The 111213-nt window shown below is 69.3% G+C and carries 108 protein-coding genes and 1 tRNA gene (1 of these 109 running past the window's edge); 48 read left to right on the forward strand and 61 right to left on the reverse strand.

From position 1 onward, the window contains the following. The first annotated feature begins 28 nt into the window (after window positions 1–28). A complete protein-coding gene (locus O4N75_RS01420; protein ID WP_269627624.1) occupies window positions 29–949 on the forward strand; it encodes a helix-turn-helix domain-containing GNAT family N-acetyltransferase in 921 nt (306 codons plus the stop codon). 102 nt (window positions 950–1051) lie between these two features. Further along, on the forward strand, window positions 1052–2320 hold the full coding sequence (locus tag O4N75_RS01425; protein ID WP_269627625.1) for a sulfatase: 1269 nt from the start codon (window positions 1052–1054) through the stop codon (window positions 2318–2320). Window positions 2321–2329: 9 nt separating this feature from the next. Here O4N75_RS01425 and O4N75_RS01430 read toward each other — a convergent pair whose 3' ends face one another. Continuing rightward, on the reverse strand, window positions 2330–2659 hold the full coding sequence (locus O4N75_RS01430; protein ID WP_183772370.1) for a DUF6481 family protein: 330 nt from the start codon (window positions 2657–2659) through the stop codon (window positions 2330–2332). A 137-nt stretch (window positions 2660–2796) separates the two neighbouring features. On the opposite strand from O4N75_RS01430, the gene O4N75_RS01435 reads away from it, so the two are divergent. Beyond that, window positions 2797–3432, forward strand: coding sequence for a DUF6134 family protein (locus O4N75_RS01435; RefSeq protein WP_269627626.1), 636 nt, complete (start codon window positions 2797–2799; stop codon window positions 3430–3432). On the opposite strand, the gene leuB is transcribed toward O4N75_RS01435, so the two are convergent. From leuB to leuC, 7 genes are read right to left on the reverse strand one after another with little or no spacing between them, the layout of a single operon-like run. Then, window positions 3429–4481, reverse strand: coding sequence for a 3-isopropylmalate dehydrogenase (leuB, locus tag O4N75_RS01440; RefSeq protein WP_269627627.1), 1053 nt, complete (start codon window positions 4479–4481; stop codon window positions 3429–3431). The genes O4N75_RS01435 and leuB overlap by 4 nt on opposite strands. A gap of 27 nt (window positions 4482–4508) precedes the next feature. Next, a complete protein-coding gene (locus tag O4N75_RS01445) occupies window positions 4509–4811 on the reverse strand; it encodes a putative quinol monooxygenase (protein ID WP_269627628.1) in 303 nt (100 codons plus the stop codon). Next, a complete protein-coding gene (gene leuD, locus O4N75_RS01450) occupies window positions 4808–5419 on the reverse strand; it encodes a 3-isopropylmalate dehydratase small subunit (RefSeq protein WP_269627629.1) in 612 nt (203 codons plus the stop codon). The genes O4N75_RS01445 and leuD overlap by 4 nt, the downstream gene beginning before the upstream one ends. Continuing rightward, on the reverse strand, window positions 5419–6342 hold the full coding sequence (locus O4N75_RS01455) for a hypothetical protein (protein ID WP_269627630.1): 924 nt from the start codon (window positions 6340–6342) through the stop codon (window positions 5419–5421). Before O4N75_RS01455 ends, leuD begins: the two co-directional genes overlap by 1 nt. Then, window positions 6339–7190 carry a VOC family protein gene (locus O4N75_RS01460; protein WP_269627631.1) on the reverse strand — a complete coding sequence of 284 codons (852 nt, stop codon included), beginning with the start codon at window positions 7188–7190 and terminating at the stop codon, window positions 6339–6341. The genes O4N75_RS01455 and O4N75_RS01460 overlap by 4 nt, the downstream gene beginning before the upstream one ends. Then, window positions 7187–7906 carry a hypothetical protein gene (locus tag O4N75_RS01465; RefSeq protein WP_269627632.1) on the reverse strand — a complete coding sequence of 240 codons (720 nt, stop codon included), beginning with the start codon at window positions 7904–7906 and terminating at the stop codon, window positions 7187–7189. Before O4N75_RS01465 ends, O4N75_RS01460 begins: the two co-directional genes overlap by 4 nt. Then, the gene (gene leuC, locus O4N75_RS01470) at window positions 7906–9330 is read right to left on the reverse strand and encodes a 3-isopropylmalate dehydratase large subunit (protein WP_269627633.1); all 1425 of its coding nucleotides are present in this window, start codon (window positions 9328–9330) and stop codon (window positions 7906–7908) included. Before leuC ends, O4N75_RS01465 begins: the two co-directional genes overlap by 1 nt. 192 nt (window positions 9331–9522) lie before the next feature. On the opposite strand from leuC, the gene O4N75_RS01475 reads away from it, so the two are divergent. Both O4N75_RS01475 and O4N75_RS01480 read left to right on the forward strand, forming a co-directional pair. Further along, complete coding sequence (locus tag O4N75_RS01475; protein WP_269627634.1) at window positions 9523–10425, forward strand: LysR family transcriptional regulator; 903 nt, start codon at window positions 9523–9525, stop codon at window positions 10423–10425. A 7-nt stretch (window positions 10426–10432) separates the two neighbouring features. Next, the gene (locus tag O4N75_RS01480; protein WP_269627635.1) at window positions 10433–10972 is read left to right on the forward strand and encodes a hypothetical protein; all 540 of its coding nucleotides are present in this window, start codon (window positions 10433–10435) and stop codon (window positions 10970–10972) included. Window positions 10973–11120: 148 nt separating this feature from the next. Here O4N75_RS01480 and O4N75_RS01485 read toward each other — a convergent pair whose 3' ends face one another. Next, window positions 11121–11771, reverse strand: coding sequence for an HAD-IA family hydrolase (locus O4N75_RS01485; RefSeq protein ID WP_269627636.1), 651 nt, complete (start codon window positions 11769–11771; stop codon window positions 11121–11123). A 10-nt stretch (window positions 11772–11781) separates the two neighbouring features. Then, window positions 11782–14646 (reverse strand): DNA polymerase I, encoded by a 2865-nt coding sequence (polA, locus tag O4N75_RS01490; protein WP_269627638.1) that lies wholly within the window; start codon window positions 14644–14646, stop codon window positions 11782–11784. Window positions 14647–14862: 216 nt separating this feature from the next. Here polA and O4N75_RS01495 point away from each other — a divergent pair, with 216 nt between their 5' ends. Next, on the forward strand, window positions 14863–16881 hold the full coding sequence (locus tag O4N75_RS01495) for an MHYT domain-containing protein (protein WP_269627639.1): 2019 nt from the start codon (window positions 14863–14865) through the stop codon (window positions 16879–16881). Here the strand turns inward: O4N75_RS01495 and O4N75_RS01500 are convergent. Then, complete coding sequence (locus tag O4N75_RS01500; protein ID WP_269627640.1) at window positions 16878–17675, reverse strand: isocitrate lyase/phosphoenolpyruvate mutase family protein; 798 nt, start codon at window positions 17673–17675, stop codon at window positions 16878–16880. The two genes, O4N75_RS01495 and O4N75_RS01500, sit on opposite strands and share 4 nt — an antisense overlap. 102 nt (window positions 17676–17777) lie before the next feature. Continuing rightward, on the reverse strand, window positions 17778–18026 hold the full coding sequence (locus tag O4N75_RS01505) for a zinc-finger domain-containing protein (protein WP_269629419.1): 249 nt from the start codon (window positions 18024–18026) through the stop codon (window positions 17778–17780). Between the two features lie 158 nt (window positions 18027–18184). Here O4N75_RS01505 and O4N75_RS01510 point away from each other — a divergent pair, with 158 nt between their 5' ends. The 3 genes from O4N75_RS01510 to O4N75_RS01520 all read left to right on the forward strand — a co-directional run bounded on the left by O4N75_RS01510 (window position 18185) and on the right by O4N75_RS01520 (window position 20486). After that, window positions 18185–19123: an ABC transporter ATP-binding protein gene (locus O4N75_RS01510; RefSeq protein ID WP_267234160.1), complete on the forward strand. Its 939-nt coding sequence runs from the start codon at window positions 18185–18187 to the stop codon at window positions 19121–19123. A 50-nt stretch (window positions 19124–19173) separates the two neighbouring features. Further along, window positions 19174–19250 (forward strand) — tRNA-Arg (locus tag O4N75_RS01515). Window positions 19251–19577: 327 nt separating this feature from the next. Further along, on the forward strand, window positions 19578–20486 hold the full coding sequence (locus O4N75_RS01520; protein ID WP_269627641.1) for a hypothetical protein: 909 nt from the start codon (window positions 19578–19580) through the stop codon (window positions 20484–20486). Between the two features lie 35 nt (window positions 20487–20521). Here the strand turns inward: O4N75_RS01520 and O4N75_RS01525 are convergent, their stop codons facing one another. Further along, window positions 20522–21775, reverse strand: coding sequence for a GAF domain-containing protein (locus O4N75_RS01525; RefSeq protein ID WP_269627642.1), 1254 nt, complete (start codon window positions 21773–21775; stop codon window positions 20522–20524). Window positions 21776–21837: 62 nt separating this feature from the next. Beyond that, a complete protein-coding gene (locus O4N75_RS01530) occupies window positions 21838–22290 on the reverse strand; it encodes a hypothetical protein (protein ID WP_269627643.1) in 453 nt (150 codons plus the stop codon). Between the two features lie 354 nt (window positions 22291–22644). On the opposite strand from O4N75_RS01530, the gene O4N75_RS01535 reads away from it, so the two are divergent. From O4N75_RS01535 to O4N75_RS01550, 4 genes are read left to right on the forward strand one after another with little or no spacing between them, the layout of a single operon-like run. Continuing rightward, window positions 22645–23082, forward strand: coding sequence for a DUF3617 family protein (locus O4N75_RS01535; protein WP_269627644.1), 438 nt, complete (start codon window positions 22645–22647; stop codon window positions 23080–23082). Between the two features lie 20 nt (window positions 23083–23102). Then, window positions 23103–23531: a hypothetical protein gene (locus O4N75_RS01540; protein WP_269627645.1), complete on the forward strand. Its 429-nt coding sequence runs from the start codon at window positions 23103–23105 to the stop codon at window positions 23529–23531. Then, window positions 23528–26461, forward strand: a complete 2934-nt coding sequence (locus O4N75_RS01545) for a hypothetical protein (RefSeq protein WP_269627646.1) — start codon at window positions 23528–23530, stop codon at window positions 26459–26461. The genes O4N75_RS01540 and O4N75_RS01545 overlap by 4 nt, the downstream gene beginning before the upstream one ends. A gap of 32 nt (window positions 26462–26493) precedes the next feature. Next, window positions 26494–26931, forward strand: a complete 438-nt coding sequence (locus O4N75_RS01550; protein WP_269627647.1) for a DUF805 domain-containing protein — start codon at window positions 26494–26496, stop codon at window positions 26929–26931. Window positions 26932–26957: 26 nt separating this feature from the next. On the opposite strand, the gene O4N75_RS01555 is transcribed toward O4N75_RS01550, so the two are convergent. Next, window positions 26958–28031 carry a 2OG-Fe(II) oxygenase gene (locus tag O4N75_RS01555; protein WP_269627648.1) on the reverse strand — a complete coding sequence of 358 codons (1074 nt, stop codon included), beginning with the start codon at window positions 28029–28031 and terminating at the stop codon, window positions 26958–26960. A 220-nt stretch (window positions 28032–28251) separates the two neighbouring features. Here O4N75_RS01555 and O4N75_RS01560 point away from each other — a divergent pair, with 220 nt between their 5' ends. Both O4N75_RS01560 and O4N75_RS01565 read left to right on the forward strand, forming a co-directional pair. Beyond that, window positions 28252–29727 (forward strand): ATP-binding protein, encoded by a 1476-nt coding sequence (locus O4N75_RS01560; protein ID WP_269627649.1) that lies wholly within the window; start codon window positions 28252–28254, stop codon window positions 29725–29727. Further along, entirely contained in the window at window positions 29724–30419 is a 696-nt protein-coding gene (locus O4N75_RS01565) for a response regulator transcription factor (protein WP_267234132.1), read from the forward strand. Before O4N75_RS01560 ends, O4N75_RS01565 begins: the two co-directional genes overlap by 4 nt. 10 nt (window positions 30420–30429) lie before the next feature. Here O4N75_RS01565 and O4N75_RS01570 read toward each other — a convergent pair whose 3' ends face one another. Next, window positions 30430–31263, reverse strand: a complete 834-nt coding sequence (locus tag O4N75_RS01570; protein ID WP_269627650.1) for a heme-dependent oxidative N-demethylase subunit alpha family protein — start codon at window positions 31261–31263, stop codon at window positions 30430–30432. Further along, on the reverse strand, window positions 31260–31631 hold the full coding sequence (locus tag O4N75_RS01575) for a VanZ family protein (RefSeq protein ID WP_269627651.1): 372 nt from the start codon (window positions 31629–31631) through the stop codon (window positions 31260–31262). The genes O4N75_RS01570 and O4N75_RS01575 overlap by 4 nt, the downstream gene beginning before the upstream one ends. A 91-nt stretch (window positions 31632–31722) precedes the next feature. Here O4N75_RS01575 and O4N75_RS01580 point away from each other — a divergent pair, with 91 nt between their 5' ends. The 3 genes from O4N75_RS01580 to O4N75_RS01590 are packed head-to-tail and all read left to right on the forward strand — an operon-like array spanning window position 31723 to window position 33482. Further along, window positions 31723–32382, forward strand: a complete 660-nt coding sequence (locus O4N75_RS01580) for an HAD-IA family hydrolase (protein WP_269627652.1) — start codon at window positions 31723–31725, stop codon at window positions 32380–32382. Next, window positions 32379–32687: a 4a-hydroxytetrahydrobiopterin dehydratase gene (locus tag O4N75_RS01585; RefSeq protein ID WP_267231906.1), complete on the forward strand. Its 309-nt coding sequence runs from the start codon at window positions 32379–32381 to the stop codon at window positions 32685–32687. The genes O4N75_RS01580 and O4N75_RS01585 overlap by 4 nt, the downstream gene beginning before the upstream one ends. 18 nt (window positions 32688–32705) lie before the next feature. Next, window positions 32706–33482, forward strand: a complete 777-nt coding sequence (locus O4N75_RS01590) for an SDR family oxidoreductase (RefSeq protein WP_269627653.1) — start codon at window positions 32706–32708, stop codon at window positions 33480–33482. A gap of 11 nt (window positions 33483–33493) precedes the next feature. Here the strand turns inward: O4N75_RS01590 and O4N75_RS01595 are convergent, their stop codons facing one another. After that, the gene (locus tag O4N75_RS01595; RefSeq protein WP_269627654.1) at window positions 33494–34261 is read right to left on the reverse strand and encodes a LytTR family DNA-binding domain-containing protein; all 768 of its coding nucleotides are present in this window, start codon (window positions 34259–34261) and stop codon (window positions 33494–33496) included. A 323-nt stretch (window positions 34262–34584) separates the two neighbouring features. Between O4N75_RS01595 and O4N75_RS01600 the strand changes: the two genes are divergently transcribed. The 3 genes from O4N75_RS01600 (at window position 34585) to O4N75_RS01610 (ending at window position 38100) form a co-directional block, all read left to right on the forward strand. Continuing rightward, window positions 34585–35217, forward strand: a complete 633-nt coding sequence (locus tag O4N75_RS01600; RefSeq protein WP_269627655.1) for a helix-turn-helix transcriptional regulator — start codon at window positions 34585–34587, stop codon at window positions 35215–35217. A 118-nt stretch (window positions 35218–35335) separates the two neighbouring features. Then, window positions 35336–35806, forward strand: coding sequence for a (2Fe-2S)-binding protein (locus tag O4N75_RS01605; protein ID WP_269627656.1), 471 nt, complete (start codon window positions 35336–35338; stop codon window positions 35804–35806). Further along, entirely contained in the window at window positions 35803–38100 is a 2298-nt protein-coding gene (locus O4N75_RS01610; protein WP_269627657.1) for a molybdopterin cofactor-binding domain-containing protein, read from the forward strand. The genes O4N75_RS01605 and O4N75_RS01610 overlap by 4 nt, the downstream gene beginning before the upstream one ends. On the opposite strand, the gene O4N75_RS01615 is transcribed toward O4N75_RS01610, so the two are convergent. After that, window positions 38093–38521, reverse strand: coding sequence for a hypothetical protein (locus O4N75_RS01615; RefSeq protein ID WP_269627658.1), 429 nt, complete (start codon window positions 38519–38521; stop codon window positions 38093–38095). The genes O4N75_RS01610 and O4N75_RS01615 overlap by 8 nt on opposite strands. Before the next feature lie 74 nt (window positions 38522–38595). Here O4N75_RS01615 and pseB point away from each other — a divergent pair, with 74 nt between their 5' ends. The 3 genes from pseB to rarD all read left to right on the forward strand — a co-directional run bounded on the left by pseB (window position 38596) and on the right by rarD (window position 41837). Further along, window positions 38596–39654 carry a UDP-N-acetylglucosamine 4,6-dehydratase (inverting) gene (gene pseB / locus O4N75_RS01620; protein ID WP_269627659.1) on the forward strand — a complete coding sequence of 353 codons (1059 nt, stop codon included), beginning with the start codon at window positions 38596–38598 and terminating at the stop codon, window positions 39652–39654. Window positions 39655–39659: 5 nt separating this feature from the next. Further along, window positions 39660–40811, forward strand: coding sequence for a UDP-4-amino-4,6-dideoxy-N-acetyl-beta-L-altrosamine transaminase (gene pseC, locus O4N75_RS01625; protein WP_269629420.1), 1152 nt, complete (start codon window positions 39660–39662; stop codon window positions 40809–40811). Between the two features lie 120 nt (window positions 40812–40931). Beyond that, window positions 40932–41837, forward strand: coding sequence for an EamA family transporter RarD (rarD, locus tag O4N75_RS01630; RefSeq protein WP_269627660.1), 906 nt, complete (start codon window positions 40932–40934; stop codon window positions 41835–41837). Window positions 41838–41889: 52 nt separating this feature from the next. On the opposite strand, the gene O4N75_RS01635 is transcribed toward rarD, so the two are convergent. The 7 genes from O4N75_RS01635 to trmD form a co-directional block, all read right to left on the reverse strand. Beyond that, entirely contained in the window at window positions 41890–43017 is a 1128-nt protein-coding gene (locus O4N75_RS01635) for a serine hydrolase domain-containing protein (protein ID WP_269627661.1), read from the reverse strand. Then, complete coding sequence (locus tag O4N75_RS01640) at window positions 43014–43871, reverse strand: bifunctional hydroxymethylpyrimidine kinase/phosphomethylpyrimidine kinase (protein WP_269627662.1); 858 nt, start codon at window positions 43869–43871, stop codon at window positions 43014–43016. Before O4N75_RS01640 ends, O4N75_RS01635 begins: the two co-directional genes overlap by 4 nt. Window positions 43872–43917: 46 nt before the next feature. After that, window positions 43918–44616 carry an SDR family NAD(P)-dependent oxidoreductase gene (locus O4N75_RS01645; RefSeq protein ID WP_269627663.1) on the reverse strand — a complete coding sequence of 233 codons (699 nt, stop codon included), beginning with the start codon at window positions 44614–44616 and terminating at the stop codon, window positions 43918–43920. 29 nt (window positions 44617–44645) lie between these two features. After that, window positions 44646–45227 (reverse strand): 2-hydroxychromene-2-carboxylate isomerase, encoded by a 582-nt coding sequence (locus O4N75_RS01650; protein WP_269627664.1) that lies wholly within the window; start codon window positions 45225–45227, stop codon window positions 44646–44648. Continuing rightward, window positions 45224–45712 carry a helix-turn-helix domain-containing protein gene (locus tag O4N75_RS01655; RefSeq protein WP_269627665.1) on the reverse strand — a complete coding sequence of 163 codons (489 nt, stop codon included), beginning with the start codon at window positions 45710–45712 and terminating at the stop codon, window positions 45224–45226. The genes O4N75_RS01650 and O4N75_RS01655 overlap by 4 nt, the downstream gene beginning before the upstream one ends. Before the next feature lie 199 nt (window positions 45713–45911). After that, window positions 45912–46298 (reverse strand): 50S ribosomal protein L19, encoded by a 387-nt coding sequence (gene rplS / locus O4N75_RS01660; protein WP_267231919.1) that lies wholly within the window; start codon window positions 46296–46298, stop codon window positions 45912–45914. Window positions 46299–46324: 26 nt separating this feature from the next. Continuing rightward, complete coding sequence (gene trmD, locus O4N75_RS01665; RefSeq protein WP_269627666.1) at window positions 46325–47035, reverse strand: tRNA (guanosine(37)-N1)-methyltransferase TrmD; 711 nt, start codon at window positions 47033–47035, stop codon at window positions 46325–46327. A gap of 191 nt (window positions 47036–47226) precedes the next feature. Between trmD and O4N75_RS01670 the strand changes: the two genes are divergently transcribed. Together O4N75_RS01670 and O4N75_RS01675 are read left to right on the forward strand one after the other, a co-directional pair. Continuing rightward, window positions 47227–48087, forward strand: a complete 861-nt coding sequence (locus O4N75_RS01670) for an acyl-CoA thioesterase II (protein WP_269627667.1) — start codon at window positions 47227–47229, stop codon at window positions 48085–48087. Window positions 48088–48168: 81 nt separating this feature from the next. Further along, entirely contained in the window at window positions 48169–50334 is a 2166-nt protein-coding gene (locus O4N75_RS01675; protein WP_269627668.1) for a tetratricopeptide repeat protein, read from the forward strand. 10 nt (window positions 50335–50344) lie between these two features. Here O4N75_RS01675 and O4N75_RS01680 read toward each other — a convergent pair whose 3' ends face one another. From O4N75_RS01680 to O4N75_RS01700, 5 genes are all read right to left on the reverse strand, one after another. Beyond that, complete coding sequence (locus O4N75_RS01680; protein ID WP_269627669.1) at window positions 50345–50722, reverse strand: limonene-1,2-epoxide hydrolase family protein; 378 nt, start codon at window positions 50720–50722, stop codon at window positions 50345–50347. Window positions 50723–50785: 63 nt separating this feature from the next. Further along, window positions 50786–51328 (reverse strand): ribosome maturation factor RimM, encoded by a 543-nt coding sequence (rimM, locus tag O4N75_RS01685; protein WP_269627670.1) that lies wholly within the window; start codon window positions 51326–51328, stop codon window positions 50786–50788. 12 nt (window positions 51329–51340) lie between these two features. Continuing rightward, window positions 51341–51805, reverse strand: a complete 465-nt coding sequence (rpsP, locus tag O4N75_RS01690; RefSeq protein WP_269627671.1) for a 30S ribosomal protein S16 — start codon at window positions 51803–51805, stop codon at window positions 51341–51343. Window positions 51806–51825: 20 nt separating this feature from the next. Then, window positions 51826–53355, reverse strand: a complete 1530-nt coding sequence (gene ffh, locus O4N75_RS01695; protein WP_269627672.1) for a signal recognition particle protein — start codon at window positions 53353–53355, stop codon at window positions 51826–51828. A 221-nt stretch (window positions 53356–53576) separates the two neighbouring features. Next, complete coding sequence (locus O4N75_RS01700; protein ID WP_269627673.1) at window positions 53577–54395, reverse strand: SH3 domain-containing protein; 819 nt, start codon at window positions 54393–54395, stop codon at window positions 53577–53579. A 219-nt stretch (window positions 54396–54614) separates the two neighbouring features. Between O4N75_RS01700 and O4N75_RS01705 the strand changes: the two genes are divergently transcribed. Both O4N75_RS01705 and recQ read left to right on the forward strand, forming a co-directional pair. After that, on the forward strand, window positions 54615–56354 hold the full coding sequence (locus tag O4N75_RS01705) for an amidohydrolase family protein (RefSeq protein ID WP_269627674.1): 1740 nt from the start codon (window positions 54615–54617) through the stop codon (window positions 56352–56354). Window positions 56355–56417: 63 nt separating this feature from the next. After that, entirely contained in the window at window positions 56418–58262 is a 1845-nt protein-coding gene (gene recQ, locus O4N75_RS01710) for a DNA helicase RecQ (protein ID WP_269629421.1), read from the forward strand. On the opposite strand, the gene O4N75_RS01715 is transcribed toward recQ, so the two are convergent. Then, window positions 58259–59128 carry a class I SAM-dependent methyltransferase gene (locus O4N75_RS01715; protein WP_269627675.1) on the reverse strand — a complete coding sequence of 290 codons (870 nt, stop codon included), beginning with the start codon at window positions 59126–59128 and terminating at the stop codon, window positions 58259–58261. The genes recQ and O4N75_RS01715 overlap by 4 nt on opposite strands. Window positions 59129–59263: 135 nt before the next feature. Here O4N75_RS01715 and O4N75_RS01720 point away from each other — a divergent pair, with 135 nt between their 5' ends. Continuing rightward, a complete protein-coding gene (locus O4N75_RS01720) occupies window positions 59264–59959 on the forward strand; it encodes a glycosyltransferase family protein (protein ID WP_269627676.1) in 696 nt (231 codons plus the stop codon). A gap of 10 nt (window positions 59960–59969) precedes the next feature. Continuing rightward, window positions 59970–60602, forward strand: a complete 633-nt coding sequence (locus O4N75_RS01725; protein WP_267231934.1) for a pseudaminic acid biosynthesis-associated methylase — start codon at window positions 59970–59972, stop codon at window positions 60600–60602. 38 nt (window positions 60603–60640) lie between these two features. On the opposite strand, the gene pseI is transcribed toward O4N75_RS01725, so the two are convergent. The 7 genes from pseI to O4N75_RS01760 all read right to left on the reverse strand — a co-directional run bounded on the left by pseI (window position 60641) and on the right by O4N75_RS01760 (window position 69317). Beyond that, window positions 60641–61693: a pseudaminic acid synthase gene (pseI, locus tag O4N75_RS01730; protein WP_269627677.1), complete on the reverse strand. Its 1053-nt coding sequence runs from the start codon at window positions 61691–61693 to the stop codon at window positions 60641–60643. Continuing rightward, window positions 61690–62376, reverse strand: a complete 687-nt coding sequence (locus O4N75_RS01735) for an HAD family hydrolase (RefSeq protein WP_269627678.1) — start codon at window positions 62374–62376, stop codon at window positions 61690–61692. Before O4N75_RS01735 ends, pseI begins: the two co-directional genes overlap by 4 nt. Before the next feature lie 10 nt (window positions 62377–62386). Continuing rightward, window positions 62387–63334 carry an ATP-grasp domain-containing protein gene (locus O4N75_RS01740; RefSeq protein WP_269627679.1) on the reverse strand — a complete coding sequence of 316 codons (948 nt, stop codon included), beginning with the start codon at window positions 63332–63334 and terminating at the stop codon, window positions 62387–62389. 21 nt (window positions 63335–63355) lie between these two features. Continuing rightward, window positions 63356–64228 (reverse strand): class I SAM-dependent methyltransferase, encoded by an 873-nt coding sequence (locus O4N75_RS01745; protein WP_269627680.1) that lies wholly within the window; start codon window positions 64226–64228, stop codon window positions 63356–63358. A gap of 99 nt (window positions 64229–64327) precedes the next feature. Further along, complete coding sequence (locus tag O4N75_RS01750; RefSeq protein ID WP_269627681.1) at window positions 64328–66559, reverse strand: TonB-dependent receptor; 2232 nt, start codon at window positions 66557–66559, stop codon at window positions 64328–64330. Window positions 66560–66810: 251 nt separating this feature from the next. Next, entirely contained in the window at window positions 66811–67308 is a 498-nt protein-coding gene (locus O4N75_RS01755) for a DUF2267 domain-containing protein (RefSeq protein WP_269627682.1), read from the reverse strand. Window positions 67309–67493: 185 nt separating this feature from the next. Then, entirely contained in the window at window positions 67494–69317 is a 1824-nt protein-coding gene (locus O4N75_RS01760; protein ID WP_269627683.1) for an NAD(P)/FAD-dependent oxidoreductase, read from the reverse strand. A gap of 159 nt (window positions 69318–69476) precedes the next feature. On the opposite strand from O4N75_RS01760, the gene O4N75_RS01765 reads away from it, so the two are divergent. The 5 genes from O4N75_RS01765 to O4N75_RS01785 all read left to right on the forward strand — a co-directional run bounded on the left by O4N75_RS01765 (window position 69477) and on the right by O4N75_RS01785 (window position 75608). Further along, window positions 69477–70472: an AraC family transcriptional regulator gene (locus tag O4N75_RS01765; RefSeq protein WP_269627684.1), complete on the forward strand. Its 996-nt coding sequence runs from the start codon at window positions 69477–69479 to the stop codon at window positions 70470–70472. Between the two features lie 93 nt (window positions 70473–70565). Then, window positions 70566–71003, forward strand: a complete 438-nt coding sequence (locus O4N75_RS01770; protein WP_269627685.1) for a hypothetical protein — start codon at window positions 70566–70568, stop codon at window positions 71001–71003. Between the two features lie 109 nt (window positions 71004–71112). After that, window positions 71113–73266, forward strand: a complete 2154-nt coding sequence (locus O4N75_RS01775) for a TonB-dependent receptor (protein ID WP_269627686.1) — start codon at window positions 71113–71115, stop codon at window positions 73264–73266. Next, a complete protein-coding gene (locus O4N75_RS01780) occupies window positions 73266–74360 on the forward strand; it encodes a PepSY-associated TM helix domain-containing protein (RefSeq protein ID WP_269627687.1) in 1095 nt (364 codons plus the stop codon). The genes O4N75_RS01775 and O4N75_RS01780 overlap by 1 nt, the downstream gene beginning before the upstream one ends. 78 nt (window positions 74361–74438) lie before the next feature. Beyond that, a complete protein-coding gene (locus tag O4N75_RS01785) occupies window positions 74439–75608 on the forward strand; it encodes an MFS transporter (RefSeq protein ID WP_269627688.1) in 1170 nt (389 codons plus the stop codon). Between the two features lie 61 nt (window positions 75609–75669). On the opposite strand, the gene O4N75_RS01790 is transcribed toward O4N75_RS01785, so the two are convergent. From O4N75_RS01790 to recF, 4 genes are all read right to left on the reverse strand, one after another. After that, window positions 75670–76368, reverse strand: coding sequence for a hypothetical protein (locus O4N75_RS01790; protein ID WP_269627689.1), 699 nt, complete (start codon window positions 76366–76368; stop codon window positions 75670–75672). 93 nt (window positions 76369–76461) lie between these two features. Beyond that, window positions 76462–76959 (reverse strand): hypothetical protein, encoded by a 498-nt coding sequence (locus O4N75_RS01795; RefSeq protein WP_269627690.1) that lies wholly within the window; start codon window positions 76957–76959, stop codon window positions 76462–76464. 275 nt (window positions 76960–77234) lie between these two features. Beyond that, the gene (gene gyrB, locus O4N75_RS01800; protein ID WP_269627691.1) at window positions 77235–79661 is read right to left on the reverse strand and encodes a DNA topoisomerase (ATP-hydrolyzing) subunit B; all 2427 of its coding nucleotides are present in this window, start codon (window positions 79659–79661) and stop codon (window positions 77235–77237) included. Beyond that, window positions 79658–80800: a DNA replication/repair protein RecF gene (gene recF, locus O4N75_RS01805; RefSeq protein ID WP_269627692.1), complete on the reverse strand. Its 1143-nt coding sequence runs from the start codon at window positions 80798–80800 to the stop codon at window positions 79658–79660. The genes gyrB and recF overlap by 4 nt, the downstream gene beginning before the upstream one ends. Before the next feature lie 83 nt (window positions 80801–80883). Between recF and O4N75_RS01810 the strand changes: the two genes are divergently transcribed. Continuing rightward, window positions 80884–82473, forward strand: coding sequence for a TonB family protein (locus tag O4N75_RS01810; protein WP_269627693.1), 1590 nt, complete (start codon window positions 80884–80886; stop codon window positions 82471–82473). Window positions 82474–82484: 11 nt separating this feature from the next. On the opposite strand, the gene dnaN is transcribed toward O4N75_RS01810, so the two are convergent. The 4 genes from dnaN to O4N75_RS01830 all read right to left on the reverse strand — a co-directional run bounded on the left by dnaN (window position 82485) and on the right by O4N75_RS01830 (window position 88283). Beyond that, the gene (gene dnaN, locus O4N75_RS01815) at window positions 82485–83603 is read right to left on the reverse strand and encodes a DNA polymerase III subunit beta (RefSeq protein WP_269627694.1); all 1119 of its coding nucleotides are present in this window, start codon (window positions 83601–83603) and stop codon (window positions 82485–82487) included. 130 nt (window positions 83604–83733) lie between these two features. After that, window positions 83734–84681, reverse strand: a complete 948-nt coding sequence (locus tag O4N75_RS01820) for a retroviral-like aspartic protease family protein (protein WP_269627695.1) — start codon at window positions 84679–84681, stop codon at window positions 83734–83736. 243 nt (window positions 84682–84924) lie between these two features. Beyond that, window positions 84925–86052, reverse strand: coding sequence for a serine hydrolase domain-containing protein (locus O4N75_RS01825; protein WP_269627696.1), 1128 nt, complete (start codon window positions 86050–86052; stop codon window positions 84925–84927). Next, window positions 86049–88283, reverse strand: coding sequence for a TonB-dependent receptor (locus O4N75_RS01830; protein ID WP_269627697.1), 2235 nt, complete (start codon window positions 88281–88283; stop codon window positions 86049–86051). Before O4N75_RS01830 ends, O4N75_RS01825 begins: the two co-directional genes overlap by 4 nt. Window positions 88284–88449: 166 nt before the next feature. On the opposite strand from O4N75_RS01830, the gene O4N75_RS01835 reads away from it, so the two are divergent. After that, window positions 88450–89709, forward strand: coding sequence for a TetR family transcriptional regulator (locus tag O4N75_RS01835; protein ID WP_269627698.1), 1260 nt, complete (start codon window positions 88450–88452; stop codon window positions 89707–89709). Window positions 89710–89757: 48 nt separating this feature from the next. Here O4N75_RS01835 and O4N75_RS01840 read toward each other — a convergent pair whose 3' ends face one another. Then, window positions 89758–90156 (reverse strand): hypothetical protein, encoded by a 399-nt coding sequence (locus tag O4N75_RS01840; protein ID WP_269627699.1) that lies wholly within the window; start codon window positions 90154–90156, stop codon window positions 89758–89760. Window positions 90157–90285: 129 nt separating this feature from the next. After that, window positions 90286–90942 carry a hypothetical protein gene (locus O4N75_RS01845; RefSeq protein ID WP_269627700.1) on the reverse strand — a complete coding sequence of 219 codons (657 nt, stop codon included), beginning with the start codon at window positions 90940–90942 and terminating at the stop codon, window positions 90286–90288. Between the two features lie 208 nt (window positions 90943–91150). Between O4N75_RS01845 and O4N75_RS01850 the strand changes: the two genes are divergently transcribed. Further along, window positions 91151–92224 (forward strand): PEPxxWA-CTERM sorting domain-containing protein, encoded by a 1074-nt coding sequence (locus tag O4N75_RS01850; RefSeq protein ID WP_269627701.1) that lies wholly within the window; start codon window positions 91151–91153, stop codon window positions 92222–92224. A gap of 119 nt (window positions 92225–92343) precedes the next feature. On the opposite strand, the gene O4N75_RS01855 is transcribed toward O4N75_RS01850, so the two are convergent. The 4 genes from O4N75_RS01855 to hrcA form a co-directional block, all read right to left on the reverse strand. Beyond that, complete coding sequence (locus O4N75_RS01855; RefSeq protein WP_269627702.1) at window positions 92344–93843, reverse strand: arylsulfatase; 1500 nt, start codon at window positions 93841–93843, stop codon at window positions 92344–92346. A gap of 116 nt (window positions 93844–93959) precedes the next feature. Continuing rightward, on the reverse strand, window positions 93960–94556 hold the full coding sequence (locus O4N75_RS01860; RefSeq protein WP_269627703.1) for a DUF1275 family protein: 597 nt from the start codon (window positions 94554–94556) through the stop codon (window positions 93960–93962). Between the two features lie 74 nt (window positions 94557–94630). Next, the gene (gene grpE / locus O4N75_RS01865) at window positions 94631–95242 is read right to left on the reverse strand and encodes a nucleotide exchange factor GrpE (RefSeq protein WP_269627704.1); all 612 of its coding nucleotides are present in this window, start codon (window positions 95240–95242) and stop codon (window positions 94631–94633) included. An 11-nt stretch (window positions 95243–95253) separates the two neighbouring features. Continuing rightward, a complete protein-coding gene (hrcA, locus tag O4N75_RS01870) occupies window positions 95254–96324 on the reverse strand; it encodes a heat-inducible transcriptional repressor HrcA (RefSeq protein ID WP_269627705.1) in 1071 nt (356 codons plus the stop codon). Window positions 96325–96434: 110 nt separating this feature from the next. Here hrcA and rph point away from each other — a divergent pair, with 110 nt between their 5' ends. Then, window positions 96435–97151, forward strand: coding sequence for a ribonuclease PH (gene rph / locus O4N75_RS01875; RefSeq protein WP_269627706.1), 717 nt, complete (start codon window positions 96435–96437; stop codon window positions 97149–97151). Between the two features lie 708 nt (window positions 97152–97859). Here rph and O4N75_RS01880 read toward each other — a convergent pair. Beyond that, window positions 97860–98333, reverse strand: a complete 474-nt coding sequence (locus O4N75_RS01880) for a GFA family protein (RefSeq protein ID WP_269627707.1) — start codon at window positions 98331–98333, stop codon at window positions 97860–97862. Between the two features lie 153 nt (window positions 98334–98486). Here O4N75_RS01880 and O4N75_RS01885 point away from each other — a divergent pair, with 153 nt between their 5' ends. After that, window positions 98487–98762: a hypothetical protein gene (locus O4N75_RS01885; RefSeq protein ID WP_267231965.1), complete on the forward strand. Its 276-nt coding sequence runs from the start codon at window positions 98487–98489 to the stop codon at window positions 98760–98762. 119 nt (window positions 98763–98881) lie between these two features. Here O4N75_RS01885 and O4N75_RS01890 read toward each other — a convergent pair whose 3' ends face one another. From O4N75_RS01890 to O4N75_RS01900, 3 genes are read right to left on the reverse strand one after another with little or no spacing between them, the layout of a single operon-like run. Beyond that, a complete protein-coding gene (locus O4N75_RS01890) occupies window positions 98882–99361 on the reverse strand; it encodes a GFA family protein (RefSeq protein WP_269627708.1) in 480 nt (159 codons plus the stop codon). A 57-nt stretch (window positions 99362–99418) separates the two neighbouring features. Further along, on the reverse strand, window positions 99419–100225 hold the full coding sequence (locus O4N75_RS01895) for a hypothetical protein (RefSeq protein WP_269627709.1): 807 nt from the start codon (window positions 100223–100225) through the stop codon (window positions 99419–99421). Between the two features lie 4 nt (window positions 100226–100229). Continuing rightward, window positions 100230–101027, reverse strand: coding sequence for a hypothetical protein (locus O4N75_RS01900; RefSeq protein WP_269627710.1), 798 nt, complete (start codon window positions 101025–101027; stop codon window positions 100230–100232). Window positions 101028–101213: 186 nt separating this feature from the next. Here O4N75_RS01900 and hisC point away from each other — a divergent pair, with 186 nt between their 5' ends. Then, complete coding sequence (gene hisC, locus O4N75_RS01905; RefSeq protein WP_269627711.1) at window positions 101214–102272, forward strand: histidinol-phosphate transaminase; 1059 nt, start codon at window positions 101214–101216, stop codon at window positions 102270–102272. A gap of 33 nt (window positions 102273–102305) precedes the next feature. After that, window positions 102306–102575 (forward strand): hypothetical protein, encoded by a 270-nt coding sequence (locus O4N75_RS01910; RefSeq protein ID WP_269627712.1) that lies wholly within the window; start codon window positions 102306–102308, stop codon window positions 102573–102575. Here O4N75_RS01910 and O4N75_RS01915 read toward each other — a convergent pair. Next, window positions 102572–103087, reverse strand: a complete 516-nt coding sequence (locus O4N75_RS01915; protein ID WP_269627713.1) for an HAD family hydrolase — start codon at window positions 103085–103087, stop codon at window positions 102572–102574. The genes O4N75_RS01910 and O4N75_RS01915 overlap by 4 nt on opposite strands. Window positions 103088–103317: 230 nt before the next feature. Between O4N75_RS01915 and O4N75_RS01920 the strand changes: the two genes are divergently transcribed. The 3 genes from O4N75_RS01920 (at window position 103318) to O4N75_RS01930 (ending at window position 106825) form a co-directional block, all read left to right on the forward strand. Beyond that, window positions 103318–105117 carry a dipeptide ABC transporter ATP-binding protein gene (locus O4N75_RS01920; protein WP_269627714.1) on the forward strand — a complete coding sequence of 600 codons (1800 nt, stop codon included), beginning with the start codon at window positions 103318–103320 and terminating at the stop codon, window positions 105115–105117. A gap of 103 nt (window positions 105118–105220) precedes the next feature. After that, entirely contained in the window at window positions 105221–106285 is a 1065-nt protein-coding gene (locus O4N75_RS01925) for a sugar phosphate nucleotidyltransferase (protein ID WP_269627715.1), read from the forward strand. A 15-nt stretch (window positions 106286–106300) separates the two neighbouring features. Beyond that, window positions 106301–106825 (forward strand): hypothetical protein, encoded by a 525-nt coding sequence (locus O4N75_RS01930; protein ID WP_269627716.1) that lies wholly within the window; start codon window positions 106301–106303, stop codon window positions 106823–106825. On the opposite strand, the gene O4N75_RS01935 is transcribed toward O4N75_RS01930, so the two are convergent. Then, entirely contained in the window at window positions 106800–107513 is a 714-nt protein-coding gene (locus tag O4N75_RS01935) for a hypothetical protein (RefSeq protein ID WP_269627717.1), read from the reverse strand. The two genes, O4N75_RS01930 and O4N75_RS01935, sit on opposite strands and share 26 nt — an antisense overlap. An 84-nt stretch (window positions 107514–107597) precedes the next feature. Between O4N75_RS01935 and O4N75_RS01940 the strand changes: the two genes are divergently transcribed. Genes O4N75_RS01940 through O4N75_RS01950 form a run of 3 tightly spaced genes read left to right on the forward strand, consistent with a single transcriptional unit; the run spans window position 107598 to window position 109581 of the window. Further along, window positions 107598–108800, forward strand: a complete 1203-nt coding sequence (locus O4N75_RS01940) for a threonine ammonia-lyase (RefSeq protein ID WP_269627718.1) — start codon at window positions 107598–107600, stop codon at window positions 108798–108800. 11 nt (window positions 108801–108811) lie between these two features. Then, on the forward strand, window positions 108812–109315 hold the full coding sequence (locus O4N75_RS01945) for an FKBP-type peptidyl-prolyl cis-trans isomerase (RefSeq protein WP_269627719.1): 504 nt from the start codon (window positions 108812–108814) through the stop codon (window positions 109313–109315). Window positions 109316–109335: 20 nt separating this feature from the next. Beyond that, a complete protein-coding gene (locus O4N75_RS01950) occupies window positions 109336–109581 on the forward strand; it encodes a hypothetical protein (protein ID WP_269627720.1) in 246 nt (81 codons plus the stop codon). 702 nt (window positions 109582–110283) lie between these two features. Here the strand turns inward: O4N75_RS01950 and O4N75_RS01955 are convergent. Continuing rightward, window positions 110284–110808 (reverse strand): DUF1993 domain-containing protein, encoded by a 525-nt coding sequence (locus O4N75_RS01955; RefSeq protein WP_269627721.1) that lies wholly within the window; start codon window positions 110806–110808, stop codon window positions 110284–110286. 74 nt (window positions 110809–110882) lie between these two features. Beyond that, on the reverse strand, window positions 110883–111213 hold the 3' portion of the coding sequence (locus O4N75_RS01960; protein WP_269627722.1) for an SRPBCC family protein. 149 nt of this gene lie beyond the right edge of the window; 331 of the gene's 480 nt are visible here — the last part of the coding sequence; the start codon falls outside the window, past its right edge — the gene reads right to left on this strand; it ends in the stop codon at window positions 110883–110885.

Raw genomic sequence — 111213 nt, forward strand, 5'->3', positions numbered from 1 at the left:
GTATTCCCTTGTCCCGGGAGGAGTTTCCATGCTGCCCAGGGACCCCGTCGCCGCCGTCCGGCGCTTCAACCGCTTCTACACCCGGCGCATCGGCGCGCTGGACGAGGCGCACCTCGGGTCGCCCTACACCCTGGCTGAGATGCGGGTGCTGTACGAGGTCGCCCAGGCGCCCGACGGGATCACGCCCAAGCTGCTGGCGACGCGGACAGGCATGGACAACGGCTATCTCAGCCGCGTGCTCAAGCGCTTCGAAACCGAGGCCCTGCTGACCCGCCAGACCTCGGCGAGCGACCGGCGCAGCGTCTCGGTATGGCTGACCTCGGACGGCATTCACGCCTACAATCGCTGGCTCGGCTTGGCCCAGGGCGCGGTGGAGGGGATGCTGGGCCCGCTGAGCAGCGTCCAGAAGACCAAGCTCACCCGGGCCATGGCCGAGATCGAGCACCTGCTCGAGGGGGCGGCCGCGGGAAAGATCGTGCTGCGTGGCCATCGCCCCGGCGACATGGGCTGGATCGTCCACCGCCATGGGGCGCTCTATGCGCGCGAGTACGGCTGGGATGAGCGGTTCGAGGCTCTGGTGGCGCGCATCGCCGCCGATTTCATCGACGCGTTCGATCCGAAGCGCGAACGCTGCTGGATCGCCGAGCGCGACGGCGAGCCGCTTGGCTGCATCGCGCTGGTGAAGGGCGAGGCCGAAGGGCAGGCCAAGCTGCGCCTGCTGCTGATCGAGCCGTCGGCGCGGGGTCTGGGGCTCGGCAAGCGGCTGGTCGCCGAGTGCGTCGCCTTCGCCCGCAAGACCGGTTACCGCGAGATCACCCTGTGGACCCAGAGCATCCTGACTGCGGCGCGCGCGGTCTATGCCGGCGCCGGATTTCAGCTGGTGGAGAGCCATCCCGACGACCTGATCGCCAAGGGCCTGATCAGCGAGACCTGGGTCCTGAAGCTCTAGACTCTTGAGCTCGGAGCATTTTGTTCGCGGAGGCGTCTATCCGCTTCGGCCAACAAGATGCTCTGGGGTGACAACGCTCCCGGCGAGCCTAGAGTGCGCGCCATGCGTAAACCCAACTTCATTGTCATTCTCGCCGACGATCTCGGCTATGGCGACCTCGGCTGCGACGGCGGCAAGGTGATCCGCACACCGCACCTGGACCGCATGGCGGCCGAAGGGGTCCGACTGACCGACTTCTACGCCTCGGCCAATGTCTGCACGCCCTCGCGGGCCGGCCTGCTGACCGGTCAGTACGCGATCCGCAACGGCCTGGCGCACGAGGTCATCCAGCCGGCTGACACCACCGGCCTGCCCCCGGACGCCCTGACCATCCCCAAGGCGTTGGGCGAGGACTACGCCAGCGCCCTGATCGGCAAGTGGCACCTGGGCCATGTGGCGCCGCACTGGCCGCCGATGGTCTATGGGTTCGACCGCTTTTACGGCCTGCCCTACAGCCACGACATGAAGCCGCTGGCGCTTTACGACAGCGCCACCTCGCCGATGACCGAGAGCAAGGCGGACTTCGCCAAGCTGACGGAATGGTTCTTCGCGCAGACCATCGCCTTCGCCGAGCAGAACCAGGACAAGCCGTTCTTCGTGCTGCTGGCGCTGACCGCGCCGCACATCCCGCTGAAGCCGAACCCCGACGACCTGACCGGCTCGCCCGGCGGCGCCTATGGCGAGGTGGTCGAGGAGATCGACCTCAATGTCGGGCGGCTGCTGGACAGGCTGAAGGCGCTGGGCCTCGACGAGGACACCATGGTGGTCTTCACCTCGGACAACGGGCCGTGGTTCGAGGGCTCGTCCGGCCCGTTCCGCGATCGCAAGGGCGGCTCGGCCTGGGACGGCGGCTTCCGGGTGCCGTTCATCGCCCGCCAGCCGGGGACGCTGCCGGCCGGCGCGGTCAGCGACGCGCTGGCCAGCAATCTCGACCTGCTGCCGACGCTCTGCGCCATGGCTGGCCGGCCGGCGGTCGCCGACCGCGAACTCGACGGCGCTGACCTGTCGGGCGTGCTGAAGGATGGCGCGGCCTCGCCGCACGAAGAGATCGTGCTGTTCGACAACGCCAAGGTCGCGGCGGTGCGCACGCCCCGCTGGAAGTACGTGGCGCGGTCCTACTACCGGACCTACGACATCCCGCTGGACGGTTATCCGCTGCTGTTCGACATGGATATCGACCCGGGCGAGAACTACAGCGTAGCGCGCAACTTTCCGGACGCCGCGGCGGACATGCGCGCGCGGCTGGAGAGGGCCAGAGCCAAGTACGAACCGATGGCGGACGCGTTCCCGCCGCACGTGGCGCCGGCCTCGGCGGCCGACCACCCCGACTGACGGATCAGTCTATTTGCGGCGTTGCTTGCGCGCGGCGTAGCGGGCGTCGCGCGCGGCCTTCTGGGCGGCGCGCAGCTCCAGCTCGGCGGTCTCGGCGTTGAACGCCTCGATCTCGCGCTTGAGCGCGTCCTGCTCGGCCTGAACGCGTCGACGTTCGGCGCGCTCGATCTCGCGCTTGGCGCGGAGCTCGGCCAGTTCGTTGGCTTTGATGGTGGCGCGGTCTGTGCCCGGTTCGGCCGTGACGGTGGGTTTCACCTTCATCTTGGCCAGGAGGGCCTTCTTGGCTTCGAGGGACGCAGTCGCGCGGTCTTGGAAAGTGCTGTTCTTAAGATAACTCATGCGGGCGTCCCCATCTCCCAAATCGCGGGAAAATGCAATCGGGAGATGGTGCGTTTGTTCGCCGCGGCGCATCCGTGTGGCGCGGATGCACGTATCTGTCGGAGAGGCGCGCCAGCGCTGGTCCCGGGAGAGCCGCCATGGACTCGATTTCGCGCAGAACCGTTGTGGCGATGGGCGTTGCGTTGTTCGGCGCGCCGCGGGCCGTGGCGGCGGATAAGCTTGCCTTCGCGGCGTTCCGGAACGGGGTTCGGGTCGGCGAACATGAGATGAGCTTTTCCGGCGCCGCCGACGATGTCGCGGTCCGCACGGAGGTGTCGCTGGTGGTCAAGCTCGGGCCGGTTCCAGTCTATCGTTACACCCACCGGGCGCTGGAGCGCTGGCGCGGCGGCCGCTTTTCCAGTCTCGAGACGACCACCGACGGCAACGGCAAGCTGCAACGGGTGGAGGCGCGGCGCGGCGCTGACGCGGTGGTGATCGAAAGCGCGGGCGGGCTGGTCAAGGCCCCCGCGAACGCAGTGCCGCTGACCCACTGGAAAGCCGCTACGTTGGGCAGTCCGCTGTTCAACCCGCAGGAGGGCAAGCTCCTGCGGCTGACGGCCCGGCGGGCGGGCGTCGAGCAGGTCAGGCTGGCCAGTGGCGAGCTCATCTCCGCCACCCGCTGGAGCCTGCGCGGCGAGAGCCAGATCGACAACTGGTACGATCAGGGCGGCGCCTGGGCCGCCCTGCGTGGTCGTCTCACGGACGGCTCGATCATGGAGTACCGGCGGCTCTAGAGCGCCGCGAGCACCGCGTCGCCCATCTGCACGGTCGAGAGCGAACCGCCCAGGTCGCGGGTGCGGGCCCCGCCCTCCAGCGCCTTGACCACGGCGGCGTAGAGCTTGTCGGCCGCCTCGGCGCGGTCCAGCGACCAGCGCAGGGCCATCTCCAGCGACAGGATCGCGGCCAGCGGGTTGGCCAGGTTCTGGCCGGCGATGTCCGGGGCCGACCCGTGGATCGGCTCATAGAGGCCGGGCTTGCCGGGCGCGCCCAGGGCGGCCGAGGGCAGCATGCCGAGCGAGCCGGTCAACTGAGCCGCGGCGTCCGAGAGGATGTCGCCGAACAGGTTGTCGGTGACCATGACGTCGAACTGCTTGGGATTCTTGACGATCTGCATGGCCGCGTTGTCGGCCAGGATGTGCTCGAGCTCGACGTCGGCATACTCGCGCTTGTGCAGGTCGGAGACGACCTCGCGCCACAGCAGGCCGCTATCCATGACGTTGGACTTCTCGGCCGAGTGGACTTTGTTGCGGCGGCCGCGGGCCAGCTCGAAGGCGACGCGGGCCACGCGCTCGATCTCGGCGGTGGTGTAGACCTGGGTGTCGACGGCGCGCTTGCCGCCCTCCGGCAGCTCCTCGATGAAGCGCGGCGAGCCGAAATAGATGCCGCCGGTCAGCTCGCGGACGATCATGAAGTCGAGGCCTTCGACCAGCTCGCGCTTGAGGCTGGAGGCGTCGGCCAGGGCGTTGAAGCACAGGGCCGGGCGCAGGTTGGCGAACACTTCCATGCCGGCGCGCAGGTTCAGCAGGCCCGCCTCGGGGCGCTTGTCGCGCGGGGCGCCGACCCACTTGGGACCGCCGACCGCGCCCATCAGCACGGCCTTCGACGCCTTGGCGGCGGCCAGGGTCTCGTCGGTCAGCGGCAGGCCGTGGGCGTCGTAGCTGGCGCCGCCGAACAGCCGCTCCTCGATGGCGAGATCCGGGGTCAGGGCCTCGGCCACGCGGCGGACCTGCGCGGTCACTTCCGGGCCGATGCCGTCGCCGGGCAGGAGGAGCAGGTCGGTCATGTGGGAACCCCCGTAAAAGTCACGCGCCTAGAGCTGGCGTTCGGAGGCGATCTCGTAGGCGAAGAGCCGGCGATCGGAAACCCCGAAGGCGGGCCAATGGCTGCGCCAGGTCGCCATGTGCGGCGTTTTGAAGTGGGCGTCGAGCGCGGCCTGGTCGCGCCAGGCCTCGAACACCCGGATCAGGCCGGGATCGAGCACGTCCTCGGCGTAGGAATATTCGAGGCAGCCGTCCTCGGCGCGGCTGGCGTCCAGCATGGCGCGCATGTGCGGCCGGAAGTCGTTCAGAACCTCCGGCGGCACCCGCACCGTGCCGGCGATGATCAGGCTCACGCCCGCTCCAGCCAGGGCTGGCTGATGGCCCGCTTGCCTTCGAAGACGTCGATCGACGGCGCGGCCTGCAGAGTCTCGCCGATGGCGTCGAGGCCGTTGAGCATCTTTTCCTTGCGGGACGGGTCGATCTGGAAGCTGAAGGTCTTGCCCGACGGCGAGACCACGGTCTGGGCCGCAAGATCGACCGTGACCATGTGGTTGCCGCCCTTGGCCTCTTCCATAAGGTCCTGAACTTCCTCGGGTTTCAGGACCACCGGCAGCAGGCCGTTCTGGAAGCAGTTGTTATAGAAAATGTCCGCGAAGCTGGTCGAGATCACGCAGCTGATCCCGAAATCCATCAGCGCCCAGGGGGCGTGCTCGCGCGAGGAACCGCAGCCGAAATTGTCGCCGGCGACCAGCACGCCGGCGCCTTTGTACTCCGGGCGGTTCAGAACGAAGTCGTTCTTTTCCTTGCCGTTTTCGTCGAAGCGGAAGTCGTAGAACAGGCCGCGGCCCAGACCCTCGCGCTCCACAGTCTTGAGGAACTGCTTGGGAATGATCTGGTCGGTGTCGATGTTCGCCAGCGGCAGCGGGGCGATCTTGGCGTCGAGGCGGGTGAAAGCTTGCATCAGTTTATCTTAGCAGAGGGCTGCGGACGGGTCTGGGTGATCGTCCAGCGGTCGAGGTTTGTCGCGGTCTGGCCCTTGGCGCTGGTGGTCATGGCGCTGGTGCAGACGACCTTTAGGGCAAGGCCGGTGGGAATGTCGATCTCGTGGCGGCAAGCGTCTTCGCGATTGATCTGCATGCTTGCGAACGCCGCCTGAACTTCCTTGGCCTTGTCGGGCGCCAGACGGGCCATCATGGCGCTGAGCGCCTGGCCCACGCTTGCGCTCGCCGACTGGGGATCGAAAGCTTGCTTCCACTCGATCACCGCACGGCCGGCGGCGGCGTCATAGGCCTGTAGCTCGAAAGTCCCCACAGATTTGATGGGCGGGCCTCCGAGCGGGTTGGGGAGGGCGTCTTCGTAGTCCACTGGATGGCCGAGCTTCAGCGCCGTCCCCTGCGACAGCGTCGCTAGCGACCATTCGCGCGAAACGACCTGCGCGGCCTGCTCCGGCGACAGGTCGCTGAAGATCTTCTTGGCGGTCAAGGCCGCGGCCGGCTCGGCCACGGCCTTGTCTATGGTCTGCTCGAGCAGTGTCCGCACCTGCGGCCAATTGCGGACTTTCGTCGGCGCGAGCGACGGCTCCACCTCCAGCACCACAGGCTGGTCCAGCAGGGCGTTCGTATCGAAGGCGGCGGCGTTGGTTCCGTCGAGCTGCGCCGAGCGGACGCGCAGGGTGATCACGCCGCCGTCGCCGTCGGCCGTCCAGTCGACGTCGCTGGTGCTGACGCTGCGCGCGATCTGCGCCGCGGTGTTGGGGCGGTTGCGCTCGCTGGTGCGCTCGACCGTCATCGTCCATGTCGCTCGGTCGGGCAGGACGATCGGGAGGTCCTGCGCTGCTGCGGGGGCTGCGATGGCAGCCGCCAGCACGGCCGCGGCCGGCCTCACGGGCGGGCGCCCTGCGAGATGAGGAGGGTCGGGGCGGACGCAACTCCTGATCGTATCGTGCAGACGCGAGTGCCGGGCTTTCGGCCGGTTTTCACCTCGGAGACGTCGAAACCTGCCGAAGCGATGCGGGCCTGGGCGGCGTCGATGTCGACCACTTGCCAGGCAAGGCCTCCGAAGCTGTCGGGCGCGTCGGTTACCTGCCGATCGAGGCGCGTGGCGAACTCCACGACGCTATCGGCGCAGCGGAAGAATAGCTGCCGAACCTTCCAATCGGGGTTGGAGCGGTCGAGGCGCAGGTCGAGCCCGAGCTTGGCGCCGTAGACGCCCAGCGCCCGGTCCGGGTTGGGGGTGTAGATCACCACGTGGTCGAGTTGGGCGATCGGCGCCTCGCCGGTCGGCTCCGACAGCGGCCAGGCGACCCCGTCGCGCGGCGGGGCGGTGAGCAGGATGTTGATCCCGCCCACCGCGGCGGCGTCCAGGGTGCTGGTCGTCCAGTAGCGCTTGCGGCCGTCGTCGTGGGTCGAGCGCGTCGAACGCGGCGGCGAGCCGGCGATCCCGCGGCGGGCCAGCAGGGTCTGGGCCGCGTCGATGTCCGGGGTGGTGAAGGCGATCGCCCAGATCCCCTCGCCGTGGGCGTCGAGATGGGCGCGGATGGTGTCGCCGAACGCGCCCTCGCCGTGCGGGGCGATGACGTCGAGCGCCATGTTGGGCAGCTGGAACCAGGCGTGCCGAGCCCCGCCGTCGCCGCCGACCCAGTTGGGGGCGACGCCGAGCAGGCGGGTGTAACCGTCGATGGCGGCCGGCAGATCGCGGACCGCCAGGGCGATGTGGTCGAGTCCAGAGATCACGGCGTGGTCCAGTAGGTGGGAGCCTCGGGTTCCGGTTCGCCCGGGTCGAACAGCAGCCGCAACGAGGCGACCACGAAGGCTGCGCCATAGGCGAGCAGCAGCGCCAGGCCGGCCGCGCCGAAGCCGACGCGCCAGCGGCGCTGGACGGCGGGATCGACCAGCTGGCGGCCGTCGGCGCGCAGGCCGAGCACCTTGCCGTTCAGCACCTCGACCTCAAGATGTGCGCCCCGCTCGAGGCGGATCAGCGGGAACGGGCTGCCGCAGTTGCGGTCGATGCGGCAGGGCAGGATCAGCGGGCTGGCCGTGGTTCCGAGATTGATCCCGAAGCTGCGGCCGAAGGCCCCGACCTTGTCGATGTGTTCGAGCTGGCCGGCGACGGTGCGGGTGGGGCCGAGATCGGCGCGCAGGCCGGCGGCGATCAGCCAGATGCCAGCGGCCAGGATCGGCGCGCAGAGCGCGACCATCGCCACCTCGACCGGCTTGTCGAAGCGGTCGCGGTCCTCGAAGGCGGCGAGGTTCTGGCGCATGCGGAACACCACCGCCAGCAGTCCGACGACCAGGATGTAGCCGCCGACCAGCATCAGCGGTCCGATCTGGCCCGGGCCGCGGCCGAACATGCCGCCCTCGCCGAGGAAGGCGGCGGCCATGGCGCCGAGGCCGGCGCAAAGGATGGGAAGCCCCCACCAGACGAGAAAGCTGGTGCGGGCGCTCATCATCACATGAAATCCCTGACGTCGGCGATGTGGCCGGCGATGGCGGCGGCGGCGGCCATGGCCGGGCTCATCAAGTGGGTCCGCCCGCCGCGGCCTTGCCGGCCCTCGAAATTGCGGTTGGAGGTCGAGGCGCAACGCTGGCCGGGGGTGAGCCGGTCAGGGTTCATGCCCAGGCACATCGAACAGCCCGGCTCACGCCAGTCGAAGCCGGCGGCCTTGAAGATGGCGTCGAGCCCTTCTTCCTCGGCCTGGGCCTTCACCAGGCCGGAGCCCGGAACGACCATGGCCCGGACGTGGTCGGCGACGATCCGGCCGTGGACGAAGGCGTGCTGGACGACCTTGGCCGCCTCGCGCAGGTCCTCGATGCGGCTGTTGGTGCACGAGCCGATGAACACGACGTCGATCTTGGCGTCCTGAATCGGCTGGCCGGCGGCCAGGCCCATATATTCGAGGGCGCGGGCGGCCGAGGCGCGCTTGTCCGGGGTCGCGAAGCTGTCCGGATCCGGCGCGACGTCGGTGACGGCGATGACGTCCTCAGGCGACGTGCCCCAGGTGACGAGCGGGGCGATCTGGCCGCCGTCGATGACCACCTCGCGGTCGAACGTCGCGTCCGCGTCGGTGAACAGCGTCTTCCAGTAGCCCATGGCCATTTCCCAGGCCCCGCCCTTCGGCGCGGCCGGCCGGCCGGCCATGTAGTCGAAGGTCGTCTGGTCGGGCGCGACCAGGCCGGCGCGGGCGCCGCCCTCGATGGTCAGGTTGCACAGGGTCATGCGGCCTTCCATCGACAGGGCGCGGATCGCCTCGCCCGCATACTCGATGACGTAGCCGGTGCCGCCGGCGGTGCCGATCTCGCCGATGATGGCCAGCGCGATGTCCTTGGCCCCGACGCCGGGCGCCAGGGTCCCGTCGACGGTGACGCGCATGTTCTTCGCCTTCTTCTGGCGAAGCGTCTGGGTGGCCAGCACGTGCTCGACTTCCGAGGTGCCGATGCCGTGCGCCAGGGCGCCGAACGCGCCGTGGGTCGAGGTGTGGCTGTCGCCGCAGACGATGGTCATGCCCGGCTGCGTGCGGCCCTGCTCGGGGCCGACCACGTGGACGATGCCGTTGCGCACGTCGCCCATCGGGAAGAACTCGATGCCGTTGTCCTTGACGTTGCGCTCGAGCGTCTGCAGCTGCAGGCGCGCCTCGTCGTCGGCCACGGCGGCGACGCCCTTGGCCTGGCCCTCGGTCGGGATGTTGTGGTCGGCGACCGCGAGCGTGCGGTCCGGACGGCGCACCGGCCGATGATTGGCGCGAAGGCCGGCGAAGGCCTGCGGCGTGGTGACCTCGTGGATGAGGTGCAGGTCGATATAGAGGATCGTCTCGCCGTCTTGTTCCTCGACGACGTGAGCGTCCCAGATCTTATCGTAAAGCGTCTTTCCAACCATGGCCGGCATCTAGACCCTTTCCGGTTCAGGTGGGAACACCTGAACCGGATAAAAAAAGGACTTCTGCTTCCAAGTCGGAGCGCGACGGCCGCTTCAGCCGGCTTTGACTTGTCGCCATGCGCCTGCGTCTTGCCGAGGCGGACGCGCCCGCCTGCATTTGCCGAATTTTGCAGATCGGCTATTCATAAGCGCATGGCGAACGCCGATTGGGATCTGTTCCAGAGCCTGCATGCCGTGCTCCAGGCCGGCAGCCTGTCGGCGGCGGCGAAGGCCCGTGGCCTGACCCAGCCGACCCTGGGCCGCCACATCGAGGCGCTGGAGCAGAAGCTGGGCGCGCCGCTGTTCCTGCGCTCGCCCCGCGGCCTCACCCCCACCGACCTCGCCCGGCAGCTGGAAAGCCACCTGGCCGAGATGCACGCTGCGGCCGCTGCGGCGCTGCGCGACGCCTCCGGGTCGGCCGAACAGCTCAAGGGCGCGATCCGCATCACCGCCAGCCAGATCATGGGCGCCGAGGTGCTGCCGCCGATCCTCGGCGCGTTCCGCCGCGAGCACCCGGAGATCGACCTCGAGCTGGTGCTGTCGAACCGGGCCGAGGACCTCTCGCGCCGCGACGCCGACATCGCCGTGCGCATGGTCCGGCCGACCCAGGGGGCGCTGGTGGCCCGCAAGGTCGGGACGATCGGGGTCGGGTTCTATGCTTCGCCCGACTACATCGCCTGCTTCGGCGCGCCGCAGACCCTGGAGGAGCTGACCGCGCACACAGTGGTCGGGTTCGACCGCGAGACTCCGGCGCTGCAGGCCCTGGCCGACCTGGAGCTGCCCTGGGCGGTCAGCCGCGAGCTGTTCGCCTTCCGCTCGGACAACGACCTGGCGCAGATCGCCGCGATCCGCGCCGGGGTCGGGGTCGGGGCCTGCCAGCACCAGATCGCCCGCCGCTACGGCCTCACGCCGCTGCTGAGCAACGCCTTCGGGTTCGAGCTGGAGGTCTGGATCGCCATGCACGAGAACCTCAAGGGCCACCGGCGCATGCGGCTGATGTTCGATCATCTGGTGGCGGGGTTCCAGGCGTTCATCGCCGAAGGCCGCGGGGCATAGGACCGCCATGCCGGCGCGCATCCACATCGTTGGGGCCTCGTCCTCGGGCACGACCGCGCTGGGAACGGCGCTGGCGGCGCGGCTGGAGGCCGCGCACCTCGACACCGACAGCTTCTTCTGGGAGGCGACCGACCCGCCGTTCACCGCCAAGCGCCCCGAGGCCGAGCGGGTGGCGCTGATGGAGGCGGCGCTGGCGGGAGCGGACGGCTGGGTGATCTCCGGCTCGCTGATCGGCTGGGGCGACGTGTTTGTCCCGCGCTTCGACCTGGTGGTCTTCCTGCACGTGCCGCACGAGGTGCGTATGGAGCGGCTGATGGCGCGCGAGCGCGCGCGCTACGGCGCGGCGATCGAGCCGGGCGGGGCGATGCACGCCGCGCACCTGGAGTTCCTGGCCTGGGCGCAGGCCTATGAGACGCCCGGCTTCCCCGGCCGCAGCCTGGAGCGGCACCGGGCCTGGCTGGCGCGGCTCGCCTGCCCGGTGGTCGAGATCGCCGGGACGCCGAGCCTGGACGAGAGCGTGGCGCGGGTGATGGCGGCGGCGGGGTAGGCAAGGGGTCACTCCGGAAAGCGCAAAGCGCTTGTCCGGGACCCATTCGCTCAGGGCTTTGGAAAGCGGGGCGCGGCCGAGCCGCACTTTGATCGATCTGGTGTTCATGGGTCCCGGTCTTCGGCTGCGCCGAAGCCGGGATGACAGTTTAGACTTTGCCGACGCCTAGAAGTCTCGGCAGCTGGGCCATGGCGGTGAAGAGTTCGGCGCCGGCGTCGGCGAGCTCGGGCCCCGTGTCGGCGCTGGGCGGGGCGTAGCCCAGCACCCGCATGCCGGCAGCGGTGGCGGCCTGGACGCCGGCCAGCGAGTCCTCGACCACTACGCAGCGGGCCGGATCGGCGCGCAGGGCGCGGGCGGCGTGCAGGAAGAGGCCGGGATCGGGCTTCCAGGCGCCGACCTCATAAGCGCTGAACACCCGGCCCTCGAAGCGCGCCATCAGGCCGGTCAGCCGCAGGGTCTGGTCGAGCTTGGCCATCGGGCCGTTGGAGGCCACGCAAATCGGCGCGTCGAGGGCGTCGAGGGCTTCGTGCACGCCCTCGACCGCGCGCAAGTCGGCCTCGAAGGCGGCGGCGGTGGCGGCGCGGACCTCGGCGATGAAGCCGGCAGGGGCCGAGCGTCCGGCGCGGCGTTCGATCTCGGCCACGCAGTCGGCGATCTTCAGGCCGCGGAACACGGCCAGCGCCTCGGCCGCGTCCATGGGCGCGCCGGCGGCGGTGGCGGCCTGGGCCATCACCGCTAGGGCGATGGCCTCGCTGTCGACCAGGACGCCGTCGGAGTCGAAGATGACGAGGTCGATCACCGCGCCGGCCCTAGTGCGCGTCGTCCCAGTTGGCGGCGGCGCGGGCCTCGACGACCAGCGGCACCGACAAGGCGACCGCTGGTTCGGCCGCGCGTTCCATGATCTTGCGGGCCACGGCGATGGTGGCTTCGGCTTCGGCTTCCGGCGCCTCGAAGACCAGTTCGTCGTGCACCTGCAGCAGCATCCGCGCCTGCAGGCCGGCGGCCTTCAGCGCGCCCGGCATGCGGATCATCGCCCGGCGCATGACGTCGGCGGCCGCGCCCTGGATCGGAGCGTTGATCGCCGCGCGGTCGCCGAAGGCGCGCTCGGCCTGGGACTTGGAGTTGACCGCCGGGATGTGGACCTTGCGGCCGAAGATGGTGGTCACGAAGCCCTGGGTCCGCGCCGCCTGCTTGGTGCGGTCCATATAGGCGCGGATGCCGGGGAAGCGCTCGAAGTAGGTCTTGATGTAGGCCCCGGCCTCGTCCTGGGGGATCGACAGCTGGTTGGCCAGGCCGAAGGCCGAGATGCCGTAGACGATGCCGAAGTTGATCGCCTTGGCGCGGCGGCGGGTTTCGGCCGGCATGCCCTCGATCGGCACCCCGAACATTTCCGAGGCGGTGGCCGCGTGAATGTCGTGGCCTTCCATGAAGGCCTTCTTCAGCTGCGGGATGTCGCCGACATGGGCGAGGATGCGCAGCTCGATCTGGCTGTAGTCGGCGCTGATCAGCACATGGCCCGGCTCGGCGATGAACGCCTTGCGGATCTTGCGGCCTTCTTCGGTGCGGATCGGGATGTTCTGAAGGTTGGGGTCGTTGGACGACAGCCGCCCGGTGGTGGTCGAGGCCAGGGCGTAGGAGGTGTGGACGCGGCCCGTGCGGGGCGCGATCGCGGCGATCAGGTTGTCGGTATAGGTGCCCTTGAGCTTTGACAGCTGGCGCCAGTCGAGCAGCACGCGCGGCAGCTCGTGACCCTGGGCGGCCAGCTCCTCCAGCACCGAGGCGTCGGTGCCCTGCGCGCCGGTGGCGGTGACCCGCTTGGAGGCCAGGCCCATCTCGCCGTACAGCACCTCGCCGATCTGCTTGGGGCTGCCGAGGTTGAACGGGCGGCCAGCCAGCCGGTGGGCCTCGGCCTCGAACTCGCCCATCCGCACCGAGAAGTCGTTGGAGAGCTTGCGCAGGGTCTCGGTGTCGACCTTGATCCCCTCGTTCTCCATCGCCGCCAGCACCGGCGGCATGCCGCGCTCCAGGGTCTCGTAGACGGTCAGCAGGCCCTCGTGCGCGAGGCGCGGACGCAGGTGCTGATAGAGCCGCAGGGTGACGTCGGCGTCCTCGGCGGCGTAGCTGGTCGCCGGCTCCAGCGGCACGTGCTTGAAGCTCTTCTGCGACTTGCCGGTCCCGGTGACCGCCGAGAACTTGATCGGCTCGTGCTCCAGCCAGCGCTTGGAGAGCTCGTCCATGCCGTGGCTTTTGTGCAGGCCGCCCTCAAGGGCGTAGCTGATCAGCATGGTGTCTTCGATCGGCGCGACCTTGATCCCGTGCCGGTCGAGGACGGCGATGTCATACTTGGCGTTCTGGGCGACCTTGAGCACGGCTGGGTCTTCCAGGAGCGGCTTGAGGCGGGCGATCACCGCGTCCAGCTCCAGCTGCGCGATCGCCTCGGGGGCCTCGAACTCCAGGCCGCCGGTGCTCTCGTTCTCGTGGCCGACCGGGATGTAGCAAGCCTCGCCCGGAGCCACGGCCAGCGAGACGCCGCAGAGGGCGGCGTTGGCCGAGGACAGGGCGTCGGTCTCGGTGTCGAAGGCCACGACCCCGGCGGTCCTGGCCCGCGCGATCCAGGCGTCGAGGGTCGGCAGGTCGCGGACGCAGACATATTCGCTGACGTTGATCGCCGCGGCCGCCGGCGCGGCCGGCGGCCGGGCGGCGGGCGTGGGGGCGAGCGTCGCCGAGGCGGCCGCGCCGCCGCCGGCCACGCGGCGGGCCAGGCTGCGGAACTCCATCTCCTCAAGGAAGGCGGCCAGCTCCTCCGCATTGGGGTCGTCGACCGCCAGGGCGTCGATCGGTTCGGGCAGCGGGGTCTCGCAGTCCAGCCGCACCAGCTCACGCGAGAGGCGGATCTGGTCGGCGAACGCGATCAGGGTGTCGCGGCGCTTGGGCTGCTTGATCTCGCCGGCGCGGGCCAGCAGCGTGTCGAGGTCGCCGTACTCGTTGATCAGCAAGGCGGCGGTCTTGATCCCTATCCCGGGCGCGCCCGGGACGTTGTCGACGCTGTCGCCGCAGAGCGCCTGGACGTCGACGACCTTTTCCGGCGGCACCCCGAACTTTTCGATCACCTGCTCGCGGCCGATCTTCACGTTCTTCATGGTGTCGAGCATCGACACCTTGTCGCCGACCAGCTGCATGAGGTCCTTGTCGGACGAGATGATCGTCACCTCGCCGCCGGCGTCGCGCGCCTTGCAGGCGTAGGCGGCGATCAGGTCGTCGGCCTCGTAGCCGGGCAGCTCCAGGCTGGGGATGCCGAAGGCGCGGGTGGCGCGGCGCATCAGCGGGAACTGCGGGACCAGATCCTCGGGCGGCGGCGGGCGGTGGGCCTTGTACTGGTCGTAGAGCTTGGTGCGGAAGGTCTTCTCGGAGTGGTCGAAGATCACCGCCAGATGGGTCGGCGCCTCGGGCTGGGCCTTCATGTCGACCAGCAGCTTCCAGAGCATGTTGCAGAAGCCGCTGATCGCCCCGATCGGCAGGCCGTCGCTCTTGCGAGTCAGCGGCGGCAGCGCGTGATAGGCGCGGAAGATGTAGCCGGAGCCGTCGACCAGGTAGAGCCGCACGGCCGGCCCGTCCTGGGTCGGCTGGCGGGGGATGTCGGCGAGGGTCGGGGCGTCGAGGGGCGCGTCGGTCATGGCGGGAACATAGGGTGCACGCGGGCGAAGGTCATCCACCGCGTGGCGCGGCGGCGCAGGTTCGTCGTCGGCGGCCGCGGCGATGCATTCTACGTAAAATGCGTAAAGTACAGATCAAGTAATATGCGGACGATGTCGCGATGATCTGAGTGTAACGACGAATCAATACAATCATGAGACGTTCGATCGACCGTTCTTTGGGGCGTGGGGTGTTTCGTGGAAATTCTCGGGCTCTGCTTCAGCAGTCGTGTCGACGGGGTCGCGACCGGCCACGACGGCGCCTTGGTGGTGATCTCCTATCTCGTGGCCGCCGTGGCCTCGTTCACCGCCCTGGACATGGCCGAGCGGTTGAACTCGGCCCAGGGCCCGGCCCGGCGGTTCTGGCATCTCGGCGCGGCCGGGGTGCTGGGCGGCGGGGTCTGGTCGATGCACTTCATCGCCATGCTGGCCTACCGCACGCCGTTCAAGGTCGAGTACGACCCGGGGCTGACCATCCTGTCGGGCGCGATCGCCATGATCGCCACGGCCGGCGGGCTGAAGGCGATCGCCGACAGCGGCGGCTGGCGGGGCATCCTGACCGGCGGGACCCTGGTCGGGCTGGGCGTGGCGGTCATGCACTATATGGGCATGGAGGCGATGCGGCTGCCGGGCGAGGTCTACTACCGGCCCGGCTTCTTCGCGCTGTCGGTGCTGATCGCGGTGGCCGCGGCGAGCGTGGCCCTGTGGCTGGTGGTCAACCTGCGCACGGCGCGCCAGCGCGGCGCGGCGGCGGTGGTGATGGCCGCGGCGATCTGCGGCATGCACTTCACCGCCATGGCCGGCACCGTGATCGTCGCCGGTCCGGGGCAGGCGGCGGACGGCGAGCTGGTCTCCGGCTCGCTGCTGTCGGCGACCATCGTGGCCTGCACGGCGCTGATCCTGACGATCGGGCTGATGTGCGCCTATATCGACCGGCGGCTGGAGGCGCGCTCGCTGGCAGAGGCCGAGCGGCTGCGGGCGCTCAACGGCCAGCTGGAGTCGGCGGTGCAACTGCGGACCGCCGACCTGACCAGCGCCCTGGCCGCGCTCGATGAGCAGCGCCGGCGGGCCGAGGACGCCAATCGCGCTAAGTCCGACTTCCTGGCCAATATGAGTCACGAGCTGCGCACACCGCTGAACGCGGTGATCGGGTTCGCCGACATCCTGCGCATGCGCGGCAGCGAGCCGCTGACCGGACGCCAGTCCGAGGCGGTCGAGCAGATCCACACCGCCGGGCGCCACCTGCTGGCGCTGATCGAGGAGGTGCTGGACTTCGCCAAGATCGAGAGCGGCAAGGTCTCGGTGTCGATCGAGGCGGTCGATCCGCAGGAGGTCGCCGAGGCCCTGGCCGGGACCTTCCGGCCGATGGCCGACCGCGCCGGGATCAGCGTGACGATCGCCGCGCCCGAGGCCGAGCTGGCGGTGCGGGCCGACCACCTGCGGCTCAAGCAGGTGCTGGCCAACCTGATCTCCAACGCCATCAAGTACAACCGCCCGCGCGGCTCGGTGGAGGTGGCCGCCCAGGCGCAAGGCGAGCGGGTGCTGATCAGCGTCCGCGACACCGGGCTGGGCATTCCGACCGGGCGGATGGCCGACCTGTTCGAGCCCTTTGAGCGGCTGGGCCGCGAGGGGTCTGGCGTGGAGGGCGCGGGGCTCGGCCTGGCTCTGACCCGCCGGCTGGTCGAGGCGATGGGCGGCAAGCTCCACGTCGAAAGCCTGGAGGGCGTCGGCTCGACCTTCATCGTCGACCTGCCCGCGGCCGAGCCGGCCCAGGTCGCCGCCCGCGAGGAGGACCGCCGCAGCGCGGTCGTCGGCAAGGCCCCTGACGCGGTGGTGCTCTACATCGAGGACAACGCCTCGAACATCCGGCTGATGCGCCACATCGCCGAGGCGCTGGGCAGCCTGGACCTGCACGTCGCCGAACTGCCGATGGAAGGGCTGGAGCTTGCCGCGGCCCTGCGCCCAGACGTCATCCTGCTGGACATCAACCTGCCGGGCATGGACGGATTCCAGGTCAAGACGCGGCTGGAGGCCGACCCCGCCACCCGGGACATCCCGGTGATCGCCATCTCGGCCAACGTGCTGTCCGAGACCGTGACCCGCGGCAAGACGTCGGGCTTCCACGGCTACCTGACCAAGCCGATCAACATCGAGGCCCTGGTCGCGGCGATCTCCGCGGCCGTCGAGCCCACGCCGCCGACGGCGATCAGCGCTTAGCCGAAGCGTTTGTTGAGGTCGGTGAGTCCCTGACCGGCCTGTGCCAGGGCGTCAGCGTCGCCGCTTTCAAGAAACGCGCTCATCGCGCGGCCGAGCGCGGCGTAGGCGGCGCGGAACGGGGCGGTGGCCGAGGACAGCCGCCGCACGCCCAGCGCCTGCAGCCGCGCAGCGCTCGGCGCGCCGCCACGGCCCATGACGTTGAGCGGCAGGGCGATCTGGCGCGCCAGGGTCCCGAGCAGGGCGTCGTCGACCGGGCCGGGCACGAAGATCCCGTCGGCGCCGGCGGCGCGGTAGAGTTCCGCCCGGCGCAGGGTTTCGGCCAGCGCCGCCTCGCCCTGCGCCAGGCCGCGCAGATAGACGTCGGTGCGGGCGTTGACGAACAGGGCCACGCCCGCCTGGCCGGCGGCCTTGCGGGCCGCCTCGATCTTGCGGGCGTGCAGGTCCGGGGCGCGGACGCCGTCCTCGAGGTTGATCCCGACCGCGCCGGCGCCGATCACGCCCTTGACCGTCTCGGCGAGGGTTTGCAGGTCGTCGGAATAGCCGCCCTCGATGTCGGCGGTCAGCGGGACCTTCAGCACGCGGGCGATCTCGCCGATGGCCGCCAGCAGGGTCGGGACCGGCAGCAGGTCGCCGTCGGCGTAGCCGTGGGCCCAGGCGACCGCGGCGGAGGAGGTGGCGACGGCCTGGGCGCCGGCGTCCTCCATCAGCGCCGCGCTGGCGGCGTCCCACGCGTTGGGCAGCACGAGGATCTGCGGACCCGCGTGGAGTTGCTTGAAAGCGGCAGCTTGGCTCATGATCGCCTCCTCCTGTGGCTCAGGCAGAGACGATATAGGCGCCGCCGGTGTGACATTCCGGCGGGAATCGGCCGTGGTCAGCGGGCTGCTGACAACGGGGTGTCAGTGGACGTGCGGGCCTTCGTAGACGCCGGGGGCCAGGCGCTCGTCCTCGGGGCCTTCCGAGCCGTCAGGCAGCACGAAGCGGCGGTCGCAGTAGGGGCATTCGACGAAGGTCGCCTCGCCCATCTCCAGCCAGACGCGCGGGTGGCCGAGCGCGCCGCCGACGCCGTCGCAGGCGACCCGGCCCGAGCGAACCACCACCACTTCCGACGGCGGCAGGTCCGGCGTATGGGCGCCCTTGGCGGGCATGGGCTCCAGTTGCGAGGAGCGGCCTTGGTCGGGGACGGGGGCTTTACGGGCCATTCTTGAACTCTCCGGCGGCGGAAGCTTGGCGGATGCGCCGCACGCGCCTAGGTATCGGACCACGGCTTCGCCCGTCAATGCACGCCCCGGACACAAAGAGACGCATGGACCTACCTGAGTTCGCCATCGAGGCCGAAGGCGTCGTGAAGATCTACCCGGCGACCAAGACCGCGCCGCAGATGCACGCCCTGCGCGGGCTGGACCTGAAGATCCCGCGAGGATCGATCTTCGGGCTGCTGGGCCCCAACGGCGCCGGCAAATCGACCTTCATCAACACCCTGGCCGGGCTGACCAAGAAGACATCCGGCACGGTGCGGATCTGGGGCCGCGACATCGACCAGCGCCCGCGCGACGCGCGGGCCGCGATCGGGGTGGTGCCGCAGGAGATCGCCGCCGACCCGTTCTTCACCCCGCGCGAGTCGCTGGAGGTGCAGGCCGGCATGTACGGGGTGCCGGCGGCCGAGCGCCGGACCATGGAGCTGCTGAACGCGCTCGGTCTCGGCGACAAGGCCGGGGCCTATGTGCGCCAGCTGTCGGGCGGCATGAAGCGCCGCCTGATGGTCGCCAAGGCCATGGTGCACAACCCGCCGGTGCTGATCCTCGACGAGCCGACCGCCGGGGTCGACGTCGAGCTGCGCCGCCAGCTGTGGAACTATGTGGTCGAGCTGAACCGCAAGGGCGTGACCATCGTCCTGACCACGCACTACCTGGAGGAAGCCCAGGAGCTCTGCGACCAGATCGCCATCGTCAATCGCGGCGAGGTGGTGGCCTGCGAGCCGACCTCCAGCCTGCTGCGCCGGCTCGACACCCGCAACGTGGTGGTGACGCCCGAGGAGCCGCTGATGGTCGCGCCCGAGCTGCCGGGCTTCGAGACCAAGCCGCGGGCGGGCGGAGCCTTCCAGGTCACCTACCGGACCGGCCAGTCGAGCGTCGAGCAGGTGCTGGCCGCGGTGCGCGCCACCGGCCTGCACATCAAGGACATCGCCACCGAGGATCCGGACCTGGAGGACGTCTTCGTCTCGCTGACCACCGCCGGCGCCTGAACGCTTCCGTTTCGCGCAGCTTTCGGCTAGACAGCGCAACTCGCTCAGACGCACCCGTAGCTCAGCTGGATAGAGCGTTGCCCTCCGAAGGCAAAGGTCACACGTTCGAATCGTGTCGGGTGCGCCATTTTCCCTCGCCTTGAACCGTCGGCGGCGAGGCGACTATTTCCCTTCGATCGACAAAATGACCTGAGCCGGACCGTCGCCGGCCGTTGGCAGGCGCGTCCTTGGCCGCCACCGAGCCGGCCGTGATGGTCAGGCGTTTGAGTGCGGATGTGAGGTTGGCCCGCCGGGCGTCGTCCCCCACGGCGCCTGCAGCTCCAGTCCTTGGCGATAGGACAACTTGATCCGGCCCTCGTCATGCGCGTCTGGGTCTCATCCGCTCGAAGTCCAGACAGATGGACGGCTGCGTGTACAAATGCAGTTTAGAAGAGAAGTCGGATGTGGGGGGATAATGGCCAATCCAGATACGCCGCCATTGGCAGGCGACTATGCAGAGTGCCCATACTGCGCAGAGCTAATCCTCAAGAAGGCGATCAAGTGCAAACATTGCGGGGAGTTCGTCGGGAGCAATGCCGCCGCTGGGGCGCCTGAGCCGGCGTCATCAGCCGGGCCGCGCAAACCCCCCTCAAGCCCCTTGGCCTTCGTGCTTGCGGTGCTCGGCGCGTCTGGGATCGGGGCTTACGGGTACGTGGTGCAGTCGGCCGCGGGCTTTGCTGCGGGCGCCGCGCTTTATGCTGCAGCTGTCGCCTTCGTACTTCTCGGACCGATCGGTTGGAAAATTGGCGATGCACTTCGCCGCTATGCGATGCCCGAAGCGGTCTTTGTTCGGGGCGGCTTTTGGGAACTCGTGCAGAATCGACTCTTCTGGCAACTCGGCCCCCAGTTCATCGGCATGGCCAGCGTGGGCGCTGTCCTTGTCTACGCCGCCATCGTGTTAGCTCCGCCCTCAACCACGATGGCGGTCGCTGAGAGCAAGGCCGAGATCGACGGCGAGGCCGCCGTGCAAGCCGAGGAACCAGCGTCACAAGCTGACGAGGCGGCTGGCGCCGAGGCAACGGGTGAGGCGGCCGTCGAAGCCGCGGTCGCCCACGCTCGAGAGCTGTGTCGCGTGGAAGGGACGGAAGACAATCCCGTTACCTTCGACGAGTTGACGGAAATGTCGGGGGTTCAGGTCGCCGCGTTCGAGGAGGCCAGCCGCCGAGGCGTGCCGCTCACCGCGGCAGACCAAGTCTGTCTCCGAGATGCGCAGGCGTTTCTACGCGATTCCAATTCCGCTGGCGTCGGTGACGATCTCGAACCGGCGCCCGAAGAAGCGCAACCTCACTCTCCCGATCCGGCCCAGGGCGAACAGCCGTCCTAGCTTCGTGGACTAGGACGCTATCGCCCCGGCCGGGGCTAGGCCACCACCTCGAGGCGCGGGGGGCGCGCCAGTTCGAGATGGATCAGGCCCCGCTCCGGGCGGGTGATCCGAACCGGCGCCTCCTTCTCGTCGAGGCGCCGGCGGAGCAGGATGAGCCGGGCCTCCAGATTGTCCTTCAGTTCCGGCAGGCGAAGGGCGCCGTCCAGGCGAAGTTCACGGTTGCTGAAGTCGGTTCGCCCGGACTCGGCATGGAGCTTCAGGAGATGGAACAGCAGTCGACCGGGCACGCCCTTGATCAGGTAGACGTCGTCGATGAACAGGCTGTCGTCGAAGCTGTGGTAGCGGACGTGGAACGGCCGGCCCGCCGGCGCGCGCGCCTGTCCGTCCCGCCGCACGCCGGGGGCCTCGGCCTCCGACAGACGCAGGCCGCCGGCCAGCTGCAACGCCACCATGGCCAGGGCGTCTTCGTCCGCATGGGTGAAGCGGAAACGCCGGGCGTCTTCGGCGAACAGCACGCCCTGGACCCGACCGTTGCTGATCATCGGGGCGGCGAGCTGGCTCTGCGGTTCGGTCAGGCCAGGAAGCGGAATCACGCGCTCGCCGGCCTCGCCGCCCACCGCCGCGGCGTATCGCCGACCCCGGCTCATGTCGCTGATGCGGATGGGACGCGCGCTCGCGGCCGCGACGCCAATCGCGCCTTCCCCAATGCGCGCCTCCGATCCGACGCCGCCGAGGCTGTATCCGCGGCTGCCGATGGTCGTCAGCCGGCCGCACTCCTCATCGGCCAGCAGGACAATGACGTTCGTGTAGCCTAGCTCCCGCTGAAGGCCGTCGAGCATGGCGTCGATCATCGCATCGGGATCACTGGTCTTGGCCAGGCGCATCGCCAGGCGAGCCGCCGCCGCGAGCAGCGCGCCGCTATCTTGCCGGAGCAACTCGGCGGCCGGCGGTTCAGGCTGAGCCGGGACCAGCTGGCAGCCGCGCACCCGATAGATGTCCGCGCTGCGCAGCAGCCACGGCACGCCGGGGCCTTCCCGGGCGCCGGTCGCGCGGATCTGCGCGTCGATCCTCGAGAAGGTGTCGCCGGACTGGACCGCGCGTTCGAACACGAGGTCGAGCTCGTACTGCTGGCCGGTGCGGCCGTCGACCACGAGGACCGTCGCTTGTCCGGTCAGCTCTACGTTGCGTGCGGTCTTGGAGAAGAATTGGTTCGAAAGCGCGACGTGCTCGTCGTCGACGTAGTGGACCTGCGACAGGTACGAGACGTTTGGAATGCCCTCGTCGTCCAAGGTGGCGATGATCGAGGGAATGACACCCTCGAAGCAGTCGCGAAGCATGCGGAGGGGCATGTTCATGCCGGCGTCCCCGCGCCGGCGTGGGCCATTCCGGCCCCGGGGCCCGGCGTCTGGCGAAAGACCGCCATGGGGATCAGGCGCAGCCTGACGAGGTCCCGGGGAAGGAGCCAGCAGGCCAGCTGCTGCGCCGTCACGCCAAGCTCCAGCAAGGTCTGCGTCATGCGGCGAACATAGCTGTCAGCCAAGTTCACATCGTCGGCGTCCGCATCGCCGAATTCGGCCAGCCGCGCCTTGATCTGGTAGGTCTGGTAATCGGTCGGGTCGCTGAGCGTCACCGCGAACGCCGCGCCGACGCGCAGGTCGCTTATCATCGCCGGCCACTGCGCCCGGGAGACCAGCAGGTCGAGGATTGACCGGTCCTCGCCCAGGCGCAGACCGACCCCGCGGCCGATCGCCGGCCGTGAACCGGGACCGCGCGTCGCCGTCGTGATCATCACCGAACGCAGCATGAAGTCCGCCAGATCAGCGTCTATGACCGGTTTCACGTGTCCCCCGCTTCCGCCGGGGGCCGGCGGATAGGATTCTTTTAGGCGACCGAACGCCGTCATAGGAAGCCTTTAGGAAGCCTCCGCTCGCGTGCGGACATAGACGCAGCGCCACGCCGCATTCCGCGGCACGGGGCGATTTCGCGATGACGGCCGACGGGCACGACCAGACACCTGACGTCCATTGGAAACCGGTGACGCGCGAGCCGCTGCTCGATCTCACCTAGCCCCGACGCCTTCCGACCAGATCCGCGTGCAGTTCACCCGACCCGCCAAGGCCGGGCGCGCCGAACTGCGCGCCGCCATTGGAGCCTATCCATGCAGTGCAAGACCTTGATCGCGGCCGCCGCCCTGGCGCTCGGCCTCCCAGCGGCTGCGGCCGTCGCGCAGACGAGCCTTCTTCCCGGCTACTATGAGATCGTCACCCGCATCGCCGGCGACCCCGAGCCTGACGTCCAGCATGAGTGCCTGACCGCCGCCGAGGCCAAGACCCAAACCCTCGAGCAGGTGCTGGCCGAATGGACCGAAGGCCGGTGCGACTACGCTCAGCGGCAGATCAGCGGCGGCAGGTTCGTGCTGGCCGGCGCGTGTACGCTCGACGGCTCCAAGACGACGTTCCACCACACCGGGACCTACACGCCGACCTCCTTCAGCGCCAACCTGAGCTCGCGGACCATGGTCGCCGGGAAGCCGATGGACGTGAAGATCGCCACGACCAGCCGGCGCGTCGCCGCCGCCTGTCCGGCCCGTCGCTGATTCTCCAACGGAGATTGCCCATGTCACCGACCCGTCTTGCGGCGGCGAGCCTCGCCGCGTTCCTGATCATCAGCCCAGCCCTCGCCCAGGCGCAGACCGCTTGCGGCGCGCCGCCGCCCCCGCAGGTCCAGCCGCGCAAGCCCAGCGCCCTCGGCGGCCTGCTGACGGCTGCGCGCGAAGCCGGCCTCGGCGAGGCCATCGCCGGCGGCATGGGCGGATCGGGTCGCAACTCGACCGCAGCGGCGGTGGTCGGAGCCGCGCTGTCAGGTGATCCGTCCAGCGCCGCCGCCGCCTTGCCGTATGACAGCCGCAACGCAGCCACCGCCCGCGTGGCGGGGGCGCTCGCCGGCGCGGCGCTGAACCTGGCCCGTTCGGCCGGTTCGACGAACGCAGCCTGCGAAGCTCAGGTCGGCCCGCAGCCGTCGAGCGACGGAGACGTCTGGAAATGAGGCGCGCCCTGCTTTGCGGCGTCGCCGCCCTGACGACCCTGGCCGCGGTGTCTCCGGCTCACGCCTGGAAGCCGAAGACGCACATCTACCTCGCCGAGGAAGCGCTGCGCGACGCGATCGACGACGACAAGGTCACGCTCTACGAGACCGACTACCGCACGGGCAAGATCATCGGCGAGCTCGGTCAATTCAAGGTCGATCCCGAAGTCCTGGCCGCGCTGAAGTCCGCGCCCCAGCAGTATCGCGCGGGGGTGCTCGGACCGGACGCCTATCCGGACATTCTCACCGGCCAGCAGGTCATCCATCCTGACGCGGCGCACGCCGTCGGCCAGGGCGCCGGAGGCTCGAACGCCTGGCTGGCCCACCTGTGGCGGCGCGGCTTCCTGGACAACGCCAGCCCGCAGGTGCGCGCCTTCACGGTCGGCTACCTGACCCACGCGGCGGGCGACGTCTTCGCCCATACCTTCGTCAACCACTTCGCCGGCGGCGAGTTCGTGCTCACGCCCGACCCCACCAATGCGGCCAAGCACCTGGTGCTCGAGGGCTACATCGGCAAGCGTACGCCGCAGACGACCAGCGCCATCTCCTCGAGCGTCACCACCGGCGGCCCGCTGAGCCCGCGTAAGCGCGAAGACCTCGGCATGGACGAGGAAGACATCCAACGAAAGACCACCACCTATTACGGGACGATCACCCAGAACCAGGTGAGCATCTCCGGGGTGGAGAGCTTCATCTACCGCGAGCTGACCTACGCCGCCCCGGACAGCGCGCTCGAACAGAAGCTGCTGAAGGGGAGCGGCGTCAGCCGCTCGATCCCCTACATCTTTTCGACCTTGCGCAACGGCCTTCAGCGGCAGGTCGAGGAATACGACCGCACCCGCATGTCCAAGAGCGGTCCCGCGCGGCTGGCCTACGCCGCAGCGAACGGCCCCGCGGCCGAATACAAGCGCGCCTGGATCAAGGACATCGACGACGGCCTGGCCGCCTTCCCAGCTGTCAGCCACGAGATCGCCAAGGCGATCGTCTACAATGAGGGCGGCTCGGACATGGCCCGGGCCAAGGCGATCATGGACCAGTACGTGATCGACCACCTGGCCTCGATGGCCGGGGCGCCCGACGCGGCCGTCGCCACCGTCGCGTTCATATCGGGCGTGATCGACGGCATCCTGCCCCCGCCGGCGCGCGAAGCGTTCCGGGCCCTGATGCAGGCGCCCATGGACCTGCTGATCAAGGGCGTGAGCGGCCGCACCGCCGACGAATGGGCGGACTACATGAAGAACCCCGAGAACCACTTCGACGAGGTCATGAACCGTCGCGGCGGGGCCCATGGGGGCGAGGTCGACCATCCGATCGACCTGGCGACGTTCAACCGCGACTATCTGAAGATCGCCGACACCGGCTACTCGAACGCGTCGCTGAAGTGGCGGATCAACGACCTGCCGCCGGCTTTCAACACATTGCAGCTCACCAAGCTGATGCTGCTGGGCGATCAGGGCCTGAACGAGCTCAACGCCGCCCTGAGCGCCAAAGGCGCGACGATGGGCGGCGTGCCCAGCGAATTCCGCAACCTGATGCTGGGCTGGGTTCGCTCGTTGGACGCCGGCAACCAGTGGCAAGGCTTGGGCGGAACGCCCCAGCCCGCCTTCGCCGGGAATGGGGGCGCGGCCTATCGGCGCCTGTTCCTCAATCAGGTCGGCGAGAAGCCTTGGATCGCCGAGGAGGCGCCGCAACAGCCGGCCGAAACTCCCGGGCCGGCTGTCCCTGCGCAGGATCTGACGCCCTTCGCGGGGGATTGGGATACGACCTATGGCCGCGTGACCCTAGCGCTCGGCGAGGACGGCGTCCTGCGCGGTCGGATGGTGGCGCGCGCGGGCGACGGCCGTGAAGTCGACGGCGGCCGTCTCGAATTGCGCGACGGCGCCAGCGAGGGGGTGCTTCGGGGCCAATCGCTCTACGCCGCGCACGTCGCCGACGTGGTTCTGACCTTCGACGCCGCCCGGAACAGCTTTAGCGGTACGGCGCAGCAGGCCGGCTCCACCAGCCCTTCGACCTGGAGCGGAAAGCGCGTCGCCGCCACGGAACAATCGCCGTCCGCGCCACCGGCCCAAACCGAGTCGCCGACGCCCCCGCCGCCTGACCAGCCGACGACACCGCCGGTCGCGACCGGGCCTGTGGCGCAGGCCGGGATCCTCCATCCGCTGGAAGACTTCGACGTGCGCTTCGAACGCGCCGTCGCCGCCCGCAACGGAACCGTCCACGTGTTCCTGACGGTCAAGAATACGACGAACCGCGACATCTCGATCGGCGCCGGGGTCTTCAAGGCTGTGGCCTATGACGCGGACGGGGTCGGAACCAGCGAGAGCCAGATCTGGCGCACCGGCGCGGAGACTCCGGAGTCGTTTCCGGCCACCCCGGTCGTTCCGCCCGGCGGAGAATTGCGCTTCCGCTTCGTCATGAGCCCGCCTTCGACCACGCCGCTCAGCGTGGTGAGCATTCGCGAGAGCGACGAGAAGTCCCTGGCCTTCGCCATGTCCGGCGTCCAACCGGGCGCGGCGCTGGCGCCGCTGCAGGCGCTTGGCGCTGGACCGTTCAAGGCGCTGAGCCAGTTCGATGTGCGGATCGACGGGATCAGCAGGACCCGCGACGGCCTGACCGAGCTGTTTGTCACCCTCCGCAACCCAGGCCGAAAGGTGCTGACCACCTCGAAGGGTTGGATCAAGTTCAGCGCCGCCGACGCCGACGGGGCGAAGGCGACTACGCGAAGCGCGCTCTATCCGGTGCGCGGACCACGCGGCGAGGAGCTGCCGCTGCTTGTCTACGTCGCCCCCGGCGGCGAGACCCGCCTGCGCTATGTTTTCGAGGGCCCGGTGTCCGGGCCGATCACCGTCCGCGACGGGACCGCCGAGCAGATCTTCTCGCCCGGTCGATGAACCACCACACACGACAACAAGTAGGAGACGACATGGATCTCAAGGAGATCGATTGGCAGACGCTGTATCTGTCGGGGCAGGGTCGCATCGGCCGGGCGCAGTTCTGGATCGGTGCGGCGGGATTGATCTGTGTCGGCCTCGTCGCGGGCCTGATCCCGGTGGTCGGCGTTCTGGCCTCGCTGGCGCTGATCTACCCGTGGGCCTGCCTGACGGCCAAGCGGCTGCACGATTTCGGTCGCTCCGGGCTACTGGTGCTGGTTGCGGCGGTTCCGGCAGTGGTCGCCGGGGTCTTCAGCCTGGTCACCGCCCTGGCGGCGAGCAACCTCAGTACGCTGGGCATGGCGTTGGCCGGCGCGAGCCTGTCGCTCGCGGTCTCCACTGTGGCGCTGCTCGTCTCGCTCGGCTTCGTGCTTTGGGTTGGCCTCAAGCCCGGACACGAGGCCCCAAACAGCTACGGAGCCCGTGTGTAGGGTGACGGGTCGGCGCCGGCAGGCGCTTAGGACGCGGCCGACGCCGGCTTGTCGTCGTCGACCTGCAGGGTGTGCAGGTTCTTCTGGCGGATGACCTCGCCGGCCTCGTCGAAGAAGAACGGCAGGAACGCGTAGCGGCGGCCGCGGGTGACCGGCGTCGCCTCGTGCAGCAGCGAGCAGGAGAACACCACCGCCCCGCCGGTCGGCGGGCGGTAGGTCTTGGGGCCGAACTCCGGGAACCGCAGATCGCCGCCCTCGAACTCCTCGGCATTGAGGTTGATCGAGCAAGCGAACCTGCGGTGCGCGGTGCCGGTGGTGGTGTTGTCGCGGTGCGGGCGGAAGTAGCCGCCGTTCTCGTCGTCGGCGTCGTAACAGGCGACGATGTAGCGTTCGATGCGGGTGGCGTTGAACTGGAAGGCGCGATGGATCTGGCGCAGCAGCCGGGTCTCGATCCGGGCGCGCAGCTCGTCGCGGAACGCCAGGTCTTCGATGGTCGCGTCGCTGCGGCTCTTGAAGCCGTCGATCACCGGGACGGTCTTGTCGCCGACCTGGCGCATGGTGCCCGAACGCACGCCGCCCTGGCGGTCATAGAAGGCGATCAGCCGTCGGCACATCTCGGGGTCGAACACCCGCGGCACGACCAGCACCGGGGCGTGCAGCGGCGTACCGGCGTGGTCGCCGGGCGACGGCAGGGTGCGCAGGGCGGCGAACACCTGCTCAGTCTGGTCCATGGTCCCGGAGATCAGCACCCGCAGGCTCGGGTCGAGCACGCACCAGTACGGCGTCTCCTCCCCCTGCGGCGACAACGCCCCATAGGCGCGGCTGACCGCGCCGCCGCGGTCGAGGAACCACATCACGCCGGGGCGATCCTTGGCCTGGGCGATGGCGTCAGGATCGCGCAGCACCCCGAAGGCGACCAGGTTGGCCCCGTCGTAGAGCGCCTGGTGAGCCTGCATGGCGGCCAGGGCCTGCTGGCGCGCGATCGGCTCGCTCGGCAGGAAGGCGAGCAGCACGAAGCGGCCGCCGAGGCTGGAGAAACTGAAGTTGGGGACGCTGGGCGTCGGGGCCGTGAACCAGGGCGCGGCTTGTCCGGTCTGCATCATCATCGCCGCTTGGTCGCTTGGACGGATTATGCCGGCAAGCATAAGAAGCTTATAAGGGCGGGACGGGCGCCGAGCGCATAAGCCCGGCATAATTGAACCGGCGAGCGGCTGCGGCCATGGTCCGGCCGTCGACGGCCTCGCTCGTCTCCCAACTATCGAGCCTGGGGTTCCCACGGACAGGCGGACGCCGTCGACGCCCGGCTTTGCAAGGATCCGCATGGCGCGGGATTGGACAATCGGCCCACGGGCGCGCGGCGCGCTGCGCTATCTGGCGGCCTTCGGCATGGTCGCCGTGTCGACCGCCGTGGCCGAGGTGATCTACCGCGTCTTCGACACCGACCGCCTGTCGATGGTGTTCCTGGCCGGCGTCCTGGTCGCCGCCGTCACCCTGGGGCCTGGGCCGGCCTATTTCGCCGCCGCCGTCGCCTTCCTGGTCTACGACATCTACCTGGTCGAGCCGCGCTTCCAGTTCACCATGACCTCGGCCGAGGATTTCCTGGTGCTGCTGGTGTTCCTGGCGGTGGCGGTGCTGACCGGCGGGCTGGCCGGCCGCCTGCGCGAGGCCCAGCGCCGGGCCGAGGCGCGGGCGCGGACCTCCGGGGCGCTGTTCCGGGCGAGCGAGGAATTCTCCGCCTCCGGCCACGAGGACGCCGTGCGCCAGGCGCTGGCGCACCGGATCGCCGAGACCGGCCGCGAGGCTGTGGTGTTCGAGAACGGCCGCTGGTGGAGCGCCCCGGCCGGGGTCGAGCCGCCCGAGCCGCTGGCCGCCGCCGCCGCCGACCCCTTGGCCCAGGTCGCGCCCGGCCAGGTCGACGCCTGGCGGCTTAGGCCGTTGCGCGCCGATGGCCAGGCCCTGGGGCTGGCGGCCTGGCGTTCGACCGGACGGCTGCACGCCGACGACGACGAGCGGCTGGTCGACGTGCTGGTCGATATGGCCGGCGCGGCCATCGCCCGCTCGCGGCTGTCGGGGGCGCGGGCCGAGATCCAGGCGCGGGAGCGGACCGACCAACTGCGTCACGCGCTGCTGTCGTCGATCTCGCACGACCTGCGCACGCCGCTGGCGGCGATCCTGGCCTCGGCCAGCAGCCTGCGGGAATTCGGCGACCGCTTCGACGCGGCGGTGCGCGACGACCTGACCCTGACCATCCAGGAGGAGGCCGAACGGCTGAACCTGTTCGTCGGCAACCTGCTCAACATGACCAAGCTGGAGGCCGGGGCGCTGAGCATCGAGCCAGTGAGCTTCGGGATGAGCGAAGTGGTGGGCCGGGTCGTGCAGCGGCTGGGCAAGCGCGCGGGCGACCGCGAGCTGGTCGCGGGCGCCGGCGGCGACGATCTGGCGGCGCTGGGCGACCCGATCCTGACCGAGCAGGCGCTGGCCAATGTGGTCGAGAACGCCGTCCGCTTTTCGCCGAACGGCGCGCGGATCGAGGTCTGTGCGCGGCGCGCCGACGGCCAGGTCGTGGTCGAGGTCCAGGATGAGGGCCCTGGGGTGCCGGACGCCGATCTGGCGAGGATCTTCGACAAGTTCTACCGCTCGCCGGCCACGGCGGCGGGCCAGCAGGGAACGGGCCTGGGCCTCTCGATCACCCGCGGCCTGGTCGAGGCGATGGGCGGCGCCGTCGAGGCGCGGGCGCGGGACGACGGGCGGCCGGGCCTGGTGGTGGCGCTGCGGTTTCCGGGAGCACGGCCATGAGTCTCGCGCACCTGCTGCTGGTCGACGACGAACAGCAGATCCTGCGGGCCCTGCGCCCGGCGCTGAGCGCGGCCGGCTATGAGGTGGCCACCGCCGAGACCGGCGGCGAGGCGCTGGCGTACCTCGCCAGCGAGCCGTGCGACGTGGTGATCCTCGACCTCGGCCTGCCCGACATGGACGGCAAGGAGGTCATCGCCCGCATCCGCGAATGGTCGGAAGCCCCGATCCTGGTGCTGTCGGCCCGCGACCTGGAGCACGAGAAGATCGCCGCCCTCGACCAGGGGGCCGACGACTTCATCAACAAGCCCTTCGGGGTCGGCGAGCTGCTGGCTCGGATCCGGGCTTCGCTGCGCGGGCGCGAGCGGCGGTTCTCGGCCCATGCGGTGTTCCGCAGCGGCGACCTGGAGGTCAATTTCGCCACCCGCCGCGTGGCGGTGATGGGCGAGGAGATGCGGCTGACCCCGCGCGAGTACGACCTCCTGAAAACCCTGGCGCGCTACGGCGGGCGGGTGGTCACCCACCGCCAGCTGATCGCCGCGGTGTGGGGGCCGGACGCCCAGGTCGACGCGCAGTTCGTGCGGGTGCTGGTCGCCCAGCTGCGCCAGAAGATCGAGGAAGAGCCCTCGACCCCGAAGATCCTGCTGACCGAGCCGGGGATCGGCTACCGGCTGACCCCGGAAGACGAGGCCTGAGCCGCACCGCCTAGAGCTTGCCCGGCCGGGTCGGCAAGCCGTGGCCGCGGAGAAATCCCGCGACCAGCCCATCGTAGAGCTCCAGCCGCTTGTAGACGCGGAAGTCGGCAGTCGCCTCGCCCCAGGCGCGGGCGAAGGCGGCGAGCCGTGGCGGATCGCCCGCCAGCTCGTCGAGCGGCGAGAGCCACACCCTGATGGTGAACAGCGCCCCGCCGGTGCGCGGCAACCGTCGCAGGGTCTGGCGTTCGACCCGCACGAACAGTTCGGCGCCGGCGCGGGCCGGGTCGATGTCGCCGATCCGCGCGCGGATGGGGGCCGATTGCGGGGTGAAGGTCTCGGGGGAGTTCACGACGCTCCAGTTGCGGCGCTCCAGCACCAGGCCCGGCCGAAGCCCGTCGAAGATGCGCACGACGCGGGTCAGGAAGCGGCGCTCGAAGCCTTGCACGGGACGGTGGATGTCGCCGAGCGCGCGGCCGAGCACCTCATGGGCGGTGAAGAAGGTCGGGGCGCAGAGCGACAGCGCGCTGACCCGCCATTCGCCATGCGTCTTCTCCATCAGCACCAGGTCGTCGGGCGTGCGCCGCGCGGCGGCCAGCAGCGGCGGCAGGTCCCCGCCCTCCAGCAGAGCGCCGAGCGCGGCGGCGACCAGTTCGGCGGCCTCGGCCTGGCCGGGGCAGGAGCCCTCGGTTTCGCCCCAGACGATGTCGCGGTGGGCGGCCGCCAGCGGGTCCTTGCGGGCGGCGGGATCGGCCTCGCCGCCTTCCAGCCAGTCGGCTTCGGCGATGGGACGCAGGCCGATCGTGAAGTCCGCGGCCTCCTCGAAGGGGGCGTGGCGGAGGCTCATCGCGGCTTGAAGCGGCGCGCCAGCGCCCAGAGCCCGACGCCGATCACGATGCCGACGGTGTCGGCGAAGAGGTCGATCCAGTCGCCCTGGCGGCCGAACGGCATCAGCGCCTGCGCGACCTCGATCCCGGCCGACAGCCCCCAGACGCAGGCGATCACCGTCTTGCGCCGATGGGTCGACATCAACAGGCCGATGACGACCAGCAGGCCGAAGGCGATGGCGTGGGCGGCCTTGTCCCAGACCAGCTTGGCGCCCGGAACATCGTTGGTGGGGGCCAGGGTCAGGTAGAGGATCACGCTTACCGCGGCGCCGAAGATCGCCACGCGCAGGGGCCGCGGGATGAACGAGAAGAAGGTGTGCATGTCCATCTGATAGCCGCGCCCCGCGGCGACGGCGAGCCTTTCAAAAGCCCGCCTGGCCCGCTAGCTTCCGGGAAAATTCAAACACGGGTTTAAATTGATGGCGATCGAGGCGGTGATCTGGGATTTCGGCGGGGTGTTCACCTCCTCGCCGTTCGAGGCGTTCGCGCGGTACGAGGCGGAGCATGGGCTGCCCAAGGACCTGATCCGCAAGATCAACTCGACCAATCCCGACACCAACGCCTGGGCCCTGTTCGAGCGCAACGAGATCGACACCCAGGGCTTCGATGCGCTGTTCCTGGCGGAATCGACCGCGCTCGGCCATCCGGTCCCCGGCGCCGACGTGCTGCCGCTGCTGTCGGGTCACCTGCGGCCGCGGATGGTTGCGGCGCTGAAGGCCTGCAAGGCGCGTTTCAAGGTCGGCTGCATCACCAACAACATGGTCACCCACCACAGCCCGGGCGCCGACGCTCCGCAGCGCGCGGCCGGGGCCATGGGCCAGGTCATGCCGCTGTTCGACCACATCATCGAAAGCTCGAAGGCCGGGGTGCGCAAGCCCGACCCGAAGATCTACCTGATGATGTGCGAGGCGCTCGGCGTGACGCCGGAGGCTTGCGTCTACCTCGACGACCTGGGAATCAACTGCAAACCGGCCGCGGCCCTGGGCATGCGGGCGATCAAGGTGGTGGACGTGGCTCAGACCCTGGCCGAGCTGGCCGCCGCCACCGGTCTGACGTTCGAGGATGAGGAGCTGGCGTGACCCGCCCAACCAAGATCGGCGCCGAGGCGGCGCTGGCCAAGCTGCCGGGCTGGAGCCGGGCGCCCGGCGATCGCGAGGCGATCGCCCGCACCTACCGGTTCGCCGACTTCAACATCGCATTCGCGTTCATGACGCGGGCGGCGATCCGCGCAGAGCAGCTTGACCACCATCCGGAGTGGTTCAACGTCTACAACCGGGTCGAGGTGCTGCTGACCACCCATGACGCCGACGGGGTCACCGAGCTCGACCTCGCCATGGCGAGCTTCATGGACGAAGCAGCGAAGGCGGCCGGCGCGAAGGATTAGCCAACCAGGGAGGAGACGATGTCGGGACGGGTCGAGGGCAAGAAGGCCTTCATCACCGGTGGGGCCCAGGGGCTTGGCGCGGCCATGGCGCGCAGGCTGGCGGCCGAGGGCGCCAAGGTCTCGGTCGCCGACATCAATCACGCAGGCGCGCAGGCGGTGGCCGAAGCCATCAACGCCGAGCACGGCGAGGGGGCCGCCTTCGCCTTTCCGCTGGACGTGACCAAGGAAGACCAGTGGATCTTCGCCCTGGAGGAAGCCGACGCGGCGATGGGCGGCATCTCGGTGCTGGTCAACAACGCCGGGATCAGCCGCGGCGGGAACATCGAGCAGCTGTCCTTCGAGGACTGGAAGCTGGTGATGGAGGTCAATGTCGACTCGGTGTTCCTTGGGACCAAGCACGCGCTGAAGTACATGCGCCAGAACCAGCCCGGCTCGATCATCAACATCTCGTCGATCGCCGGCCTGATCGCGGCCCACAACTCGCCCGCATACAACGCCTCCAAGGCCGGGGTCTGGCTGCTGAGCAAGGGCATCGCCCTGCATTGCGCCAAGCAGGGCCTGGATATCCGCTCCAACTCGATCCACCCGACCTTCATCGACACGCCGATCCTGGACCGGCTGCGCGACCAGCTCGGCAAGGAGGTCGCCGAGGGCAAGCTGGCCCGCCAGATCCCGCTCGGCCACATCGGCGAGCCGGACGACGTGGCCAACGCCGCGGTCTATCTGGCCAGCGACGAGAGCAAGTTCATGACCGGGGCCGAGATCAAGCTCGACGGCGGCATCTCGGCGATGTGAGGGGCGGGCGCTCAGGCGCTGCGCGCGTCGAGGCCTGAGCGGACGGCGGCGAGGAAGGTTCGCCCCACGGGCACGGTCAAACCGCCGGTCAGGTCGATGAGCGTCTGATGACCGTCGCGGCGCAAGCCGGCGACTTCGTCCCGTGCGACCCACCAACGCCGATGCGCCTGGAAGCCGAGCTGCGGCGGCAGGATCTGCACGGCTTCGCTCAGCCGCATGTGAATGAGGGCCGATCCCCGGCGCGTGTGGACCATCACGTAGTGGTCCTGCGCCTCGAGGGCCAACAGGTCCCGTCCCAGTCGGTCAGGCACGCGCTCAAAGAACTGATCGGCGCTTGGCCCTGCTTCAGGAGGGGCGGGCCGAGCCGGCCGCAGAAACGGCCATGCTGCAATGCCGGCGATGACCAACTGGACCGTCGCAACTGAAAAATAGAGCGACACCAGTTCGCTTGGCGGCGTCGAGCGTCCGAAAACCAATGTGAGCGTCCACGCCACGACGAACATCATCGGCAGGGTCGAGATCAGTCCCAGGACTACGATCGCGGCGAACTTCGGCAGGCGGGCGAACGGCGCCGCAGGACGAAGGATCTGCAGGGTGGCGATCGCCAGCCCGTAGCCCGCCGCCACGAGGCTGAACCAGTAGGCGTAGCGTTGGGGGGAGGCCAGGGACTGAAACGAGCCGAACGGGCCGGCGAACCCCAGAAACACCCCCAGCGCGATCAGCCCGTAGAAGCTGGTGAAGATCGGCGAAGTCCAGGTTCGAAGCGAGATCGAAGGCATCGTGCGGCGTTGGCGAAAAGCGAATGCTATTCGCGGAAACCGGCGTTGTCGAGCCGATCGGATGTGAGCTTCACGGACCTGTTCCGCAGCAAATACGTCTGGACCCCAATGACGCTCGCTCATCGCATAGACGGCCAGATCCGACCGGTCGACGCGCCGCCTAATCAACCGCTCCCGTCGCTGTTGCGGGAGTTGCAGGTCTTTCTTCTTCGTCAGACCGCGCCCCTGTTTGGCGCAGGCGAAGGGCCATGGCTTCCTCCGTTCGGAGGACGGCCGCCGGTGGGGAGGCGCATTGAACCGAGCTCGACGATGAGCTTCGCGTCATGAGCGCCGCCGCTCAGCTCCAGGCCGGCTCAGGCGAGATCAAAATCCAGACCATGTGCGGGGCCCTGGATACGATCGGGGTCGCCCTGCTTCTCGTTGATCGCGCAGCACGGGTGCGGTCCTGCAATGACGTGGCGCGCCGCCTGATCGATGGCGGCCTCCTGCGCATTCAGGCCGAACGGCTGCTGGGGCCGGTGCGGGCGGACACCGCGCGACTTCACGGGGCAATCGAGGCGGTGACACGCTCGCCCAACGAACCGCCCCGCACGGTGATGCTGGAAGGCCTGGACGGCGCCGCCGGCCGCTCGGCCAGCATCGCGCCAGCCTGCTGCCCCGAAGGAGAGCCGATGGCGCTCGTCGCCCTGACGGCGCCATCCACGACCATCGCGCCTGACCGGTTGCGCCAGGCGTTCGGACTCACCGCTGCCGAGACCCGCCTGTTGTCGGCGCTCGTGACCGGCGAGCGGCTCGCCGAGTACGCCGAACGCACCGGCGTGAAGCGATCCACCGCCAAGACCCATCTTCGCGGGCTATTCAACAAGGTCGGCGAGAGCCGCCAGGCCGACCTGATCCGGCGCGTGATGGATGACGCCATCCTGCGCTCACCGTGGGACTGCGCGGCGGCGGCCTGAAGCCCAAGCGTGCGACAGGCGTTGGCGAAAAGCGAACGTCATTAGCGGAAACCGGCGTTGTCGAGCCGGTCGGATGCGAGTTTCACGGACCTATTCCGTCGCAGACTTCCGGACCCCGATGACCTTCGCCCTTCGCATAAACGGCCAGACCCGACAGGTCGACGCGCCGCCTGATCAACCGCTTCTATGGGTGCTGCGCGTGCAACTCGGCCTCAAGGGGACGAAGTTCGGCTGCGGCGTCGGCGCGTGCGGGGCGTGCACGGTGCATCTCGACGGCCAGGCCGTTCGGTCCTGCGTCACCCCGGTTGGCGCGGTGGAGCAGGCCTTGGTGATCACTATCGAGGGGCTCGCTGCGAAGGACGCGCTCCACCCTGTGCAGCAGGCGTGGATCGACGAGGACGTCGCCCAATGCGGGTACTGCCAGGCCGGCCAGATCATGGCGGTCGCCAGCCTGCTGGCGGAGACGCCGAACCCGTCCGACGACGAGATCGACGCTCGGCTGACCAACCTCTGCCGGTGCGGCGCCTACACGCGTATCCGCACCGCGATCCGCCGCGCGGCCGAGCTCATGAAAGAGCGTGCCGCATGAGCGCGGAGAGACTGACGACGTCCCGGCGGGATCTGCTGAAGGCCGCGGCCGGGGCTGGCGCTCTCTTGGTGTTCGCCCGCCCGCAGGCGGGCCGCGCGGCGGCGGCATTCGTGGGCGAGATCGGCCCCTTCGTCCGCATCGCGGCGGACGGCGCGGTGATCATCGGCTGCCACGTCGGAGAGATGGGCCAGGGCGTGTCGACCTCCCTGCCGATGCTCATCGCCGAGGAGCTGGACGTACCGTTCGAGCGGGTGTCGATCCAGGCGATGCCGCTGCACCTGGCGCGAAACGCCCGGGGCCAGGCGCGCTCCTTCCTGGGGGCCGGCCAGAGCACCGCCGGCGGCTCGAACAGCGTCAGGGTCGGTTTCATGCCCTTGCGGCAGGCCGGCGCGCGCGCCCGGCGGATGATCCTCGAAGCGGCGGCCGAGCGCTGGCGCGTTCCGGTGGGCGAACTCGCCACTCACGGCGGCGTCGTCCGGCACGCGTCGGGCCTCACCGCCACCTACGGCGAACTGGCCGCCGAGGCTGCGAAGCGCCCTGAACCGGTCGGGGAGATCGTCCTCAAGACTCCAGACCGTTTCACCATCGTCGGCAAGCCGCAGCGCCAACTGGATGCGGACCGGATCGTGCGTGGCGAGCCGCTGTTCGGGATCGACGCGGAGATGCCGGGCATGCTGCACGCCGTCGTCGCCCGCTGTCCCTATCTGGGCGGCCAGGTCGCCAGCCTGGACGAGCGCCATGGCCTCGGGCTTCCAGGCGTCGTCGCGCTCGTGCCGATCATGGTCGCCGATGCGCCGGCGCCGCCCCTGGCCCCGCAGAGCACGCCCCTGGCTTGCGGCGTGGCGGTCGTGGCGACGACCCTCTGGGCGGCGTTGCAGGCCCGCGAGGCGCTCAAGATCACCTGGAGCCGGGGCGCCGGAGCTGCAGCCGACGAAAGCTCTGCGCGCGCCTATGCCGACACCTGGGCGAAGATGGAGGCGGGCCCCGGCGACCTGGTCCGCAAGGACGGGGACTTCGCCGGCATGCGCGCCCCGGGCGCGCGAACGATCAAGGCCCGGTATGAGGCCGCCATGGTCGCCCACGCCTGCATGGAGCCGCCGAACGCCGTCGTCGCGGTCGATCCGGCCGGCAATCGCGCCCAGGCGATCCTCGCGACCCAAGCGCCGGACGCCGCCGCAGCCACCATCGCCGCGGTGACCGGCGTCGATCCGCTGCAGATCGATGTCACGCTGGCGCGCATGGGCGGGGGCTTCGGCCGGAAGTACGACCAGGACATGGTCGCCGAGGCGGCCATCATCGCCAACGCCCTGAAGCGCCCGGTCAAGCTGGTCTGGACCCGTGAGGACGACCTGCAGCACGATCTCTACCGGCCAGGAGCCTGCCATATCCTCGATGCGGTGGTGACCCCAGGGGGCCGCATCGACGGCTGGCGACACCGCCTGGCGACGCATTCGCGGGTGGCGGGCGCGGCCGGCGATCCTGCGCCGCGGTTGACGGAGTACTATCCGGACGGCTTCCCGGCCGGCCATGTCCCCAACATGCAGGTCGAGTACCACCTGTTGCCTTCGGCGGCCCCGCGCGGCGCCTGGCGCGCGCCAGGCCACGTCGTCAACGCTTTCGCGATCGAGTGCTTTCTTGACGAGATCGCGGTCGCCACGAACCGGGATCCGGTCGAGCTGCGGCTTGAGATGATCGGGGCCGGCGGCGCCCTCAGCTACATGTACCTGCCGCAGATGCCGCGCAAAATCTTCGACACCGCGCGCTACGCCGCGGTGATCCGCCGGGCGGCCGAGGCGTCCGGCTGGGGCCGGCCGCTGCCCAAGGGGCGCGGTCGCGGATTTGCGGCGCACTTCACGTTCGAGAGCTATGTCGCCCAGGTCGTCGAGGTGACGGTGGCCGATGGCCGCCTGCGGATCGATCGGGTCACCGCGGCGGTCGACGCCGGCATGATCATCAATCCAAACGGTGCGCGCGCCCAGATCGAAGGCAGCATCAACGACGGCTTGTCGGCGGCGCTCGGCCAAGCGATCACGGTGCGCGACGGCCAGGTCGAGCAGCGGAACTTCAACGACTACGAGATGCTGCGGATGGAGGGTGCGGCCCGGCGGATCGACGTCAGCTTCATCGAGTCCGGCGAGCCCCCCAACGGCCTGGGCGAGCCGGGCGTGCCGCCGCTGGCGCCGGCCCTGGCCAACGCGATTTTCGCGGCGACGGGCGTGCGCCTGAGGCGGACGCCGATGTCGCCGGACCTGGCGCCCGTGCTGGCCGCAACGACGCGCAAGGCCGCTAGTTGATCAGCATGGTTCCCAGCAGCACCCGCGCGCCCTTCTGACCCAGGATGCGGTCGGCGTCGCGTTGCAGGGCCTGGCCGAGGACGTCTGGGTTGGGCGGGGTCGCGGGGGTCATGCCCGAGGCGTAGGTCTGCAGGGTCTGGACGAAGGCGGCGCGGATGCGGGGGACGACCTGCTCGGCCTTGGCGCGAAGCTTGGCGTCCGGCACGTCGAGGATCGTCTGCACGGTCAGCACCCCGCGCCGGCCGCTGGGGCGCATGACGCTGGCGGCCAGGGTGTGGATCTCGACATAGGTGCCGACGCCGGTCCTCTTCTCGTCCTTCTTCTTCTCGTCCTTCTTCGGCGCGGCGGCTGTCAGCAGCGGCGCGGCGAGCATGAGGGCGAGGAGACGGCGACGGTCCATGGCGACACCACGCCACATCATGGTTAGAGCTCTCTTTACGAGCTTGGCTGGACAGTGCGGCGACGATTCGCAGTTCTTGTATTGGAGCGCCGCTTTTGGGCCGGTTCGCAGCCACCAACCTCGACCTCGACGGCAAGGTGATCTTCGTCACCGGCGGGACCGGCTCCTTCGGGCGCCGGTTCATCGAAACCGTGCTGATGCGGGCCAAGCCCCGCAAGCTGATCGTGTTTTCGCGCGACGAGCTGAAGCAGCACGAGATGCAGATCGATCTGGCCGAGAAGTTCGATCCCGAGACCCTGACCTGCATGCGCTTCTTCCTGGGCGACGTGCGCGACCGCGAGCGGCTGACCCTGGCGATGCGCGGGGTGGACATCGTGATCCACGCCGCAGCGCTGAAGCAGGTGCCGGCCGCCGAGTACAATCCCTCGGAGTGCATCCACACCAACATCATGGGCGCCGAGAACGTGGTCTGGGCGTGCCTGTCCAACCGCATCAAGCAGGTGGTGGCGCTGTCCACCGACAAGGCCTGCAACCCAGTGAACCTGTACGGGGCGACGAAGCTTGCCTCGGACAAGACCTTCGTGGCGGCCAACAACCTGTCGGGCGACATCGGCACGCGGTTCTCGGTGGTGCGCTACGGCAACGTGGTCGGCTCGCGCGGCTCGGTCGCGCCGCTGTTCGAGCGGCTGCTGGCGCGCGGCGAGAAGGAGCTGCCGATCACCGACGCGCGGATGACCCGGTTCTGGATCACCCTGAACCAGGGCGTCGATTTCGTGCTGTCGTCGCTGGAGATCATGCGCGGCGGGGAGATCTTCGTGCCCAAGATCCCGTCGATGAAGATGACCGACCTGGCGCAGGCCATGTCGCCGGGTGTCGGCGTCCGGGTGATCGGCATCCGCCCCGGCGAGAAGCTGCACGAGATGATGATCTCGGCCGACGACGCGCGCACCACGGTCGACCTCGGCGACCGCTACGCCATCGAGCCGGCCTTCGTGGAGTTCGGCCGCGAGTCCTACGCCAAGACCCATCCGATGGTGGCCGAAAACTTCTCCTACGCCAGCGACACCAATGACGAGTGGCTGAGCGGCGAGGGGCTGCTGGCGCTGCTGGCCGATGGCGCGCCCGAGCATCGCCGCCGCCGGGCGACGGATTGAGCACCATGCTGCCCTACGGCCGCCAGACCATCGACGAGGACGATATCGCAGCGGTGGCCCAGGCGCTGCGCGGCGACTTCCTGACCACCGGCCCGACGGTCGAGGCGTTCGAAGACGCCTTCGCCGACCAGGTCGGGGTGCAGCATGCGGTGGCCTGTTCGAACGGCACGGCGGCGCTGCACCTGGCCATGCTGGCGCTGGAGGTGCAGCCGGGCGAGGCGGTGATCGCCCCGTCGATCACCTTCCTGGCCACCGCCAACTGCGCGCGCTTCGTCGGCGCCGAGGTGGTGTTCGCCGACGTCGATCCGCAGACCGGACTGATGACCCCCGATACCCTGGCCGAGGCGATGACGCGGCTGGACGGGCGCAGGCTGCGGGCGGTGCTGCCGGTGCACCTGCGCGGCGACACCGCCGAGCTGCCGGCGCTGGAGGCGATGGCCAAGAGCGCGAACGCGGTGCTGGTCGAGGACGCGCCGCACGCCCTGGGCTCCAGCCTGAAATTCGGCAACACCGTGCAGCGGGTCGGCGACTGCGCCCACTCGGCGATGGCGACCTTTTCGTTCCATCCGGTGAAGACCATCGCCACCGGCGAAGGCGGCATGGTCACGACCAACGACGCGCGGCTGGCCGAGCGCCTGCGCCGGCTGCGCAGCCACGGCATGATCCGGCCGCAGGACGGCGATCCGTGGTGGTACGAGATGCCGGAGATCGGCTTCAACTACCGGCTGCCCGACATCCTCTGCGCGCTGGGCATTTCGCAGCTGGCCAAGCTCGACGCCTTCGCCGCGCGCCGCCGGGCGCTGGCCGCGCGATACGAGGCGGCGCTGAAGCCGCTGGCCCCGCTGGTCGTGCAGGCGAGCCGGCCCGACTGGAGCGACCCGGTGTTGCACCTGATGGTCGCGCTGATCGACTTCCAGGCCGCCGGCCGCACCCGCCGCGAGGTGGTCGAGGCCCTGCGCGCCCGCGGCGTCGGCACCCAGGTCCACTACATCCCGGTCCACACCCAGCCCTACTATCGCGAACGCTATGGCGTGCTGGAGCTGCCCGGGGCGAGCGCCTGGTACGAGCGCTGCCTGTCGCTGCCGCTCTATCCGGGCATGGCCGACGACGACGTCGATCGGGTGGTCGCAGCGTTGGCGGATGTGCTGGGGCTCTGAGAGCGCGGCGTCCGAGATCCGCGCGAATTCCGCTTGCCCGGCGGACGGCGCGGCCTAGGTAAGGGGACCGGCGCGGTCTCGCCCGGTTCCACGCCCATCCCGACCGATGAAAGGCCAGCCATGGCCCAGGACGACTCCGCCCGCATCAACGGCTCGGCCCTCGCGGTCGGGGCCGGCTGCTACCTGATCTGGGGGCTGGTGCCGTTGGCCTTCCAGATCATGGGCCGGCTGGGGATCGGCGCCTGGGAGATTCTCGCGCACCGTACGCTGTGGGCTGTGCCGACCGCCTTCCTGTTCGTGGCGCTGGCCGGCCAGACCAGGCAGCTGGCGGCGGTGCTGCGCAATGGGCGGACCATGGCCTGGCTGGCGCTGTCAGCCGGGGTGATCGCGGTCAACTGGCTGGTGTTCATCTGGGCGGTGAACAATGGCCGGGTGCTGGAGACCAGCCTCGGCTACTTCATCAACCCGCTGATGGCGATGGCGGCCGGGGCGCTGATCTTCCGTGAGCGGATGGATGTGATCGGCAAGGGCGCGATCGCCCTGGCCGGGGTCGGGGTGGTGATCCAGACCTTCGCGCTCGGCCACCTGCCGATCATCTCGCTGACCCTGGCGACCAGCTTCTGCGCCTATGGGATCATCCGCAAGCGGGTGGCCGCCGAGGCCCAGACCGGCCTGCTGATCGAGTGCCTGATCCTCGCCCTGCCCGGGGTGTTCCTGATCGGCTGGCTGCAGAGCCAGGGGCAGGGCCACTTCACCGCCAGCCCGGCCGCCGCGGCCTGGCTGCTGGCCTGCGGGCCGATGACCGCCCTGCCGCTGATGATGTTCTCGTGGGCGGCGCGGCGGATCCCGTTCTCGGCCATGGGCTTCCTGCAGTTCATCGCCCCCAGCATGACCTTCGTGATGGGGGTGATGCAGGGTGAGGCGTTCACCCCGCTGCGCGGCGTCTCGTTCGCCTTCATCTGGGGCGGGGCGGCCGTGTTCGCGTTCGGGGCCTGGCGGCGCAGCCGGATGCTGGCGGCGGCTTGATCTTCGGCGCGTGACGGACGCCGAAGCCGCGTCCCACTTTCGGCTATCGCGCTTACAGCGCGGCGTAGGCCGCCTCGATCAGCCGCTTGGCGCGGGCGTCGCCGATCAGGTCGGTGGACTGCTTGTTCATGACATAGGCGCCGGCCAGGCCGGTCTCCGGGTCGGCGAAGGCGCAGGAGCCGCCCCAGCCGGAATGGCCGAAGGTCTGCTCGCCCGGGCCCCAGACCTTGACCGCCGAGTTGCGCATGAAGCCGGCGCCCCAGCTCATCACGAACGGCAGCACCAGGTCCTGGCCGTGGATCCGTTCGCGCGAGGCTTCGGCGATCAGGGCCGGCGACAGGATGGTCTCGCCGTCCAGCCAGCCGTCATTGGCCAGGGCCCCGATCAGCCGGGCCAGGGCCGGGGCGGTGGCGTGGCCGTTGGCGGAGGGGATCTCGATCCGTCGCCACTCGGCCTGGCCGCGGCCGGCCGGCGAGGACCAGGGGGTCAGGAAGGCGGCCTTGGTGGCGGCGTTGATCTCGCCGAAGTTCGGCAGGCCGTTCGGGCGCTGCAGGTCGGCGGCGCGGTGGTGCTCGGCGTCGGGCAGGCCGATCCAGAGGTCGAGGCCGAACGGCCCGGCCAGGTCCTCGCGCAGGGCGGCGCCCATGGTGCGCCCGTCGACCCTGCGGAAGATCTCGCCGGCCAGGTAGCCGAAGGTGATCGGGTGGTAGCCGCTGGCCGATCCCGGCGGCCACAGCGGGGCCATGGCGGCGAGCTTGGCGCAGATCGCGTCCCAGTCGAACCAGAGCGAGGGCTCCATCTCCTCGGGGAAGCCGGAGAGACCCTCCTGGTGGCTCATCACCTGTTCGACGGTGATGGCGCCCTTTCCGGCCTGGGCGAATTCCGGCCAGACGTCGGCGACGGGCTGCGCGTAGTCGAGCTTTCCGGCGTCGACCAGCCGGGCGATCAGCAGGGCGGCGATCGCCTTGGTGGTCGAGAACACGGGGGTCAGGGTCGTCTCGTCGAAGGCCTTGGTGCGCTGGCGGTCGGCGAAGCCGGCCCAGAGGTCGACGACCAGCTCGCCGCGCTGCACCAGGGAAAAGCGGGCGCCCAGCTCCTGGCCGGTCGCGAAGTTGTCCTCGAAGGCGGCGCGGACGCCGGCGAAGCGCTCGGGGCAGAGGCCGTGAATCTCGGGGGTCATGCCAATCGCTCCAATCGTACGCTGGGGGAGGTCGCCTTCAGCCGCTGGGCCATGGCGACGATGGGAAGTTCGGCGGCCCCGGCCGCATGGGCGGCGGCGACGGTCTCGGCCACCCCGCCGACCGCGCGGGCGAGCGCGTAGGAGCCGCTCAAGCCGTCGAGGATCGCCGCGCCGAACAGGGCGCTCAGGAGGTCGCCGGTGCCCTTGGGGGGCGAGGGCAGGCGCGGGTGGGCGGCCATCCACGCTTCGTGCGGATCGACATAGATCACCCCGATCTCCTTGGCCCCGCCGATCGAGGAGACCAGGGCCGGCTTGCCGAGCCGCCGGGCGGCGACCAGCACGTCCTGCGGGGTGCGGGTCTCCAGGCCGGTCAGGCGGGCCAGTTCCCAGGCGTTGGGGGCCAGGATGTCGGCGCGCGGAACCAGACGCTCGGCGATCGCCTCGGCGACCTCGGCCGGCACGTAGAGCCCCTTGCCGGCGTCGCCGATGGTCGGGTCGATGATGACCACCGGCTGGCGCGGCGCTTCGCCGCCGTAGCCGCTGCGCTTGGCGCCGCGGACCGCGTCGATGGCGTGAGCGGCGGCCAGCACCTGTTCTGGGAAGGCGAAATAGCCGGTCAGCACCAGATCGGTCTGGCCAAAGAGCTTGTTGGCCTCGATCCCGGCCAGCACGCCCTCGAGCACGGCCGGCTCGACCTTGGCGCCGCCGGGCGGGCCCCAGCCGGGATGCCGACCGTAGAGCACGGTCGGGGCGACCATGGCGTCGATGCGCAGGATCGAGAGGGCGCTGGCCTGGGCCGCTCCGCCGACATGGCTGGCGGCGACGTGGCTGGAGATGATCAGCGCGAGCGGCATGGCCGCCCTGCTTAGCCGAGCGGCCCGGGCCCCGACAAGCTGGGGGCTACCAGGTCTCGCGGTAGGGCCGCACCTCGGCGAGGAACGACCAGGCGCTTTTCGGCTGGTGAGCCAGGTGGAAGATCTCGCCGGCGATGTCGTCCGGGGCGATGAAGAAGTCGTCGGGCGCCTCCTTCCAGCGTTCGCGGGTCCAGGGGACGTCGATCACCGCGTCGATCACCAGATAGGCGACATGCACGCCTTTGGGCCCGACCTCGCGGGCGATGGCTTCGGCCAGGATGCGCTGGGCGGCCTTGGTCGGGGCGAAGCCGGCGAAGCTCGCCTTGCCGCGCAGGGCCGAGGTGTTGCCGGTGACGATCAGCGCGCCGCCGCCGGCCTCGATCATCCTCGGCGTCACCTGACGGGCCAGGTGATAGAGCGCCATGACGTTGGTCGCGAAGTTCTGCTCCAGCACGGCCGGGTCGATGTCGAGGTAGTTGCCGAACGCCCCGCCGACCGCGTTATGGACCACGACTTTCGGCGTGCCGAAGCGGACGATGAGATCGTCCACGGCGGCAGTCAGCGCCCCGGCGTCGGAGACGTCGACCGGCACGGCGACGGCTTCCGGGATCTCCTGGGCCAGGGCGGCCAGGCGGTCGAAGTCGCGGGCCAGCATGGCCACGCGGTAGCCGTCGGCGGCGAACCTGCGGACGATCGAGGCTCCGGTCCCGGGGCCGACCCCGGTGACGATGGCGAGCGGTTTCATCTGGGCGTTCCTTCTGGGAGAGAGAGGACCTAGGCCGCGAGCGCGCGGCGTAGGAAGTCGAGGCGGTCGTTGCCGAAGAACAGCAGGCCGCCTTCGGTGACGAAGCTGGGCGCGCCGAAGACCCCGGCTTCGACCGCCGCGGCGGTGCCCTCCTCCAGCTCGGCGGCGCGTTCGGGGGCGTCGATCAGGTCCGCGGTGACGCCGAGGTCGGCGAGCAGGGCGGCGACGTCTTCCGAGGCGGCGAGCGGCGCGTCGCCGGCCCACATGGCTCGGAACAGCCGGCGGGCTGCCTCCTCGCCATGACCGAGCTTGCGGGCGGCCAGGGCGGCGTGCAGCAGCCGCGGCCCGTCGATGCCGCTCATGCCGGGATTGGGACTGAGCTGGGCGCCGTAGAGCGCGGCCCAGCGGCCGAGGTCCTGGCGGGCATAGGCCTGCTTGGGCTTGCAGATGACGGTGGTCGGCACGTTGCCGACCCGCTTCATGGTCTCCAGCACGTCGAACGGCCGCCAGTCGAACTCGCCGGGCAGGTCGTCCAGCTGGGTGCTGGCCAGGTAGCTGTAGGGGCTGCGGAAATCGAAGAAGAAGCGCGTGCGCGTCAGGGCGTCGGTCATGGGTTTCCTCCAAGCAGTTTCTTGAGGCCGGGGGCCGCGGCCGGGCCGGGGCGTAGGCGGGCCCGCTCGCGCGGCACCGGCTGGCCGGTCTCGGCGTCGACCAGCGCCAGCACCAGCGGATGGCCGCTCGCGCCGTCGACCAGTTCGATGGTCGCCGCGCCCAGGCCGTTGGCGTCCCAGCGGTCGCCCCATTCGCGCAGGGCGGTGACCACCTTCCAGAGGTCGGCGCCCTTGTCGGTCAGCCGGTAGTCGTGGCGGGGGGGATTGTCCTGGTAGGGGCGGCGCTCGACCAGGCCGGTGCTCTCCAGGTGCTTGAGGCGGCTCGAGAGCGTGGTGTTCGGCATGCCGGTCGAGGCCTGCAGCTCGTCGTACTTCGACAGGCCCAGCGCCAGGTCGCGCAGCAGCAGCACCGCCCAGCGGTCGCCGATCGCCTCGAGCGCGCCGGCGACGGAACAGGTCATGCCGGCGAAGGACTTGGCGCGCATTGGTTGGGCTCCTCAGTAACTCTTATTATTGGAGTTAATGGGCGCGGGGCCGGACGCAAGGGGAGCGGCGTTGAATTTCCCTCTCCCCGCTTTCGGGGACAGAGAACAGATACTCGTTCTTCTGGCGGGGAGGGGCCAAACGAAAAGCGGCGGCTGGATCGCTCCAGCCGCCGCTTGAATTCGGAGGTGTCCGAAAGCCTTAGGCTTCGGTGGTCTCGGTGTTGCGGGCGGTCTGGCGCTCGGCGATCCGGGCCGACTTACCGCGACGGTCGCGCAGGTAGTAGAGCTTGGCGCGACGGACGACGCCGCGACGCTTCACTTCGATGGATTCGATGTTCGGGGAGTGCAGCGGGAACACGCGTTCCACGCCTTCGCCGAAGGAGATCTTGCGGACGGTGAAGCTCTCGTTGATGCCGCCGCCCTGACGGCCGATGCAGACGCCTTCGTAGGCCTGCACGCGTTCACGATCGCCTTCCTTGATCTTCACGTTCACGCGCAGGGTGTCGCCGGCTTGGAAGTCCGGGATCGAGCGGGTGGCGATGAGGCGATCGGCCTCTTCTTTTTCGAGCTGCTGAATGATGTTCATGTCAGTCGTCCTTGTCCTACTGGGCTTTACTCGCCCTTTGCCTGTTGATTGGCGAGATGCGCCGCCCAGAGGTCCGGACGTCGTTCCCGCGTGGCCGCTTCGCGCTGGCTCCGCCGCCACTTGCCGATATCGGCGTGGTGACCGCTGAGCAGTACGGGCGGTATCTCAAGCCCCTCGAATTCCCGCGGTCTGGTGTACTGCGGGTGCTCCAGGAGCCCGTCCTCGAAACTCTCTTCACTCAAGCTTTCGGCCTGGCCGAGGACGCCGGGCACGAGCCTTACGCACGCTTCGATCGCCACCAGGGACGCCGCCTCGCCGCCGGCGAGGACCGCGTCTCCGACGCTGATCTCCTCGAACCCCCGGGCGTCGATCACCCGCTGGTCCACCCCTTCGAACCGACCGGCCAGGACGATCAGTCCCGGGCCCTTGGCCCACTCACTCACGCGCGCCTGGGTCAGGGGCCGACCCCGTGCGCTCATGTACAAAAGCGGCCGTCCCCGCCGATCCACGCTGTCCAGCGCGGCTGCGATGACGTCCGCCCGCATAACCTGTCCAGGACCGCCACCGGCAGGGGTGTCGTCGAGGAAGCCGCGCTTATCCTTGGAAAATTGGCGAATGTCCACCGTTTCCAGAGTCCACAGACCGTGCTCGCGCCAGGCCGTGCCGATCAGCGAGACGCCGAGCGGGCCGGGATAGGCCTCGGGAAACATGGTCAGGACGGTGGCGTCGAAGGACATGGGCGGCTTTTGGACCATTGGGCGTTGAAATTCCACTGACGTCCGGGCCGCATGCGTCCCAGCCTGATTGCGGAGGGCCGGCGCGTCCGCGCGCAAATCGAGATGGCGCTTAGGGGATCGGCCAACTTGCCGGAACGCCGCTATCGGCTTAAGCCGGTGCCTTTCGCAGTTGCAGCATTTTTAGAGATCCGATGGAAACGCCCGAAATCCTCACCGAGACCCTGGCCCTCGAACGTATCGAGGTGAACACCTTCCGCGGCGTTTCGCCCGAGGACGGACCGGGCCGGATCTTCGGCGGCCAGGTGATCGCCCAGTCGCTGCTGGCGGCCTATGAGACGGTCGAGGAGCGGATCTGCCACTCCCTGCACTGCTACTTCATCCGACCGGGCGACCCGCGGATCCCGATCCTGTTCGAGGTCGACCGCTCGCGCGACGGCGGCACCTTCACCACCCGCCGGGTGATCGCGGTGCAGAACGGCAAGCAGATCTTCAACCTCGCCGCCTCGTTCCAGGTCGCCGAAGACGGCTTCGAGCACCAGGCGCCGATGCCGGCCGTGCGTAGCGCGGGCGACATGGCGCAGGAGGCCGAGGCCCACAAGAGGGCCGTGCTGGACGGCATGAGCGAAGAGATGCGCCGGATGATGAACCGGCCGCGCCCGATCGAGATGGTCGGCCGCGACAACTACGGCTTCGGCCGCAAGCCCAAGCCGAGCGAGCCCAAGAGCGACACCTGGATGCGGGCGGTGGCCCCGATCGGCGACGACGCGCGCATGCACCAAGTGATCCTGGCCTACGCCTCGGACATGAATCTCTTGTCGACCGCGATGCGCCCGCACGGGGTGGCCTGGCAGACGCCGGGCCTGCAGTCGGCCAGCCTCGACCACGCGATGTGGTTCCACAAGGCTTCGAACTTCAACGACTGGCACCTCTACACCCAGGACAGCCCCAGCGCCTCGGGCGGCCGCGGCTTCGTGCGCGGCGCGATCTACGGCCAGGACGGGACGCTTGTCGCCTCGGTGGCCCAGGAAGGCCTGATGCGGATGAAGAAGTAGTCCCAAATGGCGGCGAGCTCGCGCTTGCCGCCTTTGTTTTCCGACTGTTAGGCTCGGCGCTTCCTCGGAGGGGGCGTGCGAGTGTTCGGACAGTTCCTCAGTGAGTTGAAGCGTCGAAACGTCATTCGTGTAGCTGCGCTCTATACGGTGACCGCCTGGGGGATTTTCCAGGTCGCCAAGACGATCTTCGAGACCCTCGATTTTCCCAAGTGGACCAGCCAGGCGGCCCTGGTGGTGCTCGCGCTCGGCCTGCCCATCACCGCGATCATCGCCTGGGCGTTCGAACGCGCGCCGGACGGAAGCATTCACCGCACGACCCTGCCCGAAGGCGAGGAGGCCCCGCCGAGGACGGGGCTGACCCGGATGGACGTCATGCTGCTGGGCGGCATGGGCCTGGTGCTCGGGGTGACCGCGGCCACGGTCAGCGGGGTGATGCGCGGCGGGCCGCTGCAGATGCTGGGCGGACCGCCAGACAAGTCGGTGGCGGTGCTGCCGTTCACGACCTTCAGCCGGGCGCAGGACGCCGAGTATTTCGCCGACGGCCTGACCGAGGAGGTGATCAACAGCCTGGCTCAGTCGCCGGAGCTGAAGGTCGCCGGCCGCACCTCCAGCTTCTATTTCAAGGGCAAGAACCAGGACCTGCGCGAGGTCGGCAAGAAGTTGGGCGTCGCGCACGTGGTCGAGGGCAGCGTGCGGCGCGAGGGCGATCGCCTGCGCGTCACCTGCCAGCTGGTCGCCTGCAAGGACGGCTTCCACCTGTGGTCGGAGACCTATGACCGCCAGATGATCGACGCCCTCGCCCTGCAGACCGAGATCGGCGAAGCGGTGGCCGAGGCGATGAAGGTCAAGCTGGCCCTGCGCGGCGCGCGGCCCGGCGGGGAGCCGCGGAACCCGGACGCCTACGCCCTGCAGCTCACCTCGATGGCGCAGCTGCGCCGCCAGGATCCGGAGTCGCTGAAGCAGGCGCGGACGGGGTTCGAAAAACTGATGGACCTGGAGCCGCGGAACGCCGCGGCCTTCGCCGGCTACGCCCAGGCGACGATGGTGCTGGCCCAGCAGGGCCTGTCGATGGACATAGGCGAGGCCGGCCGTGTCGCGCAGGGGGCGATCGACAAGGCGGTGCAGCTCGATCCGGAGTCGCCGGACGTCTGGATGGCCAAGGCGATGATCGCCCGCGTGCAGAGCATCCGGATCGGCGGTCCCCAGTACGAGAAGGCGTTCGACGAGGCCATCGCCCGCACCCTGAAGCTGGCCCCTAACAAGCCCGAGGCGCTGAGCGCCAAGGCCTCGCGGCTGAATGACCTGGGCCAGTCGGAGCAGGCGGTGGTGTTCGGGCGCAAGGCCCTGACCCTCGATCCGCTGAACCGCTCGACGATCATGACCTACGGCAAGGCGCTGATGAACATCGGCCAGCTGGACGAGTCCGAGCGCCAGTTCCATTCGGCCACCGAGCTCTACCCCGACTACGAACAGGCCAAGTACCAGCTGGCCATGGTGCTGACCGAGAAGGGCCGGTTCGATGAGGCCGAGCCGTGGCTGAAGGCGATCGCCGACGGCCAGGACCCATTCATCTCGCTCCAGACCTCATGGGTCTACATGAACCTCGGCCTGCGTGACGACGCCGATGCGGTGCTCCGGGCGATCAGCGAGTCGCCAGCCAAGGAGCTGGGAGAGATCACGATCCTCTGCAATCGCGGCGACTGGCCAGGCGCGCTGGCCATGGGCCGTTCGCTGATGGCCAAGGACGACGAGCCGTTCTGGCCGATGGTGGTGTTCCAAACCTCGGTGATGACCGGCAAGTACGCCGAGGGCGTCGCGGCGCTGAAGAAGCTGCGACCGGACATCTTCTCGCCGGAGCCGGCGGTGACCGGGCTGGACCTGGCCATGCCGACCGTGGCGGCGCATGCGCTGAACCGAACGGGCGACCGGGCGCAGGCCAAGCGGCTGCTGGACGAGGTGCTGAAGGTGACCGCGCCGACACCGGGGCAACGGCCGCCGAACGACTGGCTCGTCGCCCGGGCCAAGGTGTTCGCCGAGAAGGGCATGCGGGCCGAGGCGATCGCGGCGCTGGAGAGCGCCTATCAGAACGGCTGGCGCGGCATCTTCCTGTGGGACGAGAGCCTGTGGCTCGACCAGCAGCCGAACCTGGCGGCGCTGCGCGAAGATCCGGCGATCCAGGCGCTGATGGCCAAGGCGCGGGCCGACCTCGCGCGGCAGCGCGAGGCGGTGCTGGCCCAGCGGGCCTGACCGCCGCGGCTCAGGACGCCGGCTGCAGCGGGCGCGTGTAGGTGGCGAGGTCGAAGTAGTCGCGCCAGACCTTGATCTTGCCGTCCTGCATCTCGAATACGCCGCAGCATGGCAGGTCGACGGCGGTTTCCCCGACCATGGTGCGGTCCAGCCGCTCGGCGATCACCACGTCGCCGCGCGAGATCAGGTTGAGCACGTCCCACTGGGTCGACGTCCAGCCGCGCACGAACCCGGCGATGAAGGCGCGCAGGTTCTCGCGGCCTGTGACCGGCCGGGTGGGCATGTTGTAGTAGGTGCCGTCGTCGGTGAAGAAGCCGGTCAGCTCATCGGGGTCGAGCCGCGACCAGGCCGCGATAAAGTCGCGAATGGTCTGTTCGTTCTGGTCCATGGTCGCTCTCCCCGACTGGTTGTTTGGTGCAACCTAGCCTTTTGCTTGGGCGGAGCGCCAGGGTCAGTCTTCCTCGCGGCCTTCGTTCGGGTCGGCCTCAATGACCGGCGGCGGCTCGGCGATCAGCCTGCCCTCGGCGATGCGGACTTCCGGCACCGCCTCGCGCGTGAAGGGCAGCCACCAGCTGGCCCCGGCCTTCGGCTGAATCTCGAGCAGGTCGCCGGCGCCGAAGTCCTGGACGGTCTTGACCTTGCCCAGCAGCTCGCCGGCCGCGGTCTCGACAGCGAGGCCGATGAGGTCGGCGAGATAGAACTCGTCCTCGTCGGTCGGCGGCAGGCTTTCGCGGGAAATGTAGAGCTTGAGGCCGCGTAGGGCTTCAGCAGCGTTGCGGTCGTCCACGCCCTTGAGGCGGGCGACGATCCCGCCCTTGGTCGGGCGGGCCGAGGCGATGGTCAGGGCGGGCGAGCCGTCCTGACGCATCAAGGTCTTGTAGTTCGCCAGGGCCATGGGGTCGGCGGTGAAGGTGGTGACCTTCACCTCGCCGCGTACGCCATGGGCGGCGCCGACCTGGGCGACGAAAATCAGATTGTGCGTTTCGTCGCCCATGTCGGGTTCGAGTTAGCCTTCGGTTTGTTCCGGGGCGGCTTCTTCAGCGGCCGGAGCTTCGGCGGCCGGGGCTTCCTCAGCCGGAGCGGCTTCCGGTTCCGGAGCCGGCTGGGCGGCGGCTTCGGCAGCGGCGGCGGCGCGGTCGGCTTCGCGTTGAGCGCGCTCTTCAGCGCGTTCCTTGGCCTTGCGGCCCGGCTCGGCCTTGTTCGGGTTGTTGCCGGCTTGCCACTTCACCAGGCCTTCGTTGGCCAGGAAGCGGGCGACGCGGTCGGTCGGCTGGGCGCCCTTGGCGAGCCACGCCTGGATCGACTCGACCTTCAGGGTGACGCGCGCCGGGTCGTCCTTCTTGAGCATCGGGTTGTAGGCGCCGACCTTCTCGATGAAGCGGCCGTCACGCGGCGAGTGCGAGTCGGCGATGACGATGTTGTAGTAGGGGCGCTTCTTGGCGCCGCCACGGGCGAGACGAATCTTGAGCATGGGTTAGTCCTTTGTAAGCTCTAGGATTTCTTGAATGGGTTGAAGCCCGGCGGCAGATTGCCGAGGCCAGGAAGCTTCGGGCCGCCGGGAGCGCCGAGGCCGGGCAGACCGCCCCCTTGGCTCGCCAGCTTGCCGAGTTCTTCCAGTTGTTTGGGATCGGGGGCCGGCATCTTGCCGCCGCCCAGGGCCTTGAGACGGTCCATGCCGCCGCCGCCCATCATACCGGCCATGCGGGCGAAGCCCTTGCCGCCGTCTCGGCTCATCATCTTGAAGGCGTCGGCCATCTGGCGATGCTGCTTCAGGAGCCGGTTGATCTCGGCCACATCGACCCCGGCGCCGGCGGCGATGCGGCGCTTGCGCGAGGCCTGCAGGATGTCGGGCTTCTTGCGCTCGGCCTTGGTCATCGAGGAGATGATCGCCATCTGGCGGTCGATCATCTTGTCGGAGACATTGGCTTCCGAGAGCTGCTTCTTGACCTTCTGGACGCCCGGCAGCAGGCCCATCAGGCCTTCCATGCCGCCCATCCGCTTCATCTGATTGAACTGCTCGGCCATCATGTCGAGGTCGAACTGTCCCTTGGCCAGCTTCTTGGCCATGGCCTCGGTCTTGGCCACGTCCAGGTCCTGGGCGGCCTTCTCGACCAGGGCGACGACGTCGCCCTGACCCAGGATGCGGCCGGCCACGCGGCGGGCGTCGAAGACGTCGAGGCCTTCGATCTTTTCCGAGACGCCGAGGAACTTGATCGGCAGGCCGGTGACCGCGCGCATCGACAGGGCCGCGCCGCCGCGGCCGTCGCCGTCGGCCCGCGTCAGCACCAGGCCGGTCAGCGGCAGGCGCTCGTGGAAGGCGGTGGCGGTGCGCACCGCGTCCTGGCCGGTCAGGCTGTCGGCGACCAGCAGGGTCTCGGTCGGGCTGGCGATCTTCGCGATCTCGGCCGCCTCGGCCATCATCGCTTCGTCGATGGTGGTGCGGCCGGCGGTGTCGAGGATGACGACGTCGAAGCCCTGCAGCTTGGCTGCGGACATGGCCCGGCGGGCGATGTCGGGCGCCGACTGGCCGGCGACGATCGGCAGGCTCTCGACCCCGGCCTGCTTGGCCAGCAGGGCCAGCTGCTCCATGGCGGCCGGGCGGCGGGTGTCGAGCGAGGCCAGCAGGACCTTCTTGCGGTCCTTGGCCAGCTTCAGCGCCAGCTTGCCGGCGGTGGTGGTCTTACCCGAGCCCTGCAGGCCGGCCATCATGATGACCGTCGGCGGGTTGAGCGCGAGGTTCAGGCCCTCGGCGACATCTCCGCCCAGCATCTCGACCAGGCCGTCATAGGTGATCTTCACCACCTGGTCGGCGGGGCGGATCGAGCGGATCACCTCCTCGCCGGCGGCCCGTTCCTTGGCCTTGGAGATGAACTCGCGGACGACGGGCAGGGCGACGTCGGCCTCGAGCAAGGCGACACGCACCTCGCGCAGGGCTTCGTCGATGTCCTTTTCCGAGAGCACGCCCCGCCCGGAGAGGCGGTCGAAGACCCCGGAAAGCCGATCTGTCAGTGCGTCAAACACGCGAGACTCCTATAGGCCCAAACGCAATCGACCCCCGTGGACGATCACGTCGACGGGGGGCCTCGCCGCCCTCGTCCCACATAAGTCGTGGGGGTCGTGGCGGTGGAGGGCGCGAATGCTATGCGCCAGAAGGGGGCGCTTATGCCCCTGTGGATGCTTTAGGTCAAGGATTTGAAGGGGCGACGCCACGCATTGCGTGGGGGCGCCGCCCGCATGCAGGGTTAGCCCTGCACCACCCACTGGCCGTCGGCGCCCTTGCAGGCGGTGTGGCGCGAGGTTTCCGGCGCGCCGCTCGGGGTGCGGATGGTCTGATCGAAGGTGCGGCAGACTGAATTGCCGCCGGCGTATTGGTTGCCGCCGGCCGGGCGCACCACGGTGTCGGACACGTAACCGATCGCCTGGCCGTCGCGGCCGGCCAGCAGCCAGGGCGTGCCGCTGACCCGGGCCAGGGCGTCGAAGCTCTGGCCGCCCGACAGCTTGCCGACGACCGGCGCGGAGGTGGTCGGCCGGGCGCGGATGTTGACGGCCTTGGGCGCGGTGTAGGGACCGGAGGCGGCCTCGTAGGCGCCCGCCGGCTCGACGCCGCTCGCGAACCGCAGGCCGCTGAGCGAGACCGGCCGACCGCCGCCATTGCCTCCGCCGTTCGAGGTCGAGACCACGCGGACGTCGCCCGAGGCGCCGGTCTCGCTGTTGGACCACGATTGCGAGCCGCCGCGGTCGAGCGCGTACTGGGTGGCGGCCTGGGCCTTCTGCTGGTCGCTGCGCTGCATCCGGCAGCCGATGTACGAGCCGGCCGCCGCGCCGGCCGCGGCGCCGAGCACGGTGCCGAGGGTGCGTTCGTTCTTGGCGAGGTTGCTGCCGACCACGCCGCCGACCAGGCCGCCGATCACCGCGCCGCCGGCCTGCTTGTTGCCGCCCGCGTCGCAGCCGAAGATCGAGGAGAGCGGGCTGCCCTGGCGCAGGGTCGGCTGGGCGCCGGCCGTGGCCGGAAGGGCGAGGGCGACGGCGACGACGGCCGCGGTGACTTGAGAAGGACGCATGACGGGTTTCCTGGAGGACGGGTCGGGGCCCCGGAGCGGGGCGAACAAGCTGCGCCGCAAAAATGCGCCTGCACGGGGTTCCGTTCCATACCCGGCGGCAATCAAAAATCGTATCGGCCCGCCGGCCGGCTGCCGCCACGGCGCCCTTGACCTGACCCCCTGGGCGGGCGGGTAATCGCCGCCGAGCCTCGGAGACAAGACGGCATAAGGGAGAGCGCCATGGAACGGGCCTATGACCTGGTGATCCGGGGCGGGATGCTGGCGGATGGATCGGGCCGCCCGGCTTTCGCGGCCGACGTCGCGGTGAAGGACGGACTGATCGCCGCGGTCGGCCAGGTGGCCGGCGCTGGAGCCGAGGAGATCGACGCCCGCGGCAAGCTGGTGACGCCTGGCTTTGTCGACATCCACACCCACTATGACGGTCAGGCGACCTGGGACCAGCGCATGCAGCCCTCGTCCTGGCACGGGGTGACCACGGTGGTGATGGGCAACTGCGGCGTCGGCTTCGCGCCCTGCCGGCCGGCCGACCACGACCGGCTGGTGCGGCTGATGGAGGGGGTGGAGGACATTCCCTTCCCGGTGCTGACCGAGGGCCTGCCGTGGAACTGGGAGAGCTTCCCCGACTATCTCGACAGCCTGGAGGGCCGCCAGTTCGACGTCGACATCGGCGCTCAGCTGCCGCACGCGGCGCTACGGGTGTTCGTGATGGGCGAGCGCGGCGCCAACCGCGAGGACGCCACGCCCGCCGACATCGCCGCCATGGCCGTCATCGCCAAGGGCGCGGTCGAGGCCGGGGCGCTGGGCTTTTCGACCTCGCGCACGCTCAATCACCGGACCAGCGACGGCCAGCCGACCCCGACCCTGACCGCCTCGGAAGACGAGCTGACCGGGATCGCCATGGGGCTCGCGGCGGCGGGCAAGGGGGCGCTGCAGTTCGTCTCCGATTTCGGCGATCCGGAAGCCGAGTTCGCCATGCTGCGGCGGATCGTCGAGGCCTCGGGGCGGCCGCTGTCGTTCTCGCTGGTCCAGAGCCCGACCCAGCCGGCCCAGTGGCGGCTGCTGCTCGACCGCCTGGAGGAGGCCAGCGAGGCCGGCCTGCCGATGCGGGCCCAGGTCTGCGGGCGACCGGTGGGGGTGTTGTTCGGGCTGGAACTGACGCTCAATCCGTTCACCCACTATCCGAGCTACAAGGCGATCGCCGCGCTGCCGTTGGCGGATCGGGTCGCCAAGCTGGCCGATCCCACATTCCGCGCCCAGTTGCTGAGCGAGGGCAACGAGGCCTCGGCCGCCTTCGCCGCCAACATGACCCAGAACTGGAAGGTCATGTTCCTGATGGGCGAGACGCCCGACTACGAGCAGACGCCGGACCGCACGGTGCTGGCGCTCGCCAATGCACGCGGCGTGCGGCCCGAGGAACTGGCGCTGGACCACATGCTGACGAACGGAGGCCGGGGGATGCTCTACCTGCCGTTCCTCAACTATGCGGGCGGCTCGCTGGACCCGTCGTTCGAGATGCTGAACCACCCTGACACGGTGCCGGGCCTGTCGGACGGCGGGGCGCATGTGGGGATGATCTGCGACGGCTCGTTCCCGACCTCGAACCTGACCCTCTGGACGAGGGACCGCACGCGCGGGCCGAAGCTGGCGCTGGAGGCGATGGTGCGGATGCAGAGCCATGACACCGCCGCCGCTCTGGGCCTGCACGACCGCGGGCTGGTGGCGCCCGGCTACCGCGCCGACCTCAATGTTATCGACTATGAGGGCCTGACCCTGGGCGCGCCGAGCGTCGCCTACGACCTGCCGGCCGGCGGGCGGCGGCTGGTGCAGCGGGCCGACGGCTATGTGGCGACCATCGTGGCCGGCCAGGTCACCTATCGCGACGGCCAGCCGACCGGCGCCTTGCCAGGGCGGCTGCTGCGCGGGGCGCGCGCGGCGCCGGCTGCGATCGCGGCGGAATAGCGCTTTGGCCTGAGCGCCGACGCAGGCCATAAGCCCCGGATGGCCGCCTCCCTCGCGCCGCGTATGGACCTCGACGACACGCCGACCCTGGACGGGGCGCGGGAGATCCTGCGCCGCACGTTCGGGCACGCCGATTTTCGCGGCCGCCAGGCCGAGGTGATCGCCGAGGTGCTGGCCGGGCGCAGCGCCATGGCCGTGCTGCCGACCGGCGGCGGCAAGAGCGTCTGCTATCAGATCCCGGCGATGATGCGCCCCGGCCTCGGGCTGGTGGTCTCGCCGCTGATCGCGCTGATGACCGACCAGGTCGCGGGCCTGCAGCAGTCGGGCGTCGCCGCCGCCAAGCTTGATTCCACCGGCGAGGCCTGGGAGCGGGCCGAGACCTGGGAGAAGATCGACCGCGGCGAGTTGGACCTGCTCTACATCTCGCCGGAAGGGCTGATGCAGCCCTCGATGCTGGATCGGCTGTCGCGGGTGCCGCTGGCGCTGCTGGCCATCGACGAGGCCCACTGCGTCAGCCAGTGGGGCCACGACTTCCGGCCCGAATACCGGATGCTGGGCCGGCTGGCCGACATCTTCCCGAACGTGCCGCGGCTGGCGGTCACCGCCACCGCCGACAACCGCACCCGCGAGGACATCCGCGCCGAACTGCGGCTGGAGGACTCGGCCGAGTTCGTAGCCAGTTTCGCACGGCCGGAACTGGCGTTGTCGGCCGAGCGCAAGCGCGGGGCCGGCCACAAGCGGGTGCTGGAGCTGGTCGCCGCCCGGCCAGGCCGCTCGGGCGTGGTCTATGCCGGGTCGCGCGACGGGGTCGACAAGCTGGCCGAGGCGCTGCGCGGGGCGGGGGTTCCGGCCCTGGCCTACCACGCGGGTCTCGACAAGAACGTCCGCGCCGACCGGCTGGAGAAGTTCCTTGAGGCCGACGAGGCGGTGATGGTCGCGACCATCGCCTTCGGCATGGGCGTCGACAAGCCGGACGTCCGCTATGTGATCCATGCCGATCCCCCGGCCTCGATCGAAGCCTATTGGCAGGAGATCGGCCGCGCCGGGCGCGACGGCGATCCGGCCGAGGGCATCACGCTCTACGGCTCGGCCGACATGGCCTGGGCCTTCCGGCGGCTGGACGGCCGCGACGTCGACGAGAGCGTCAAGCAGGTCCAGGGCCGCAAGGTCCGCCAGCTCTACGCCATGCTGGACGGCACGACCTGCCGCGCCGCCGCGGTGCGCCGCTATTTCGGCGAAGAGGGGGTCAAGGCCTGCGGCCAGTGCGACCTGTGCCTGGGCGAAGTCGAAACGGTGGACGCCACGCGCCCGGCCCAGATGGCGCTTTCGGCGGTGCACCGCATGGGCGGCCGGTTCGGCCGCGGGCGGCTGGTCGATCACCTGCTGGGCAAGACCAAGGATCCGTCGAGCTTCGAGGCGAGCCTCACCACCTTCGGCATTGGCCAGGAGCTGAGCGCCATCGCCTGGCGCGACCTGATCGACCAGCTGCTGTTCGACGGCCTGCTGCGCGAGGACCCTAACGATGGGCGGCCGCTGATCGGGCTGGGCGACGCCGACGGGGTGAAGGCGGTCTATCGCGGCGAGCGGCAGGTTTCGCTGCGCAAACCGCAGGAACCTGAACCGAAGGCGCGGTCCGGCGGCCGGCGCAAGGGCCAGAGCGGCGCGGCGTTGGCGGTCGGCGCCCACGACCAGCCGGTGTTCGAGGCGCTGCGCGCCTGGCGCCGCGACGAGGCCGCGCGCCAGCACCTGCCGCCCTATGTGATCTTCCATGACCGCACCCTGGCTGAGATCGCCGGGCGCAAGCCGTCGGATCTCTCGGCCCTGGGCGCCATTTCCGGCGTCGGCGAGGGCAAGCTGCAGCGCTACGGCGAGGCGGTGCTCGCCGTGCTGCGCGGCATGGACGTCTAGGCCGGCTGCAGGAAGACGTAGCGCTGGTAGGGATCGGCCAGCGCCCAGTCGGAGCCGGCGATCTTCCAGTCCGGATAGTTGGCGGTGATGAAGTCGAGGGTCATCGAGGTGTCGCCGTAGGTCGCTTCGCCCTCGACGGTGTCGCGCTGGTGCGGGACGAAGGCGAAGCCGTCGCGGGCGTGCAGCTCCTTGTAGGTCTCGGCCTTGTCGGCGTAGTCGGGATTGACGTCCCAGTACTCGGGCGCGCGGATGGTGATGGCCAGCAGGCCGTCGTCGGCGATGTGCCGGCGCAGGGCGCCCAGGGCCGCATCGGTGGCCGAGCGCGAGGTGTGGGTGAACACCGAGAAGGCGAAGGCGACGTCGATCGAGCGTTCAGGCGCTGGCAGCGACTTGGGCAGGTAGTCCGACTGCGCCAGATTGCCGATCAGCCCCGCCTCGCGGCATAGGTCGACGGCGAAGTCCCACGGGTCCATCGCCCAGATGCTGGTCGGGTCGGTGTAGTAGTACATCATCCGCGTGATGCGCCCGTAGCCGCAGCCGTAGTCGAGGACGCGGGCCTGGGAGAGCGAGCGGTTGCGGACGGCGGCGTAGTTATAGGCCAGGGCGCGGACGAAGCTGACCGTCTCGCGCAGCAGGGTCAGGCCGGCGTTGCCGGTGAAGTTGCGTTGGGTCTCGTCGCTGGCCATGCGCGGCAGCAGGGCCGACAGGTGCGGCAGGTCCTCGCGCGGCAGGTCGATGATCAGCATCCCGAAGGCGTCGAGCGAGAGCGTGGCGCGCAGCTGGGCCAGCACCTGATCCACGCCGGCCCCGGAGGCGGCGAGAGTTTCGGCGGCGGCGACCGCCTTGGCGTCGTCGGGAGGCAACATGAGTGACTACCTAAGCGAGAAGGAGGAGGGTTCCATAGCGCTGTCCGCGTCCTGTTGGCTACCCGCCCGGGCCCGCACGGTTAAGACCGGCGAAAGGCTCTGGCCCTAACCTCGCGCCAGTCGAGGGGAACGGGCATGGCGATCGCGATCCTGCAGGCGCGGATGAGTTCTTCGCGGCTGCCGGGCAAGGTGATGAAGCCGCTGGCGGGACGGCCGATGGTCGAACGCCAGCTCGAACGCCTGCGCCGCTGCAAGACCCTGAGCCGCCTCGTCGTGGCGACCAGCGACGATCCCAGCGACGACGCGCTGGCGAGCTTCCTTGCGGACATCGGCGTCGAGGTCCATCGCGGGCCGCTGGCCGACGTGCTGGGCCGCTATGTCGGGGCTATCGAGACGCTGGGGATCAGCGGCCAGGTCGTGCGGCTGACCGCCGACTGCCCGCTGGCCGACCCGGGCGTGATCGACGATTGCGTTCGGCTGCAGGCCAGCCTGGGTGTCGACTACTGCTCGAACGGCCGCAACCGCACCTATCCGCGCGGGCTGGACGTCGAGGTGTTCGATGCGCAGGACCTGCTGACCGCCGGGCGGCAGGCGACCGATCCCTATGACCGCGAGCACGTGACGCCGTTCCTCTATCGCCCCGGCGCGCCCTTCACCCAGGGCGAGCTGGTTCAAGACCGCGACGAGAGCGCACTGCGCTGGACCGTCGACACGCCCGAGGACTACGCCTTCGTCGAGAAGGTCTATGCGGCGCTCTATCCCACCAAGCCGGACTTCACGTCCGACGACATCCGGGCCCTGCCCTTCTCCCACTTCGAACCTGACACCTAGGAGCCTTCCCATGACCGGCACGCCGGCCGACCCGAAATCCGCCTGGGCGGGCGACTTCGGCGCCGAGTACACGCAGCGCAACGTCGCCTCGGACGAGGCGCTGCGGGCGCGGACCTTCATGTGGGGCCGCTTCGCCCAGGCCTTCGCGGGCGACCCGCCGAAGACCATCCTGGAGGTCGGCTGCAATCTCGGCCTCAACCTGCGGGTCATGCCGCGGCTGCTGGGCGCGGAGCTCTCGGCCATCGAGCCGAACGCCACGGCGCGGGCGCGGGTGCTGGCCGACGGCATCCTGCCGGCCGAGCGGCTGTACGAAGGCTTCGGCGACAAGATCCCGCTGGCCGACGGCGCGGTGGAGATGGCCTTCACCACCGGGGTGCTGATCCACGTCGATCCCTCGCGGCTGGCCGCGACCATGGACGAGATCCACCGGGTGTCGTCGAAGTACGTGCTGTGCGCCGAGTACTTCTCGCCGCGGCCCGAGACGCTGAGCTATCGCGGCCACGAAGGCCTGCTGTTCAAGAACGACTTCGGCGGCCTCTACATGGACCGCTTCCCGGACCTGCAGCTGGTCGACTACGGCTTTTTCTGGAAGCGCGCGACGGGGCTGGACGATGCGACGTGGTGGCTGTTCCGGAAGGGGTGAGCCGAGCTCCTCCCCAGAGGGGGAACAATTGGGACGAACTACTCCACCATCGACCAGTCGAGCGGGGCGCCGCGCTTGAGGGCGTGGGCGGCCTTGCGGCCGAGGACGTCCGGCAGGTGCTTGGGCGCAAGGCCGAAGCCTGGGCGGATCGAGCGGACGTTCGCGGGAGTCAGCACCTCGCCGGCCGCGACGTCGGCGACCACGTAGAGCGAGCGGCGGTGGTCGCGGCTGGAGGCCTCGGACGGGGCCTCGTCGTAGCGGACCGAGCCGAGCGCCAGCCAGGCGTCGCGGCATTCAACGACCAGGCGTTCGAGCTCGGCCGGTTCCAGCGAGAAGTCGGAATCGACGCCGCCCTCGGCGCGGCTGAGCGTGAAGTGCTTTTCGATGAAGCAGGCGCCCAGCGCCACGGCCGCCACCGATGCAGTGACGCCCATGGTGTGGTCTGAAAGGCCGGTGACCACTCCGTGCTGGGCGGCCAGGTGCGGCAGGGTCATTAGGTTCATGTCCGACGGCGGGGTCGGATAGCCGCTGTTGCAGTGAAGCACGATGATCTCGCTGGCCCCCGCGCCGCGGGCGGCGGCGACCGCCTCGGCGATCTCGGCGGGCGAGGCCAGGCCCGTCGACATGATCAGCGGCTTGCCGGTGCGGGCGCAGAGCTCGATCAGCGGGAGATCGACCAGCTCGAATGAGGCGATCTTGTAGGCCGGGGCGTCCAGGCTCTCGAGCAGCTCGACGGCGGTCGGGTCGAACGGCGAGGAGAAGATCGTGATGCCGATCTCGCGGGCGTGGGCGAACAGCCGTTCATGCCAGTCCCAGGGGGTGTGGGCCTCCTGGTAGAGATCGTAGAGCCGCCGTCCGTCCCAGAGGCCGCCATGCACCGTGAAGCCGGGCCCGTCATGGTCGATGGTGATGGTGTCGGCGGTGTAGGTCTGCAGCTTGACCGCGTCGGCGCCGGCCGCCTTGGCCGCGTCGATCAGGGCCAGGGCGCGCTCGATCTCGCCGTTATGGTTCCCCGACATCTCGGCGACGATATAGGGCGGATGGCCGGGACCGATCTTGCGGCCGGCGATGGTCACGAGGGGTTGGCTCACGCGCCGTCTCCAGGTTCGAGCCGCGCCAGCACGGGCGCGATCTGCACAAAACTCGGCGCCTCGGCGTCGGCCGGGAAGCCGTTGTCGCCAAGGGCCGCAAACTTGCCGGTCCGTACTCGCACCGAGCGGCAGCCGACGGCGTCGGCGGCGGCCATGTCGTGGCCGGGATTGTCGCCGATCACCACCGCCTGGGCCGGAAAGGCGCCCATGCGGCGCAGGGCCTCAAGATAGCAGGCCGGGTCGGGCTTGGGCGCCGCGTGCTCCCAGCAGAGCAGCACCTCGTCGACCAGGTCGGCGACGCCCAGCGCCTCGATCTTGCGTGACTGCATCAGCGCCAGGCCGTCGGTGACGATGGCCAGCCGATAGGATTTGGCGAGCGTCGTCAGGGTGTCGGCGACCCCCGGCCACAGGCTGATGGCCGGGCGGTGATCGCGGTAGACGCCGACCAGTTCGCCGATCAGCGCCGGGCTGGCGGGCAGGCCGGCCGCCTGCAGCACCACGTCGAAGATCCTGCCGCGGCCGTGGGTGTCGAGTTCGGCCTCCATGCCGGCGGCGAGGGCGGCGGCGTCGAGCCGCGGATGCCGGCGAGCCAGCTCCTGCGCCACGGCGCTGAAGCCGGAGAGGACGTAGGTCCGCTCGTCGTAGAGCGTGTCGTCGAGGTCGATGAGCAGGGCCGAGATCATGGGGCGGAGATCATAGGGCCGCCAGCTCGGCGTCGGTGACGATGCGATCCTGGGAATAGCGCAGCATGGTCAGGCCGTAGGCGAGCGCCCGCGGGCGGGCGGCCTCGGCGGCCTGGCCGCGCGCCATCTGCAGGATGCGCTCGGGCGAGGCCAGGCCGGCCTGGATCGAGAGGTTTGAGGCGCCGCCGAAGCGTGGGTTGATTTCGATGAATCGAGTTCCGGTCTCGTCATGGAACGCCTGGACGACGTTGTGGCCGACCAGACCGAGCGCCGTGCAGAGCCGCAGCGCCTGATCGGCGAGGGCCGGTAGGTCCTCGGTCCGCGACTTGGTCGCCTCGCCGCCCTGGACCTGCAGCCGGCGGCGGGCGAGCGCCTGCAACGGCGCGCCGTCCAGGCTCATCAGCACGTCGACCGTGTACTCGGGGCCGTCGTCGAAGGCCTGGACGAGCAGGGTCTCATCGGCCGGAAGATCGGCGGGATCGTCGATCCGGCGCGCGCCGGCGCCGCCGGCCCCGTCGACTGGACGGACAAAGACCGGAAAGGCGTCCGGGGTCTGGCCCGGCGCATAGGTGCGCGGCGTGGAAAGGCCGAGGTCCGCGCAGGCCTGGGCGAAGCGGCGCTTGTCGCGGCAGACGGCGAGGGCTTCCGGCGTCGGAACCAGCACCGTGACGCCGGCGGCCTGCAGCCGCGGACGCAGCTGCGCCAGCCGCGCCAGTTCGCCGTCGCGGGTCGGTACGACCAGGCCGACCGCCTCGCGGGCGCAGGCGGCCAGCAGGGCGCCCTCGAAGTCCGGATCGTCGCTGCGCGGCAGGATCAGCGCTTGGTCGGCGGCGAACAGGGCGGCGTTGTCGCGGGCGAGGTCGGCGGCGATCACCCGCCCGCCCAGCGGACTGGCCGCGGTCTGGAAGGCCTGGACCAGCAGGACCTTGGCGGCGGCGCTGAGGATGAGGACGTTCATCGCCGCCAGCCGGCCCCGCGCCTAGACCGGCCGGGCGTAGGCGGTCTGGTTGCGGCCGACGCCGGCCCGCGCGCAGCCGCGGCGGAACTCGATCACCGCGTCCAGCGACCGCTCGCGCCACAGGCCCATCTCGAAGGCGACGCGGGTGAAGTGGCAATTCCGGCCCTTGGCGCGGTCGCGCATGTAGCCGGTGTCCGGATTGAGCAGGAAGATGTCGATCGGGAACTCGCCCAGGTGCTCGACCACTTCCCAGCCGTTGACGGCCAGGGCGCGGGGCAGGGTGTCGGTGTTGAAGTAGTTGAGGTGGTCGGGGGCGGCGAGCCAGAACTGCGGATCGGCCAGCCCGCGCTGGACGATCTGGTCCTGCAGCCAGGAGCCGTCGTTCGGGACGGCGACGCGCAGCAGGCCGCCCGGCGCGACGATGGCGCGCAGCCGCTGCAGCAGGCCCATCGGGTCGATGACGTGTTCGAGGACGTTGTTGCAGATCACCAGGTCGTAGACCTCGCCCTTGGCGATCTCCTCGTCGAGCAGGGCGAAGGCGTCGCCCAGCATCAGGTGCTCGGCCAGATGCGGATGGAACTCGCGCACGCCGTCGTCGGTGAAGTCGAGGCCCTTGGCCTGCCAGCCGCGCTTCAGGAAATAGTCGAGGGTGAAGCCTTCGCCGACCCCGACTTCCAGCAGGCGACCGGGCGCGCGGTTCCAGACCCGTTCGGTCTCGGCCGGCTGCAGCAGTTTGTGCTCGAGCTCCTCGGCCGTGTAGCCGTGAGCGTAGGGCGTGCGCCCGTCGGTCGCCCCGAAATACTTGTCGCGATAATAGGCGGCGAGTTCGTCCGGCGTCGGGCGCGGTTCGATCTCGTAATAGCCCTCGGGCCGTTCAACCAGTTTGAGGCTCAAGGCGGCGCTCCCAATTCGTCGGCCCATCTGCCCCTGAGCGTAGTTAAGGCTCCGTCAATCGCGCTGCGGCGAGGGGTCGCCCCCTCGCCGCTCTCGCCATCAGAACCGGGTCTTCAGCTCGACGCCGATGGTGCGCGGGTCGTTGACGAAGCCGGTGAGGTTGTTGAAGTCGATGCCGCCTTCCAGGCTCTCGTCGTCGGTGATGTTGCGGCCGAACACCGCCGCGTCCCACTTGCCGTCGGCGGTGGCGTAGCCGAGCCGCAGGCCGCCCTCGAGCAGCTTGTCGTCGGTGAACTCGACCGAGCGGTAGAGGAAGAAGTTGATCTTCGAGCGGTAGGCCCAGTCGGTGTAGGCGTAGAACTCGCCGTCGCGGAACGGGATGGCGTAGCGCGCGGTGATGTTGGCGATCCAGCGCGGGGCGTTGGGCAGGCTGTTGCCGTCGACCAGCACCGTGCCGGGGACGCCGGGCGGATCGAGCACGGTGCAGGGCGCGCCGCACGGCTGGATGGCCAGGTTCGGGTCCTGGATCTCGGTGTAGCTGTACGAGAGGCCGGCGGTCAGCAGCAGGTGCTCGATCGGGTTGGCCTCGCCGTTGAACTCGAAGCCGTAACCCTCGGCGTGCTCGGCGTTGACCAGCCGGTTGAAGTTGGCGCCGCCGCCGACCGCGGTCAGCTGCATGTCGTCGACCTTGTAGTAGTAAACCGACGCGTCGACGCGGGCCCGGCGGTCGAACAGGTCGGCCTTCACCCCGGCCTCGTAGGACATCAGGGTCTCGGTGTCGGCCACCGAGATGGTCGAGCCGAACAGCAGCCGGCCCTGGATCGACGGAGCGCGATAGCCCTTGGCGATACGGGCGTAGACATTGACGTCGTCGTTCACCGCATAGGTGGCGTTGAGGTTGAAGCTGACGTCGTCGCTTTCCGGATCGGCGGCTAGGATCGGGGTCTGCGGCAGGCCGATCGGCGACAGGGTCTGCTGGGCGATGAACTCCTTCTTGTCGTTGGAGTAGCGGATGCCGCCGCCGACCGTCAGTTGGTCGGTCAGCTTGTAGTCGGCGTTGGCGAACAGCGCCCAGGCCTTGGTCTTCTGGTGCTGGTAGGCGAAGCCGTTGCGGGTTCCGCCGGCCAGGGTGTCGAAGTTGATGCTGTCGATCTTCAGGTCTTCGAAGAAGTAGAAGGCGCCGACCGTGTAGTTCACCCCGGCGTAGTCGCCGGCCAGGCGGACTTCCTGGCTCCACTGGGCGTGATAGGGCACCCCGTCGGCGCTCTCGGCGGTGAACGGGATCAGGCCCGGACCTGAGGGCGGGGCGAAGACCGCACCGAAGCCGCCGTCGACGTCGCCGCGCGAATAGGCGGTCACGTGCTCGTAGGCGGTGATCGAGGTCAGGGTCGGCCCTTCGTCGCCGAAGTCGTAGGTCAGCTTCAGGTTGGCGCCCGAGCCTTCCATGGTCTGGCCGGTGCGCGGCTCGGCGTCCTGATAGATCTTCTCGCGGTCGAATCCGGGGACGAAGTCGTTGCTCCCCCTCTGGATGATGTTGGCGCGGAAGATCTGCGGCGAGCCGTCGAGCTTGGTGTAGTGCAGGTTCAAGAGGGCGCTGAAGGCCTCGGTCGGGGTGTACAGCAGCTGGCCGCGGAGGGCGCTCTGGTCATAGCCGCCGGTGACGTCGTCCTTGCCGGTGAAGCCGTTGTCGATCCAGTCGTCGCGGTGCATCCAGATGCCCGACAGGCGTCCGGCCAGCACGCCGTCGATGATCGGGCCGGAGACCGCGCCCTGGACGTTGGCGGTGCCGAAGGTGGCGTAGGAGGCCTGGGCGTAGCCGCCGAAGCTCTGGGTCGGCTTGGCGGAGTCGAACTTCAGGACCCCGGCCGGGGTGTTGCGGCCGAACAGCGTGCCCTGCGGCCCGCGCAGAGCCTCGACCTGGTCGATGTCGAACAGCGGGAAGCTCTTCAGCACCGGGTTCTCCATCACCACCTCGTCGTAGACGAAGGAGACCGGCTGCGAGGCGTTGAAGTCGAAGTCCGTGTTGCCGAGGCCGCGGATGTAGGGCCGCGGGAAGATCCGCGCGTAGCTGGATTCCAGCGTCACGTTCGGAATGCGGGCCGAGAACACTCGGATGTCGCCGCCCGAGGACTGGATCACGTCCAGCTTCTCGGCCGAGATGGCGGTGACCGACACCGGCACGTCGTTGAGGTTTTCGGACCGCTTTTGGGCGGTGACGACGACTTCGCCGAGCTCGGTGTCCTGGGCGAGGGCCTGGACCGGCGCGAAGGCGGCCAGTCCGGCGGCGGCCAGCGCGGCGTGCGCGGCTCGGTTCAAGAAACGCGTACGCATCGTCATTGGCAGGGTCCCCCTAGACCCTGTCCCTGTTGGCTTGAAGCAAGCCAACAGGGATGAACAGGGTCGATTGCTTGAATTTAGAGCCCTTCTTACCCACTCACGATGTCCCATCGTGAGTGGGAAGGGCTCTAGCGATTCGCCTGCGTTTTAAGGGGCTTAGCAGAGTCGCAAAAGCGCAACCCGCACGTCATCGACACGACATGCGCCGCCTGTGGCGCCGGCGCCTCGCAATCGGGCCGCGGCGCCTAGATGCCGCTTGCCATGGCCGCGGCCGACTGAGCCGCCTTGGCCGGGCGGCGGCGTGGCGGGGTGTCGGCCGGCGCGCTCCACAGCGGGCGCAGCGCCTTGGGCAGATTGGCGCGCACCTTTTCGACCTGGCCTGGGGCCAGGTGGCGCGACAGCACGCGGCAGACCGCCTCGATCGCGCGGCGCGGATCGACGCTGTGGGCGTCGGTCAGCCAGGCGCCGACGTCGTCGATGAACTCGTCCAGGCTGCTGCAGCGGTTCGGCTGCTTGGCCGGCTGGTACTGGTCGTAATAGACGCCCCGGATCAGCAGCGGCAGCTGCGAGCCGAGATGGGCCGCGAGGTCCACCGGCAGGCGGTCGCGCAGCTTGTGCAGGACGACGCTGAGCACTTTCCACGCCGCGTGGCGGTCGACGTCCAGCTCCTCGGACAGCTCCTTGAGCCAGGCGTTGGTCGTGTGCAGGGTCCTGTCGAAGACGTCCAGGCCGTTGACGCTCATGGGGGCCTCCTTCGATGGCGGACGATCTGCCAACGGTCCGCCGCCGAAGCCGGTTCCAGCCCGCGCGTGTTCGTGATCGGCGCTTGAGCAAAGTCCGATCTGATTGGATCGGACCTTGCTCAAGACTCTTTGAATTTGAAGCATTTTTTTTCGCCGAACCGGCATCCGCTTCGGCGAAAAATGCTCTAGAGCGGGCGGGTCTCCAGGCCCTCGAGCGCCCCTGCCGCGCGCCAGGTCTCGAGCAGTTGCACGAAGGCGATCGGTCCCTTGCCGTAGGGGCCGTTGCGGGCTGCGAGCGTCGAGGGCCGGCCCTCGTTGTTGTAGTAGCCGGGGGTGCATTCCTCAGCGAACTTGGCGCGCTGCAGGGCCGAGTCGATGATCGTCTGCACCCAGGCGTCCTCGGCCGCCTGCGAAGCCTCGACCCGCCCGATCCCGCGTTCGGCGCAGGTCGCCAGGATGTAGCCGATGTGCTTGGCCTGCTCGTTGAGCATGTGCGGGTAGTTCACGGTGAAGCCGGACTGGCTGTTGCTCATGATGAAGCAGTTGGGGAAGTCGCGGCTGTGCATGCCGTGCAGGGTCGAGACCCCGTCTTCCCACTTGCCGGTCAGGGTGACGCCGCCGCGACCGACCACCTCGTAGCCGGCGCGCCGCGCGTACGAGGTGCCCACCTCGAAGCCGGTGGCGAAGATCAGGCAGTCGAGCGCGTACTCGACCCCGTTCACCACCACGCCCTTTTCGGTGATGCGCTCGACGCCCCGGCCCTGCGTGTCGACGAGGGTGACGTTCGGCCGGTTGAAGGTGTCGAGGTACTCGTCGTGGAAGCAGGGGCGCTTGCAGAACTGGTTGTAGTAGGGCTTCAGCGCCTCGGCGGTGGCGGCGTCCTCGATCACCGAGTCCACCCGCGCGCGGATCTGTTCCATCTTCTGGAAGTCGGCCAGCTGCACCAGCTCGCCGGGGTCCTTGACCCCGGCCGCGGCGTTCTTGTTGCGCGCGATCATGCCGAGGTTGCGGATGATGTCGGTCCAGCCGTCGTTGACCAGGTCCTCCTCGGCAAAGCCGCCGCTGACCAGGGTGTTGAAGTTGTCCATCCGCGCCTGCTGCCAGCCGGGCGTCAGGCCTGCGGCCCAGTCGGGATCGGTGGGGCGGTTGTTGCGCACGTCGATCGACGAGGGGGTGCGCTGGAAGACGAACAGTTCGCCGGCGGCCGCGCCCAGGTGCGGCACGCACTGCACCGCCGTGGCTCCGGTGCCGATGATCCCGACCCGTTTGCCGGCCAGGCCGCTCAGGCCGCCGTTCGAGTCGCCGCCAGTGTAGTCGTAGTCCCAGCGGCTGGTGTGGAAGGTGTGGCCCTTGAAGCTGTCGACGCCGGGAATGCCGGGCAGCTTGGGACGGTGCAGCGGGCCGTTGGCCATGGCCACGAAGCGGGCCTTCATGGCGTCGCCGCGATTGGTGGTGATGATCCAGCGGCCGGCGGCCTCGTCCCAGCTCATGCCGGTGACTTCGGTCTGTAGGCAGGCGTTGGCGTAGAGGTCGTACTGCTCGGCGATCGCGCGGCTGTGGGCGAGGATCTCCGGCGCGCGGGTGTACTTCTCGACCGGCATGTAGCCGGTCTCCTCCAGCAGCGGCAGGTAGACGTAGCTCTCGACGTCGCAGGCCGCGCCCGGATAGCGGTTCCAGTACCAGGTGCCGCCGAAGTCGCCGCCCTTTTCGATGACGCGGATGTCCTTGATCCCGGCCTCGCGCAGGCGGGCCGCAGCCAGCAGGCCGCCGAAGCCGCCGCCGATCACCACCACCTCGACCTCGTCGGTGAGGGCGGCGCGGGTGAAGCCCGGCTCGACATAGGGGTCGTCCAGATAGCGGGCGAAGTCGCCCGCGACCTCGACGTACTGCTCGTTGCCGTCGGCGCGCAGGCGCTTGTCGCGCTCGGCCCGGTACTTCTCGCGCAGCTTCGCCGGGTCGAAGCCCAGTCCCGCGGTCGCCGCGTCCGCGAGTTCCGCTGAATCCGCCATCGATGCCTCCCGAAACATACCGCTTTATCCAATTTGGGTTCCCCTGGCGGAAGGCAAGGGGAGGGCGGGTGGAAACCGACGATCGCGAGGTGACGGCGCACGCCGCAATGTTGATATTGCGCGCCAGTGATGGCCGGTCGGCCTGGCGGGTGAAGTCGAATGTCGGCGCTGACGATCGCCTCGGTCTGGATCAATGCGGTGCTCGACGGCCTGGTCCGCGAGGGACTGGAGCGCGCCGCCCTGACCCAGGGGTTGCGCGGAGTCGTCGACGGGCGGGCGCCGGACGCAGGCCAGATCGAGGTCGGCCTGGCGCGGCGCATCTGGCGGCGGGCCCGTGCGCTCAGCGACGATCCGCTGCTTGGCCTGAAGGTGGGCTCGCGATTGCCCATGCAGGCCGCCAACGTGGTCAGCGTGGTTCGGGCCCACAGCGGGACCTTCGAGGAATCGCTGCGCCACATGGCCCGCTACCAGGTGCTGCTCAGCGACAGCGGGCGGTTCATGCCGACCGCGCGGGAGGGCGGCCTGCGCCTGACCTACGAGCCCAGCAAGGCGGCCGTCGGCATCGACCCGCTGCAGATCGACTCGGTGGTGGGCGCCGCCGCCGGGCGCCGGCCGCGCCCGGTCCTGGTGCAGTTGGTCGGGCGCGCCGAGGTCGATCCCGCCCCGTTTGCGGACCTGCTCGGCTGTCCGGTGCGCATGGGCGCGGCCGCCGCGACCATCGACTTCGACGCCGCCGCCCTGGCCACGCCGATCCCAGGCGCCGACCCGGCCCTGCGCGACCTCAACCTGGCCTATGCGGAGTCCCTGCTGGCCGGCCGGCGGCGGATGGACGGCCTACGCCACAACGTGCGCGCGGCGATCGGCAAGCTTGGGCCCGGCGCGGCCGACGTGCCGTCGGTGGCGGCCCAGGTGGGTTGCTCGCCGCGCACCCTGCAGCGGCGGCTGGCGCAGGCGGGGACCAGTTTCAAGGCGCTAATCGAAAGCTATCGCATGGAGGAGGCGCTGATCCTGCTCGCGGAATCCCAGGCCAGCATCGCCCAGATCGGCCGACTGCTCGGCTATTCGCAGACCAGCGCCTTCTCGCGGGCGGTTTCGCACTGGTGGGGGGCTTCGCCGCGCGCCCTGCGCCAGGCGAGGGGCGTTCCACTGCGCTGATGAATTGCGGCGCGAGCACATTGCGCTTCAGGGTTGCCGAGTCGGCGATCTACGGGTTCAACTGTCGTCATGGCATGGTCGTCGCGACAGGGTGTGCTGGATTCGCCGATAGGGCAGGTCGTCAACCTGGCCGGCCTGATGCTCGTAATCCTCGCCGTCCCGGCCCTCACGATCTACGAGACCTGGTCAGAACAGGCGGCCATGCGCCGGGCCTGGAACATCGCCGGCCCAGCATGTCCTGTCGTCGAGGCCTCGCCGACCCTGTTCGGGGCCAAGGGGCCAAAGGCTTTCGAATATGGTGAGATCCGCTTCGAGCGGCGGTTCGGCCACGTCAGCTGCGTCGCCCCGGCCAAGCGCGGCATGGTCGGCGGCGAGGTCTATCGGGTCTGCCAGTTCAGCGCCCCGGCGGCGCTGGCCGTGACGACAGGCGGACGCACCAGCCTCTACAAGCCCGGCGTCGGCCAACGCGCCACGGTCACCGTCCGCGACGGCCAGGTCAGCTGCGTCGTCGGCGGCTGGTTCACCGGCTGACCCCCCGCGACACCTCGCCCTGACCGGGCGCGCAGAAGTCTGTTGAGAGTAAGTCGCATTTGCCGCTATAGAGCGCGGCTCAAACAGACACAGTGCGTTCGGGGATCTGATGACGGTTATCGGTGGAGCGCGGATCGCGCGCGCAGGCTTGGCGGCGGGCGCCAGCCTGCTGGCCCTGACGATCGCGGGCGCCGCCCAGGCGCAGGACGCCAAGGGCGCAACCGAGGTCTCGGAACTGGTGATCACCGCCGCGCGCACGACCCTGCCGGCCAGCGCCCTGCCGATGACGGTGGATGTGGTCGACTCCGAGGACCTGGCCCAGCAGGTTTCGATCAGCGGCTCGATCGTCGATGCGGTGTCGTCCCTGTCGCCTTCGTTCTCGCCGACGCGCCAGAAGCTGTCGGGCAGCGGCGAGACCCTGCGCGGCCGCTCGCCGCTCTACGCCATCAACGGCATTCCGCAGTCGACCCCGATCCGCGACGGGTCGCGCGACGGCTTCACCATCGACGCCTTCTTCATCGATCACGTGGAGCTGATCTACGGATCCAACGCCCTCCAGGGCATCGGCGCGACCGGCGGGGTGGTCAACCAGGTCACCGTCGGCCCGCCGAAAGAGGACGGGCTGTCGGGCCGGGTCCTGGTCCAGGCCAGCACCGACGCCCAGGCGCACGGCGACGGCCTAGGCTGGAAGACCGCGGGCCTCGGGGCCTGGCGCAGCGGCGCCTTCGACGCCACGCTCGGCCTCGCCTACGAGGCGCGCGGCGCCTTCTATGACGGCCATGGCGCCCGCATCGGCGTCGACAACACCCAGGGCGAAATCCAGGATTCCACCAGCACCTCGATCTTCGGTCGCTTCGGCTGGCAGATCGACGACAGCCTGCGCCTGGACCTCATCGCCAACCGCTTCGAACTGAAGGGCGACGGCGACTATGTCATCGTGGCCGGCGACCGCACGAAGAACCGCCCGGCCAGCTCGATGCGCGGCTCGCCCGAGGGACGCACCGCGGCCAACCGCGTCGAGACAGTGTCGCTGGCCCTGACCGACGACGATCTGTGGGGCGGCGATCTCAACGCTCAGCTGTTCTACAACCGCTCGCGCGACACCTTCGGCGGCGACCGCAGCGCCACGTTCCAGGACGTGCGCCTGGCCCCGCTCGGCACGCTGTTCGACCAGTCCTCCAACGAATCCGAGAAGCTCGGCGCCCGCGCCAGCTATGAGCGCGAAGCGCCGTTCGTGCCCGGCCTGACCGGCACGCTGGGCCTCGACACCCTGCGTGACGAAACCGCCCAGACCCTGATCGCCACCAATCGCGTCTGGGTGCCGCCGACCGAGTTCCGGAGCGTCGCGCCGTTCGTGCAGGCCAACCTCGCCCTGTTCGGCGACAAGGTGCATCTGGCCGGCGGCGCCCGCTACGAGTCGGTGACCCTGAAGGTCGGCGACTACACGACCCTGGCGACCTATGGCTCGCGCGCGGTCGGCGGCGGCGAGCCGAGCTTCGACGCCACCCTGGTCAACGGCGGCATCGTCGTGACCCCGATCGAGGGCCTGCGCTTCTACGCCAGCTACGCCGAGGGCTACACGGTGCCCGACGTCGGCCGCATCCTGCGCGGGGTGAACCGCGACGGCGTCGACGTCGACAGCTTCCTCGACATCAGCCCGGTGGTTTCCGACAACCAGGAGATCGGCGCGGAGTGGAAGTACGGCCCGATCGAGGCCAGCGCCGCCTACTTCTGGTCGACGTCCAAGCTCGGCCAACTGCTGGTGCTGAACCCGGCCACCAACGTCTATGACGTGCAGCGCCAGCGGGTGGAGATCGAGGGCCTGGAACTGAACGTCTCGGCCAGAACGCCGGTGCCCGGGGTGAGCGTCAACGCCGGCTACGCCAAGCTCAAGGGCCGCGCCGACAGCAATGGCGACGGCAGCGTCGACATCGACCTGGACGGCGCCAACATCTCGCCCGACCGCTTCAACTTCGCGCTGATCTACCAGGACGGCCCGCTGTCGGCGCGGCTGCAGAGCCAGTCCTACCTAGAGCGCAGTTTCGAGGGCGCCGATCCGCGCAATAGTTTCGGCGGCTACACCCTGATCGACGCCTCGGTCCGCTACGAGGCGGGCTTCGGCGACGTGGTCTTCAGCGTCCAGAACCTGATGGACGAGTACTATCTGAGCTATGCGTCCGACACGAGCAACGCGACCGACAACCTGCGCTACTTCGCCGGCCGGGGCCGGGTCTTCACGCTCGGCCTGGAGCGCAAGTTCTGATGCCGACCCTGAGGCTCCTGCACCGGTGGGCCGGAGGCCTGGTGGGTATCTTCCTGGCGGTGCTCGGCCTCTCGGGGGCGTTGCTGGTGCACAAGGACGACTTCCTGCGCGCCACCCTGCCGCACGCCGCCGATCCGCAGGTGCAGGACGCAGCAAGCATCGCCGCGGCGGCCGAGAAGATCTTCGCAGGGCCGGACGCGCCGCGCTCGATCATCCTGGCCAGCGAGCGGATGGGCCTGCACCGGCTGAACTACGGCGACGCGAACCGCGGCGCCTACGCCGACCAGAGCGGCGAGATTGTCGCCTCCTGGACGTCCAAGTGGGAGCGGCCGGAAGTCTGGTTGTTCGACCTGCACCACCACCTGCTGACCGGCGACGCCGGCGAACTGGCCGCCGGGATCATGGCGCTGGTCGGTCTCGGCTTCGTGGTCACCGGGGTGATCCTGTGGTGGCCGGCGCGGCGGCTGTTCGCCCTGCGCGCCTGGCCGGCGAACATGAGCCGCAACGCCGTGGTGCGCCAGCATCGCGACCTTGGCGTCGTGACCGCGCCGCTGCTGTTCGTCTCGATGCTGACCGGGGTGATGATGACCTTGCCGGCGGTCGAGGACCTGCTGCTGGCCCCGTTCACCTCGCCCGCGGCGATGTCCGCCGCCGTCAAGCCGCCGAGCGAAAAGGGCGGCCCGCTCGCCGCCGACCTCGACGTCGACGCCCTGCTGGCGAGCGCCCGGGCCCGGTATCCCGATGGCGAGCTGCGGATCATCAGCCTGCCGGCCAAGCCGGGCGGGCTGATCTCGCTGCGCCTGCGCCAGCAAGGCGAATGGCTGCCTAACGGCCGGACCATGTTCTGGTTCGATCCGGCCGACGGACGGCTGGTCGCCAGCCGCGACGCCCAGGCGATGCCGTTGGGCCTGCGAATCGCCAACGCCGAGTATCCGATCCACGCGGCCAAGGTCGGCGGCCTGCCCTACCGACTGGTGATGAGCGTCTCGGGCCTGACCCTGGCGCTGCTCGGTTCGCTGGCGGTCTGGACCTTCTGGGCTGGGCCGAAGATCCAGAAGCGCAAGCGGCGCGCGCCGGTCGCCAAGGCGGCCTGACGCGGATTCGGCCGGTCGGGCGAACCGTGCTCGCAAATGTCTGGCGGGCGGTATGTTCGCGCGGCTAAGCTGGTCGCCATGAATCCGCGCATTTTTGTCCTGACCATGGTGACGTTCGCGTTCGGGTCGGGCGCCTTCATCTTCGCCGGCCTGCTGGAAGCGCTGGCCGCGGACCTTGGGGTCACCACCGCCGTGGCCGGACAGCTGCAGACGGTGTTCGTGCTGACCTCGGCGGTGCTGGGACCGGTCGCGGCCTGGCTGTTCGCGCGGGTCGACCGCAAGGTGATGGTGATCGCGGGCCTCAGCCTCGGCCTGGTGCTGCACATTGCCTGCGCCCTGACCCCGAACTTCGAGACGCTGATGGTGCTGCGGGCCCTGGCGGGCCTGGCCGGGGCCATGTCGGGCCCAGCGGCCAGCGTCGCGGCCGCCTCGCTGGCCCCGCCGGATCGGCGCGGATCGGCCCTGGCCATGGTGTCGGGCGGCATGACCCTGGCGTTCGTGGTCGGCATTCCGATCGGCAGCGTGGTCGGCGACCTATTCGGCTGGCGCGCGACCTTCGTGACCGCCGCCGTGCTGTCGGCGATCGCCCTGGCCGGGGTGCTGCTGTTCCTGCCGCGGGTGCCGGCGCCGCCCAAGCGCGCCGGCGGCAGCCTCGACCTGCCGGCGATCTGGCCGCTTTACCTGACTACTTTCCTGGCCTTTGCGGCCAACATGACCCTGAACCTCTACATCGCCCCGATCGTGCGGGTGGGGGCCGGCGTCACCGGCGCGGGCGTCGGCGCCTTCCAGTCGATGATCGGCTTCGGCTCCATCGTCGGCCTGTGGCTGGGGGCGCGGGCCGCCAACCGCGACCTCGGACGCAGCTGGATCCTGATCGGCTTTGCGATCCAGGCGACGGCGATGAGCATTCACTTCGCCGCCACCCACCAGGTCGCGCCGGCCGGCTGGCCCAGCGCCGCCCTGGTCGCCTTGGGGATCTTCGTGGCCGCGACGGCGCTGTTCTCAATCACGCCGGTGATCCAGTCGCGGCTGATCGCGATGACCGAGGGCGCGCCGGTCGCCTTGGCGCTCAACGGATCGGTGATCTCGGTCGGCCAGGCGCTGGGCTCGGCCATGGGCGGACTGGCGCTGGCGACCTACGGCGTGCCGGCGATCCCCGGCGCGGCGCTGACCATGTCGCTGCTGGCGCTGGCCACCCTGGCCTTCGTGTTCCCCAGGCCGCGACCGACCCTCGCCCCGAAGCCGTAGGATCCGTTTCGGCGCGAGACATGGGAGCCGGAGGGGCGAGCCCCTCCGGCATTGGTTTGGCCTAGTGCCTCAGTTCGCGGGCGCCGGCCATACGCCGGGCCCGGCCGTGACGTATGGCCTTTTGACCGACCAGGAAGCGCACCAGTTGGCGATCATCGTCGTCATCCTCGATGCCTTCGGCCTCGTCCTCGTCTCTGCGCTCGCTGAGCACGTGGGCCAAGACCAGTCGGCGCAGACGCCGCCGGCGCCGGGCGCCCCCGACCAGGACTCGAGCCAGGCGCCGATCCTCATCGCTGTCTCCCTCATCCTCGATACCCTCGTCCTCGTCTTCGTCGCCGCGTTGACGGAGCATCTGCGCGAGCACCAGGCGACGCAGACGCCGCTTGCGCGCTGCCCCGCCGACCAGCAGGCGAGCGAGGTTATGATCCTCGTCGTCGCCTTCCTCATCCTCGATACCCTCCCCCTCGTCTTCGTCGCTGCGTTGGCGGAGCATCTGGGCGAGCACCAGGCGGCGAAGTCGCCGCTTGCGCACGGCGCCGCCGACCAGGAGGCGAGCCAGGCGCTGGTCTTCCCCGCCGCCTTCATCGTCGTCGATGCCTTCCTCCTCGTCGTCGGCTTCGGCTCCACGCTTGTCGCTGATGAGACGGGCGATCAGCAGCCGCCGCATGCGCTTGCGGCCCCGTATCTTGCCGCCAGCGAGCAGGCGGGCGATGTCGTCGGTGTCTCTGCCATCGCCTTCGTAATTGATGTCAAACGTCATCGAGTGCTCCTCGTGTGGTTGCTTGCAGGCCGCGTCGCAAGGCGCGCTGTCCGGACGGCGCGGTTGGCTTCATCCCCGACTTGACGTGAGTGACTAGTGGTCGGCGCCGGCGTCCGAGGCCCGGTCGCGGCTCGCGGCTCGCTCGATCAGCGTTCCCACGATCGCGGGGCTCAAGACATCGAACTGGGTTAGACGCTTGGCGGCGCTTTCAGCGATTAGCGAACGCAACAGCATCCGCGACAGCTCGGCGTCCTCTTCGGACTCCGGTGTTTCTTCGCCCCGGGCCTGCTGGCCCAGAACGCAGGCGACGCCCGCCTCGAACGCCCGTTCAACGATGTCTCTCAGTGTCGCTTGGGGCTTCAGCTCGGACAGGCGGGTGCGCTCTTCGTCGGAAAGCTCCCGGCGATCGCCGGAGGCGCCCATGCTCTCGATGCTGATCACCCGTCCCGTGCCGGGATCGACGTTGATGGATAGGAGCGGCGGGACCGCCTGTTCGGATGATCCGGCGGAGGCTTTTTTCCTGCCCGTCGTGGCTGATGACGCCGCGGCGAAAGAGGGGTGTTCATCGACTGGGGACACGGTGACCTCCATGCCTTTCCCCCATAGCCAACATGCTACGCGCCCGGCGTGAGGCACTCTCCTAGGTTCATTGCCCACGCGTAGAACCCCCGGACCGTCGCAGGGGGCGGGGGCGTCAGTCGACGCGCATCGAAGGCCGCGCCGTACGGATGACGACGTGTTGGATCCGGCGAGACTGCGGTCACGGTCGGCCGCCATCTCCCTCACGCCAGACATGGCGCAGAACTGCGCGGCGGCGGTGGTCCCCACGCCGCAAAGCTAGGCTTCCAAGCGAGGAGAGTACGACCCTAGACGTCGACTTCGGCGTCTAGGGCGTTGTCCTGAATGAACTCGCGGCGCGGTTCGACCAGGTCGCCCATCAGGCGGGTGAACATGTCGTCGGCATCGTCGGCGTGGGTCACCTTGACCTGCAGCAGCGTGCGGGCGTCGGCGTCGAGCGTCGTCTCCCACAGCTGGTCCGGGTTCATCTCGCCCAGGCCCTTGTAGCGCTGGATCGACAGGCCCCGGCGACCGGCCTCCATCACCGCGTTGAACAGGTCCAGCGGGCCGCGGACGGTGGCGGTCTTGTCCTTGCGGGTGAAGGTCGCGACGCCATCAAAGGTCTCGACCATGGCCGCGGCGCGTTCCGACAGGCGGCGCGCGTCGGCCGCATGCAGCAGCAGGTCGTCGAGCACGATGCGCTCGGACACGCCGCGCTTGATCCGCGAGAACACGTAGCCGCCGTTGGCGGCCTTTTCGCCGTTCCAGGTCCCGTCGCCTTCCTCAGCGTAGAGGTCCATGCGCTTGGCCGCCTTGGCCAGGTCGCCGCCTTCTTCGGCCAGCAGGCCCGCGATGGCGGCCTGTTCAATCGCGAAGGCCGGGGCGCGGGCGGACAGGCGTTCGATGTTGGCCTTGGCGCCGCGGGCGCTTTGGACCAGGGCGAGCAGGTCGGCGCCCACCAGGCGTTCGCCGGTCGACAGGTCGAGCGCTGCGCCCTCGACGCCCTCGTCGATCAGGTAGTTTTCGAGCTCGGCGTCGTCCTTCAGGTAGCGCGACTGACGGCTCTTGGTCGCCTTATAGAGCGGCGGCTGGGCGATATAGAGGTAGCCGCGCTCGATCACCTCCGGCATCTGCCGGTAGAAGAAGGTCAGCAGCAGGGTCCGGATGTGGGCGCCGTCGACGTCGGCGTCCGTCATGATGACGATCTTGTGGTAGCGCAGCTTGTCGATGTTGAAGTCGTCGCGGCCGATGCCGGCGCCCAGCGCCGTGATCAGCGTGCCGATCTGGTCGGACGACAGCATCTTGTCGAAGCGGGCGCGCTCGACGTTCAGGATCTTGCCGCGCAGCGGCAGGATCGCCTGGTTCTCGCGGTTGCGCGCCTGCTTGGCCGAGCCGCCGGCGGAGTCGCCCTCGACCAGGAAGACTTCCGACTTGGCCGGGTCCTTTTCCGAGCAGTCGGCGAGCTTGCCGGGCAGCGAGGTTATGTCGAGCGCCGACTTGCGGCGGGTCAGTTCGCGGGCCTTACGGGCCGCTTCACGCGCGGCGGCGGCCTCGGCGATCTTCTGGACGATCAGCTTGGCCTCGTTCGGGTGTTCCTCGAACCAGGTGCTGACGCCTTCCGACACCAGGCTTTCGACCGCGGGGCGCACTTCCGAGGAGACCAGCTTGTCCTTGGTCTGCGACGAGAACTTCGGGTCCGGGACCTTGACCGAGAGCACGCAGGTCAGGCCTTCGCGGGCGTCCTCGCCCGACAGCGAAACCTTCTCGCGCTTGGTCGCGCCCGAGCTCTCGGCATAGCTGGTGATGATGCGGGTCAGGGCCGAGCGGAAGGCCGCCAGGTGGGTGCCGCCGTCCTTCTGCGGGATGTTGTTCGTGAAGCAGAGGACGTTCTCGTGGTAGCCGTCGTTCCACCAGAGCGACAGGTCCAGCTCGACATTGTCCTTCTTGCCGCGGACCACGATCGGGGTCTTCAGCAGCGGGGTCTTGGCCTTGTCCAGGTGGCGCACGAACGCCTCGATGCCGCCCTCGTAGTGCAGCAGCTCGACGAACGGCTCGGCCTCGCGGTTGTCCTTCAGCCAGATGGTCACGCCGGAGTTCAGGAAGGCGAGCTCGCGCAGGCGATGCTCCAGCGTCTTGCGGTCGTACTCGGTGAACGCGAAGGTCTCGGACGAGGCCATGAAGGTGACTTCGGTGCCCGACAGGAACTCGCCGTTTTCGCGCAGCGGCGCGTCGCCGGTGACGACCAGGGGCGAGACCGCATCCCCGCGGCGGAACTCCATCTCGTGGGCCTTGCCGCCGCGATAGATCTTCAAGCGCAGCCAGTCCGACAGCGCGTTGACGACGGAGACGCCGACGCCGTGCAGGCCGCCGGAGACCTTGTAGGAGTTCTGGTCGAACTTACCGCCGGCGTGCAGCTGGGTCATGATGACCTCGGCCGCCGAGACGCCTTCGCCCTCGTGAATGTCCGTGGGAATGCCGCGGCCGTCGTCGGTGACGGTCACCGAGCCGTCGGCGTTGAGGATCACTTCGACGCGGCTGGCGTAACCGGCCAGGGTCTCGTCGATGGCGTTGTCGACCACCTCGTAGACCATGTGGTGCAGGCCAGAGCCGTCGTCGGTGTCGCCAATGTACATGCCGGGGCGCTTGCGCACCGCGTCCAGGCCCTTCAGGACCTTGATGGACTCCGCGCCGTACTCGGCCTGCCCGTTGGTTTCGCCTTGGGTTTCGTCGGTCATACCGTATCCAGAATCGCCAGGTTCGAGCCGTCCACATGGACGCCCTGGGCCCGGCCCTTCAAATCCTCGAAGAGATGCTCGTCCGTTCCGGTCAGGAACGCCTGCAGCTTGAGCGCCTCGATTTCGTCGAAGAGCGCGGCCCGCCTGCGACGGTCCAGATGCGCTGCGACTTCATCCAGCAACAATATAGGGTTTGGAGCCGATTCTGCACGCGAAAGACGCGCCGCCTGGCCCAAAACCAGGTTCAAAATCAGGGCTTTCTGCTCGCCGGTGGAGCACTCTGCCGCCGGACGGTCCTTTTCGGCGTGGATGACGGCCAGATCGCCGCGATGCGGGCCGGTCAGGGCGCGGCCGGCGGCGGCGTCGCGCTCACGGGCGGCGGCCAGGGCGCGGGCCAGGCGCGCCTCGATCTCCTCGGCCTCGAGCCCCTCCGCGGCCATCCGTTCCCAGTCGCCGGTCAGCGACAGCCGGGCCTGCGGGAACGGCCGGTCGCCGCGGCTGTCGATCTCGGCCTGCAACGCCGCCAGGGTGCGGGCGCGGGCCTGGGCCATCAGCGCCCCAGCCTGCGCCATCCGGGCCTCCAGTGCGGTCAGCCACGCGGCGTCGGCCGGGCCGTCGTTCAGCAGCCGCATGCGCTCGCGCTGGGATTTCTCATAGGCGCTGGCGTGGGCCGCGTGACCGGGCTCGGCGGCGAACACCAGCCGGTCGAAGAACCGGCGGCGGTCGCCGGCGCCTTCGAGGAACAATCGGTCCTGGGCCGGGGTCAGCCAGACCTGGCGCTGGTGGTCGGAAAGCCGGCCGGGCGGGACCGGCTCGCCCTCCAGCCGCACCGTGCGTCGCGCCGCGCCGGCGCTTTCGATCCCCGTGCCGATGCGCACCGGCTCGCCGTCCTGCTCGATGACGGCGGCGACCGCCCAGGCGCGGCCCTGAGCCTCGCCGGGCCGTCGGCGGCCGAGTTCGGCGCCGACCGCGCCGCGCAGGCCGCGGCCTGGGGTAAACAGGCTCACCGCCTCCAGGAAATTGGTCTTGCCGGCCCCGTTCGGCCCGACCAGGAACACCGGCCGCCCGTCCAGGGCGAGCTCGGCCCGCTCGTAGGAGCGGAAGTCCGTCAGGGTCAGGCGGGCGAAGGCGGTGGTCACCGCCGCCTCATAGCCGGTTTCGCGAGCCGGGGCGAAGGCTTGAGCGCGGTGTGGAAACAGCTACGCTGCAGCCGGGGGTTGCGATGAGCCTGAAACACTTGATTTGCATCGGCGTTGCAGCGCTCGTGGCCTCGGCGGTCGACGCTTCGGCGTGGGCCAAGCCTCGACCATCGGTGGTGACTAATCCCGATTGGCTGGAACGTCCCAACGGCGACGACGTGTCCGCGCTCTATCCGCCGATCGCCCTTGAGTTCAACATTTCGGGCCGGGCGGCCCTGGTCTGCGCGGTCGATACCTATGGTGCTCTCGAGGATTGCTCGGCCGAGGAGGAGAGCCCCAAGGGGCTTGGCTTCGGATCCGCCGCCGTCGCGCTCGCGCCCAAGTTCCGTATGACGCCTAAGATGGTCGACGGCCGTCCGGTGGTCGGCGGATCGGTTCGTATTCCCATCAACTTCAATGCGCCGAAGCTTGAAGACATCCCGCCTGCGCCGACGCCGCTGTCGGCCGCGGCGACGGATCAGGCGCGGACCCTCGTCGAGCTCCTCTGGAAGGGAAATTCCACGGCATTTCGCATGTGGCGGGACCAACAGGACGTCACCGGCATCGATGTCGATGACGAGACCGAGGCCGCGGCCAATAAGGCCTTCGACGAGACGGCTCCGGCCTACCAGGACCACATCCTGACCAACATGCCGGCGTATTACGCGGCCGAACTGCAAGCCGATGAGATCGAGACGATTATCAGGTTCTTCCGGTCGGCGGCCGGCAAGAAGATTGTTGCGCTGAGCCCCTTCGAACTCACCGAGAGCCGCCAGGACGAGGCGCAGAACCTCCGCGACCTATCAGCTCAGCAGGCCCGGGACGAATTTTGTCTCGACCATCCATGCAGTCCGTTCCCGGACTCCAAGACTCTGCGGCAGGCCGACGAAACCTGGCAGCCCGACATCATCGACCCGGACATGGGGGAGGCGGCCAGCGCCGAGCAGATCTGGGCCGCGTTCCCGCTCGTGCCCAAAAGGCTTAGGATTTCGGGCTGGAGCACGCTGGTGTGCAAGGTCGGCGCTCTTGGGTTGCTCGAGGATTGCGCCGTGGCCATCGAGCAGCCCGCAGGCCTCGGCTTTGGCGCGGCGGCGCTTTCACTCGCGCCTCGATACCGGTTGGCGCCGGCCGTCATGGCTTATGGCGCGCACCGAAGCAGCGTCGCCGTGCCGATTCTGTTCGAGATCCAGACGCGAGTGGTGACGGAGCCCTTGCCGGCGCCTGAGACCTCCGCCATGGCCGTGGCCAGGCGGCTGGTCGCGCTGGACGCCCAGACGTGGCCGAGCTTCGAGGCGGATGCGACAAATCTCCTGGCCGTCGACGAGGCCAGTTTGGGGCCGGGGGTCAAGCGCGACGCCATCGTCGCCCTGCGCCGCAGCCAAGAGACCTGGCGGCGACACACCATGGAGCTCGAGGCCGCCGTCTACACGGACAGATATACCGAAACCGAACTGCGCCAACTCCTGGCCTTCAGGGAGAGCTCAGCAGGCGGGAAGTGGAGCGGTTCAAATTTTTACGAGAAGCTCACCCCGGTGTTCAGCGGCGCGGCGGTCGTGGCGCAGAAGCGAGCTCGCGCGCAGTTCTGTAGTTCGCGCGACTGCGAGAGGCAGCCGGCGTCAGGCGCCGGCCGCTAGCGCCGCGGGTCCTAGACCCGCAGCGGCATCAGCACGTACTGGACGTCGGCGTCGATGGGATCGATCACCAGGGCTGGGTCGTTCGGGCCGCCGAAGCGGAACTCGGCGGTCTCGCCGGCGATCTGGTCGGTGACGTCGAGCAGGTAGCGGGCGTTGAACGACAGCTCGAAGGCCTCGCCGTTGTAGTCGACCTCCAGCTCCTCGACCGCCTGGCCGGCTTCCATGTTGCGGACGGTCAGGATGATCCGGCCCGGCTCGATGGCCATGCGCACTGAGCGGCTCTTCTCGGCCGAGATGGTGGCGACGCGGTCGACCGCCTTGGCGAACAGCTTGTTGTCGACCAGCATGATACGGTCGTTGCCCTGCGGGATCACGCGGCTGTAGTCGGGGAACGAGCCGTCGATGACTTTCGAGGTCAAGGCCGCGCCGTTGAAGTCCAGGCGGATCTTCTGGGGGCTGACCTGCAGGTCGACGTTCTCGCCGGCGTCTTCAAGCAGGCGGCGGGCCTCGCCGATGGTCTTGCGCGGGACGATGACGCCGGGGGTTCCGGCCGAGCCCTCGGGGGCGATCATCTCGGCCAGGGCCAGGCGGTGGCCGTCGGTGGCCACGGCGCGCAGCTTCTGGACGCCATTGTCCACCACGGTGTGCAGGTAGAGGCCGTTCAGGTAGTAGCGGGTCTCTTCGGTCGAGATCGCAAAGCGGGTCTTGTCGATCAGCCGGATCAGGTCGCCGACGTCGACGCCGACGCGGCTGGAGAGGCCGTCCGACGACATCACCGGGAAGTCGCCGGCCGGCAGCACCGGCAGGTTGAATCGCGAGCGGCCGGCGGCCACGGTCAGGCGCGGGTCCTCGCCGGTGAACGACAGCGAGACGTCGGCGCCCTCGGGCAGCTTGCGGACGATCTCGTAGAGGGTGTGGGCCGGGGCGGTGATCTGGCCCGGCTGATCGACCTGGGCCAGCGCCTCGTCGATGATCTCCATGTCGAGGTCGGTGGCTGAGAAGGTCAGCCGGTCGCGCTCCGCCGACAGGAGGACGTTTGACAGGATCGGGATGGTGTTGCGGCGCTCGACCGCGCTCTGCACGTGACCCAGCGCCTTCATCAGCGCCGCCCGTTCAATCGTAAGCTTCATGTTCCGGTCCGAATCTCTCCAAGCGCCGACGCAGGCCGCGCCGCCGCCCCCTGTGCTGGAGGGACTTGGGACATTAGCCGAAATGCGGCCGGGTTAAAGGGGGCGAAACCATCAGAACGGGGGAAACCCTTCAGGCGTTGGCGATATCGAAGCGCACGGCCGAACGGCCGAAGTCGACCGAGACGGTTTCGAACTGGGTCAGCAGGTCGATGCCGATCATGATCGTCGGGGTCTCGTGCAGGTCCCAGAGCTTGAAGATCGGCATGTCGGAGAACACCACCGGCACGTTGCCCAGGTTCAGGCCGCCGAGCCGGATGAACGGCAGGTAGAGCTGCTCGCCGCTGAACCGCTCGCCGGCGATGGAGATCAACCCGACATGCGTGGCGCGCTGGGCGGCGGTGGGGTCGATCTTCGTGATCAGCCGCCGGAGCGCGGCGTTGCCCAGCGAGAACTGCGAGCCGGAATCGATCATCGCGCTGATCGCCCGGCCGCTGATATCGGCATCGACGATGGTCAGCTGGCCGGACTTGCGGCGGGCCGGCACCACGACCTTGCCCTTGGCGCTGGCCTCCTGCCGCGACTTGGTGATTTCCAAGGTGTTGCCGGCGAATCCCATGACCAGCCGCTGGCCCTTCAGCCAGTCGATTCCGAGCACCCCGTCGATGTCGAAGGAGGACATCGGCAGCACCGGCGCCTGGACCTTCTTGCGCACGCGGTTCCCGATTTCGAGCCGGTCGAGCACGACGCTGGGCCGTCCGCGGCGGCCGACGATGGTGTGCACCTGCAGCTCGCGTCCGGCCGGCAGGGCGAGCTTGCCGGCCAGCTCGGACGACACGCAGGAGACGTTGGCGCCGGTGTCGACCATGAAGCGATAGGGCCCCAGGCCGTTGATCGTCACCGGGGCGGTGATGTGCTCGAAAAGCTGCCGGGTGATGGCGATGGAGGTGGGTTCATCGTCAGGTTCTACAGCCGGCGCCTCAGGAACCTGCCCGAAGACGGGCGGCGCGGCGAACAACAGGCCCCCGGCGGCGGCGAGCCTGCCGAGCGCAAGGCGGCGAGTCTGCGACCCGACCAGCACGTTCTGCTCCCTGATGTTCCGGCGAAGCCTACGCCCGACGCGAGAAACCGTCAATTTTTCTAGAGACTTAGCGCCGCCCCAGGGTTGTGGCGGGCGAGACGGGCGCTGCACCCCAAGGATGGGACGGGCGCGGCGCACCGCCAACCGCCGTCGCCTGGCCGCGCACGGGCTATCGGCAGCCATCGGCACGCGCTGCGCAAACCTGCCGATGGGGTCCAGCAACCTGCCGCCGGGCGGAGATCCTCAGGCCGCCGCGGTCAGGCCCTCGTAGGCGGCGGCGATCAGGGCGACGTCGCGCGGGTCGCCGATCAGGTCGGTCCCCATGCGGTTCATCGTGTAGGCGAGCGCCGCCTTGCGCCCAGGATCGACCATGGCGAACGAGCCGCCCCAACCGGAATGGCCGAAGGTCGCCGCCGAGGGGCCGTAGAGCCCGTCGGTGTTGAGCAGGAAGCCGGCGCCCCAGCGGGCCGGCACGCCGAGCACCTCGTCGACGCCGCTGATCCGCAGCTGCGTCGCCTGGGCCAGGGTCTGCGGCGACAGCAGCCGGCCGGCCGCCACCTCGCCGAACAGCCGGGCCAGCGAGCGGGCGTTGGAAAAGCCGTTGGCCGAGACCAGTTCGCAGGCGCGCCAGGCGGCGGTGTTCGGCAGCAGCGGCTCGATGACCGGATTGGTGTAGGCCGCGACCTGCGAGGGGTTGAGGTCGGCGGCCATGTTCGAGGTCGCCAGCTCGGGCGGGGCGATCATCTCGGCGCGGCGCGCCTCCTGCGAGGCCGGCAGGCCGAGGCTGAGGTCGAGGCCGAGCGGACCGGCGAGCTCCTCGGCGATGAAGGCGGTCAGGCTGCGGCCCTCGATGCGGCGGAACAGCTCGCCGGCCAGCACGCCGATCGAGATGGCGTGGTAACCGGAGCGCGAGCCGGGCGGCCACAGCGGCTCCGTGGCGGCGAGCCGGGCGGCGGCGGTCTCCAGGTCGTAGAAGTCCTCGACCACGGCCGGATCACGGAAGCTGCACAACCCGGCCTGGTGCGACAGCAGCATGGCGATGGTGACGCCGTCCTTGCCGTGGGCGGCGAACTGCGGCCACCAGCGGGCGACGGGGTCGTCGTAGGCGCAGGCGCCGCGCTCGACCAGCATGGCGAAGCAGAGCGCGCCCACCGCCTTGGTCGTCGACCAGACGTTGACCACCGAGTCGGCGGCCCAGGGGCGGGTCCCGGCGGCGTCGAGGCTGCCGGCCCAGAGGTCGACGACGGGACGTCCGTCGATCACCAGCGAGAGGGCCGCGCCGACGTCGCCGCGCTCAGCGAAGTTGCGTTCGAACTCGGCCGCGAGGGCGGCGAAGGCGGGGTCGGCGGAGCCGTGGATCTGGATGCTCATTGGAAAGCCTTGGAGACGGTGAGACCGAAGGTGCGCGGGGCGCCGTAGACACGGAACCCGAAGCCGAGGGGCAGGTTGTTCACGCCCTGGGTGACGTATTCCTCGTCGGCGAGGTTCTTGCCCCAGACGGCGATTTCCCAGTTGCCCGGCAGGGCGACGCTGGCGCGGGCGTTCCACACCCAATAGGCGTCGGTGGCGATCAGCGGGTCGTTGAGCGCGTCCTTGAACATGTCGTCGGCGTAGCGGCCGTCGACCTGCAGGCGGCCGGTGGCGTCCTCTCCGAGATCGAAGCTGTAGGCGGCCGAGAGCGTGAAGCTGACCTCCGGCGCGTCGGGGAGCTTGTTGCCCTTGGGCACGTCGCCGGCCGAGGAGGCGAAGCCGCCGAGCTCGGTGTGCAGCAGGCCAAGGCCGGCGACCAGGTCGAGGCCGGGCAGGGCGGCCGGCGACCAGGTCGCATCGAGGTCGAGGCCGTAGATCGAGGCCTCGTCGACATTGCCCAGCCGCTGGATCGGCAGGCCGCCCGAGGTGTCGCGGATGAAGGTCTGCACGTCGGAATAGTCGTAGAAGAAGGCGCTGGCCGACCAGGCGAGGCCAAGCTCGGGCAGCCGCTGTTTCACCCCGACCTCGTAGTCGATCAGGGTCTCGGGCTCGTAGGGCTGGAGCTGGGCGGTGGTGGTGGCCACGCCCGAGAAGAAGCCGCCGCTTTTCACCCCCTGGCTGATCGAGCCGTAGACCAGGGTCAGCGGGTCCGGTTTCCAGTTCAGGCCGAGCTTCCAGGACCAGTTGGTGTCGTCGATGGTCGTGTCGATGAAGGCGAGCGTCACCGGGTCGGCGCCGCAGGGGACCATGGAGAGGAAGCTGGCCGGGCAGTTCGGGACCAGGTCGAGGTCGCCGCCGACATTGGCCTTTTCCTCCCAGGTGTAGCGTAGGCCGGCGACCAGGCTGAGGCCCTCGGCGAAGCGCCATTCGAGGTTGCCGAAGGCGGCGGCCGACTTGGCGGTCTGGTCGGTAAAGGTCAGGAGCTTGGTGTTGAACAGGTCCTGCAGCGAACCGTCATAGGTCATCTTCACCCGGTCGCGGGAGGCGAAGACGCCGACGATCCAGTCCGCCTGTTCGTTGGTCCCGGAGAGCCGCAGCTCCTGGGAGACCTGGCTGATCTTGTCGCGTTCGACGAAGTCGGTCTGGCGATAGGGGCCGCCGTCGGTGTCGGCGCCCCACTGGCGCTTGAAGTCGACATAGCCGGTGATCGAGGTCAGATCGGCCCAGCCGAGGTCGGCGGTCAGCCGCACGGTGGCTGCGCGTTGGTCGACGTCGTAGGTCGGGTCGACCGACCAGGCGCCGGCGAAGGGGGCGCCGTCAGCGTCGGTGTAGCCCTGGAAGTCCATGCAGGCGGGCGAGCCGGGGCAGATCAGGCCGGCCGGCGCGCCGGGCGGGGTCAGGGCGCCGAAGAACTCCGGACCGCCGACTTCGGAGCGGCCCTTCTGGACCTCGAGCTTTACCAGGACCTCGAGGTCCTCGGTGGCGGCCCACAGCGCCTGGGCGCGGGCCAGCCCGACCTCGCGGCGGCCGATGTCGCGGCCGAGCAGGCGGTTGTCGAAGAAGCCCTCGTCCTGCTTCACCGCCTTGCCGGCGAAACGCAGGGCGAAGCTGTCGGAAACCGGCAGGTTGACCATGCCCTCGATCTCGGCGGTCTGATAATCGCCGTAGCCGACGGCCAGGCGGCCGGTGGTTCCGCCGAAGCTCGGCTTGGCGGTGACGATGTTGATCGCGCCGGCGGTGGAGTTGCGGCCGTAGAGCGTGCCCTGCGGCCCCTTGAGCGCCTCCATCCGCTCCAGGTCGAAGAGGTCGAAGTTCATCAGCGCCAGCGAGCTTAAGTAGACCTCGTCGACATAGACGCCGGCGCTGGGATTGTTGGTCGCCGAGAAGTCGTTGAGGCCGACGCCGCGGATGGTCACCACCGGCAGCACGCCGGGCATGTTCTCCTTGATGTCGACGTTGGGGGTGAAGGCGACGAGGTCGCTGACCTGGGCCACGCGGCGGTCGGCCAGCTCCTGGGCGCCGACCACGGCGACGTTCAGGCCGACGTCGAGGGTGTCCTGGGTCCGCTTCTGGGCGGTGACGGTGACCGCCTCGATCTCGACCGGATCGGCGGCCTTTGCGGCCCCCGCGCTCATCGCCAGGACCGCGGCCCCGGCCAGCAGCCGCGCGCGCATGCGTCCGCAATCGCTCATCGTTTTCCTCCCCGCAGATCGGCGTCGCTCGTTGGCGGGCCGTTTTTCGACACTTGAGTTTGGCGGGATAACGACACGACCAAATCGAGCCGTCAAGAAACTTCGACACTTGCGTATGTCTGATGTACGGATTGACGAAGAGCGGCGGAGGCGCGACGAACGGCCGATGACGGGCGCTGGCGATCAGGGGGGCGGCAAACCGGCGCGAAAGCGCGCGGCCAAGCGCGACCTGCTGTTCGCCGAGGCGGCCCGCGAGATCAACGCCATGGGCGCCGGCGGCATCGTGATCAACGACGTGGCCGAGCGCGTCGGCCTGTCGCGCAACGCCCTCTACTACTATGTCGCCGACCGCGCCGACCTGGTGTTCGGCGCCTATCAGCGGGCCTGCGAGGCGAACGCCGACGACCTGGCGGCCGCGGCCGAGGCCAGCTGGGATCCCCGCGAGCGGCTGCGCGCGCTGGTCGAGGCGCAGCTGGCCTATGAGCGGCCGCCGCAGGCGGTGCTGAGCGACGTCGACTTCCTGCCCGACGCCCAGCGGCGGGTGATCCGCGAGCTGCAGGCGCGCAACGTGGCGCGGCTGCGCGGCTGGCTGGAGGACGGAGCCGCGGCTGGGATTCTGCGGCCCTGCAACAGCGAGATCGCCGCCCAGGCCCTGATCGGGATGATCTCGTGGGGACGGCTGTCGGCCGGCTGGCTCGGCTATCGCGACGGGCGCGCGGCGCGTCGCCGGATCGCCGGGGCCATCGTCGAGCTGATGCTGAACGGGTTCGCCGCCGGGCCGCGCGAGACGCCGCTATGCGCCCTGGACATCGAGGCGCTGACCGCGCGCTCGTTCAACGCCTTCGACCGTCAGCAGACCAACGAGATCAAGATCGCCCAGCTGATCGCGGCGGCTTCGCGGCTGTTCAACCAGCGCGGCATCGACGGCGCCTCGCTCGACGACATCGGGGCCGAGGTCGGGGCGACCAAGGGCGCAGTCTACCACTATTTCGACGACAAGGCCGACCTGGTGACCCGCTGCTACCGGCGCGCCTTCGAGCTCTACGACCTGATCATGGACACCGCCGTCGAGCAGGGCCGCGACGGCTTCGACAAGGCGCTGATCGCCCTGCACCTGAACGTCCAGGCCCAGGCCGGGCCGGCCTCGCCGCTGATGCTGCAGCCGGGACGGCTGGCCCTGGCCGAAGGCGACCGGGCGGCCTTCGAGCGCGCCAGCCAGCGGCTGCGTATGACCTCGAACCGCAGTCTGCGCCAGGGAATCGCCGACGGCTCGGTGCGGCCCTGCGACTGCGTGTTCGTCGGCGAGGTCTCGGCCGGGATCTTCCTCTGGCTGCCGAAATGGCTGCCGGCCGACTACCCGCTCAGCCCGCGGCAGATCGCCGACGAGGTCTGCGACGTGATCGCGTACGGATTGGCGACGCGGTAGGGGGGCGGCGGTTTCCGTTAGCGACCCTTGTCGGACATGCGCTCGGCTCTAGCGTGAGACCTTTTCAAATGAGACGGCGATCCGGCCGACGCTCCCCGACGACCTCAACACTCGCGCCTTCTCGTTGTAGCGAATGACTAGGCTGGTCGGAGAGGTCCATCGCATTTCCGCCCATGGACCACCCCAAGGGGCCTCAGCGGCAGCGCCATGGTCATCGTCGGCGATGAACGCGCTCCCCGGCCCAGACGGCTGCTCCCCTCGCGTCGCCACAGAAATCTGCGTCGAGAAGCCCGTCGTGGCGCCGCAATCACGCTGAAACAGCGTGGCGCGGGCCGCTCCTCCTGGAGCGGCGACCTCGGAAACGACTTGGTTGCTGCAAGCATCCACGCCGCATCCCGATAGCAACAATCCGAAAAGCAGGACGGAAGCGATCGACAGCTTGGCCATGCTTCAGCCTAGCGTGCGAACGTCCGGAAGCCACCCCTCGACGACGTTTGAGACGTCTGCTCTCGGGCGCGGCGCCCTATGTCCGTTGTCGGGACTGAAGCCTACGACTGGAATCGACCCCTGGCCGACCTAGCAGCGGAAGAAGCGATACGCGGCCTCGTCATCGAACGCGCCGACCTCGGCCCAAGCCGGCAGGAACTTGACGGGCCAAGGGAGCGCCTTCGCACAAGCAAGGCATAGCTGCTGATAGTCAGCCCAGAACCGCACGAAGCCATCGAAGCCGCGCCATCCGCTTTGTTCGGCCACGGGCGTCGATTCCACATAGGCGATGAGCTTCTCCATCCAGGCTGCACCACGCCTTGCGGCGACGAAATTCGCGTAGTGGTCTTCTGGCGCCTTCACCTCGAACATCAACAGCCGAGGCCTTGCCGCGCCAACAGCGTCGGCCCAGACAGCCAGGTAGTCCGATATTTCGGCCTCCGATCGAGCGTTGGCGAACATGAACCGGACGCTGTTCTGGAACGCCGATCCTTCCAAGATCAGAACGCCGGCTTCGGTCTGGATGAAGTTTCGGAAAGCATGGATGCAGAGGTCCGAAAAATCGGGCTCCTTGGCTTTCTTTCGGAGTGTTGCCGGCAAGACCGGATGGTCCCTTGATTCCTCCAGCCACCAGCGCGACGGCAATCCGTCGATCGAGCAACGAGCGTTCAAGCGCTCGGCCGCCGAGGTTTTCCCCGAGCCTGGAAGGCCTTCGATGAGCCAAAGTTGCGGATCGGCGGTCACCATCGCCGTCGCATACTGGCGACCGAGACGTCCGGTTTCCACCCCATCTCAGACTCTCGCGGTGTCCGCTTCTTGACGCCGGGCCGAGCCGCCTCGGCGCGCCTCCTGGGGTGCTCGTATAGGGTTTAGTCCTGATTGACGCTCCCGTTGGTTGCGAGCTACGCCGGAACGACTCAGTCGTCGCGTAACCCTCTTGCATTGGGAGAGTGACATGATCGGCTCGCGCATCGGCCTCGTCGCCGCGCTGGTTGCGGGATCGGGCTTGGCTTTTGTCGGCCAGGCCCTCCGCGCCCAGGCCGCTGAATATGTGGCGGACGTCGTCATCAGCACCGACAGCATCCGCTGCGGATACTTCGCGAACAATCAGCAGTGCTTCGGTTTCACGCGCTTTGTCGGCGGTGATTGGAACATCGCCGCCGGCGACACCCTGAAGATGAGCGTGGAATTCGAGGATCGCTTTTACGTGCCGGGCTCAAGCGAAGGCAATTTCGTGAGCGTGCTTGCTGTTGACGCCACGTCCGTCCTGGGCGGCGGAGGACCGGGCGACAACCACTACCAGGGCCAGCTCACGATGGGCGGCTATGCCGGGCCGCCCAATCCGTTGGCGGGAACCTATGAGTTTACGTCCATGGACGCCTTCGGGGCCGGCGGCGGCTTTTGCTGCGGCTATGGCGTGCCGAACGGCGGCTATTCGCTCACCGGCATGGATGCTTCGGTCCTGGCCTTGAGCGACGGCCTCCGGCCGCTGGTCGGCATCGCCGCGGGCTACTCGGTGGTGCTGCCGGCGACGCCGGCGACGATCGACAATCTGCAGGGCGGTTCGCCGGACGCGCCGGTCATCCTGCCGCCCGGAGGGGTGGGAAAGATCACCGGAAACATCGCCGGGCCCTATTCCGCCGAGTCGTTCTACGGCTTCACCTGGGGCGGCGGAACGTTCGAGACGATTGCGACGATCGTCGGCGCCGATGCCGGGGCGTCGTTCACGTTCAAGCTGATCAACAGATCGGGGGAGGTGCTCTACAAGCCTGTCCTCATCGAAGACAACCAGTTCAGCGCGACGATCAGGGAGTCCTTCCTGCCCGAGGGCGTCTACCGCATTGGCCTGACGACGACGGGCCTCAAGGATCCGAGCTTTGCGATCGACTTCCGGACCCCGGTCAACTTCTGGCCGGCCTCGGCGGTGCCGGAGCCGGCGACCTGGGCGATGCTGATCACCGGCTTTGGCCTGGTCGGCGCGGCGCTGCGTCAACAGCGACTGCGCGTCGCCTACGCGCCGAGGCGATGAACCGCGCGACGATTACGTGACCCTGCGGGCGCCGCAGCAGATCGCCGCCTGGGCCGAGGGCCAGGCGGCGATCTTGGGGGGCGGTCGCCGGAAGCCGGCCGGCTTCCGGCGACGCTGGCTCAGGAACCGCCGGTCGCGCCGAACTGCAGCGTGTCCATGACCTTCTCGAGGTTGAAGCTTCCGGCCCGCTGGGCCGGCGGGAACTCCTTCAGGGTTTCGAGATACTCGCCGATGATGTCCTGGCACGGCACCAGGATGAACGCGCGGTCGAGATACCAGTCCCAGTAGGTGTTCGAGGTGATGTCGGCGAACTCGTAGGGGTCGGTGCGCAGGTTGTAGAGCTTGGGAATGCGGCCGGTGACGAACGGCCGGCCCCAGATTTCCAGGGTGCCCTCGACCTTCTGCTCCATGAACACGACTTTCCAGTTGTCCATGCGCAGCCCGGCCACTTCGCCTTCGTCGGTGAAATAGATGAAACCCTTGCGCGGGCTCTTCTCGCCCTTGGTCAGGTGGCCGACCAGGCTGTCGCCGTCGAGGTGGGACTTGAACGTCTTGCCGCCCAGGGTGGCGCCCTTCTTGAGGTCCTCCTTGATCGAGCCGGCGCCCGCCATCTCGGCGAAGGTCGGCAGCCAATCGAGGTGCGAGACGATGTCGTTCGAGACCGAGCCCGCGGGGATCTTGCCGGGCCAGCGCACCATGGCCGGCACCCGGTAGGCGCCTTCCCAGCTGGTGTTCTTTTCCGACCGGAACGGCGTCGTGCCCGCATCCGGCCACGAGTTGCAGTGCGGGCCGTTGTCGGTCGAGTACATGACGAAGGTGTCGTCGGCGATTCCGAGTTCGTCCACGAGGTCGAGCAGCACGCCGATCGCCTTGTCGTGGTCGATCATCACGTCATGGTATTCGCTCTGCCAGCGTCCGGCCTGCCCGCGGCTCGAGGGCTTGGGGTGGGTGCGGAAGTGCATGTGGGTGGTGTTGAACCAGACGAAGAACGGCACGCCGGCCTTCACCTGCGCGCGAATGAAGGCGACCGCCTTTTCGGTCACTTCGTCGTCGATCGTCTCCATGCGCTTCTTGGTCAGCGGGCCGGTGTCCTCGATCGACTGGCCGCCCTTGCCGTCGGCCTTGCAGTGCAGCACGCCGCGCGGGCCGAAGCGCTTGCGGAAGTTGGGGAATTCCTTGGGGTCCGGATAGTCGGGGTTCTCCGGCTCTTCCTCGGCGTTCAGGTGGTAGAGGTTGCCGAAGAACTCGTCGAAGCCATGCATCGTCGGCAACTGCTCGTCGCGGTCGCCGAGGTGGTTCTTGCCGAACTGGCCGGTGGCGTAGCCCTGGGTCTTGAGCACGGTGGCGATGGTCGGGATCGAGTCCTTCATCCCCTCCTTGGCGCCGGGCATGCCGACCTTGGTGAGGCCGGTGCGAAGCCCGCCCTGGCCGGTGATGAAGCTGGCGCGGCCGGCCGTGCAGCTCTGCTCGGCGTAGTAGTCGGTGAACACCATGCCTTCATTGGCGACGCGGTCGATGTTGGGCGTTCGGTAGCCCATCATGCCCTTGGTGAAGCAACTGAGGTTCGACTGACCGATATCGTCGCCCCACATGACCAGAATGTTGGGTTTTTTCGCCACGGCAATTCTCCTCGCCCGCAAGACCAGGGCGGGATTTTCGCGTCCGGCGCGGCGGGCCGACATCGGGCTTTACCCGCGTCCTGCGAGGCGAATGTCTGGAGGGCGCGCGGCTGGGCTCAGGCCGTCGCCGGCGCCAGGTCGAGGCGGGCGGCGGCGAGGGCCAGCAGCGCCATGGCGGCGGCGGCGATCCAGAGGGCCCCGGGGCCGAGCCGTTGGAAGGCCAGGGCGCCGAGGGCGGCGCCGGCGACGAGGCCCAGCCACAGCAGCAGGTGCGGCGCCCAGCCGAAGCGATCGCCGCCCATCAGCGCCGCAGTGATCGCCTTGCCGAGCTTGACCAGGGCGCCGGTCATGTAGGTCAGGCCGAAGCGGACCTCGCCGTCCTGGGCGAAGACGGTGTTCTCCGCCCCCATGGCGAAGGCGAGGACCAGGATGGCGGCCGGCAGGGGCGCAAGCGCGGCGAGCGTGGCGGCCAGCGCCAGGACGAGGCTGACGAAGGCCAGCACCGCCGGCCCGCGCCGGGCCCCGGCCTTGCGGCCGAGGAAGGCTCCGGTCGAGACCCCGGCCACGAAGGCGGCGATCAGGGCGAACGCCAGGCCTGCATAGCCCGCGCCCTCGGCCAGGCCCACCGCCAGGCGGGTGGAGTTGCCGCTCATGAAGGAGACGAAGAAGCCGCCGGTCAGCAGGAAGCCGACGGCGTCCACGTAGCCGGCCACGGCCGAAAGGCCGCTGGCCAGCAGTCGAACCCGGCTGCTCAGACGAATCAGTTCGCCCCCTCCCGCTTAGCCAGTCAGGCCTTGGTGTCGACCGAGCCGCCGGCCTCGCCGTCGCCCACGGCGTAGGGATTGGCGGACGGGGCCGGCTCGGCGGCGGGCGGCAGGTCGGCGCCCGAACCCTTGGCGGCGACCACGACCATGGCCGGGCGGATCAGCCGGCCGAGCAGCTCGTAGCCCGGCTGCAGCACTTGGATGACGCCGCCGGCGGCGACGTCGGGGGCGGGCTGCTCCATCATCGCCTGATGCTGGTGCGGGTCGAACTTCTCGCCCTTCGGCGGGTCGATCTTCTTCAGGCCGTTGTTCTCGAAGGCGCTCAACAGCGACTTCTGGGTCATCTCCATGCCGACCACGAAGTTCTTGACCGCCGGGTCGTCGACCGGCGCGGCCAGGGCGCGGTCGAGGGTGTCGGCGACGGTCAGCAGGTCGCGGCCGAACTTCTGGATCGCGAAGGCGCGGGCGTCGTTGGCCTCGCGCTCGGCCCGGCGCTTGGAATTCTCCGCGTCGGCGGCGACGCGCAGCATCTGGTCCTTCAGGGCCTGAACCTCGGCCTTCAGGGCGATGATCTCGTCGACGGCGGCGTCGGCGACGTCGTTGAATTCTTCGGCCGGCGTTTGATCGTCGGACATCTTGTATTCCTCTAAGCGTTCGTCACCTGGGACAGCACGCGGGCGGTATAGTCCACCAGCGGGATGACCCGGGCATAGTTTAGACGGGCGGGACCGATCACGCCGATCGCGCCCAGCACCTTTTGCCGGCCCGTCATATAGGGCGCGGCGATGACGGCGGAACCCGAAAGGGAAAAGAGTCGCGTTTCGGCGCCGATGTAGATGCGCACGCCCTGGGCGTCCCGCACGTCGTCGAGCAAACCGATCAGCTGCTCCTTTTGTTCGAGGTCGTCGAACAGCATGCGCACGCGTTCGAGGTCGTCGAGGGTCTCGCGGTCGCCCAGCAGGTTGGCGCGGCCGCGGACGATCAGGGCGCGGTCGGCGCCGTCGCCGCCGCTCCAGGCGGCCATGCCGTCCTCGACCAGCCGGGCGGCGGCCTCGTTGAGCTGACGGCGGGCGGCCTCCAGCTCGCGGCGGATCTCCAGCCCCGCCTCGCCCAGGGTGCGGCCGCGCAGTCGGGCGTTCATGAAGTTCGAGGCCTCCTGCAGCGAGGAGGGGGTGACGCCGGCGGCCAGCCGCATCAGCCGGTTCTCGACCACGCCGTCCTCGAACACCATCACCGCCAGGGCCTGGTCGGCGGAGAGGGCGACGAACTCGACGTGTTTGACGCCGGCGTCCCGCACTGGGGTGACGACGATGCCGGCCCCGCCGGCGAGGCCCGAGAGGATGGCCGAGGCCTCGTTCAAGGCCTCCTCGAAGTTGCGGCCCTTGGCCGAGAGCCGGGCCTCGATGTTGCGGCGGTCCTCCTCGGCGACGTCGCCGACCTCGAGCAGGCCGTCGACGAACAGCCGCAGGCCGGCATGGGTCGGCACCCGGCCGGCGCTGACATGCGGCGCGCCGAGCAGGCCGAGCTGGGTCAGGTCCTGCATGGTGTTGCGGATCGAGGCCGGCGACAGGTGCACGCCGCCCTTGGAGAGGGTGCGCGAGCCGACCGGCTCGCCGGTCTCCAGGTAGCTCTCCACGACGCGGCGGAAGATCTCGCGGGCGCGCTCGTCGAGTTCGCCGAGCGAAGGCCCGGAGGAAAGCAGCGGGTTGGTCACCACGGGCGGCGGTGCTCGGTCTGGGCCATGGACGGAACCTCTTTCATCTAGGATAAGCCGCCGGACGCAAGACGCCAGACCCATCCGTTTTTCCAATAGCCCGCAGGACCGCCATGCGCCCCTCCGACCGCACCCCCGACATGCTTCGCACCGTGACCCTGGAGACCGGGGTCAACCGTTATGCCGAGGGCTCGTGCCTGGTCAGCTTCGGCCACACCAAGGTGCTGGTCACCGCCAGCGTCGAGGAGCGAGTGCCCGGCTTCATGCGCGGCCGCGGCGTCGGCTGGGTGACGGCCGAGTACGGCATGCTGCCGCGCGCGACCCATACCCGCGGTCGCCGCGAGGCCTCGGAGGGCAAGCAGTCGGGCCGCACCCAGGAAATCCAGCGGCTGATCGGCCGCTCGATGCGCGCGGTTGTCGATCCGGCGGCGCTGGGCGAGCGGCAGATCTCGATCGATTGCGACGTGATCCAGGCCGACGGCGGCACCCGCACGGCGGCGATCACGGGCGCCTGGGTGGCCCTGCGGATGGCCACGCAGTACCTGCTGGACGAGGGCGTGATCGCCAAGGACCCGATCGTCGACCAGGTCGCGGCGGTGTCGTGCGGCGTCTACAACAACACCCCGGTGCTGGACCTGGAATACGAAGAGGACTCCAACGCCGAGGCCGACGCGAACTTCGTGCTGACCGGCAAGGGCGACATCGTCGAGATCCAGGCGACCGGCGAGAAGCGCGGCTTCACCCAGGACGAGTTCGAGCAGCTGTTCAACCTGGCCCGCAAGGGCATCGGCGAGCTGTGCGAGGCCCAGCGCGCGGCGACCGGGAAGTAGCCGCATTTCATCGTGTCATCCCGATTTGCGAAGCAAGACCGGGATCCATGAACACCGGATGGGGCGGGTGCGCCTCAGCCGAGCTTCATCCTGCATCATTCGCGCGAATGGGTCCCGGACAAGCGCTGCGCGCTTTCCGGGATGACACTTGAGTGCGCCCCAAAACGAAAAACCCCGCCCCGGGGAGGACGGGGCGGGGTTCTCGTATCTAGACGGGCGGCTGGGGGAGGAGGGGCGCCGCGACGCGTCTAGAGGCCGTTCAGCAGATAGCGGAACGACGATGCCGGCATGCGCGCAAGTTCGCGGGCGAAGGGGCCCAGCATCCAGTCGATGACGCGTTCGATAGCGTTAGCCATGCCCATCTCCTTTGTGTGCGGCGCAGCAAATTGTTGCAATGCAAATAGGGAGGTCTTGGCGGCTATGCAATGGGTGCGGGGTGGTTTTTTGCATACCCAAGCCAAAATGAGGGCATGTTCGACCGTTGGGGGCGGAAATGTCGCACCTGTTCCAGGCGGGCTCGGCGGCAATGGCGCCGCTCGTGAGAATTTCCGCGCGGGCAAACGCGGCCTTCTGGCCGGGGAGCAGGGGCGGGGTGGACGTCGACATGTCGGCCGACTGCCGTCGCTCAGCTGCCGGCGCGAGGACGGTTCGGGATCGCACAGCGACGGCTATGCGGCAGGCGCCACCTGTCGCGGCGAGCGCGGGTAGCTAGGGCTTCGGCGGCCACTCGGCGGTGTCGTGGTCGGGATGCTGGTAAGAGACGATGCTGGCCAGGTGGGCGGCGGCCCGCGGTTCGTCGTCGGCGTGGACCGGCAGGGCCGCGAGCCCGGCGAAATACGGCAGCTCGGCCGACGAGGCGAGCTGCACGCGGGGCGCGGTCTCGGCCGGGCGATCGAGGGCGCCGATGGACAGGCCCACATCGCCGTCGTCGTACTCATAAGTCAGCGGCGTGCCGCAGTCGCCGCAGAAGCCGCGGGCGACCTTGTTCGAACTCTGGAAATGCTTGAGCCGGCCGCGGGTCCAGACCACGGCCTGGCGGGGCGCGCCGACATAGGGCCCGAAGAAGCCGCCGGTCGCCTTCTGGCACATCCGGCAATGGCAGATCGAGGCGTCGCCGAGTTCGCCGTCGACGCGGAAGCGTATGGCGCCGCACTGGCATCCGCCGGTGATGTTCGTCGTCATGTCCGCGTCTCCGCACGCCCAGGCGGGTGATGCTACCCGTTTGACGAGCGGGCGGTAGAGCCGATTTTCCGAGGCCGCGGCGACGGCGAACCGGCCTTTGCCCGATGCGGGTCCGGGTCTAGTCTGACGGCCGGGGGCTAAGGGAAGAAAGCCATGAGTGACGCTGTCGGCCCTGGCGACCTGGTTCTCTGCGTCAACGCCGCCCCAAACCATGTCACGGGAAGGCCGGTGCCCCTGCAGGCCGGCGAAACCTACCGGGTGATCGCGGTCATGGAGTTCGCCTGCCCATGCGGACGGTCCGACGCCCTGCTCGACGTCGGCATCGACTTCGCCTGGTGCCAGACGCGTTTCCGGCTGCTGCCCAAGCCCAAGGCGCAGGCCCGGACGCGGCGGGTTTCGGCGCCCAAGGAGACCGAGCCGGTCGGCTGAACCTCAGCCGAGGCGGACCGGAGCCTGCGGCGCGCTGGTCCAGAACTCCGGATCGTGGCCGTGCGCGCGCCGCGGGCCTGTGTTCGGCGTGCCGGTGGAGGCGCGCGCGAAATAGGACGTCAGAGGTCTTCCGGCGGCGTCTTCCGGCGCCGGGGGCGCTCGCGCATCACGCCGGGATAGCCCTTGAGCGGGGAGAGCGGGGCGCCGTCGTAGATCCAGTCGGCCTGTTCGGTCAGGCCGAGGTGATAGCGCGGCTCGCGGCCGGTGCGGGTGGCGAACACGCCGCGCGGAATATTGACCATCTTCGGCGAGCGCGGCCGCTCGTATAGCATCGGCGTGCCGCAGCGGGCGCAGAAGCTGCGCGCGACGCCAGTCTCCGGGTCTTCGTAGCGGGTGAGGAGCTCCTCGCCTTCCAGCAGCCGCAGGCGCGAGCGCCAGGAGCCGACATAGGTGGCGTAGGCCCCGCCGTGGGCGCGGCGGCCCGCCTGCGAATGATCGTGCCAAGCCCAGACGGCGGGGACGTCGATCTCCAGGCGGACGGCGCCGCAGGCGCAGGCGCCTTGCGATTGGGCGGCGGAGCGTTTGGCCTCTTGCGGCATCTGGGTTCTCGCGGCGGCGGCGCCGGAGCCTAGCGCATGGGGCGATGGCGTGCGGGACTATCTGGCGGCGACGGGTTTGGGCGCGGCCAGCCCCCTCAGCAGGGCGTGGATGGCCACGATCGCCCCCGCCATCTCGCAGAGCTCCTCGAGAATGATCAGGCGGGTCCAGGTCAGGCCCGTGTGGCCGATGGAGGCGATCCAGCCCCGGTGGACGGCCGAGCTGACGGTTTCGAAGCCCAGCGACCCGACCAGGAACAGGAGGCCCGCGAGGATCAGGCACGCGGCGACGTCGCGCCGGATCCGCAGGAGGAACGGCACGAGCAGGGCCGCAACCGACGCGGCCAGCATGCCCGCCACCACAACCCAGTTGTAGTAGAAGGAGTCTGCGACGCCCCTCGCTTCCTGCAGGAGGTCGCCGGTCGGGTCCAGAATGCGTTCGTGAAGCGAGGCGCCTTCGTCGAACGACAACAAGAGGAAGACGCCGCCGAGCAGGGCCCAAGACCAGCGGACGATCGCATCGCGGCCAAGCTCTCGGTGGGCGGCGGCCAGCGCCAGACCGCCGGCCATCGCCCACAGCAAGGCCGAATACCAGGTCGGGACGTTGTTCTCGCTGTCCAGGTCGAAGAGCTGGAACAGCAGTCGGGACATCTCCGAGCCGCCGGGCGCGACGCCGTAAGGATTGAGGCGATGCGTCGCGACATAGGCGCCGCCGAGCAGCAGGGCGACCAGCAGCAGCCGGATCGGAAAGCCGTAAACGGACACGCGAATGTCGGGAATGCGCGCGCTTGGACGTGTCGCTGCGCGCCAAACCGGCCCTTTTCGCTGAAGGTCGTAACGACCTTCGTCTCTTGCCTCGACGACCATGGTCCTAGCCGTGGGCCGGCTGCTTGGGCGCGCTCGTCAGCATGCTCGGTTCTGCTGTCCTGACGGGACTGGGCGAGAGGGCCAGCGCCCACAGCAGGGCGTGCACCGCGAGGATGGCGCCGATCATCTCGAGCACCTCCTCGACGAAGATGAGGCGATGCCAGCTGATGCGGAACATTTCGGTGGAGGCTATCCAGCCGGCTTCGTAGGAGGAGCCGATGGTCTCGATGGCCAGGGATCCCGACAGGAACACGCCGGCCGCGAGGATCAGACGTGCCGCGACGCCTCTGGGAATCCGCAGCATGAACGGAATGAACAGGCCGGCCACCAGGATAACCGCGAGCATCCCCATCGGGGCCCAGCTGTAATAGAAGGAATCGGCCAAGCCGAACGATCGCTTGATGGTGTCCCCGGCCAGGCCCAGCAGCCGTTCGTGCAGCGATCCGACTTCATCCAGCGAAAGCAGAAGGAAGACGCCGCCGAGCAGGAACCACGACCAGCGCATGACGGAGTCGGAGCTGAACTCGCGGCGTGACGCGACCATCGCCAGACCGGCGGCCATCGCCCAGACCAGGGCGGTGAACCAGGTCGGGACGTTGTTCTCGCCGTTGAGGTCGAACAGCTCGAACAGCAGTCGGGAGGCTTCGGAACAGCCGGGTTCTATACCGTAGGGATTAATCTTATGCGCCACGACATAGGCGACGCCCAGCGCGAACGCGACCAGCAACAGGCGGATCGGGAAGCCGTAAGGCGATAGGCTAAAGGCCGGAATACGGGCTCCGCCGCCCTCTGCTGCGTCCAACTGCTTCCCCCACTGATAGTTCCGTAGTGTTCAGCACACGGATTGCCGCAATATTATTCGGCGGGGGGCGGACTTCAACCCCACGAATTGTGTTGAGTGTGGGGTTTCTCTCAGGACGTGTGTTTTGCCCTGGACTTGGCGACGGCCGGGTTGCTTAGAAGGCCGCAGGCAACGAGAGACCCGAGTATGAGCCGCTTCTGGAGCGACCTGACCCATCAGCTGAAGCCCTATGTGCCGGGCGAGCAGCCGAAGATCGCGGACCTCGTCAAGCTGAACACCAACGAGAGCCCGACCGGTCCGTCCCCCAGGGCGATGGCGGCGATCGCGGCCGAGGCGGCGGATACCCTGCGGCTCTATCCGGACCCTGAGGCCCGCGCCCTGCGCGAGACCCTGGCCCGCTACCACGGGGTCAGCCCGGAGCAAGTGTTCGTCGGCAACGGCTCGGACGAAGTGCTGGCCCACGCCTTCGCCGCGCTCCTGAAGCGCGAGGCGCCGCTGCTGTTTCCCGACATCACCTACAGCTTCTATCCGGTCTATTGCGGGCTCTATTCCATCGCCTACGAGACCGTGCCGCTGGACGATCAGATGGCGGTTCGGGTCGAGGACTATCGCAGGCCGGCCGGGGCGATCATCCTGCCCAACCCCAACGCCCCGACCGGGGTGGCCCTGAGCCGCGCGCAGATCAAGCAGCTGCTGGACGAACACCCGGACGTGCCGGTGGTGATCGACGAGGCCTATGTCGATTTCGGCGCCGAGAGCGCCATCCCGCTGGTCGCCGAGCATCCGAACCTGCTGGTCGTGCAGACCATGTCGAAGTCGCGGGCGCTGGCTGGCCTGCGGGTCGGCTATGCGATCGGCGATGCGGCGCTGATCGAGGGGCTGGTGCGGGTCAAGGACAGCTTCAACTCCTATCCGCTGGGCCGGCCGGCCCAGGCCGGGGCCATCGCCTCGGTCGAGGACGACGCGTTCTTCCGGGCGTCGTGCGCGGCGGTGATCGCCGAGCGCGGCCGGCTGACCGCGGGGCTGGAGGCGCTGGGCTTTGCGGTGCTGCCCTCGAGCGCCAACTTCGTGTTCGCCCGGCACGGGGCGCGCGGCGGGGCGGAACTGGCCGCGGCGCTGCGCGAGCGGGCGGTGATCGTGCGCCACTTCGGGGCGGCGCGGACCGCCGACTACCTGCGGATCACGGTCGGAACCCCGGCGCAGACGCGGCGGCTGCTGGACGCCCTGGGGGAAATCCTCGGCTAGCGCCTGCGGCGAGGGGGGGCCTAAGTTGGCCCCATGAGATGGAGCCGGGTGCTGGCGGGCGTCTATGCGGCGCTGTGCCTTGGAGCGTTGGCGCTGATCCCGATCAGCTCGCGCGGCTGGTTCGGGGCCCCCCCGGACCCGCTGGCCGGCGTGCTGGCGATCGTGCTGGCCATGCCCTGGAGCTTCGCCCTGCAATGGCTGCACGGCGGGCCGTGGCCCGGGATGCTGGTGGTGCTGGCCGGGATGGCGGCCAATGTCGGGGTGATCCTCTGGCTCGGCCGGGGCTCGCGCCGGCGGCTTTAGGCCGCGACCACCTCCGCCTTCAGGAACTCGGCCAGATCGCCGCCGGTGAAGTGCAGGGCGCGGACGCCGGCGCGGGCGGCGGCTTCGAGGTCGGAGTGCTTGTCGCCGACCATCAGCGAGCGCGACAGGTCGACCGGCCATTCCGAAATCGCGCGCAGCAGCATGCCAGGGTTGGGCTTGCGGTCCGGCGGATCGGGATGACGGTAGACGTCGACCTGGGCCTCGGGATGCTGCGGGCAGTAGTAGTAGGCGTCGATGCGGGCGCCGACCTCGCTCAGGCTCTCGCTCATCTTGGCGTGCAGGGCGATGACGTCGTCCTCGGCGTAGTAGCCGCGGCCGACCCCGGACTGGTTGGTGACCACGAACACCCACCAGCCGGCGGCGTTGAAGGCGGCCACCGCCTCGCGGGCGCCGGGAATCCAGTGGAAGTCCTCCCAGCGGTGCACGTAGCCGGGGTCCTCGTTCAGGACGCCGTCGCGGTCGAGAAACAGGGCGGGTCGGGGGATACTCATCGGGGCGTGCTCACTGGACCCTTTCTGGTTCAGGTGGAGGCGCCTGAACCAGACAAAAGGGTCCATCCTCATATTTTTAGAGCGTGACGGGCGCTTCAACCGGTGTCCACTTGAAGCTGTCACGCTCTAGTTTCGCCATCCTATAGCCAAAGACTTGGGGCCCTGCGCGTGGTTTCGCCATGGCCGCGCACCGGTCTATGGTCGGCGCCTGTTTTTGATCCGAGGTCGCGTTGGCCGAGCCAGTCCTTTCCATCGACGATCTGAAGATCGACTTCAAAACCCACGACGGGATCGTCAGCGCGGTGCGCGGCGTCTCCTTGAGCGTCGCGCGCGGCGAGGTGCTGGGGGTGGTCGGCGAGAGCGGTTCGGGCAAGAGCCAGACCTTCATGGCCGCCATGGGCCTGCTGGCCGCCAACGGCAAGGCCAGCGGCTCGATCCGGTTCAAGGGCCAGGAGCTGCTGGGGCTGAAACCGCGGGCGCTGAACAAGATCCGCGGCTCGAAGATGACGATGATCTTCCAGGACCCGCTGACGGCGCTGACGCCGCACGTGCGGATCGGCGAGCAGATCGCCGAGCCTCTGCGGCTGCACCTGGGGATGAGCGACGCGGCGGCCAAGGCCAAGGCGCTGGAGTGGCTGAAGTACGTGCGCATCCCCGAGGCGGCGCGTCGGATGAACCAGTACCCGCACGAGCTGTCGGGCGGCATGCGCCAGCGGGTGATGATCGCCGCGGCCATGGCCTGTTCGCCTGAGCTGCTGATCGCCGACGAGCCGACCACCGCGCTGGACGTCACGGTGCAGGCCGAGATCCTCGACCTGATGGCCGAGCTCGGCCGCGAGACCGGCACGGCGATGGTGCTGATCACCCACGACATGGGGGTGATCGCGCGGCTGGCCGACCGGGTCTGCGTGATGAAGGATGGGGCCTATGTCGAGGAGGGCGAGGCCAGGGCCTTGTTCGCCGCGCCGAAGGACCCTTACACCCAGGCGCTGCTGGCGGCGATCCCGCGGCTGGACCGCGCGGGCCGCGGCGGACGTCCGACCCTCGATCCGGTTTCGGCCGACGCCCCGGTGGTGGTCGAGGCGCAGGACATCGAGGTCCACTTCCCGGTCCACCAGGGGATGTTCGGAACCAAGGCCATGCTGCGCGCCGTCGACGGAGTGTCGTTCAAGGTGCGCCAGGGCGAGACCCTGGGCGTGGTCGGCGAGAGCGGCTGCGGCAAGTCCACCCTGTCGCGGGCGGTGCTGAACCTGATCCCGGCGACCGGCGGGACGGTGAGCGTGCTGGGCCGCGACATCACCCACGCCGACCGCGAGGCGATGCGCGCCGCCCGCCGCGACCTGCAGATCGTGTTCCAGGATCCGCTGGCCAGCCTCGACCCGCGCATGACCATCGGCGATTCCATCGCCGAGCCGCTGAGCGTGTTCCGCCCCGAGCTGAAGGGCGCGGCGCGCGAGGCGCAGGTGCGGGCGATGATGGAGCGGGCGGGGCTCTCGACGGCGCTGATCAACCGCTATCCGCATGAGCTGTCGGGCGGCCAGAACCAGCGGGTCGGGATCGCCCGGGCGATGATCCTGGAGCCGAAGCTGGTGATCTGCGACGAGGCGGTGTCGGCGCTCGACGTCTCGATCCGCGCCCAGATCATCGACCTGCTGATCGAGCTGCAGAAGCAGATGGGCATGGCGATGATCTTCATCAGCCACGACCTGGCGGTGGTGCGCGAGATCAGCCACCGGGTGATGGTGCTGTACCTGGGCCGGGTGATGGAGGAGGCGAGCGGCGAGCAGCTCTATGCCGACCCGCAGCACCCCTACACCAAGGCCCTGCTGTCGGCGGCGCCGATCCCCGATCCGGCGCGCGAGCGCAGCCGGGCGCGGATCAAGGTGACCGGCGAGCCGCCCTCGCCGATGGATCCCAGGAGCGCGCTGCGCTTCCTGCCTTCCAGGCTGACGGCGGAGGGACCGGTGTATGTTCCGCAGCTGAAGGAAGTGGCCCCCGGCCACCTCGTCAGCGAGTACGACCCGGCATGAGCGGGAGTACGTGTCATCCCGGCTGCAGCTTAGCGGAATGCCGGGCTTGCAGCCGAAACCGGGATGACGCCTGGGGGATGACGAACGCGGCGGGAGTTGCAGCATGACCACCAAGATCATTCCCGTGCTGATGTCGGGCGGGGCCGGGACGCGGCTGTGGCCGCTGTCGCGGACCGGGCGGCCCAAGCAGTTCCACCGGCTGGGCGGGGAGCACAGCCTGATTCAGGACACGGCGCTGCGGCTGACCGGCGCGGGCTTCGCCGCTCCGGTGGTGGTCTGCGCGGCGGCGCACGCCGACCTGGCGCGCGAGCAGCTGCAGGCGGTGGGGATCACGCCGCAGGCGCTGATCACCGAACCGGCCCCGCGCAACACCGCCCCGGCCTCGGTGGCGGCCGCCGCGTTCGGGGCGCAGATCGACCCGCAGGCGCTGATGGTGCTGATGCACGCCGACAACCTGGTGGCCGACGTCGCGGCCCTGCATGGCGCGATCGAGGCCGGGCGGGCGGCTGCGGAGGCCGGTGAGATCGTGCTGCTGGGCCTGAAGCCCACCGGCCCCTCGACGCTCTACGGCTATATCCAGGCCAAGGGCGACGGCGCGGTGCGCAAGGTGGCGCGGTTCGTCGAGAAGCCGGATCTTGCGACAGCCCAGCAGTTCGTGGCCGATCCCAACTTCACCTGGAACGGCGGGATGTTCCTGTTCAAGGCCGGGGCGTTCCTGGACGAGGCGCGGCGGCTGGCCCCCGAGGTCACGGCGGCGGCGCAGGCGGCGGTCGAGGGCGCGGCGCGGGCGGGCGACCTGGTGGCGCTGTCGCCGGCGTTCCTTGAGGCGCCGAGCATCGCCATCGACGTGGCGGTGATGGAGAAGACCGACCGCGCCAGCGTGGTCGAGGCCGATATCGGCTGGGCCGACGTCGGCAACTGGGGCGCGCTCTGGGAGTTGTCGGACAAGACCGGGCGCGGCGACGCCCTGGAGGGCGAGGTGGTGGCGGTCGAGACCAAGGACTGCCTGGCCCGCACCGACGGGCCGGTGGTGGTGCTGGCCGGGGTCGAAGACCTGGTGGTCGTGGTCGAGGACGGAGTGGTGCTGGTCACCCGCCGCGACGCTCCCGCCGCCGTGCGGGCCGGGGTCGAGGCGCTGAAGTCCGGCGGGCGCGGCGACCTGCTCTAGCTGAAGGAACGAGCGATGACCTCCCATCCCCTAAGTCTGGCCCTGGCCGCCGCGGCGGCGTTCGCCCTGGCCGGCTGCGGCCAGCAGGCGGCCAAGCCTGCCGAGGCTCCGGCCGAAGACCCCGCCGCCTCGGCCGCCGCGCCCGCGCCCGTCGCGGTCGCGCCGGCCGTCGACCAGGCGGCGCTCAAGGGGCTGCTGAGCCCCGACGAGACGCTGGAGGTCCTGACCCTGGACGCGACCGGCGCGGCCAGCGCCAGCGGCGAGGTGAAGGGCTACAAGACGACGGTCTACGCCGTGCCGGTGGCGCAGGGGCAGACCCTGAGCGTCGCCTTCGAGCCCTCGAACACCAACCTCTACATGAACGTGGTCGACGCCGCCGATACCAGCGGGGCGGCGGCGCACCGCGGCGAGGTCGACGGACCCAAGGCCAGCATCGCCGCCGCCAAGGGCGGGGTCTACCTGATCAAGCCGTTCCAGCCCCGGGCGACGGCGCGCCGCGGCGAGAGCGGGACGTTCAAACTGGCGGTGGCGGTGAAATAGGGCCCAGCAGCGCCGCCAGCTTGCGGCGCAGTCCGTCGGTTTCGGGGCCTGGCTCGAACACCGGGATGGTCAGGAAGTCCTTCAGCTGCTCGTGGCTGAAGTCGGTCAGCATGTCGCGTCTGCCTTCGGCGATCCCCTCCACGATCAAGGGGCCGCGTATGAAGATCGGGTCCACCACCTTCAGCCGACCTTCCGCGTCGGCCATCAGGTTGCCGGGGCGGATGTCGGACCCGCCCCACAACTTGAAGCGCTGGGCGCCTGTGGCCATCAAGGCTCTGATCCGCTCGCGCAGAAGCTCAAGGTCGGCATCGGCCTGGTCGAACCCGTCGACATGCGGAAGCTCGTAGCCGCTCTCGTTGACGATCCCGAGCGCCGTGCAGAAGGCGTGGGCGTCGGCCTCTGGTGCGGGATAGAGGCGCTCCATGACGGTGACGTAGCCGTCCCTCAGCAACGGCAGGATCGCGTCCACGCGCGGCAGCCAGCGGTTCGCCGGGCCGTCGAGGCAAGCCTGAGCATGCAGCCGATAGGCCGGATCGAAGGGCGTCACGCGGGCCGCGAGGCGGTCCTCCGGATCGGCGAACGCCCACGACCAATTGCCGGTCCCGACCTCGCGCCAGCCGGCGGCGGCCAGCAGGGCGCGGGCCTGGTCGGCCGTCGCATCGGGCGGGATGTGCGGCATGTGGGACATATCCGCCTGCATAACCCGCCCGGCTCCATTGCCGTAAGGGGCTTGCGCCATTAGACGTGACCCATCTCCCACATCGGCTCTGACATGACGCTTTCCATCGACGACATCCGCGCCGCCGCCGACCGGCTGAAGGGGCACATCGAGCGCACGCCCTGCCGCCATTCGCGGACCCTGTCGGAGATTACCGGCGCCGAGGTGTGGGTGAAGTTCGAGAACCTGCAGTTCACGGCGGCCTACAAGGAGCGCGGGGCGCTCAACACCCTGCTGCAGCTGTCGGACAACGAGCGGGGCCGCGGGGTGATCGCCGCCTCGGCCGGCAACCACAGCCAGGGCCTGGCCTATCACGCCGCGCGGCTGGGCATTCCGGTGACCATCGTCATGCCGCGCTCGACCCCGTTCGTGAAGGTCCAGCAGACCCGCGGCCACGGCGCCAACGTGGTGCTGGAGGGCGACAACTACGACGACGCCTCGGCGGTGGCGATGAAGCTCTGCGCCGAGCAGGACCTGGCCTTCATTCACCCGTTCAACGACCTGCAGGTGATGGCCGGCCAAGGGACGGTGGCGCTCGAGATGTTCGAGGACGTGCCGGACCTGGACGTGCTGCCGATCCCGATCGGCGGCGGCGGGCTGATCGCCGGCTGCGCCACGGTGGCCAAGTCGCTGAACCCCAAGGTCCAGGTGATCGGCGTCGAGCCGGCGATGTATCCGTCGTTCACCGCCAAGATGCGCGGCGTCAACGGGACCAGCGGCGGGGCGACCATCGCCGAGGGCATCGCGGTCAAGCAGGTCGGCGAGCTGTCCTACGCCATCGCTCGGCCGCTGATCGACGAAGTGCTGCTGATCGAGGAGCCGCACTTCGAGCGCGCGGTGGCGCTCTACTGCAATGTCGAGAAGACCGTGGTCGAGGGCGCGGGCGCAGCCTCGCTGGCGGCGCTGCTGGCCTATCCCGGCAAGTTCAAGGGCAAGAAGGTAGGGCTGATCGTCACCGGCGGCAATATCGACACCCGGCTGCTGGCCTCGGTGCTGACCCGCGAACTGGTCCGCGACCAGCGGCTGGTCTCCCTGCGGATCATCGGCGACGACCGGCCGGGCCTGCTGGCCACCGTCTCGGCGGTGATCGGCCAGATGGGCGCCAACATCATCGAGGTGGCCCACAATCGCCTGGCGCTGGACGTGCCGGCCAAGGGCGCAGAGTTCGACATCATGATCGAGACCCGCGACGCCCAGCACACCCAGGAAATCATGGACGCCCTGCGCGAGCACGGCTATCCGCCGCGCGCCGTCTAGAGAGACACGACATGAAGCGCTTTCTTCCCGTTCTCGCCGTCCTGCTGCTGGCCGCCTGCGGCCGCGGCGGCGCCGACCCTGCCGAGCTGGCCAAGTCCGCGGCCGAGGCCAAGGCGTTCATGGAGACCAACGGCAAGGCCGAAGGGGTCCAGACCCTGCCCTCGGGCGTGCAGTACAAGATCGTCCGCTCGGGCCCGCCCACTGGCCTGAAGCCCGGCCCGAATGACGAGGTGAAGGTCCACTACGAGGGCAAGCTGGTCTCCGGGAAGATTTTCGACTCGTCCTACGAGCGCGGCGCCCCGGCGGCGATGCCGCTGCCGGCGCTGATCCCGGCCTGGAAGGAAGCCCTGCAGCTGATGCGGCCGGGCGACGAGTGGACGCTCTATGTCCCGCCGGCCCAGGGCTATGGCGAAGAAGGCGCGGGCAACGGCGAGATCCCGCCCAACAGCGTGCTGATCTTCCGCATCGAACTGATCGACGTGCTGCCGGCGCCGGGCCGGATCGGCCAGGGCTAGAGGCGACGCCCGGCCCGCCGATGTCCGACAGGATTGCGATCATCGGCATAAGCGGCTCCGGCAAGAGCCGCCTCGCACGCGAGTTGGGCGCCCGCTCGGGCCTGCCGGTCGTCCAAATGGACGCGTTGTTTTGGAGCGGGAGCTGGCGGCCGGTTCCGGAGGCCGAGTACCTCGCCGCCCATGAGTGTCTGATTGAAAGCGAGCGCTGGATCATCGAGGGCTATGTCGACGCCGCGATGGCCGGTCGCCTCCGTCGCGCCGACTAGGTGATTTTCCTCGACCCGCCCGGATGGCTCTGCGCCTGGCGTGTCATCAGGCGTTGGCTGGAGCATCGCAGGTCGGCGCGGCCCGAACTTTCTCCTGAAGCTCTGGAGCGCTTTCAACTACGATTTCTCTGGACCGTTACGACGCGCGCCGAGCGGCCGGCCATCCTCGCGGCGTTAGAGGGCGTGGATCCGACGAAGATTGTGCGGAGAGGCTGACCGTCCGGTTCGTTGGGAGTGGTGCGTTGTGGCTCGCGCTGCGCATCGAGGCCGGCCCCGCGATGCTCCCCCGCTGGGGGAGCTGTCAGCGTAGCTGACTGAGGGGGGCTTTGACCTTGCTGGCTTGAGAGTAGTCCCCCTCCGTCGCGCTTCGCGCGCCACCTCCCCCAAGAGGGGAGGATATTGTCGTCGGCGTCGGCGCGTCCGGTTCCTCTCCCCGCTTGAGGGGAGAGGTTAGGTGAGGGGTCTTGCGGCGCGGGGCGGCGCTCTGCTGAGTCAGCAGCCCCCTCACCCCCACCCTCTCCCCCAAAGGGGGCGAGGGAGTTGTTCCGGGCGCTTCCCCTTCAGATGCTCCCCCGTTGGGGGAGCTGTCAGCGTAGCTGGCTGAGGGGGACTTTGACTCTGCTGGCTTGAGAGCGGTCCCCTCCGTCTCGACGCTTCGCATCGATCCACCTCCCCCAGCGGGGGCGGAGCTGAAGGCTTGCCTCAGCCCAGCTTCATCCGCAGCGCGCCCATGTAGTCGCGCTTGCCGATCGGCACGCCGCGCGAGCGCAGCAGGTCGTAGGCGGTGGTGGCGTGGAAGTGCAGGTTCGGGAGCGAGAACGACATCAGGAAGTTCTCGGCGGTGAACGGGATCTTCGTGCCACGGAATTCGAAGAACACGTCCTTGCCTTCGTAGCCGTTGATCTCTTCGGGCTTGATCGCCGCGAGCTTGGCGTGGGCGTCCTTGATCAGCGCGATCAGGGCCGGCAGGTCCTGGGCGGTCTGGTCGCCGCCGGGCGAGAACACGCCGGCCTTCACGCCCTCGATGGCGCCCAGCGAGTGGTGGGCGACCGAGATCACCTGGAAGCGGAAGTCGAACATGTCCTCGCACATCTTCGAGGTCACGATCTCCTGCGGGTCGATGCCGTTGTCCTGGCAGTGGGCCAGACCGCGTTCCAGGAAGCCGGCGACGCCGCCGACGGTTTGCAGGAAGGAAGCGACGCTGACGTCGTAGAGGGAAATCGCCATCTGACCGGCCTTTGATTGAGCTTGGGGCCGGCACTTTCTTCCGCGTCGCGTTCCTAGACCAGCCGTTTTCGGCGCTACTTGAACATGCCCTCGCGCAGGTTGATCCCGTGCTCGAGCCAGGCCTTCAGCGCGCACTGCATCTGGGTCCAGCCCTGGCAATTGCCGTAGGACGCCTTGAGGCCGACCGGGGTCTGCTTCCAGCCGTGCTCTTCGATGGAAACCAGGGTGCGGCCGTCGTCGAGCCCCTCGAAGCTCATGGTCACCTGGGTCTTGTAGCCGACGTGGGTGACGAGGTTGTCGGCGTTCTCGGGCGGGCCGTCGTTGGCCTCCCACTCGAAGACGATCTTCTGGTTGGGGACCACCTCGATCACCCAGACCGGGAAGGCCCCGGGGAAGTCGGCGAAG

Source organism: Phenylobacterium sp. NIBR 498073, from assembly GCF_027286305.1.
Classification (GTDB): domain Bacteria; phylum Pseudomonadota; class Alphaproteobacteria; order Caulobacterales; family Caulobacteraceae; genus Phenylobacterium.

Excerpts from the sequence above, each read along its gene's own strand:
- O4N75_RS01420 (WP_269627624.1), top strand. The coding sequence starts at position 29 with ATGCTGCCCAGGGACCCCGTCGCCGCCGTCCGGCGCTTCAACCGCTTC.
- O4N75_RS01425 (WP_269627625.1), top strand. The coding sequence starts at position 1,052 with ATGCGTAAACCCAACTTCATTGTCATTCTCGCCGACGATCTCGGCTAT.
- O4N75_RS01430 (WP_183772370.1), bottom strand. The coding sequence starts at position 2,659 with ATGAGTTATCTTAAGAACAGCACTTTCCAAGACCGCGCGACTGCGTCC.
- O4N75_RS01435 (WP_269627626.1), top strand. The coding sequence starts at position 2,797 with ATGGACTCGATTTCGCGCAGAACCGTTGTGGCGATGGGCGTTGCGTTG.
- leuB (WP_269627627.1), bottom strand. The coding sequence starts at position 4,481 with ATGACCGACCTGCTCCTCCTGCCCGGCGACGGCATCGGCCCGGAAGTG.
- leuD (WP_269627629.1), bottom strand. The coding sequence starts at position 5,419 with ATGCAAGCTTTCACCCGCCTCGACGCCAAGATCGCCCCGCTGCCGCTG.
- O4N75_RS01465 (WP_269627632.1), bottom strand. The coding sequence starts at position 7,906 with ATGATGAGCGCCCGCACCAGCTTTCTCGTCTGGTGGGGGCTTCCCATC.
- leuC (WP_269627633.1), bottom strand. The coding sequence starts at position 9,330 with ATGGTTGGAAAGACGCTTTACGATAAGATCTGGGACGCTCACGTCGTC.
- O4N75_RS01475 (WP_269627634.1), top strand. The coding sequence starts at position 9,523 with ATGGCGAACGCCGATTGGGATCTGTTCCAGAGCCTGCATGCCGTGCTC.
- O4N75_RS01480 (WP_269627635.1), top strand. The coding sequence starts at position 10,433 with ATGCCGGCGCGCATCCACATCGTTGGGGCCTCGTCCTCGGGCACGACC.
- polA (WP_269627638.1), bottom strand. The coding sequence starts at position 14,646 with ATGACCGACGCGCCCCTCGACGCCCCGACCCTCGCCGACATCCCCCGC.
- O4N75_RS01500 (WP_269627640.1), bottom strand. The coding sequence starts at position 17,675 with ATGAGCCAAGCTGCCGCTTTCAAGCAACTCCACGCGGGTCCGCAGATC.
- O4N75_RS01505 (WP_269629419.1), bottom strand. The coding sequence starts at position 18,026 with ATGCCCGCCAAGGGCGCCCATACGCCGGACCTGCCGCCGTCGGAAGTG.
- O4N75_RS01510 (WP_267234160.1), top strand. The coding sequence starts at position 18,185 with ATGGACCTACCTGAGTTCGCCATCGAGGCCGAAGGCGTCGTGAAGATC.
- O4N75_RS01520 (WP_269627641.1), top strand. The coding sequence starts at position 19,578 with ATGGCCAATCCAGATACGCCGCCATTGGCAGGCGACTATGCAGAGTGC.
- O4N75_RS01530 (WP_269627643.1), bottom strand. The coding sequence starts at position 22,290 with ATGCTGCGTTCGGTGATGATCACGACGGCGACGCGCGGTCCCGGTTCA.
- O4N75_RS01535 (WP_269627644.1), top strand. The coding sequence starts at position 22,645 with ATGCAGTGCAAGACCTTGATCGCGGCCGCCGCCCTGGCGCTCGGCCTC.
- O4N75_RS01540 (WP_269627645.1), top strand. The coding sequence starts at position 23,103 with ATGTCACCGACCCGTCTTGCGGCGGCGAGCCTCGCCGCGTTCCTGATC.
- O4N75_RS01545 (WP_269627646.1), top strand. The coding sequence starts at position 23,528 with ATGAGGCGCGCCCTGCTTTGCGGCGTCGCCGCCCTGACGACCCTGGCC.
- O4N75_RS01550 (WP_269627647.1), top strand. The coding sequence starts at position 26,494 with ATGGATCTCAAGGAGATCGATTGGCAGACGCTGTATCTGTCGGGGCAG.
- O4N75_RS01555 (WP_269627648.1), bottom strand. The coding sequence starts at position 28,031 with ATGCAGACCGGACAAGCCGCGCCCTGGTTCACGGCCCCGACGCCCAGC.
- O4N75_RS01560 (WP_269627649.1), top strand. The coding sequence starts at position 28,252 with ATGGCGCGGGATTGGACAATCGGCCCACGGGCGCGCGGCGCGCTGCGC.
- O4N75_RS01565 (WP_267234132.1), top strand. The coding sequence starts at position 29,724 with ATGAGTCTCGCGCACCTGCTGCTGGTCGACGACGAACAGCAGATCCTG.
- O4N75_RS01570 (WP_269627650.1), bottom strand. The coding sequence starts at position 31,263 with ATGAGCCTCCGCCACGCCCCCTTCGAGGAGGCCGCGGACTTCACGATC.
- O4N75_RS01575 (WP_269627651.1), bottom strand. The coding sequence starts at position 31,631 with ATGGACATGCACACCTTCTTCTCGTTCATCCCGCGGCCCCTGCGCGTG.
- O4N75_RS01580 (WP_269627652.1), top strand. The coding sequence starts at position 31,723 with ATGGCGATCGAGGCGGTGATCTGGGATTTCGGCGGGGTGTTCACCTCC.
- O4N75_RS01590 (WP_269627653.1), top strand. The coding sequence starts at position 32,706 with ATGTCGGGACGGGTCGAGGGCAAGAAGGCCTTCATCACCGGTGGGGCC.
- O4N75_RS01595 (WP_269627654.1), bottom strand. The coding sequence starts at position 34,261 with ATGCCTTCGATCTCGCTTCGAACCTGGACTTCGCCGATCTTCACCAGC.
- O4N75_RS01600 (WP_269627655.1), top strand. The coding sequence starts at position 34,585 with ATGAGCGCCGCCGCTCAGCTCCAGGCCGGCTCAGGCGAGATCAAAATC.
- O4N75_RS01605 (WP_269627656.1), top strand. The coding sequence starts at position 35,336 with ATGACCTTCGCCCTTCGCATAAACGGCCAGACCCGACAGGTCGACGCG.
- O4N75_RS01610 (WP_269627657.1), top strand. The coding sequence starts at position 35,803 with ATGAGCGCGGAGAGACTGACGACGTCCCGGCGGGATCTGCTGAAGGCC.
- O4N75_RS01615 (WP_269627658.1), bottom strand. The coding sequence starts at position 38,521 with ATGATGTGGCGTGGTGTCGCCATGGACCGTCGCCGTCTCCTCGCCCTC.
- pseC (WP_269629420.1), top strand. The coding sequence starts at position 39,660 with ATGCTGCCCTACGGCCGCCAGACCATCGACGAGGACGATATCGCAGCG.
- rarD (WP_269627660.1), top strand. The coding sequence starts at position 40,932 with ATGGCCCAGGACGACTCCGCCCGCATCAACGGCTCGGCCCTCGCGGTC.
- O4N75_RS01635 (WP_269627661.1), bottom strand. The coding sequence starts at position 43,017 with ATGACCCCCGAGATTCACGGCCTCTGCCCCGAGCGCTTCGCCGGCGTC.
- O4N75_RS01640 (WP_269627662.1), bottom strand. The coding sequence starts at position 43,871 with ATGCCGCTCGCGCTGATCATCTCCAGCCACGTCGCCGCCAGCCATGTC.
- O4N75_RS01645 (WP_269627663.1), bottom strand. The coding sequence starts at position 44,616 with ATGAAACCGCTCGCCATCGTCACCGGGGTCGGCCCCGGGACCGGAGCC.
- O4N75_RS01650 (WP_269627664.1), bottom strand. The coding sequence starts at position 45,227 with ATGACCGACGCCCTGACGCGCACGCGCTTCTTCTTCGATTTCCGCAGC.
- O4N75_RS01655 (WP_269627665.1), bottom strand. The coding sequence starts at position 45,712 with ATGCGCGCCAAGTCCTTCGCCGGCATGACCTGTTCCGTCGCCGGCGCG.
- rplS (WP_267231919.1), bottom strand. The coding sequence starts at position 46,298 with ATGAACATCATTCAGCAGCTCGAAAAAGAAGAGGCCGATCGCCTCATC.
- trmD (WP_269627666.1), bottom strand. The coding sequence starts at position 47,035 with ATGTCCTTCGACGCCACCGTCCTGACCATGTTTCCCGAGGCCTATCCC.
- O4N75_RS01670 (WP_269627667.1), top strand. The coding sequence starts at position 47,227 with ATGGAAACGCCCGAAATCCTCACCGAGACCCTGGCCCTCGAACGTATC.
- O4N75_RS01680 (WP_269627669.1), bottom strand. The coding sequence starts at position 50,722 with ATGGACCAGAACGAACAGACCATTCGCGACTTTATCGCGGCCTGGTCG.
- rimM (WP_269627670.1), bottom strand. The coding sequence starts at position 51,328 with ATGGGCGACGAAACGCACAATCTGATTTTCGTCGCCCAGGTCGGCGCC.
- rpsP (WP_269627671.1), bottom strand. The coding sequence starts at position 51,805 with ATGCTCAAGATTCGTCTCGCCCGTGGCGGCGCCAAGAAGCGCCCCTAC.
- O4N75_RS01700 (WP_269627673.1), bottom strand. The coding sequence starts at position 54,395 with ATGCGTCCTTCTCAAGTCACCGCGGCCGTCGTCGCCGTCGCCCTCGCC.
- O4N75_RS01705 (WP_269627674.1), top strand. The coding sequence starts at position 54,615 with ATGGAACGGGCCTATGACCTGGTGATCCGGGGCGGGATGCTGGCGGAT.
- recQ (WP_269629421.1), top strand. The coding sequence starts at position 56,418 with ATGGACCTCGACGACACGCCGACCCTGGACGGGGCGCGGGAGATCCTG.
- O4N75_RS01715 (WP_269627675.1), bottom strand. The coding sequence starts at position 59,128 with ATGTTGCCTCCCGACGACGCCAAGGCGGTCGCCGCCGCCGAAACTCTC.
- O4N75_RS01720 (WP_269627676.1), top strand. The coding sequence starts at position 59,264 with ATGGCGATCGCGATCCTGCAGGCGCGGATGAGTTCTTCGCGGCTGCCG.
- O4N75_RS01725 (WP_267231934.1), top strand. The coding sequence starts at position 59,970 with ATGACCGGCACGCCGGCCGACCCGAAATCCGCCTGGGCGGGCGACTTC.
- O4N75_RS01735 (WP_269627678.1), bottom strand. The coding sequence starts at position 62,376 with ATGATCTCGGCCCTGCTCATCGACCTCGACGACACGCTCTACGACGAG.
- O4N75_RS01740 (WP_269627679.1), bottom strand. The coding sequence starts at position 63,334 with ATGAACGTCCTCATCCTCAGCGCCGCCGCCAAGGTCCTGCTGGTCCAG.
- O4N75_RS01750 (WP_269627681.1), bottom strand. The coding sequence starts at position 66,559 with ATGCGTACGCGTTTCTTGAACCGAGCCGCGCACGCCGCGCTGGCCGCC.
- O4N75_RS01755 (WP_269627682.1), bottom strand. The coding sequence starts at position 67,308 with ATGAGCGTCAACGGCCTGGACGTCTTCGACAGGACCCTGCACACGACC.
- O4N75_RS01760 (WP_269627683.1), bottom strand. The coding sequence starts at position 69,317 with ATGGCGGATTCAGCGGAACTCGCGGACGCGGCGACCGCGGGACTGGGC.
- O4N75_RS01765 (WP_269627684.1), top strand. The coding sequence starts at position 69,477 with ATGTCGGCGCTGACGATCGCCTCGGTCTGGATCAATGCGGTGCTCGAC.
- O4N75_RS01775 (WP_269627686.1), top strand. The coding sequence starts at position 71,113 with ATGACGGTTATCGGTGGAGCGCGGATCGCGCGCGCAGGCTTGGCGGCG.
- O4N75_RS01780 (WP_269627687.1), top strand. The coding sequence starts at position 73,266 with ATGCCGACCCTGAGGCTCCTGCACCGGTGGGCCGGAGGCCTGGTGGGT.
- O4N75_RS01785 (WP_269627688.1), top strand. The coding sequence starts at position 74,439 with ATGAATCCGCGCATTTTTGTCCTGACCATGGTGACGTTCGCGTTCGGG.
- O4N75_RS01790 (WP_269627689.1), bottom strand. The coding sequence starts at position 76,368 with ATGACGTTTGACATCAATTACGAAGGCGATGGCAGAGACACCGACGAC.
- O4N75_RS01795 (WP_269627690.1), bottom strand. The coding sequence starts at position 76,959 with ATGGAGGTCACCGTGTCCCCAGTCGATGAACACCCCTCTTTCGCCGCG.
- gyrB (WP_269627691.1), bottom strand. The coding sequence starts at position 79,661 with ATGACCGACGAAACCCAAGGCGAAACCAACGGGCAGGCCGAGTACGGC.
- O4N75_RS01810 (WP_269627693.1), top strand. The coding sequence starts at position 80,884 with ATGAGCCTGAAACACTTGATTTGCATCGGCGTTGCAGCGCTCGTGGCC.
- dnaN (WP_269627694.1), bottom strand. The coding sequence starts at position 83,603 with ATGAAGCTTACGATTGAACGGGCGGCGCTGATGAAGGCGCTGGGTCAC.
- O4N75_RS01825 (WP_269627696.1), bottom strand. The coding sequence starts at position 86,052 with ATGAGCATCCAGATCCACGGCTCCGCCGACCCCGCCTTCGCCGCCCTC.
- O4N75_RS01830 (WP_269627697.1), bottom strand. The coding sequence starts at position 88,283 with ATGAGCGATTGCGGACGCATGCGCGCGCGGCTGCTGGCCGGGGCCGCG.
- O4N75_RS01835 (WP_269627698.1), top strand. The coding sequence starts at position 88,450 with ATGACGGGCGCTGGCGATCAGGGGGGCGGCAAACCGGCGCGAAAGCGC.
- O4N75_RS01840 (WP_269627699.1), bottom strand. The coding sequence starts at position 90,156 with ATGGCCAAGCTGTCGATCGCTTCCGTCCTGCTTTTCGGATTGTTGCTA.
- O4N75_RS01845 (WP_269627700.1), bottom strand. The coding sequence starts at position 90,942 with ATGGTGACCGCCGATCCGCAACTTTGGCTCATCGAAGGCCTTCCAGGC.
- O4N75_RS01850 (WP_269627701.1), top strand. The coding sequence starts at position 91,151 with ATGATCGGCTCGCGCATCGGCCTCGTCGCCGCGCTGGTTGCGGGATCG.
- grpE (WP_269627704.1), bottom strand. The coding sequence starts at position 95,242 with ATGTCCGACGATCAAACGCCGGCCGAAGAATTCAACGACGTCGCCGAC.
- rph (WP_269627706.1), top strand. The coding sequence starts at position 96,435 with ATGCGCCCCTCCGACCGCACCCCCGACATGCTTCGCACCGTGACCCTG.
- O4N75_RS01880 (WP_269627707.1), bottom strand. The coding sequence starts at position 98,333 with ATGACGACGAACATCACCGGCGGATGCCAGTGCGGCGCCATACGCTTC.
- O4N75_RS01885 (WP_267231965.1), top strand. The coding sequence starts at position 98,487 with ATGAGTGACGCTGTCGGCCCTGGCGACCTGGTTCTCTGCGTCAACGCC.
- O4N75_RS01890 (WP_269627708.1), bottom strand. The coding sequence starts at position 99,361 with ATGCCGCAAGAGGCCAAACGCTCCGCCGCCCAATCGCAAGGCGCCTGC.
- O4N75_RS01895 (WP_269627709.1), bottom strand. The coding sequence starts at position 100,225 with ATGGTCGTCGAGGCAAGAGACGAAGGTCGTTACGACCTTCAGCGAAAA.
- hisC (WP_269627711.1), top strand. The coding sequence starts at position 101,214 with ATGAGCCGCTTCTGGAGCGACCTGACCCATCAGCTGAAGCCCTATGTG.
- O4N75_RS01910 (WP_269627712.1), top strand. The coding sequence starts at position 102,306 with ATGAGATGGAGCCGGGTGCTGGCGGGCGTCTATGCGGCGCTGTGCCTT.
- O4N75_RS01915 (WP_269627713.1), bottom strand. The coding sequence starts at position 103,087 with ATGAGTATCCCCCGACCCGCCCTGTTTCTCGACCGCGACGGCGTCCTG.
- O4N75_RS01925 (WP_269627715.1), top strand. The coding sequence starts at position 105,221 with ATGACCACCAAGATCATTCCCGTGCTGATGTCGGGCGGGGCCGGGACG.
- O4N75_RS01930 (WP_269627716.1), top strand. The coding sequence starts at position 106,301 with ATGACCTCCCATCCCCTAAGTCTGGCCCTGGCCGCCGCGGCGGCGTTC.
- O4N75_RS01935 (WP_269627717.1), bottom strand. The coding sequence starts at position 107,513 with ATGTCCCACATGCCGCACATCCCGCCCGATGCGACGGCCGACCAGGCC.
- O4N75_RS01940 (WP_269627718.1), top strand. The coding sequence starts at position 107,598 with ATGACGCTTTCCATCGACGACATCCGCGCCGCCGCCGACCGGCTGAAG.
- O4N75_RS01945 (WP_269627719.1), top strand. The coding sequence starts at position 108,812 with ATGAAGCGCTTTCTTCCCGTTCTCGCCGTCCTGCTGCTGGCCGCCTGC.
- O4N75_RS01950 (WP_269627720.1), top strand. The coding sequence starts at position 109,336 with ATGTCCGACAGGATTGCGATCATCGGCATAAGCGGCTCCGGCAAGAGC.
- O4N75_RS01955 (WP_269627721.1), bottom strand. The coding sequence starts at position 110,808 with ATGGCGATTTCCCTCTACGACGTCAGCGTCGCTTCCTTCCTGCAAACC.